At 39.6% G+C, this 111,863-nt stretch carries 133 protein-coding genes, 3 riboswitches and 1 other annotated feature (1 of these 137 running past the window's edge); of the genes, 100 read left to right on the forward strand and 33 right to left on the reverse strand.

Annotated elements, in window-relative coordinates:
- Positions 1-140 precede the first annotated feature (140 nt).
- Genes M3Z76_RS00005 through M3Z76_RS00015 form a run of 3 tightly spaced genes read left to right on the forward strand, consistent with a single transcriptional unit; the run spans position 141 to position 1,870 of the window.
- Positions 141-707, forward strand: coding sequence for a zinc metalloprotease (locus M3Z76_RS00005; RefSeq protein WP_293920335.1), 567 nt, complete (start codon positions 141-143; stop codon positions 705-707).
- Positions 708-720: 13 nt separating this feature from the next.
- Positions 721-1,401, forward strand: a complete 681-nt coding sequence (locus tag M3Z76_RS00010) for a hypothetical protein (protein ID WP_293920333.1) — start codon at positions 721-723, stop codon at positions 1,399-1,401.
- Positions 1,402-1,456: 55 nt separating this feature from the next.
- Complete coding sequence (locus M3Z76_RS00015; RefSeq protein ID WP_293920332.1) at positions 1,457-1,870, forward strand: hypothetical protein; 414 nt, start codon at positions 1,457-1,459, stop codon at positions 1,868-1,870.
- 187 nt (positions 1,871-2,057) lie between these two features.
- On the opposite strand, the gene M3Z76_RS00020 is transcribed toward M3Z76_RS00015, so the two are convergent.
- The 6 genes from M3Z76_RS00020 to M3Z76_RS00045 all read right to left on the reverse strand — a co-directional run bounded on the left by M3Z76_RS00020 (position 2,058) and on the right by M3Z76_RS00045 (position 6,444).
- Positions 2,058-2,579 (reverse strand): isochorismatase family protein, encoded by a 522-nt coding sequence (locus tag M3Z76_RS00020; RefSeq protein WP_293920330.1) that lies wholly within the window; start codon positions 2,577-2,579, stop codon positions 2,058-2,060.
- Positions 2,580-2,704: 125 nt separating this feature from the next.
- Complete coding sequence (locus M3Z76_RS00025; protein WP_293920329.1) at positions 2,705-3,721, reverse strand: ThiF family adenylyltransferase; 1,017 nt, start codon at positions 3,719-3,721, stop codon at positions 2,705-2,707.
- Positions 3,718-4,482, reverse strand: coding sequence for a thiazole synthase (locus tag M3Z76_RS00030; RefSeq protein ID WP_293920351.1), 765 nt, complete (start codon positions 4,480-4,482; stop codon positions 3,718-3,720). The genes M3Z76_RS00025 and M3Z76_RS00030 overlap by 4 nt, the downstream gene beginning before the upstream one ends.
- Positions 4,483-4,484: 2 nt before the next feature.
- Positions 4,485-4,688: a sulfur carrier protein ThiS gene (gene thiS, locus M3Z76_RS00035; RefSeq protein ID WP_295655537.1), complete on the reverse strand. Its 204-nt coding sequence runs from the start codon at positions 4,686-4,688 to the stop codon at positions 4,485-4,487.
- Between the two features lie 14 nt (positions 4,689-4,702).
- Positions 4,703-5,812 (reverse strand): glycine oxidase ThiO, encoded by a 1,110-nt coding sequence (gene thiO, locus M3Z76_RS00040; RefSeq protein ID WP_293920325.1) that lies wholly within the window; start codon positions 5,810-5,812, stop codon positions 4,703-4,705.
- A gap of 59 nt (positions 5,813-5,871) precedes the next feature.
- Positions 5,872-6,444 (reverse strand): thiamine phosphate synthase, encoded by a 573-nt coding sequence (locus tag M3Z76_RS00045; protein ID WP_293920324.1) that lies wholly within the window; start codon positions 6,442-6,444, stop codon positions 5,872-5,874.
- 72 nt (positions 6,445-6,516) lie between these two features.
- Positions 6,517-6,624, reverse strand: a riboswitch (TPP riboswitch).
- A 167-nt stretch (positions 6,625-6,791) separates the two neighbouring features.
- Here M3Z76_RS00045 and M3Z76_RS00050 point away from each other — a divergent pair.
- The gene (locus tag M3Z76_RS00050; RefSeq protein ID WP_293920322.1) at positions 6,792-7,322 is read left to right on the forward strand and encodes a P-loop nucleotide/nucleoside kinase family protein; all 531 of its coding nucleotides are present in this window, start codon (positions 6,792-6,794) and stop codon (positions 7,320-7,322) included.
- 45 nt (positions 7,323-7,367) lie between these two features.
- The gene (locus M3Z76_RS00055) at positions 7,368-7,925 is read left to right on the forward strand and encodes a hypothetical protein (protein ID WP_293920320.1); all 558 of its coding nucleotides are present in this window, start codon (positions 7,368-7,370) and stop codon (positions 7,923-7,925) included.
- 89 nt (positions 7,926-8,014) lie between these two features.
- Here M3Z76_RS00055 and M3Z76_RS19745 read toward each other — a convergent pair whose 3' ends face one another.
- Positions 8,015-8,206, reverse strand: a complete 192-nt coding sequence (locus M3Z76_RS19745; protein WP_363320659.1) for a TetR family transcriptional regulator C-terminal domain-containing protein — start codon at positions 8,204-8,206, stop codon at positions 8,015-8,017.
- Here M3Z76_RS19745 and M3Z76_RS00060 point away from each other — a divergent pair.
- From M3Z76_RS00060 to M3Z76_RS00070, 3 genes are all read left to right on the forward strand, one after another.
- Positions 8,132-8,449, forward strand: a complete 318-nt coding sequence (locus M3Z76_RS00060; RefSeq protein ID WP_293920319.1) for a hypothetical protein — start codon at positions 8,132-8,134, stop codon at positions 8,447-8,449. The genes M3Z76_RS19745 and M3Z76_RS00060 overlap by 75 nt on opposite strands.
- Before the next feature lie 120 nt (positions 8,450-8,569).
- Complete coding sequence (locus M3Z76_RS00065) at positions 8,570-9,874, forward strand: methyl-accepting chemotaxis protein (RefSeq protein ID WP_293920317.1); 1,305 nt, start codon at positions 8,570-8,572, stop codon at positions 9,872-9,874.
- A gap of 65 nt (positions 9,875-9,939) precedes the next feature.
- A complete protein-coding gene (locus tag M3Z76_RS00070) occupies positions 9,940-10,455 on the forward strand; it encodes a GNAT family N-acetyltransferase (protein WP_293920315.1) in 516 nt (171 codons plus the stop codon).
- A gap of 485 nt (positions 10,456-10,940) precedes the next feature.
- Here M3Z76_RS00070 and M3Z76_RS00075 read toward each other — a convergent pair whose 3' ends face one another.
- Positions 10,941-12,329 (reverse strand): glycine--tRNA ligase, encoded by a 1,389-nt coding sequence (locus M3Z76_RS00075; protein WP_293920313.1) that lies wholly within the window; start codon positions 12,327-12,329, stop codon positions 10,941-10,943.
- 381 nt (positions 12,330-12,710) lie between these two features.
- Here M3Z76_RS00075 and ccpN point away from each other — a divergent pair, with 381 nt between their 5' ends.
- The 10 genes from ccpN to M3Z76_RS00125 all read left to right on the forward strand — a co-directional run bounded on the left by ccpN (position 12,711) and on the right by M3Z76_RS00125 (position 22,543).
- Positions 12,711-13,340, forward strand: a complete 630-nt coding sequence (gene ccpN / locus M3Z76_RS00080) for a transcriptional regulator CcpN (RefSeq protein WP_293920348.1) — start codon at positions 12,711-12,713, stop codon at positions 13,338-13,340.
- Between the two features lie 8 nt (positions 13,341-13,348).
- A complete protein-coding gene (locus tag M3Z76_RS00085; protein ID WP_293920311.1) occupies positions 13,349-14,161 on the forward strand; it encodes a pyruvate, water dikinase regulatory protein in 813 nt (270 codons plus the stop codon).
- 379 nt (positions 14,162-14,540) lie between these two features.
- Complete coding sequence (gene dnaG / locus M3Z76_RS00090) at positions 14,541-16,361, forward strand: DNA primase (RefSeq protein ID WP_293920309.1); 1,821 nt, start codon at positions 14,541-14,543, stop codon at positions 16,359-16,361.
- 31 nt (positions 16,362-16,392) lie between these two features.
- Positions 16,393-17,517: an RNA polymerase sigma factor RpoD gene (gene rpoD / locus M3Z76_RS00095; protein WP_293920307.1), complete on the forward strand. Its 1,125-nt coding sequence runs from the start codon at positions 16,393-16,395 to the stop codon at positions 17,515-17,517.
- A gap of 165 nt (positions 17,518-17,682) precedes the next feature.
- On the forward strand, positions 17,683-18,231 hold the full coding sequence (locus M3Z76_RS00100; protein WP_293920306.1) for a hypothetical protein: 549 nt from the start codon (positions 17,683-17,685) through the stop codon (positions 18,229-18,231).
- Between the two features lie 158 nt (positions 18,232-18,389).
- On the forward strand, positions 18,390-19,532 hold the full coding sequence (locus M3Z76_RS00105; protein ID WP_293920305.1) for an acyl-CoA dehydrogenase family protein: 1,143 nt from the start codon (positions 18,390-18,392) through the stop codon (positions 19,530-19,532).
- 139 nt (positions 19,533-19,671) lie between these two features.
- Entirely contained in the window at positions 19,672-20,007 is a 336-nt protein-coding gene (locus tag M3Z76_RS00110; protein ID WP_293920304.1) for a c-type cytochrome, read from the forward strand.
- Positions 20,008-20,131: 124 nt separating this feature from the next.
- Positions 20,132-20,830, forward strand: a complete 699-nt coding sequence (locus M3Z76_RS00115) for a tRNA (adenine(22)-N(1))-methyltransferase (RefSeq protein WP_293920303.1) — start codon at positions 20,132-20,134, stop codon at positions 20,828-20,830.
- A complete protein-coding gene (locus M3Z76_RS00120; protein WP_293920300.1) occupies positions 20,827-21,948 on the forward strand; it encodes a Nif3-like dinuclear metal center hexameric protein in 1,122 nt (373 codons plus the stop codon). Before M3Z76_RS00115 ends, M3Z76_RS00120 begins: the two co-directional genes overlap by 4 nt.
- A 136-nt stretch (positions 21,949-22,084) precedes the next feature.
- Entirely contained in the window at positions 22,085-22,543 is a 459-nt protein-coding gene (locus tag M3Z76_RS00125; protein WP_293920298.1) for an NUDIX hydrolase, read from the forward strand.
- Positions 22,544-22,613: 70 nt separating this feature from the next.
- Here the strand turns inward: M3Z76_RS00125 and M3Z76_RS00130 are convergent, their stop codons facing one another.
- Entirely contained in the window at positions 22,614-24,365 is a 1,752-nt protein-coding gene (locus M3Z76_RS00130) for an ABC transporter ATP-binding protein (protein WP_293920295.1), read from the reverse strand.
- 239 nt (positions 24,366-24,604) lie between these two features.
- Here M3Z76_RS00130 and M3Z76_RS00135 point away from each other — a divergent pair, with 239 nt between their 5' ends.
- The 4 genes from M3Z76_RS00135 to M3Z76_RS00150 all read left to right on the forward strand — a co-directional run bounded on the left by M3Z76_RS00135 (position 24,605) and on the right by M3Z76_RS00150 (position 29,736).
- Entirely contained in the window at positions 24,605-26,032 is a 1,428-nt protein-coding gene (locus tag M3Z76_RS00135) for an ABC transporter permease (RefSeq protein WP_293920293.1), read from the forward strand.
- Between the two features lie 13 nt (positions 26,033-26,045).
- On the forward strand, positions 26,046-27,542 hold the full coding sequence (locus M3Z76_RS00140; protein WP_293920291.1) for an ABC transporter permease: 1,497 nt from the start codon (positions 26,046-26,048) through the stop codon (positions 27,540-27,542).
- 18 nt (positions 27,543-27,560) lie between these two features.
- Complete coding sequence (locus M3Z76_RS00145) at positions 27,561-29,369, forward strand: ABC transporter substrate-binding protein (RefSeq protein WP_293920288.1); 1,809 nt, start codon at positions 27,561-27,563, stop codon at positions 29,367-29,369.
- 169 nt (positions 29,370-29,538) lie between these two features.
- Entirely contained in the window at positions 29,539-29,736 is a 198-nt protein-coding gene (locus tag M3Z76_RS00150) for a hypothetical protein (RefSeq protein WP_293920285.1), read from the forward strand.
- Between the two features lie 10 nt (positions 29,737-29,746).
- Here the strand turns inward: M3Z76_RS00150 and M3Z76_RS00155 are convergent, their stop codons facing one another.
- The 3 genes from M3Z76_RS00155 to vrrA form a co-directional block, all read right to left on the reverse strand.
- A complete protein-coding gene (locus M3Z76_RS00155; protein ID WP_293920282.1) occupies positions 29,747-29,905 on the reverse strand; it encodes an aspartyl-phosphate phosphatase Spo0E family protein in 159 nt (52 codons plus the stop codon).
- Positions 29,906-30,135: 230 nt separating this feature from the next.
- Positions 30,136-31,104 carry a 4-hydroxy-3-methylbut-2-enyl diphosphate reductase gene (locus M3Z76_RS00160; protein ID WP_293920280.1) on the reverse strand — a complete coding sequence of 323 codons (969 nt, stop codon included), beginning with the start codon at positions 31,102-31,104 and terminating at the stop codon, positions 30,136-30,138.
- A gap of 143 nt (positions 31,105-31,247) precedes the next feature.
- Positions 31,248-31,691, reverse strand: a complete 444-nt coding sequence (vrrA, locus tag M3Z76_RS00165) for a VrrA/YqfQ family protein (protein WP_293920277.1) — start codon at positions 31,689-31,691, stop codon at positions 31,248-31,250.
- A 341-nt stretch (positions 31,692-32,032) separates the two neighbouring features.
- Here vrrA and M3Z76_RS00170 point away from each other — a divergent pair, with 341 nt between their 5' ends.
- From M3Z76_RS00170 to dacB, 3 genes are all read left to right on the forward strand, one after another.
- The gene (locus M3Z76_RS00170) at positions 32,033-33,334 is read left to right on the forward strand and encodes a DEAD/DEAH box helicase (RefSeq protein WP_293920274.1); all 1,302 of its coding nucleotides are present in this window, start codon (positions 32,033-32,035) and stop codon (positions 33,332-33,334) included.
- Positions 33,335-33,348: 14 nt separating this feature from the next.
- Positions 33,349-34,236 (forward strand): deoxyribonuclease IV, encoded by an 888-nt coding sequence (locus M3Z76_RS00175; protein ID WP_293920271.1) that lies wholly within the window; start codon positions 33,349-33,351, stop codon positions 34,234-34,236.
- Between the two features lie 162 nt (positions 34,237-34,398).
- On the forward strand, positions 34,399-35,820 hold the full coding sequence (gene dacB / locus M3Z76_RS00180) for a D-alanyl-D-alanine carboxypeptidase/D-alanyl-D-alanine endopeptidase (protein ID WP_293920268.1): 1,422 nt from the start codon (positions 34,399-34,401) through the stop codon (positions 35,818-35,820).
- Positions 35,821-35,905: 85 nt separating this feature from the next.
- On the opposite strand, the gene M3Z76_RS00185 is transcribed toward dacB, so the two are convergent.
- Positions 35,906-36,145 (reverse strand): isopropylmalate synthase, encoded by a 240-nt coding sequence (locus M3Z76_RS00185; RefSeq protein ID WP_293920265.1) that lies wholly within the window; start codon positions 36,143-36,145, stop codon positions 35,906-35,908.
- Positions 36,146-36,250: 105 nt separating this feature from the next.
- Here M3Z76_RS00185 and M3Z76_RS00190 point away from each other — a divergent pair, with 105 nt between their 5' ends.
- The 11 genes from M3Z76_RS00190 (at position 36,251) to M3Z76_RS00240 (ending at position 43,534) form a co-directional block, all read left to right on the forward strand.
- Positions 36,251-36,997 (forward strand): metal ABC transporter ATP-binding protein, encoded by a 747-nt coding sequence (locus M3Z76_RS00190; protein WP_293920263.1) that lies wholly within the window; start codon positions 36,251-36,253, stop codon positions 36,995-36,997.
- A gap of 13 nt (positions 36,998-37,010) precedes the next feature.
- Complete coding sequence (locus M3Z76_RS00195; protein WP_293920261.1) at positions 37,011-37,856, forward strand: metal ABC transporter permease; 846 nt, start codon at positions 37,011-37,013, stop codon at positions 37,854-37,856.
- Entirely contained in the window at positions 37,853-38,272 is a 420-nt protein-coding gene (locus M3Z76_RS00200; protein WP_293920258.1) for a Fur family transcriptional regulator, read from the forward strand. Before M3Z76_RS00195 ends, M3Z76_RS00200 begins: the two co-directional genes overlap by 4 nt.
- A 52-nt stretch (positions 38,273-38,324) precedes the next feature.
- A riboswitch (cobalamin riboswitch) is annotated at positions 38,325-38,491 on the forward strand.
- Between the two features lie 137 nt (positions 38,492-38,628).
- Positions 38,629-39,183, forward strand: coding sequence for a hypothetical protein (locus tag M3Z76_RS00205; protein ID WP_293920255.1), 555 nt, complete (start codon positions 38,629-38,631; stop codon positions 39,181-39,183).
- Positions 39,184-39,354: 171 nt separating this feature from the next.
- A complete protein-coding gene (locus M3Z76_RS00210; protein WP_293920253.1) occupies positions 39,355-39,888 on the forward strand; it encodes a bifunctional adenosylcobinamide kinase/adenosylcobinamide-phosphate guanylyltransferase in 534 nt (177 codons plus the stop codon).
- 13 nt (positions 39,889-39,901) lie between these two features.
- Entirely contained in the window at positions 39,902-40,669 is a 768-nt protein-coding gene (gene cobS, locus M3Z76_RS00215; protein WP_293920251.1) for an adenosylcobinamide-GDP ribazoletransferase, read from the forward strand.
- Positions 40,642-41,232 carry a histidine phosphatase family protein gene (locus M3Z76_RS00220; RefSeq protein WP_293920249.1) on the forward strand — a complete coding sequence of 197 codons (591 nt, stop codon included), beginning with the start codon at positions 40,642-40,644 and terminating at the stop codon, positions 41,230-41,232. The genes cobS and M3Z76_RS00220 overlap by 28 nt, the downstream gene beginning before the upstream one ends.
- Positions 41,184-41,588 (forward strand): bifunctional adenosylcobinamide kinase/adenosylcobinamide-phosphate guanylyltransferase, encoded by a 405-nt coding sequence (locus tag M3Z76_RS00225; RefSeq protein WP_293920247.1) that lies wholly within the window; start codon positions 41,184-41,186, stop codon positions 41,586-41,588. Before M3Z76_RS00220 ends, M3Z76_RS00225 begins: the two co-directional genes overlap by 49 nt.
- A gap of 1 nt (position 41,589) precedes the next feature.
- On the forward strand, positions 41,590-42,072 hold the full coding sequence (locus tag M3Z76_RS00230) for an ECF transporter S component (protein ID WP_293920244.1): 483 nt from the start codon (positions 41,590-41,592) through the stop codon (positions 42,070-42,072).
- Between the two features lie 4 nt (positions 42,073-42,076).
- Positions 42,077-42,742, forward strand: coding sequence for a hypothetical protein (locus M3Z76_RS00235; protein ID WP_293920241.1), 666 nt, complete (start codon positions 42,077-42,079; stop codon positions 42,740-42,742).
- 171 nt (positions 42,743-42,913) lie between these two features.
- The gene (locus M3Z76_RS00240; protein WP_293920238.1) at positions 42,914-43,534 is read left to right on the forward strand and encodes a DUF3298 and DUF4163 domain-containing protein; all 621 of its coding nucleotides are present in this window, start codon (positions 42,914-42,916) and stop codon (positions 43,532-43,534) included.
- Here the strand turns inward: M3Z76_RS00240 and M3Z76_RS00245 are convergent.
- From M3Z76_RS00245 to M3Z76_RS00265, 5 genes are all read right to left on the reverse strand, one after another.
- The gene (locus tag M3Z76_RS00245; RefSeq protein ID WP_293920235.1) at positions 43,531-44,526 is read right to left on the reverse strand and encodes a hypothetical protein; all 996 of its coding nucleotides are present in this window, start codon (positions 44,524-44,526) and stop codon (positions 43,531-43,533) included. The genes M3Z76_RS00240 and M3Z76_RS00245 overlap by 4 nt on opposite strands.
- Positions 44,523-44,861: a PadR family transcriptional regulator gene (locus tag M3Z76_RS00250; protein ID WP_293920232.1), complete on the reverse strand. Its 339-nt coding sequence runs from the start codon at positions 44,859-44,861 to the stop codon at positions 44,523-44,525. Before M3Z76_RS00250 ends, M3Z76_RS00245 begins: the two co-directional genes overlap by 4 nt.
- Before the next feature lie 111 nt (positions 44,862-44,972).
- On the reverse strand, positions 44,973-45,722 hold the full coding sequence (gene pgeF / locus M3Z76_RS00255; protein WP_293920229.1) for a peptidoglycan editing factor PgeF: 750 nt from the start codon (positions 45,720-45,722) through the stop codon (positions 44,973-44,975).
- A 457-nt stretch (positions 45,723-46,179) separates the two neighbouring features.
- Complete coding sequence (locus M3Z76_RS00260; RefSeq protein ID WP_293920227.1) at positions 46,180-46,782, reverse strand: hypothetical protein; 603 nt, start codon at positions 46,780-46,782, stop codon at positions 46,180-46,182.
- A 252-nt stretch (positions 46,783-47,034) separates the two neighbouring features.
- Positions 47,035-48,426, reverse strand: coding sequence for an L-cystine transporter (locus tag M3Z76_RS00265; RefSeq protein WP_293920224.1), 1,392 nt, complete (start codon positions 48,424-48,426; stop codon positions 47,035-47,037).
- Between the two features lie 138 nt (positions 48,427-48,564).
- Between M3Z76_RS00265 and M3Z76_RS00270 the strand changes: the two genes are divergently transcribed.
- From M3Z76_RS00270 to M3Z76_RS00300, 7 genes are all read left to right on the forward strand, one after another.
- A complete protein-coding gene (locus M3Z76_RS00270) occupies positions 48,565-49,251 on the forward strand; it encodes a tetratricopeptide repeat protein (RefSeq protein WP_293920222.1) in 687 nt (228 codons plus the stop codon).
- Between the two features lie 21 nt (positions 49,252-49,272).
- Positions 49,273-49,833 carry a DNA helicase gene (locus tag M3Z76_RS00275; protein WP_293920219.1) on the forward strand — a complete coding sequence of 187 codons (561 nt, stop codon included), beginning with the start codon at positions 49,273-49,275 and terminating at the stop codon, positions 49,831-49,833.
- A gap of 12 nt (positions 49,834-49,845) precedes the next feature.
- Positions 49,846-50,466, forward strand: a complete 621-nt coding sequence (locus M3Z76_RS00280; RefSeq protein WP_293920216.1) for an alpha/beta hydrolase — start codon at positions 49,846-49,848, stop codon at positions 50,464-50,466.
- Positions 50,463-50,888 carry an HIT family protein gene (locus M3Z76_RS00285; RefSeq protein ID WP_293920213.1) on the forward strand — a complete coding sequence of 142 codons (426 nt, stop codon included), beginning with the start codon at positions 50,463-50,465 and terminating at the stop codon, positions 50,886-50,888. The genes M3Z76_RS00280 and M3Z76_RS00285 overlap by 4 nt, the downstream gene beginning before the upstream one ends.
- Positions 50,889-51,242: 354 nt before the next feature.
- A complete protein-coding gene (locus M3Z76_RS00290) occupies positions 51,243-51,746 on the forward strand; it encodes a phosphoribosylanthranilate isomerase (RefSeq protein WP_293920210.1) in 504 nt (167 codons plus the stop codon).
- Positions 51,747-51,898: 152 nt separating this feature from the next.
- The gene (locus M3Z76_RS00295) at positions 51,899-52,459 is read left to right on the forward strand and encodes a hypothetical protein (RefSeq protein ID WP_293920207.1); all 561 of its coding nucleotides are present in this window, start codon (positions 51,899-51,901) and stop codon (positions 52,457-52,459) included.
- A 77-nt stretch (positions 52,460-52,536) separates the two neighbouring features.
- The gene (locus tag M3Z76_RS00300) at positions 52,537-52,665 is read left to right on the forward strand and encodes a hypothetical protein (RefSeq protein ID WP_268807852.1); all 129 of its coding nucleotides are present in this window, start codon (positions 52,537-52,539) and stop codon (positions 52,663-52,665) included.
- 35 nt (positions 52,666-52,700) lie between these two features.
- Here the strand turns inward: M3Z76_RS00300 and M3Z76_RS00305 are convergent, their stop codons facing one another.
- The 3 genes from M3Z76_RS00305 to M3Z76_RS00315 all read right to left on the reverse strand — a co-directional run bounded on the left by M3Z76_RS00305 (position 52,701) and on the right by M3Z76_RS00315 (position 54,860).
- Positions 52,701-53,279, reverse strand: a complete 579-nt coding sequence (locus tag M3Z76_RS00305) for a hypothetical protein (RefSeq protein ID WP_293920204.1) — start codon at positions 53,277-53,279, stop codon at positions 52,701-52,703.
- Positions 53,276-54,388, reverse strand: coding sequence for a flavodoxin-dependent (E)-4-hydroxy-3-methylbut-2-enyl-diphosphate synthase (gene ispG, locus M3Z76_RS00310; RefSeq protein ID WP_293920203.1), 1,113 nt, complete (start codon positions 54,386-54,388; stop codon positions 53,276-53,278). The genes M3Z76_RS00305 and ispG overlap by 4 nt, the downstream gene beginning before the upstream one ends.
- Positions 54,389-54,530: 142 nt before the next feature.
- Positions 54,531-54,860: a hypothetical protein gene (locus M3Z76_RS00315; RefSeq protein ID WP_293920201.1), complete on the reverse strand. Its 330-nt coding sequence runs from the start codon at positions 54,858-54,860 to the stop codon at positions 54,531-54,533.
- Positions 54,861-54,962: 102 nt separating this feature from the next.
- On the opposite strand from M3Z76_RS00315, the gene glsA reads away from it, so the two are divergent.
- Positions 54,963-55,898, forward strand: a complete 936-nt coding sequence (gene glsA / locus M3Z76_RS00320; protein ID WP_293920200.1) for a glutaminase A — start codon at positions 54,963-54,965, stop codon at positions 55,896-55,898.
- Positions 55,899-55,930: 32 nt separating this feature from the next.
- On the opposite strand, the gene M3Z76_RS00325 is transcribed toward glsA, so the two are convergent.
- Positions 55,931-56,443, reverse strand: a complete 513-nt coding sequence (locus M3Z76_RS00325) for a DUF1189 family protein (protein WP_293920198.1) — start codon at positions 56,441-56,443, stop codon at positions 55,931-55,933.
- A 106-nt stretch (positions 56,444-56,549) separates the two neighbouring features.
- Here M3Z76_RS00325 and M3Z76_RS00330 point away from each other — a divergent pair, with 106 nt between their 5' ends.
- Together M3Z76_RS00330 and M3Z76_RS00335 are read left to right on the forward strand one after the other, a co-directional pair.
- On the forward strand, positions 56,550-57,026 hold the full coding sequence (locus tag M3Z76_RS00330) for a DUF456 domain-containing protein (protein WP_293920196.1): 477 nt from the start codon (positions 56,550-56,552) through the stop codon (positions 57,024-57,026).
- A gap of 115 nt (positions 57,027-57,141) precedes the next feature.
- Positions 57,142-57,747 carry a superoxide dismutase gene (locus M3Z76_RS00335; protein WP_293920195.1) on the forward strand — a complete coding sequence of 202 codons (606 nt, stop codon included), beginning with the start codon at positions 57,142-57,144 and terminating at the stop codon, positions 57,745-57,747.
- A gap of 226 nt (positions 57,748-57,973) precedes the next feature.
- Here the strand turns inward: M3Z76_RS00335 and M3Z76_RS00340 are convergent, their stop codons facing one another.
- Positions 57,974-58,594, reverse strand: a complete 621-nt coding sequence (locus tag M3Z76_RS00340) for an FMN-binding negative transcriptional regulator (protein ID WP_293920347.1) — start codon at positions 58,592-58,594, stop codon at positions 57,974-57,976.
- A 110-nt stretch (positions 58,595-58,704) separates the two neighbouring features.
- Between M3Z76_RS00340 and M3Z76_RS00345 the strand changes: the two genes are divergently transcribed.
- The 10 genes from M3Z76_RS00345 (at position 58,705) to phoU (ending at position 68,876) form a co-directional block, all read left to right on the forward strand.
- Positions 58,705-59,976, forward strand: a complete 1,272-nt coding sequence (locus tag M3Z76_RS00345; RefSeq protein ID WP_293920194.1) for an MFS transporter — start codon at positions 58,705-58,707, stop codon at positions 59,974-59,976.
- Between the two features lie 42 nt (positions 59,977-60,018).
- Positions 60,019-60,414 (forward strand): VOC family protein, encoded by a 396-nt coding sequence (locus tag M3Z76_RS00350; protein ID WP_293920191.1) that lies wholly within the window; start codon positions 60,019-60,021, stop codon positions 60,412-60,414.
- A gap of 158 nt (positions 60,415-60,572) precedes the next feature.
- Positions 60,573-62,789 carry a peptidoglycan D,D-transpeptidase FtsI family protein gene (locus tag M3Z76_RS00355; RefSeq protein WP_293920190.1) on the forward strand — a complete coding sequence of 739 codons (2,217 nt, stop codon included), beginning with the start codon at positions 60,573-60,575 and terminating at the stop codon, positions 62,787-62,789.
- Positions 62,790-62,865: 76 nt separating this feature from the next.
- Positions 62,866-63,279: a response regulator gene (locus M3Z76_RS00360; protein WP_293920189.1), complete on the forward strand. Its 414-nt coding sequence runs from the start codon at positions 62,866-62,868 to the stop codon at positions 63,277-63,279.
- Between the two features lie 138 nt (positions 63,280-63,417).
- Positions 63,418-64,257, forward strand: a complete 840-nt coding sequence (locus M3Z76_RS00365) for an alpha/beta hydrolase (protein WP_293920346.1) — start codon at positions 63,418-63,420, stop codon at positions 64,255-64,257.
- Between the two features lie 233 nt (positions 64,258-64,490).
- Positions 64,491-65,474: a PstS family phosphate ABC transporter substrate-binding protein gene (locus tag M3Z76_RS00370; protein WP_293920188.1), complete on the forward strand. Its 984-nt coding sequence runs from the start codon at positions 64,491-64,493 to the stop codon at positions 65,472-65,474.
- A 68-nt stretch (positions 65,475-65,542) separates the two neighbouring features.
- Positions 65,543-66,484, forward strand: coding sequence for a phosphate ABC transporter permease subunit PstC (gene pstC, locus M3Z76_RS00375; RefSeq protein ID WP_293920186.1), 942 nt, complete (start codon positions 65,543-65,545; stop codon positions 66,482-66,484).
- Between the two features lies 1 nt (position 66,485).
- The gene (pstA, locus tag M3Z76_RS00380; RefSeq protein ID WP_293920184.1) at positions 66,486-67,364 is read left to right on the forward strand and encodes a phosphate ABC transporter permease PstA; all 879 of its coding nucleotides are present in this window, start codon (positions 66,486-66,488) and stop codon (positions 67,362-67,364) included.
- A gap of 66 nt (positions 67,365-67,430) precedes the next feature.
- Complete coding sequence (pstB, locus tag M3Z76_RS00385; protein ID WP_293920344.1) at positions 67,431-68,198, forward strand: phosphate ABC transporter ATP-binding protein PstB; 768 nt, start codon at positions 67,431-67,433, stop codon at positions 68,196-68,198.
- A gap of 18 nt (positions 68,199-68,216) precedes the next feature.
- A complete protein-coding gene (gene phoU / locus M3Z76_RS00390) occupies positions 68,217-68,876 on the forward strand; it encodes a phosphate signaling complex protein PhoU (RefSeq protein ID WP_293920342.1) in 660 nt (219 codons plus the stop codon).
- 150 nt (positions 68,877-69,026) lie between these two features.
- On the opposite strand, the gene M3Z76_RS00395 is transcribed toward phoU, so the two are convergent.
- Positions 69,027-70,574 (reverse strand): amidohydrolase, encoded by a 1,548-nt coding sequence (locus M3Z76_RS00395; protein ID WP_293920182.1) that lies wholly within the window; start codon positions 70,572-70,574, stop codon positions 69,027-69,029.
- Positions 70,575-70,714: 140 nt separating this feature from the next.
- On the opposite strand from M3Z76_RS00395, the gene M3Z76_RS00400 reads away from it, so the two are divergent.
- The 4 genes from M3Z76_RS00400 to M3Z76_RS00415 all read left to right on the forward strand — a co-directional run bounded on the left by M3Z76_RS00400 (position 70,715) and on the right by M3Z76_RS00415 (position 73,967).
- Positions 70,715-71,257 (forward strand): biotin transporter BioY, encoded by a 543-nt coding sequence (locus M3Z76_RS00400; protein ID WP_293920181.1) that lies wholly within the window; start codon positions 70,715-70,717, stop codon positions 71,255-71,257.
- A 38-nt stretch (positions 71,258-71,295) separates the two neighbouring features.
- Positions 71,296-71,499 (forward strand) — a binding site (T-box leader).
- A gap of 52 nt (positions 71,500-71,551) precedes the next feature.
- A complete protein-coding gene (gene trpE, locus M3Z76_RS00405; protein ID WP_293920180.1) occupies positions 71,552-72,907 on the forward strand; it encodes an anthranilate synthase component I in 1,356 nt (451 codons plus the stop codon).
- A complete protein-coding gene (locus tag M3Z76_RS00410; protein WP_293920179.1) occupies positions 72,904-73,482 on the forward strand; it encodes an anthranilate synthase component II in 579 nt (192 codons plus the stop codon). The genes trpE and M3Z76_RS00410 overlap by 4 nt, the downstream gene beginning before the upstream one ends.
- Before the next feature lie 59 nt (positions 73,483-73,541).
- Positions 73,542-73,967, forward strand: a complete 426-nt coding sequence (locus M3Z76_RS00415; RefSeq protein ID WP_293920178.1) for a universal stress protein — start codon at positions 73,542-73,544, stop codon at positions 73,965-73,967.
- Positions 73,968-74,272: 305 nt separating this feature from the next.
- Here the strand turns inward: M3Z76_RS00415 and M3Z76_RS00420 are convergent, their stop codons facing one another.
- From M3Z76_RS00420 to M3Z76_RS00435, 4 genes are all read right to left on the reverse strand, one after another.
- Complete coding sequence (locus tag M3Z76_RS00420; RefSeq protein WP_293920176.1) at positions 74,273-75,136, reverse strand: helix-turn-helix domain-containing protein; 864 nt, start codon at positions 75,134-75,136, stop codon at positions 74,273-74,275.
- Positions 75,137-75,358: 222 nt separating this feature from the next.
- Positions 75,359-75,829, reverse strand: a complete 471-nt coding sequence (locus M3Z76_RS00425; RefSeq protein ID WP_293920174.1) for a glutathione peroxidase — start codon at positions 75,827-75,829, stop codon at positions 75,359-75,361.
- 16 nt (positions 75,830-75,845) lie between these two features.
- The gene (locus M3Z76_RS00430; RefSeq protein WP_293920173.1) at positions 75,846-76,346 is read right to left on the reverse strand and encodes a hypothetical protein; all 501 of its coding nucleotides are present in this window, start codon (positions 76,344-76,346) and stop codon (positions 75,846-75,848) included.
- A complete protein-coding gene (locus M3Z76_RS00435; RefSeq protein WP_293920170.1) occupies positions 76,343-76,714 on the reverse strand; it encodes a hypothetical protein in 372 nt (123 codons plus the stop codon). Before M3Z76_RS00435 ends, M3Z76_RS00430 begins: the two co-directional genes overlap by 4 nt.
- 161 nt (positions 76,715-76,875) lie before the next feature.
- Here M3Z76_RS00435 and rpmG point away from each other — a divergent pair, with 161 nt between their 5' ends.
- The 4 genes from rpmG (at position 76,876) to M3Z76_RS00455 (ending at position 80,019) form a co-directional block, all read left to right on the forward strand.
- Positions 76,876-77,025 (forward strand): 50S ribosomal protein L33, encoded by a 150-nt coding sequence (gene rpmG, locus M3Z76_RS00440; RefSeq protein WP_008408521.1) that lies wholly within the window; start codon positions 76,876-76,878, stop codon positions 77,023-77,025.
- Positions 77,026-77,085: 60 nt separating this feature from the next.
- On the forward strand, positions 77,086-77,673 hold the full coding sequence (locus M3Z76_RS00445; protein WP_363319820.1) for a 5-formyltetrahydrofolate cyclo-ligase: 588 nt from the start codon (positions 77,086-77,088) through the stop codon (positions 77,671-77,673).
- Positions 77,673-77,879 carry a YqgQ family protein gene (locus tag M3Z76_RS00450; RefSeq protein ID WP_293920111.1) on the forward strand — a complete coding sequence of 69 codons (207 nt, stop codon included), beginning with the start codon at positions 77,673-77,675 and terminating at the stop codon, positions 77,877-77,879. The genes M3Z76_RS00445 and M3Z76_RS00450 overlap by 1 nt, the downstream gene beginning before the upstream one ends.
- A gap of 241 nt (positions 77,880-78,120) precedes the next feature.
- Positions 78,121-80,019: an LTA synthase family protein gene (locus tag M3Z76_RS00455; RefSeq protein ID WP_293920109.1), complete on the forward strand. Its 1,899-nt coding sequence runs from the start codon at positions 78,121-78,123 to the stop codon at positions 80,017-80,019.
- A gap of 98 nt (positions 80,020-80,117) precedes the next feature.
- Here M3Z76_RS00455 and M3Z76_RS00460 read toward each other — a convergent pair whose 3' ends face one another.
- Positions 80,118-80,294, reverse strand: coding sequence for a DUF2759 domain-containing protein (locus M3Z76_RS00460; protein ID WP_293920107.1), 177 nt, complete (start codon positions 80,292-80,294; stop codon positions 80,118-80,120).
- Positions 80,295-80,450: 156 nt separating this feature from the next.
- Between M3Z76_RS00460 and M3Z76_RS00465 the strand changes: the two genes are divergently transcribed.
- Positions 80,451-81,098, forward strand: coding sequence for an MBL fold metallo-hydrolase (locus tag M3Z76_RS00465; protein ID WP_293920105.1), 648 nt, complete (start codon positions 80,451-80,453; stop codon positions 81,096-81,098).
- Between the two features lie 82 nt (positions 81,099-81,180).
- On the opposite strand, the gene M3Z76_RS00470 is transcribed toward M3Z76_RS00465, so the two are convergent.
- Positions 81,181-81,423 (reverse strand): DUF2626 family protein, encoded by a 243-nt coding sequence (locus M3Z76_RS00470; protein ID WP_293920104.1) that lies wholly within the window; start codon positions 81,421-81,423, stop codon positions 81,181-81,183.
- Positions 81,424-81,780: 357 nt separating this feature from the next.
- Here M3Z76_RS00470 and comGA point away from each other — a divergent pair, with 357 nt between their 5' ends.
- The 10 genes from comGA to gcvPB all read left to right on the forward strand — a co-directional run bounded on the left by comGA (position 81,781) and on the right by gcvPB (position 90,523).
- Positions 81,781-82,794 carry a competence type IV pilus ATPase ComGA gene (gene comGA / locus M3Z76_RS00475; protein WP_293920102.1) on the forward strand — a complete coding sequence of 338 codons (1,014 nt, stop codon included), beginning with the start codon at positions 81,781-81,783 and terminating at the stop codon, positions 82,792-82,794.
- Entirely contained in the window at positions 82,772-83,842 is a 1,071-nt protein-coding gene (gene comGB / locus M3Z76_RS00480) for a competence type IV pilus assembly protein ComGB (protein ID WP_293920101.1), read from the forward strand. Before comGA ends, comGB begins: the two co-directional genes overlap by 23 nt.
- 18 nt (positions 83,843-83,860) lie before the next feature.
- The gene (comGC, locus tag M3Z76_RS00485) at positions 83,861-84,178 is read left to right on the forward strand and encodes a competence type IV pilus major pilin ComGC (RefSeq protein ID WP_293920100.1); all 318 of its coding nucleotides are present in this window, start codon (positions 83,861-83,863) and stop codon (positions 84,176-84,178) included.
- Complete coding sequence (locus M3Z76_RS00490; RefSeq protein WP_293920099.1) at positions 84,175-84,609, forward strand: type II secretion system protein; 435 nt, start codon at positions 84,175-84,177, stop codon at positions 84,607-84,609. Before comGC ends, M3Z76_RS00490 begins: the two co-directional genes overlap by 4 nt.
- Positions 84,599-84,901: a type II secretion system protein gene (locus M3Z76_RS00495; RefSeq protein WP_293920098.1), complete on the forward strand. Its 303-nt coding sequence runs from the start codon at positions 84,599-84,601 to the stop codon at positions 84,899-84,901. The genes M3Z76_RS00490 and M3Z76_RS00495 overlap by 11 nt, the downstream gene beginning before the upstream one ends.
- Positions 84,886-85,329 carry a hypothetical protein gene (locus M3Z76_RS00500; RefSeq protein WP_293920097.1) on the forward strand — a complete coding sequence of 148 codons (444 nt, stop codon included), beginning with the start codon at positions 84,886-84,888 and terminating at the stop codon, positions 85,327-85,329. Before M3Z76_RS00495 ends, M3Z76_RS00500 begins: the two co-directional genes overlap by 16 nt.
- A gap of 292 nt (positions 85,330-85,621) precedes the next feature.
- Positions 85,622-86,134, forward strand: coding sequence for a shikimate kinase (locus M3Z76_RS00505; RefSeq protein ID WP_293920096.1), 513 nt, complete (start codon positions 85,622-85,624; stop codon positions 86,132-86,134).
- A gap of 173 nt (positions 86,135-86,307) precedes the next feature.
- Positions 86,308-86,400: riboswitch (glycine riboswitch) on the forward strand.
- A 165-nt stretch (positions 86,401-86,565) separates the two neighbouring features.
- The gene (gcvT, locus tag M3Z76_RS00510; RefSeq protein WP_293920095.1) at positions 86,566-87,651 is read left to right on the forward strand and encodes a glycine cleavage system aminomethyltransferase GcvT; all 1,086 of its coding nucleotides are present in this window, start codon (positions 86,566-86,568) and stop codon (positions 87,649-87,651) included.
- 72 nt (positions 87,652-87,723) lie between these two features.
- A complete protein-coding gene (gcvPA, locus tag M3Z76_RS00515) occupies positions 87,724-89,070 on the forward strand; it encodes an aminomethyl-transferring glycine dehydrogenase subunit GcvPA (RefSeq protein WP_293920094.1) in 1,347 nt (448 codons plus the stop codon).
- Positions 89,063-90,523 (forward strand): aminomethyl-transferring glycine dehydrogenase subunit GcvPB, encoded by a 1,461-nt coding sequence (gcvPB, locus tag M3Z76_RS00520; RefSeq protein WP_293920093.1) that lies wholly within the window; start codon positions 89,063-89,065, stop codon positions 90,521-90,523. The genes gcvPA and gcvPB overlap by 8 nt, the downstream gene beginning before the upstream one ends.
- Positions 90,524-90,718: 195 nt before the next feature.
- Here gcvPB and M3Z76_RS00525 read toward each other — a convergent pair whose 3' ends face one another.
- Positions 90,719-91,102 carry a rhodanese-like domain-containing protein gene (locus M3Z76_RS00525; protein ID WP_293920092.1) on the reverse strand — a complete coding sequence of 128 codons (384 nt, stop codon included), beginning with the start codon at positions 91,100-91,102 and terminating at the stop codon, positions 90,719-90,721.
- Positions 91,103-91,631: 529 nt separating this feature from the next.
- On the opposite strand from M3Z76_RS00525, the gene M3Z76_RS00530 reads away from it, so the two are divergent.
- From M3Z76_RS00530 to M3Z76_RS00565, 8 genes are all read left to right on the forward strand, one after another.
- Positions 91,632-92,543: a metal ABC transporter solute-binding protein, Zn/Mn family gene (locus M3Z76_RS00530; RefSeq protein ID WP_293920091.1), complete on the forward strand. Its 912-nt coding sequence runs from the start codon at positions 91,632-91,634 to the stop codon at positions 92,541-92,543.
- A 9-nt stretch (positions 92,544-92,552) separates the two neighbouring features.
- Positions 92,553-93,281: a metal ABC transporter ATP-binding protein gene (locus M3Z76_RS00535; protein ID WP_293920090.1), complete on the forward strand. Its 729-nt coding sequence runs from the start codon at positions 92,553-92,555 to the stop codon at positions 93,279-93,281.
- A gap of 11 nt (positions 93,282-93,292) precedes the next feature.
- Complete coding sequence (locus tag M3Z76_RS00540) at positions 93,293-94,165, forward strand: metal ABC transporter permease (RefSeq protein ID WP_293920089.1); 873 nt, start codon at positions 93,293-93,295, stop codon at positions 94,163-94,165.
- Entirely contained in the window at positions 94,162-95,031 is an 870-nt protein-coding gene (locus M3Z76_RS00545) for a metal ABC transporter permease (protein ID WP_293920088.1), read from the forward strand. Before M3Z76_RS00540 ends, M3Z76_RS00545 begins: the two co-directional genes overlap by 4 nt.
- 113 nt (positions 95,032-95,144) lie before the next feature.
- Entirely contained in the window at positions 95,145-95,984 is an 840-nt protein-coding gene (locus M3Z76_RS00550) for a lipoate--protein ligase family protein (protein ID WP_483310132.1), read from the forward strand.
- Positions 95,966-96,355 carry a DUF4181 domain-containing protein gene (locus M3Z76_RS00555; protein WP_295655612.1) on the forward strand — a complete coding sequence of 130 codons (390 nt, stop codon included), beginning with the start codon at positions 95,966-95,968 and terminating at the stop codon, positions 96,353-96,355. The genes M3Z76_RS00550 and M3Z76_RS00555 overlap by 19 nt, the downstream gene beginning before the upstream one ends.
- 50 nt (positions 96,356-96,405) lie before the next feature.
- Positions 96,406-97,527 carry a hypothetical protein gene (locus tag M3Z76_RS00560; RefSeq protein WP_293920086.1) on the forward strand — a complete coding sequence of 374 codons (1,122 nt, stop codon included), beginning with the start codon at positions 96,406-96,408 and terminating at the stop codon, positions 97,525-97,527.
- 99 nt (positions 97,528-97,626) lie between these two features.
- A complete protein-coding gene (locus tag M3Z76_RS00565) occupies positions 97,627-98,514 on the forward strand; it encodes a DMT family transporter (protein ID WP_293920085.1) in 888 nt (295 codons plus the stop codon).
- A gap of 92 nt (positions 98,515-98,606) precedes the next feature.
- Here M3Z76_RS00565 and M3Z76_RS00570 read toward each other — a convergent pair whose 3' ends face one another.
- Positions 98,607-99,491, reverse strand: a complete 885-nt coding sequence (locus M3Z76_RS00570; RefSeq protein ID WP_406601111.1) for a DUF1385 domain-containing protein — start codon at positions 99,489-99,491, stop codon at positions 98,607-98,609.
- A 171-nt stretch (positions 99,492-99,662) separates the two neighbouring features.
- Between M3Z76_RS00570 and M3Z76_RS00575 the strand changes: the two genes are divergently transcribed.
- From M3Z76_RS00575 to M3Z76_RS00640, 14 genes are all read left to right on the forward strand, one after another.
- Positions 99,663-100,112, forward strand: coding sequence for a hypothetical protein (locus M3Z76_RS00575; RefSeq protein ID WP_293920083.1), 450 nt, complete (start codon positions 99,663-99,665; stop codon positions 100,110-100,112).
- Positions 100,113-100,130: 18 nt separating this feature from the next.
- The gene (aroQ, locus tag M3Z76_RS00580; RefSeq protein ID WP_293920082.1) at positions 100,131-100,571 is read left to right on the forward strand and encodes a type II 3-dehydroquinate dehydratase; all 441 of its coding nucleotides are present in this window, start codon (positions 100,131-100,133) and stop codon (positions 100,569-100,571) included.
- 5 nt (positions 100,572-100,576) lie between these two features.
- Positions 100,577-101,635: a M24 family metallopeptidase gene (locus M3Z76_RS00585; protein WP_293920080.1), complete on the forward strand. Its 1,059-nt coding sequence runs from the start codon at positions 100,577-100,579 to the stop codon at positions 101,633-101,635.
- Between the two features lie 17 nt (positions 101,636-101,652).
- Complete coding sequence (gene efp / locus M3Z76_RS00590) at positions 101,653-102,210, forward strand: elongation factor P (RefSeq protein ID WP_293920079.1); 558 nt, start codon at positions 101,653-101,655, stop codon at positions 102,208-102,210.
- Between the two features lie 100 nt (positions 102,211-102,310).
- Entirely contained in the window at positions 102,311-103,318 is a 1,008-nt protein-coding gene (locus M3Z76_RS00595; RefSeq protein ID WP_293920078.1) for an NAD(P)H-dependent flavin oxidoreductase, read from the forward strand.
- Between the two features lie 542 nt (positions 103,319-103,860).
- Complete coding sequence (locus tag M3Z76_RS00600; RefSeq protein WP_293920077.1) at positions 103,861-104,070, forward strand: stage III sporulation protein AC; 210 nt, start codon at positions 103,861-103,863, stop codon at positions 104,068-104,070.
- Between the two features lie 2 nt (positions 104,071-104,072).
- Positions 104,073-104,447, forward strand: a complete 375-nt coding sequence (locus M3Z76_RS00605) for a pyruvate formate-lyase (protein ID WP_293920076.1) — start codon at positions 104,073-104,075, stop codon at positions 104,445-104,447.
- Between the two features lie 3 nt (positions 104,448-104,450).
- Positions 104,451-105,362: a stage III sporulation protein AE gene (locus M3Z76_RS00610; protein WP_293920075.1), complete on the forward strand. Its 912-nt coding sequence runs from the start codon at positions 104,451-104,453 to the stop codon at positions 105,360-105,362.
- Complete coding sequence (locus tag M3Z76_RS00615; RefSeq protein WP_293920074.1) at positions 105,359-105,496, forward strand: hypothetical protein; 138 nt, start codon at positions 105,359-105,361, stop codon at positions 105,494-105,496. The genes M3Z76_RS00610 and M3Z76_RS00615 overlap by 4 nt, the downstream gene beginning before the upstream one ends.
- A 127-nt stretch (positions 105,497-105,623) precedes the next feature.
- Complete coding sequence (locus M3Z76_RS00620; RefSeq protein ID WP_293920073.1) at positions 105,624-106,007, forward strand: hypothetical protein; 384 nt, start codon at positions 105,624-105,626, stop codon at positions 106,005-106,007.
- Positions 105,991-106,527, forward strand: coding sequence for a SpoIIIAH-like family protein (locus tag M3Z76_RS00625; protein WP_293920072.1), 537 nt, complete (start codon positions 105,991-105,993; stop codon positions 106,525-106,527). The genes M3Z76_RS00620 and M3Z76_RS00625 overlap by 17 nt, the downstream gene beginning before the upstream one ends.
- A gap of 287 nt (positions 106,528-106,814) precedes the next feature.
- Positions 106,815-107,315 carry an acetyl-CoA carboxylase biotin carboxyl carrier protein gene (gene accB, locus M3Z76_RS00630; RefSeq protein ID WP_293920071.1) on the forward strand — a complete coding sequence of 167 codons (501 nt, stop codon included), beginning with the start codon at positions 106,815-106,817 and terminating at the stop codon, positions 107,313-107,315.
- 14 nt (positions 107,316-107,329) lie between these two features.
- The gene (accC, locus tag M3Z76_RS00635; RefSeq protein ID WP_293920070.1) at positions 107,330-108,691 is read left to right on the forward strand and encodes an acetyl-CoA carboxylase biotin carboxylase subunit; all 1,362 of its coding nucleotides are present in this window, start codon (positions 107,330-107,332) and stop codon (positions 108,689-108,691) included.
- 330 nt (positions 108,692-109,021) lie between these two features.
- Positions 109,022-109,429: an Asp23/Gls24 family envelope stress response protein gene (locus M3Z76_RS00640; RefSeq protein WP_293920069.1), complete on the forward strand. Its 408-nt coding sequence runs from the start codon at positions 109,022-109,024 to the stop codon at positions 109,427-109,429.
- 41 nt (positions 109,430-109,470) lie between these two features.
- Here M3Z76_RS00640 and M3Z76_RS00645 read toward each other — a convergent pair whose 3' ends face one another.
- A complete protein-coding gene (locus tag M3Z76_RS00645; protein ID WP_293920068.1) occupies positions 109,471-110,229 on the reverse strand; it encodes an SDR family oxidoreductase in 759 nt (252 codons plus the stop codon).
- 154 nt (positions 110,230-110,383) lie between these two features.
- On the opposite strand from M3Z76_RS00645, the gene M3Z76_RS00650 reads away from it, so the two are divergent.
- The 3 genes in view from M3Z76_RS00650 to M3Z76_RS00660 are tightly spaced (at most 45 nt apart) and all read left to right on the forward strand, a layout consistent with a single transcriptional unit that may run on beyond the window.
- Positions 110,384-110,926, forward strand: a complete 543-nt coding sequence (locus tag M3Z76_RS00650) for a TetR/AcrR family transcriptional regulator (protein ID WP_293920067.1) — start codon at positions 110,384-110,386, stop codon at positions 110,924-110,926.
- A gap of 45 nt (positions 110,927-110,971) precedes the next feature.
- The gene (locus M3Z76_RS00655; protein ID WP_293920066.1) at positions 110,972-111,478 is read left to right on the forward strand and encodes an RNA polymerase sigma factor; all 507 of its coding nucleotides are present in this window, start codon (positions 110,972-110,974) and stop codon (positions 111,476-111,478) included.
- A protein-coding gene (locus tag M3Z76_RS00660) for a hypothetical protein (RefSeq protein ID WP_293920065.1) crosses the window boundary here: on the forward strand, positions 111,465-111,863 show its start. The gene runs 519 nt beyond the window's last position; the window shows 399 of its 918 coding nt (coding positions 1-399); it begins with the start codon at positions 111,465-111,467; its stop codon lies off the right edge, out of view. Before M3Z76_RS00655 ends, M3Z76_RS00660 begins: the two co-directional genes overlap by 14 nt.

Below are 111,863 nucleotides of genomic sequence, written 5' to 3' on the forward strand. Positions count from 1 at the left end.
CAAGAGTATTCGTTTTTCTTTATAAAAGGAAAAACAAGAAAACAGAAAATTCAGTTAAAATTTATGCGACGCTAGTGATCCAAACTATTGTATATAAAAATAAAAAGAGCTTTTATAGCTATAATGGGGAGAGTTAATGTATGAAGATTATTAAAAAGACATTTGTTTTTTGTACGATATTTTCAGCTTTATTATATTTGAATCCTAAAATTTCATATGCAGATATTCACAGTAATACTCGTGTTTTTAATGGTGTGACTCTTAATTCATCAGTGAATAATTCATTTATAATAAATGGAACTACTTATTACTATAGTAATGTTTGGGAACAAGCTAGAAAAAACTGGCATGGTCAGGCGGGTATTAGTTTAAATTACAGTACTCATAACTGGGCAGACAAATATTATGTAGGAACAACTAGTGAGCCAAACTTAATTGGTAGAGTATTCCTAGTAAATGGTTACCTTGACTATGTTGGTATGGATGATTATTGGATTTTTGTTAACGCTTACATTTACTCGAATACAATGGACTCTAAGAACATGAGCTATGCACAAAGAATTTCTAATGCAACTCATGAAATTGGCCATACTTTAAAATTAAAACATCCAACAGACTCAACAAAAAGTTCAGTAATGAAGCAGGGTATACAAAGTATTGGTCCTACTAGCTATGATTATAGTGAATTAAAAAGAAAATGGAATTGAGGAGGTATAAAATATGTCCAAAATTAAAACAACAAAATTATTATTTTCTAGTATAGCAATTGTATCTGTTAGCTTGGTGTTTATTTTTAGTTTGGTGTTGAGTAAAGATAAACATGAAAGACAAATCTCAACTGAGGAAGTTATCTTAAAGCAGGAAAAGGATACGATAAAAACACTTTCTGTAGAAGGGAATTACTTTCCAATTAATTCCGCAAGAGAGTTATATGATTTATCAGAATTAGTAATCGTAGCCGAACCTGTTGATGATTTTTTAAATCGAAGTCATGTGAATTTTTACTCTGATGATAATAATTTGGAAGATTATTATACAGAAACGATAGTTAATGTTAAACAAATAATAAAAAAACCAGAAAATTTGGATGTATTTGAAAATATAGAATTAACAATTGTCGAGCCATCTGTCGGATTAATAGAAAATAGTAAAAAAGAAAAAATTAAAATTGTAACAGATGGATATTCAGAGCTTAAAAAAAATGAGAATTATTTGATTTTTTTAATGAGAAATGTGCATGGGGATTATGCATTAATCAGTAATGAACTGAGTAAATATAATTTAGAAAGTACACCTGAGACAATGGGACACTATCATCATGAAGATATAAAAACAAAAATAGGAAATGAATTGATTCTGATGGAAGAAATGAGTACTGTGATAGGTATTAAAAACTTATAATATTAATTTTGAGTGGATAGAAATTTTGTGAAATAAAGTTAACTGGAGGGATGGGATGAAAAGACTATTCATCATTTGCTTCACTTTACTTTTTTTTGTAATTGGGTGTGAGGAAGAAGAAAATGCGATTTTTACCTTGAAAGAAGTATTAAATTCTTTTGAGCAACAAGGACTTATTGTAGAAGAAACTAGACAGAAAGATCATAGTATTTTTGGAGAAAAGCTTTATAAAAAACAGCCTAATCTATATCTTTTAAATCAAAAACCATTATATATCTATATTTATAATTCAAGTGCCAATAGAATAAAAGCCATAAATGAATTTAGAAAGAAAACTGAAGCAGTTAATCTAGTTTCTTTCAATATATATGAAAAAGATAATATTTTAATTTTTTATTTTCATGAACAGGATTTGGAAGAAGATTTAGGGGTTGACAAGTTGATAAAAGAAGCATTGAATAATTTATAATAATATTGTTTAAGCCAGATTGCTATCTTTAGAGAAAAATAAAAAAGGATAAAAGCACAGCAATCTATACATGGCTACTGACGATTTCATTCATTTTATTAGTATGGGTTTTTGTCTATTAATTTTATCAGCACAATAGGCAGTATGAAAAAGCAACCACCACAAAAGGGAGGTTGCTTTTTTACTGTTAATTCTCTAAATACTCTTCCATATCCAGCACTTCAATGACATTCGACCAATGCAGTACAGTGCCAACAAAATCCCGGATATCTAAGCCTGTCATTTCATAGGTGTCAGCATTATTCACTGTATTTGTTGCGTCCTCAATAAAGGTTGTGCGGAAGCCGCGATCATAGGCAGCAATCGCTGTAAATTGACAGCAAAACTCTGTATTAAAGCCTGTAATATAGACATGCTCAACACCAAAATTCGCTAACAGCTCCTGCAAGTTTGTTTGATAGAAGGCACTTGGTGTTTTTTTGATAACAAGATGCTCTATATATGGTTGAAAGCGTTCGATGATTTGTGCGCCTTTGTTAGTAGGATGAAGCACGCTTTCCTGTGCTTCGTCGAAATGCTGAATAAAAATAATAGGCTTTTCCTGTGCCTGAAATGTTTGAATACATTGCTCGATTTTTGTTAATGTATCGTCACATTGTGTTAAATCAACTAAGCCATGTTGTACATCGATAATTAATAAAGCTTGCATGAAGCTTCCTCCTCCAATTTGAATTTAAATTGAGGACGCTGTAAATGGTGGTGTTTTCATCTAGTTATTTGCTCCTTTAAGTTATCTATATTAATATATTCTATTTGATTCTTGTTTTTCCTTTATTAAGCAAAATATTGATAATAGATGCTTTTTGCCTGTTGTATATCGGCAGTGCCATGTACGAAGACACGGCCATCTTTAAATGCGGTAAGCTGATACTCTTTTACCTGAAAGCTAATAAGAAAATCATTGCAATGGGTGATCTCCTCTGCTGGTAGCTGCTCTTTTAAAGCGAATAAATCACGCATTTTATAGGTAGGGCGAATTTGCACTGTATCTCGCCCGCACAATGAAGCAAATTTTGTGGTAGCGTTTGGCTGTAAAAATGGATATGTTGGCTTTTCTCCGCATGTAGGACAGGTTGGTTTGCGCAATGCCTCAACATTGACAGAGGAAAATGTATTTTGCCACACATCGATAGAAAAAACGGTACCACGCATTGCGTTTTCATTATTCGTTAAATATTTCAATGCTTCTGCAACCTGCATAGCAGCTGTTATTTGTGAGGCAGAGGCTAAAATGCCCGCTGTGTCACAGGTCGGTCCTGAAGAGGGTAAGCCACCCATTATGCAATGCAGGCAAGCTGTTTCTCCTGGTTTGATGAAAAAGGAAAGGCTGCTTGAGGCAACACATGCGCCGTAAATCCAAGGGATTTTATATTTATGTGCGATATCGTTCATAATAAAGCGAATATCGAAATGATCTGTGCCATCAATCATTAAGTCAATAGAATGGGTTGCTAGTAGCTGCTCAAAAAATTCAACGTTTGCTTCCTCATTGTAGGCATGAATCGTTGTTGTATGATTAATTTCTTGCAAGCGCCTTTTAGCGGCAGCTGCCTTTGGTAAACGTGCTGTAACATCTGTTTCGCTGTAAAGCATTTGGCGCTGTAAATTTGATAAATCGACGAAATCACGGTCAACAAGTGAAATTTCACCGATGCCTGCTCGCGCTAGCAAATCAGCAATTGTTGCACCGAGTGCACCAACACCCACGATGAGAACATGCTTGTTGGCAAGGAGCGCCTGTCCGTTTGTCCCTATAGCGAAAAAGCGTTCCTGCCTTGAGTAACGGCTCACTTGCTAATTCCTTCTAATGGGCTAGAGGCAGTGGCATAGGTTTTTTTCGCTATACGTCCAGCCTCAAAGCTTTCACGCCCTGCAATAATGGCATGCTTCATGGCAGAAGCCATTTTTACAGGATCTTTAGCACCTGATACAGCTGTATTTAATAATACCGCATCTGCACCAAGCTCCATTGCCTGTGCGGCATCTACCGCAGAGCCAATCCCTGCATCAACGATAACAGGCACCTTTGCCTGCTCGATAATAAACGATAAATTAAGTGGGTTGACAATGCCCATACCAGAGCCGATTGGGGAAGCACCTGGCATAATTGCATGACAGCCTAAATCCTGCAGTCGTTTTGCTAGCAACACATCATCCGAAGTGTATGGTAAGACGATAAAGCCTTGTTCAAGTAATAGCTCTGTTGCACGCAACGTTTCTACTGGGTCTGGTAGCAATGTTTGAGGGCATCCGATAATTTCTACTTTCACCATATCGCATAAACCAGAGGCTTTTGCTAAATTAGCAATACGCACAGCTTCCTCCGCGTTTTTAGCACCTGCTGTATTCGGCAAGAGCGTATAGTTTTGCACATCAATTTTTTCTAAAAAATTGGGCTGTGTTGGCTCGAAAATATTCATGCGGCGCACAGCGAATGTTAAAATTTCTGTTTCTGATATTTTTATAGCTTCCTTCTGTATATCAAAATCTGTAAATTTTCCTGTCCCTAATAATAGACGGGAATTAAAACGGTATGGTCCAATGTGTAACATCATTATCCTCCTCCTACAAACTGTACAATTTCAATGCGATCATTTGCTTGAATTTTTTTGCCATCACGTTCCGAAGGCTGTAAAATTTCGGCATTTATTTCTACGATGGCAAGCTCCTTATTGAGCTGTAAATGGTCAAGTAACTGTACGACAGTTGTAATGGACTGTGGCACTTCCATACGATGACCGTTTATATATAAGTGCAAAATAAACACCTCCTTTAAATTGTAAAGCGCTGCAATGCAAATGGGGCTAAACGCTGTTTCGCTGTATTGTCGCCTAATAAAGCTTGGCTACATAAAAGTCCTGTAATAGCACTTAATAAAATGCCATTGCGATAATGCCCTGTGCATAAAAATAAATTGCTATATGGCGTCTCTCCCATAATTGGTAGCCCATCCATTGTTTGTGGTCGCACCCCACACCATGTTTCGATAATTTCTGCCTTCGTTAATGAGGGCAGTATTTGAATGGCACGTGTTAATAAAGAATGGATGCCACCAGCTGTCACGGCATCGTCTTCTTGTAAAGGGTAGCTTGTCGCGCCAATTAATATCATTTGCTGCTGTTTTGGTACGATATAGCAGCCATCTGTTGAAAAAATAGTTGCCTTTGGTAGTTGATGCGCTTTTAGCATTAAGCATTCGCCTTTGACAGGCTGCATTGGGCAATTAATGTTTAATGTAGTTGCCAGCCTTGATGTCCAAGCACCTGCTGCTAAAACTACCTGTGAAACGGCATAGCGGGTAGAAGCTGTTTGCACATATGTAATTTGCTGCTGCTCCTTTTCAATCGCGATTACTTCCTCGTCGATGATATTTGCCCCAAGCTGCTGTATGGCGAGAAATAATGCCTTTGTTAAAGCTCTTGCATTGACTTGATGATCTTCGTAAATATGGAAGCCATTTGCCACGGCTTGCCCTAATAACGGTTCGTATTGCTGTAAATCACGTTGATTTAACCATTGAATAGATGCAGGGCGGTCGTTATGCAAAAAGTCGTATTGCTGCTGTAAATCTTGCAAGCCTTGTTTGTTTGTCGCAATTTTAATAAGCCCTGAAGGCAGTAACCCTACATCTTGTGCTGTTAATTCCAACAGCTCCTGTGCAATTTTTTTATGCAATGTCCGGCTTTCCAGTGCTAAATTATAAAGCGGCGAAGGGGCATAAAATTCATTTTGACCACCAAGCATACCACCAGCTGCAAGTGATGCTGTTGTTGTTTTTTCTGCATGGAAAAGCGTTACACGTTGCTGTTGCTTTAATAATTGATAAGCAATGGATAGTCCGATGACACCGCCGCCGATAATCGTAAAGCCTTCACACTTCATACATTGCCCCCCTTAATCAAAAACGCTTGTGAACGTGTTCGAAGCAGTTCATTTTCGCTTTAAATTGGTTTTTCATTGTTTTTCATAGAAGTTTTGACACTAGCATCAAAAAACATTGAGATTGCCGCATAGCCTTGTGCACCAGCTTGCAGCACCTTTTGGATATTGCTATGTGTCACGCCACCTAGTGCCAACACAGGTATTTCAATTGCTTGACATATATCAGCGAGCGCTTGAAGCCCTTTAGCAGGTACATCGAGCTTACAAGTGGTCGGGAAAACGGGAGAGAAATAAATATAATCCATACCGATTGCCACACTTTGGTGAGCTTCCTCCTTTGTATGTGTAGATTGTCCACATAAGAAAGGATGCTGCGTCACATTTCCAGCTTGTTTTGCTGCAAAATGGCAACCGAGTAAGCCATATTTGTAAGCGAGCTCTATATGCGTATGAACAATCAATTGTTTTGCATTAACACCTGCTTGTAGAAGCGCAACAATCCCGTTATCAATTTCTGCAAAGGTGAGCTGTTTTTCACGTATAACAATCGCATCCACCGTAGGAGTGATTGCCTTTATTTGAGTGATTACTTGTGCTGTTAGACCTTTACCGCTCGTGATGGCATGAATCATTTTGCTTTCCTCCAATAAAAAAAGCGTTACCTCTCCCATAGGAAAAGTAACGCATACTTAAATATCGTAATGACGAATAGGCGACCACTTTCCTACGCTAGTATGAACTAGATCAGGTTCCAGGAATCCCAAAGTTTACTTTGATCTCAGCCGTTCACAACGGCACCTCCAGTGGATGGCTATGTAATTAGTTAACAATATAGCATATGTTTTTTGAGCTGTCATCATGAAAATTATTAATAAGGGTAGCTAGTAATTTATCGATATATGTTATTATAGGAGAAATAAGGAATTAATGAAATGTATTGATTTGCTAAAAAATCACTTTGAAAAGGAAGGAAATAATCATGTATTTTATTCAAATGTCAGGGTTCCCAGGCTCAGGGAAATCTACTTTGGCAAGAGAGATTGCCACTAAAATGGGCTTTATTATTATCGACCATGATATTGTCAAATCGGCCTTATTAAATTCAATTGAGGATAGCTCATTGGATGGAAGGCTTGCAGGCAAAATTAGCTACAACATTGATTTTTCTTTAGTGGATTTCCACTTGTCTCAAGGGCATAATGTCATCCTTGATAGTCCATGTCTATATGAGGAAATGGTTGAAAAAGGAATACAGTTAGCTCAAAAATATGCTGCAAGCTATAAATATATTGAATGTTATCTTGCTGATTTTTTAGAAATCAATCAGCGTTTACAGAGCCGAGAGCGGATGGTAAGTCAAATTAGTAAAATTCACTCAGAAGAAAATTTCCATGCAACACTACATGCTGCAAAAAAGCCGCACAACATGCAATGCTTAGTTGTGGATACAGGGCAGCCTTTAGAACAGTACATAGAGGATGTTTTTCAATATATTCATTGTGAAAAATGATATAGATAAAAAGCTATATTTGAAAGAATAGGAGTATGAAGCTAAATGAAAAGAAGTATGATGCAAAAACGCAAGATTATTTTAATTGCTATACTCGCTGTTGTACTATTTCTGACAATTGTCTTTCCTTATTCAATTTTGAGTGTTTATCCTGCGGTTCAAGTGAAGATAGATACAGCTGAGCAGCAAAAATATAATGAGGATTTTGCTGTATTACGCTCATTGTTTGAAGGGCGGATGGGCCAGCCTGATCATGTTGTAACATATTCCGTTGCTGTACTGTTATTGTACCAAATGGAATGGCTAACAGAAGCTAACCATCATATGTGGCGTAGTGATTGGGAGCCACTTTTGACAAATGTACAATCAGTGAAAAAAGAGCTTATTCGTCTAAGCTTACAAGAAGATAATTTTTCGGATGAGGCAAAAGTATATTTACAGCAAATGATTGAAGCTATTATGGAAATAGAGGGGACTGTATTGCAACACACAAATGGTCATACAAGAAAGCATATTGAAACATCACTGCGTAATTTACATAGTGATATAGCAACTTCATTGAATCTGTATGTGCAATTTTGGCAAACTTATTATGCTAAATAAGCTTGAATCATTTTGTTTGATAGGGCAACAAAATGATTCGAGCTTTCATTTTGTGGAATTTTCTTAATATTTCCTGAGCAATATTTTTCTTACGTGTCAATACCTTTTAAAAATAGTTGTGAAAAGTGCATGAGTCGCTCTTTTCTTGTCTTCATATCGACTTGGTATGTGAAAGTAATTATACCATTGATTGAGGTATATGCCATTTGACTAGCGGCTTCTATGTCCTCAATATGCCATTCGTTTGTTTCATTACCAGTCTTGAATATGTCATAGTAAATATCGAGACGTTTGCATCAAATGGCATTGTTGGTGAATTAGCAAATATAGCGAATGAATCGGTAATGGGAGCTGTTGAAGTAGCAAGTCTCACAAATTTAACAGAGCTTGCAGCAAAAGGGATGGAAGCCTTTAATGATTCCTTTGTAGCAGCTGCTTTAATTGGCGGCATCATTATGTTATTTGTATCACTTATTGTTTATATTTTAATCCCTGAATCGTTAGATATTACAAAAAAATTGTGAATAAGGCTCAAATATATTAGTGCTAAATCATTACTTGATGAAAAGATATAGAAACTATTTTACTAATTTTGATATTTATTTTACAATCATAGTAGATTTACATAGAAATGGGGAGCCATTATGAATAGAGAAAGAGCAATTTCACGGGAAATTAAAATTTGGAAAAGTTTAATTTTCAAAATGATTTTAGCAGTGGCGGTAAGTTTATTTATTAGCTCACATATTTCAAGCTTCATTAGTAAACAAGTTGGGGAAATAATTGAGCTGGATGGTGTTGTAGGAGTTACGATTAATACATTTATTTCTCTATTTATCGGAACATTCATTATTGCGCTATGTACACGCTACATTGTATTAAAGCGACTTAAAAGCGTATTAAAGGCAATGACACAAGCGGCAGACGGCGATTTAACTGTGCGCACTAATGATCGTTATAAAGATGAGATTGGGCAATTATCATCCGAATTTAATCATATGTTAGAGCAAATTGGGGCAGTCGTTGACAAAGCAAATAAAGCATCAACAGATGTCACTTCCTATACAAAGGAATTCGCTGCAATTACAGAGCAAAGCAGTACATCTGTTGAAACAATTTCCAACTCAATTCAAGAAATGGTCACGGGTACTGCAGGACAGCTGGACAAGATGAAAAAAATGTCCGAATTATCGGATTTAATCAATCAAGAAATGGAAGAGGTAACAGCTGTTGTACAAGGTGTGGCGGATGTTGCAACAGAAACAAGCCAAAAGGCAGATTCAGGCTTACAATTAATTGAACAAACGATTAATAAAATGAATACAATTAATCAATCTGTGCATGAATCGACAGAGGTTGTCAATGCTTTAGGTGAAAAAACAAAGGAAATTAGCTCGATTTTAGCATTAATTACAAGCATTACAGATCAAACCAATTTGCTTGCTTTAAATGCTTCTATTGAAGCTGCACGTGCGGGTGAAGCAGGTAAAGGCTTTGCAGTTGTGGCGGAGGAAGTTAGAAAGCTAGCAGAGGAATCAGGAAGAGCTGCTGATGATATTCGCACATTAGTAGATGATATTTTAAGCCAAACATCTAGCGCGGTTACAGCAATTAATAGCGGTACACGATTTGTAGATGAAGGCCGTGAGTCAGTGGAGCAAACAGGCGAAGCATTTAAAAACATTGTAGACTATGTATCTAATATTAGTCAGCGCACAAATGAAGTAACGAGCATTGTTCGCAGGGTCAATGAAAAGACGAATGAAACAAGTCACGAAGCAAATGAAATCGCAGAAATTGCCCATGGCATCACAGCAAGCCTACATGGGATCGGGCTTTCTGCTGAGCAACAAGCAGCATCCAATGAAGAAATTGCAAGCTCAGCCAATGTTTTAGAGACGATGGCGAATGATTTACAAGCGGAAATTAATCAATTTAAAGTGAAGTAATAATAGGAAAGGGCGCCATCAGAGCGCTCTTTCTAGCATATAAGCTTACAAAGGGGAGTTATGTCATGAAAATTCGACAAGCGAAAATAGAGGATGCGGCAGGGATTGCGGCTGTACATGTAGATAGCTGGCGCTCAACCTATCAAGGCATTGTAGCACAAAGCTATTTAGATAGCTTATCCTATAGTGAGCGCGAGGAGCTTTGGCTTACAGCGATTCCATATGGGCATGTATTTGTCGCTGAAAATGAGCAAGGTAAAATCGTTGGCTTTGCAACCGCTGGTAAGGAGAGAAGTGGTCATTATCCAGCGTATCAAGGGGAGCTAAATGCAATTTATATTTTAGCAGAATACCAAGGACATGGAATTGGCAAAGCTTTAATGCGACAGGCGGTACAGCATTTGCAGGAAAAAGGCTTTACGTCAATGCTTGTGCTTGTGTTAGAAAATAATCCTTCCACAGCATTTTATGAGGCAATTGGTGGCGAAAAAATTGATGTGATCGATGTTGAAATTGGTGGCGAATGTTTGCGTGAGGCTGTTTATGGCTGGAGTACGCTGCCAGAAATTAGTGGCTTGTAGGAAGTGTTATGCTTTCCTGCTAGCTTTTTTTCTGTTAAGAGAGAAGGTAGGGAACATGGGGAGTGCTTCTGCGGTTGTCACGCTAGCGCGTCACAATCCTCGGCGCAGATGCATATGGCGGGAAAAACGGAGAGAGGGGAAGCATATTGCATCCCCTCAACCCATAATTAGCATTGTAAGTGCTTTTCAATATAAGTGTTAGCTTATGTAATCCGCCATATGCGTGCTTCTGCGGTTGTCACGCTGGCGCATCACAATCCTCGGCGCAGATGCATATGGCGGGAAAAACGGAGAGAGGGGAAGCCTATTGCATCCCCTCAACCCATAATTAGCATTGTAAGTGCTTTTCAATATAAGTGTTAGCTTATGTAATCCGCCATATGCGTGCTTCTGCGGTTGTCATGCTAGCGCATCACAATCCTCGGCGCAAATCCGTATGCCGAGTAAAACAGAGAGGGGGATGTATAGGCATCCCCCAACCCATATTAAAATTGTAAGTGTTTTGAAATATAATCTTTAACTTCTGTTATCGGCATACGGATTTGGTCCATGCTATCTCTGTGACGTACTGTCACTTGGCCGTCTTCTTTTGAGTCGAAGTCGTATGTGATGCAGAATGGTGTGCCGATTTCATCTTGGCGGCGGTAGCGCTTGCCGATAGATTGTGACTCATCGAAGTCGACAGGGAAGGCTTTGCGTAAGTCTGCCCATACGTCACTTGCTTCTTCTGATAATTTTTTCGATAAAGGTAGTACCGCTGCCTTGAATGGTGCTAGGGCAGGATGAAAACGTAATACTGTACGTTTGTCATCGCCCTCTAGCTGTTCCTCATCGTATGCGTCGCATAGGAATGCTAATGTGACACGGTCAGCGCCTAATGATGGCTCGATACAGTATGGCACATAGCGCTCGTTTGTTACAGGATCGATGTATGTGAAGTCTTCACCTGAGTGCTCCATATGCTGCTTTAAGTCGTAGTCTGTGCGATCAGCGATACCCCATAGCTCGCCCCAGCCGAATGGGAAGCGGAATTCGATGTCTGTTGTTGCGTTTGAGTAGTGAGATAGCTCATCGTCCTCATGGTCGCGTAAACGCATGGATTCTTGCTTCATACCAAGGTTTAATAACCAGTTTTTACAGAACTCCTTCCAATAAGCGTGCCATTCCAAATCTTCACCTGGCTTGCAGAAAAATTCAAGCTCCATTTGCTCAAATTCACGTGTACGGAATGTGAAGTTACCTGGTGTAATTTCGTTACGGAATGATTTACCAACCTGTGCGATACCAAATGGTGTACGTTTACGCATAGAGCGTTGTACGTTTTTAAAGTTGACGAAAATACCTTGTGCTGTTTCAGGGCGTAAATAAATTTCATTTGTCGAAGATTCTGTTACACCTTGGAACGTTTTAAACATTAAGTTAAATTGACGAATATCTGTGAAGTCGATTTTACCACAATCTGGACAAGCTACTTCAAGCTCTTCCATTTTTGCTTTCATTTGATCAAAGGACATACCATCAACGATAATTTCTTTACCTGTTTTTTCTAAAGAAGCGTCCTCAATTAATTTGTCTGCACGATGACGCGCTTTACATGCTTTACAGTCAATCATTGGGTCGTTGAAGTTGCCAACGTGACCTGAAGCAACCCATGCTTTTGGATTCATTAAAATTGCTGCATCTAAGCCGACATTGTGCTCAGATTCTTGCACGAATTTTTGCCACCAAGCTTTTTTTACATTGTTTTTTAATTCTACACCAAGTGGGCCGTAATCCCATGTGTTTGCTAAACCACCATAGATTTCAGAGCCTGGGAAGACAAATCCACGATGCTTTGCCAGTGATACGATTGTTTCCATTGATTTTTGTGTCATGAAAATTCCTCCTTATTTGTATGCCCATTGCAACGAAAAAAGCACTCGTCTCTGGGCGTAATATGCCCAGGGACGAATGCTGTATGTACAGAATCCGCGGTTCCACCCTGATTGCTCAAACATCACTGTTTGAACCTCTTTCGAAAAAATAGCTCCTGAGTGCCGTTTCTCTTTTCAGGTGTAGGCTTGCACCAATCCCTACTCGCTGTGGTGAAAAGATACTTATTGCTCATTCATCGCTTTTTATATATGGATTAGTATACAACAAAAATTTTTTTATGCAAGTGCTATAGCCTTAATTCTTTTCTTCGCAATCTATGGTGAAATAGTATATAATAATAGCATAATCAGTATAACATTATTAAAAGCAGGTGAGTTAAAATCGAACTCAATAAACGTCAAGACGCTATTTTGCAAATCGTTAAAGAAAACGGACCGATTACAGGAGAGCATATTGCAGAGCGTTTAAATTTAACAAGAGCCACATTGAGACCAGACTTGGCAATTTTAACGATGGCAGGCTTTTTAGATGCAAGACCGCGTGTTGGTTATTTTTATGCAGGGAAAAAGAATACGATGTCACTAACGGATGCCCTTACGAATTTAAAGGTGAAGGATTTTCAATCAGTGCCTGTTATTGTTTCTGAAAATATGACGGTTTATGACGCTATTTGTCATATGTTTTTAGAGGATGTTGGGACATTATTTGTCGCAGATCAACACAATTATTTACAAGGGGTATTGTCGAGAAAAGATTTATTGCGTACGAGCATTGGCACGCAGGATTTAAATAAAATTCCTGTACATATTATTATGACGCGCATGCCGAATATTGCATACTGTACGAAAAATGATTTTTTAATTGAAGCAGCAAAAAAACTTATCGATCGTGAAATTGATTCAATGCCAGTTGTCAATGAAACGGTTGGCGGGGTTGAAATTATTGGGCGGCTAACGAAAACAAATGTAACAAAGGCATTTATTTCACTCGCACAAATTCATGAACTGTAGGTGATGTTTTGGATAACTTGATGTTTTTTGTCGTATCCGATTCGGTAGGTGAGACGGGCGAGTTAGCAGTTAGAGCAGCTGTCAGCCAATTTAGGCCAACCTTTCAAAATGTAGAAATTCGTCGTTTTCCTCATATTAAAAATTTTGAGGAGCTTCAAGGAGTCGTACAGCTCGCAATGCAGGAAAAGGCTATTATTATTTATACATTAGTGGAAAAGGAAATGCGTCAAAAGCTTTATACGACAACGTTAGAGCAGCATGTTGCTGCGATTGACTTGCTTGGTCCAATGATAGAGCTTTTAGAGAATTCGATGAAGCAGGCACCGCTAGAGCGACCCGGGCTCACGCATAAATTAGATGATGATTATTTTAAGCGAATTGAAGCAATTGAATTTGCAGTAAAATACGATGATGGACGAGACCCGCGTGGGGTTTTGCTTGCGGATGTTGTGTTAATAGGTGTTTCTCGTACGTCAAAAACGCCACTATCGCAATATTTAGCACATAAAAGCTTAAAAGTAGCCAACGTGCCACTTGTACCAGAAGTTGAACCACCAGCTGAGCTTTTTGCAGTTGATCCAAAAAAATGCTTCGGTTTAATTATTTCACCAGAAAATTTAAATAGTATACGTCGAGAGCGTTTAAAGACGCTTGGATTGAATGATGACGCCATTTACGCACAGCATCAGCGAATCCAGCAGGAAATTGAGCACTTCCACCGTATTGCTAGCCGTATCGGCTGTGAAGTAATTGATGTGACAAATACAGCAGTAGAAGAAACAGCGAATGTCATTTTGGATAAAATACGCGCACAAGCATAAGCTACCTCTATCCGATTAGGATAGGGTTTTTTTCGTGTGCAAAGCAAAATAAAATTGCAAAATCAAGGCGAAATATGTAGCTAAATTATATTTATTGTTTTATAATAATAAAATTGTGGTAAAAATATTTAGAAGTAGAGACATTTTTGATTATTTTTTGTCGGATAATAGAGGATTTTCAATATAAATCTCGAATTATGTTTATATCAGGATTCAACAATTTGTTGAATCCTGATATAGCCCCTGGCGGATGTCACAGATTTTGAAGAGGAGGCCTGCATGATACAGGTCAGTTAACCGTTACTGCGAGCAAACTCGAAAAAATCTGGACGCATTTATGCCGAGGCGTAAATGATGTACAACTGAAAATGGTGATGGAATGACCAAAAAAATACCTGAAGAATTAATCGAACAAATTCGTTCACAATCAGATATCGTTGATGTCATTAGCGATTATATGCAATTGACGAAAAGGGGACGTAACTGGTTTGGCTTATGTCCGTTCCATGGGGAGCAAACGCCTTCCTTCTCTGTTTCACAGGACAAGCAAATATTCCATTGCTTCGGTTGTGGAGCAGGTGGTAATGCAATTACCTTTGTGATGGATATTGAAAACATCCCTTTTCCAGATGCGGTTGTGAAACTCGGCGAGCGAGCAGGCGTCCAATTAGATGTAGAGCTAACGGCTAGTTCGCAGCCAGTAAAAGCGATATCAAAGGCTGAGGCAAATATGCGGCAAGCCCATGATGTTGCGATGGAGTTTTACCATCATTTATTGATGAACACGGAAGATGGAGAAGAAGCGCTACAATATTTATTGAATCGCGGCTTCACACAGGAGCTTATCGAAAGTCAAAAAATTGGCTGGGCACTACCCTCATGGGATTCCCTTACAGCATTTCTCGGACGCAAAGAGTTTTCAATGGAAGAAATGGCGGAATGTGGACTTGTGATTCAAAGGGAAAGTGATGGCTCCTATTTCGATCGCTTTAGGGGACGTATTATGTTTCCAATCCGTGACGATAATGGGAAGGTAATTGCGTTTTCAGGGCGAATTTTAAATACAGATGCTGAAGAAGCAAAGTATATGAACAGTCCTGAAACACCAATCTTTCATAAAAGCGAAGTTTTATACAATTTAGATAGGGCAAGGGCTACGATTCGCAAAACGCGTCAAGTCGTCTTGATGGAGGGATTTGTCGATGTGTTAGCCGCAACAAATGCAGGCGTAACAAATGCCGTCGCAACAATGGGTACCTCGCTCACACCACAGCATATCCAAAGGCTCAAGCGCTTAGTGGAGCAAATTACGGTTTGCTATGATGGGGATTCTGCTGGTATGGAGGGAGCAAGACGCTCAGCACATTTGCTAAAGGCGGAACGCTTAAAAGTAGAGGTTGCGGTTTTACCGGACAAGCTTGATCCAGATGATTATATCCGTCAATATGGTGCGGAAGCATTTAAAACGCAAATCATTGAAAAGCCTCAAGCATATCTTGCTTTTATGATGATGTATGCAAGACGCAATAAAAATTTCCAATTTGAAAATGATGTGCTGCAATATGTACAAGAAGTGCTAGAAGAGCTTATTGGGGTATCTTCACCAATCGAGCGTGATTTATATATAACACAGCTTGCGAATGAAACATCTATTTCTCAAGAAGCGATTTATGCACAATATCGAAAATTAGAAGCAACAAAATCGAAGCACTATAAAAGTGAACAGCTACAAGTGCAAGAAGTCGCTCCGTTACCGACAACGCAAAAGCCATTGACCGCAGCGGAGCGTGCAGAACGATTATTGCTATCACATATGCTGCATAATGTGCATGTAGTGGATAAAGTATTGCAAAGCGGCGAGGAGCCCTTTGTAAGAGATGAGTATATGGCTGTTTTCGTTCGATTAATCGGCTTTTATGAGGAATACAGTACAGCGGATTATCAGCGATTTGTAGAGGTAATTGAAGATTCTGAGTTACGGAAAATTGTGATGGAGGCCGCGTTAGCTGAGCGGGATCCTGAGCATGCAGAGGCAGAAATAGCAGATTGCTTAAAGCATCTAAAAAAACATCGCATTCAGCTTGAAATTGATGCACTGCGTCAACAGCAAACAGAGGCAGAGAAAATGCATGAATACAAACAGGCAATGGAGATTGTGCAAAAAATTATCCATTTAAGAAGAACTTTAGCGACGATGTAACTCGATTCGTTTTTTAGAAGGAGGAAGGTTTATGGCGGACAAATCAGAACGCTCAAAAGAAACAGTAAATGAACTATCGTTAGAGGAAGTAAAGGTGCTTCTTCAAAATAAAGCAAAGACAGAGGGCGAAATTTCGATGAAAGAAATTTCGGAAAAACTAGCTACTTTTGAGCTAGAAAGCGAAGAAATCTTCCATTTTGCAGAAAATATCGAAAGCCAAGGTGTAACGGTAGAGGGTAAAGAGGAGTTCGAGGAAGACGCGTTGTCTAAGCAAGAGGCGAATGAAGAAACATTTGACTTAAACGATTTAAGTGTACCACCAGGAGTGAAAATTAATGACCCTGTGCGTATGTACTTAAAGGAAATTGGTCGTGTTGATTTACTTTCTGCTGAGGAAGAGATTCGTTTAGCAGAGCGAATTGAGCAAGGTGATGAAGAAGCACGTAAACGTTTGGCTGAGGCAAACTTGCGACTTGTTGTATCGATTGCAAAGCGCTATGTTGGTCGCGGTATGCTATTCCTTGATTTGATTCAAGAAGGAAATATGGGGCTTATTAAAGCGGTTGAAAAATTCGACCATCGCAAAGGCTTCAAATTTTCTACTTATGCAACATGGTGGATTCGTCAAGCAATTACGCGCGCTATTGCAGACCAAGCGCGTACAATTCGTATCCCTGTGCATATGGTGGAAACAATCAATAAATTAATCCGCGTACAGCGTCAATTACTGCAGGACTTAGGTCGTGAGCCATCTCCAGAGGAAATCGGTGAGGAAATGGATTTAACACCTGAAAAAGTACGTGAAATTTTAAAAATTGCACAAGAGCCTGTATCGCTTGAAACACCGATTGGTGAAGAGGACGATTCGCATTTAGGTGATTTCATTGAGGATTCTGAAGCGCAATCACCGTCAGATCATGCGGCATATGAGCTATTGAAGGAACAGCTTGAAGATGTGCTTGATACATTGACAGATCGTGAAGAAAACGTCTTGCGTTTACGCTTCGGATTGGATGATGGTCGCACAAGAACATTGGAAGAAGTAGGGAAGGTATTTGGCGTTACACGTGAACGTATTCGTCAAATTGAGGCGAAAGCATTGCGCAAATTACGCCACCCGTCTCGCTCAAAACGTTTAAAAGACTTTTTAGAATAAATTCTAAAAGCTGTAGGAGAACCTACAGCTTTTTTAGCATGCCAAAAATTTGATATAATACAAATGATAAATTACTATATATGCTACTTTTTTCATATGTTAGAATGTTGCTATATTTCTTATGATAGTACTATACATATATTAAATGGTTTGGAGAGAAAACAGATGTCGAACCAGAAAAAACAAATTATACTTAATGAAATTACATTTTGGAAGCAAAATAAGCTGCTGCCTGAGCATTATTGTGATTTTTTAACGACGTTATATACTGAGGGAGGCGAGCAAAACGAAATACAAGGAAAAGCTTCTCAATCAGTGATGGCACAGCAAAAGCGTAAAACGTTACGCAAATACGCCGCTATGCCAATTATTGCGATTATTTTTATTGTGCTCTTGTTCACGATTGATGCGGTCTGGCTCGTTGGAATTGTAACAGCAATTTTAGCCATTGGCTGTTTAATTGCTGCCTTTTACGTCGCTAAAAAAAATCAACTGCTGTCACCTATTTTACATTTAACGGGAGCATTATTATTACTAGCAGTAACAGTGCAAATTTCTATGACCTATTTTGCAAACAATTTAACACTGCTCTATGTAGGATTACTATTAAATTGCCTGCTCTGGTTTATTTCGGGGTTGGCGTTGAAAATTATTTACCTTACAATATCAGGCATATTAGGGATGCTAGCAATAGCGCTTTACTTTTTTATGTAACAAGGCTGACGGCTATGTTTTTACATAAGCAAGCTGTCATCTTTTACTTGCAAAGAGGGGAACTTCTTTGCTTTTTCTTCTTTTTGTGACGAAAATGCTGTTAAAATACATTTTTTTCTTATAGAATAAAAGTGTAAACAGACAAAGGGGTGGGCAAAATGTTTTTTGATTTAACGGATGAGCAACGCATGATTCAACGTACAATGAAGGAATTTGCTGACGAGGTTGTGGCGCCAGGGGCAATTGAGCGCGATAAAAAGAAAGCGTTTCCAAAAGAAATCTTTCAACAATTAGCTGAAATGGGCATGATGGGATTGCCTTTTCCAGAGGAATACGGTGGGGCTGGTGCAGATACGATTAGCTTTGCCATTGTAACAGAGGAATTAAGTCGCGTATGTGCTTCAACAGGCATTACATATTCAGCACATATTTCACTTGGCGGCGCACCGCTGAATTTATTTGGCACAAAGGAGCAAAAAGAGCGCTACTTAACGCCAATTTGTACAGGGGAATCTTTTGGTGCCTTCGGTTTAACGGAGGCAAATGCAGGCTCTGATGCAGGGGGAACGGAGACGAGAGCAGTATTAGAAAACAATCAATTTACGATTAATGGCTCAAAAATGTTTATTACGAATGCAAGCTATGCTAAGCATTTAGCATTAACGGCGATTACGGATATAAAAGATGGCAAAAAAGAAATTAGTGCAATTATCGTGCCAACAAATGCAAAGGGCTTTACGATTATAGACGAATATGAAAAGATGGGCTTAAACGCATCGAATACGACAGAGCTTATTTTAGAAAATGTTGTTGTGCCAGAGGAAAATCTGCTCGGCACAAAAGGAAATGGCTTCAAGCAATTTTTACAAACATTAGATGGTGGACGCATCGGCATCGCAGCGATGGCTGTAGGTATTGCGCAAGGAGCGATGAATAAGGCGGTGCAATATGCAAAGGAGCGCAAGCAATTCGGTAAAGCGCTTGCGGAGTTCCAAGCAACACAATTTAAGCTAGCTGATATGGCGGTAAAAATTGAGATAGCGCGAACGTATGTCTATAAAGCAGCGTGGCTCAAAGATCAAGGACGCCCATTTAGCAAAGAGGCAGCCATTGCTAAATACTATGCATCTGAGATGGCAATGGAAGTTTGCGATGAGGCAATTCAAATACATGGTGGCTATGGCTATATGCGTGAATATGAAGTGGAACGCTATATGCGTGATGCGAAATTATTGGAAATTGGAGAAGGTACATCTGAGGTACAAAAGCTCGTTATTGCAAGACATATTTTGGATGCGTGATCGATAAGTGACGAAATTGTTACAAACAAAGTAAAACTTATGCTTTAGGTCTTTCCGTTTTCAACTGAATGCAGTACAATAATTATTGTTGAATAGATTCTATCATATAGAAGCAAAATAAATGAGGGAGGGCAATCGTATGAAAAACAATCCAGTTTTTCCTTACATCTTAATTTTAGCATTCGGTATCGGACTTATTTTCTTCATGTCAATTAACGGTGCTGGAAAAAGTGAAGAAGCGCATGAAGAAGGCGGCGAAACATCTGAACAAGCTGATGGCGCAGCACTAGTACAAGGCTGTATCGGCTGTCACGGTGGTGACTTAACAGGTGGTATGGGACCAAACTTACATGGTATCGCACTATCTAAAGAAGAAATCATCGACGTTTTAGTAAATGGTAAAGGTGCAATGCCTGCAGGTGCTGCAAAAGGCAACGAGGAAGCAGTAGCTGACTACATTTTATCTTTAGAATAGTAACGACTTAATCGGCTTAACCGCTCATTTCATGGGTGGTTGAAGCCGATTATTTTTTTCGCTCGGCTAGTGCACCATTTTCTACTATAATAGAATGGAGATATTGCAGAAAAGAGGAATTTTGATGAATGCACAAAAATTATCGAAACGATTAGAAACAGTTGCATCCTTTGTGCCAACAGGAGCAGTTGTAGCGGATATCGGGAGCGATCATGCCTATTTACCATGTTATTTAGTACAGCAAGGCATTGTTTCACAGGCGGTTGCAGGTGAAGTTGTGAAAGGTCCGTATGAATCTGCACTGCGTCAAGTACGAGCAGAAGGCTTACTTGACCATATTCAAGTAAGATTGGCGGACGGTCTTGCTGCTATTGAACAGGCTGATCGTGTCGATACAGTTACGATTGCAGGAATGGGTGGACCTTTAATTGTGTCGATATTGGAAAAGCATCCAGAGGTGCTTACTTCTGTTACACGTTTAATTTTACAGCCAAATATTCATGCGAAGGTGATACGTGAATGGGCATTGGCACATGGCTGGGCTGTTTTAGATGAGGTTATTTTAGAGGAAGATGATAAAATTTATGAAATCCTTGTTTTACAAAAAGGGGCAATGCAGCTGACAGAGGCAGAGATTTTGCTTGGTACGCATTTAATTGCACAGCACACAGCTGTTTTTGTGAAAAAATGGACGAAGGAAATTGACAATTGGCAAAGAATTTTACAGGACTTGAATAGAGCAGAGGCAACACCTGATATTCAAGCGAAGCGAGAGGAGTTACAGCAATTAATTCAATTAGTTGAAGGAGTGCTAGCAAAATGAAATCTGTAAATGGCAATGAAATTATTCAATTATTCGAAAGCTGGTCGCCGAAAAAGCTTGCCTGTATGCCCAATGATCCGATAGGGCTTGCGATTGGCACAGTCAATAAAGAGGTGACGAAAGTGCTCGTCACGCTTGATGTGACGCTGGAGGTAGTGGAAGAGGCAATAGCACAGGGCTGTGAGCTCATTATTGCACATCACCCACCCATTTTCCGCAAGCTGAGCAATTTGCGGACAGATACACCTGCTGGCAAGCTTTATGAAAAATGCTTAAAGCATGATATTGCGGTCTATGCAGCACATACGAACTTAGATGTGGCACAAGGTGGTGTCAATGATTTACTAGCGGATGCCTTGCAGCTTGAAAATCGAAAAATTTTGGAGCACACATATAGCGAGCAGCTGATGAAGCTAGCCGTTTATGTGCCAACGGAATATGCAGAAACGCTGCGTATTGCACTCGCTAATGCGGGGGCAGGACAAATAGGCGATTATGATACGTGTAGCTTTACGACGGCTGGAGAAGGGCGTTTTCGTGCATTAGATGGAGCCAATCCTTTTGTCGGTCAAATCGGTGAGGTCAATGTCGAACCTGAGCAAAAAGTAGAGGTCGTTTTCCCAAGCAGCCAAAAAAATCGTATTTTAAAAGCAATGCTGAATACGCACCCGTATGAGGAGCCTGCCTATGACGTATGGGAGCTAGCGTTAACTGCCAAAGAAGAAGGCTTAGGTCGTATTGGAACATTGCAGCAACCAATGACATTGCAGCAATTTGCAGAATTCGTCAAGGTACAGCTTGATGTACCATGCTTGCGTGTTGTAGGTGATTTACAGCGCACTGTTTCGAAGGTAGCGGTTATCGGTGGAGACGGCAATAGCTATATTGCAGCGGTAAGAAGAGCTGGTGCAGATGTTTTCGTAACAGGGGATATCGGCTTCCATATGGCACAGGATGCAGAAGTCAATGGCTTAAGCATTGTCGACCCTGGACATCATGTGGAAAAGGTGATGATTAAAGGTGTTGCGGAGAAAATGAAGGTACTATGTGCAAAGAAGAAATTACCTGTACAATTTATTGAATCACAAATTCATACAGAGCCATTTAAGTTTATTTAACTCCTTGCATCGGTAAAGTAGAGTGTTTGAAAACGGTATGTTTGACCGCTTTCAAACACTTTTTTTAATGGCTTATGGAACCTTTTCTATTCAAAAATGTCTACTATACACAAAATGGAGAAAGAAGGCATAAGAGATGGCTATGATTCCTATCAAATCTAATGGTGTTGCTGTGGTGTTATTGAAAAAAATTAATGATACATATCATGTTCTATTATTAAAAAGAGCATCTCCTATTTTAAATAACATTTGGTGCTATATTGGAGGTGCCATTGAAAATGGTGAGACTGCTATAGAAGCAGTGTATCGAGAAATTAGAGAAGAAACAGGCATTACAGAGCTTGCCTTATATTCATCCAATCAATTTGACCAAATTTTCTCTCCACAAGACAATTTTATTTACATGGCACCTGTTTTTGTAGGCTTTGTTCATAAAGAGCAATCTGTCATATTAAACAGCGAGCATAGCGAATATCAATGGCTTCCTTTCGACGAAGCGAAAGAAATGGTAAGTTTACCTGGCAATGAGGTAGTCCTTCAATTAATCGAAAATCATTTCGTTAAGAAAGAGCCTTTGAAGTATTTAAGAATTTAAGTTATATAATTTATTCGAAAAAAATAGCCACGAAACGTTCATTCGTGGCCATTTTTGAGAAATGCTGTTTTTACTCGCCCTTAGCTAAAGCAACCCAATGTCCTTTGGAAATTTCGACAAGCTCTGTGTTGTCGACATCAAAGCGTTTAGCACGTAGCTCATCTTCTGTTAACACATGTCTTTTCTGCTGCTTCTGTTTTTCGATTGCTGGGTCAGGAATTGGAATCGATTGCAGTAGCATTTTCGTATAAGGATGCTGCGGGTTGGAATAAAGCTCCTCGCTCTCAGCTAGCTCAACAATTTTTCCGCCATACATAACAGCTACTCGGTCACTAATATGCTTGACCATCGATAAATCATGGGCAATAAATAAATAGGTTAAGCCAAAGCGCTGCTGTAAATCCTTTAATAAGTCAACAATTTGCTTTTGAATTGATACATCCAAGGCAGACAACGGTTCATCACAAACAATGAAGTTCGGCTCAACCGCCAATGCTCTTGCAATACCAATGCGCTGGCGCTGTCCACCGCTAAATTCATGTGGATAACGTAGCGCATGCTCCTTATTTAAGCCAACAAGCTCTAATAATTCCTCGACACGTGCACGACGCTGCTCCTTCGATGTCGTGAGCTTATGAACATCCAATGCCTCACCAATAATATCGAGCACTTTTTTGCGAGGGTTCAAAGACGAGTATGGGTCTTGGAAAATCATTTGTAAATGGCGACGCATACTCTTTAACTCATTTTTCGATAAGCGTGTCACAGGCACACCTTTATATAGCACCTCTCCATCAGTTGGCTGGTGTAGCTGCAAAATAGTACGTCCTGTTGTGGATTTACCTGAGCCAGATTCTCCTACAAGTCCAAGCGTTTCACCAGGGTAAATATGGAATGATAAATCATTAACAGCCTTGACAACATCACCTTTACCAAAATCAAAATGCTTTTGCAAATGGCGTATTTCTACTAATGGCACATTGGGGTCAAGGTCCGCTGGCAAGTTTGGCTGTACTTTTGCTTCCTTTTTTTCGTGTAGCCTTGGCAAGGCATTTAATAAACGCTTCGTATAGCTGTGCTGCGGGTTTGCGAAAATTTCCTCCGTTGTTCCTTGCTCAACGATTTCGCCCTCCTTCATCACAACGACACGGTCACACATCCCTGCGACAACGCCTAAATCATGGGTAATTAAAATAATGGCTGTGCCTAGTCGCTCCTGCATGCGCTTCATCAAGCTTAAAATTTGCGCTTGAATCGTTACATCGAGCGCTGTTGTTGGCTCATCTGCAATTAATAAAGAAGGATTACATGCCAATGCCATTGCAATCATTACACGCTGGCGCATTCCACCACTAAATTCATGTGGATATTGCTTATAGCGCTCCTCGCAATTGTTAATACCAACTAATTTTAATAGCTCAATCGTTTGTGTATATGCCTCTTGCTTCGAAAGCTTTTGATGCTTCATTAAGCCTTCTGCAATTTGCTCACCGATACGAATTGTTGGGTTAGTGGAGGTCATTGGGTCTTGGAAAATCATGCTAATATCCTTCCCGCGAATAGACTCCATATGTTTTTCTGTTTGCTCGACTAAATTTTGTCCTTGAAAGTGAATCTCACCTGATTTTAAAAAGGAGGGAGGTGATGGCAGCAAGCGCATAATCGAACGAGCTGTTACGCTTTTACCGCTACCAGATTCTCCTACAATACCAACTGTTTCCCCTTTATTGACATGAAAGCTAACGCCCTTTACTGCTTCAAATTCGCTTTCCCCTGTAATAAAGGAAACGCGCAAATCATTTACTTCTAATAATTTTTCCATTATAAATATCCACCTATCTATTATCAATTATGTCTCAGCTCAAATGCTGAAAGTTACGCTATTTATTCAATTTGATAAAGCTTTTCGTTAAGTATTTTGCTTTTGGACAAAATAATAAATATTTTTATTGACGAAATGATATCGCTAATACATAATGTACTATACAGATAGGAATTATACAATAACCGTTTTGTGAAACTTATCAAGTATTTTAAAATTGTTATGAAGGGAGAAGCAATATGTCCAATAATGAAATTTTTGGGCGAGGCATCAATGCATATTTTGCAAGAAGCTATCAAAAATTAAGTGCCAAAAAAAGCTATGCATGGATTTTATATATAACGGGCTTGCTCGTTCATATCGTTGCTACTGTATTGTTTTTCTATAAAAAAAATAACAATGCATATTCCGAAAAATATGCGCAGCAAAAAGCGCAATTAATTGCTTCAGGCATAGAAAAGGAGTGGGCAGCGGAATATAGAGAGCAGGAATTATCCAAAGCAAGCTTCTTTCATCAAAAAATAGATGAGCAAAAGCTACAAGCAACAGTCCAACAATTAGTTGAACAAAGGATGAATAAGGAAGTTGAGCAGCAGCTTTTCGCACAAGATGTGGCACAACAGACCTATACAGCATATTTTAGTCAACTACTAATGAAGCCTGCATTTTTAGCATTAAGCTTTATACCTAGTATTATCATGTATATCATACTTATTTTATGTAGCAATCCATTTGCACGCTTTATCGTTGAACGTATTATTCAAAGCTTGTTTGTTATTGTTGGTGTGGCGATATTGGTGTTTTCGATTTTATATATTTCACCATTTGACCCAGCACGCAATCTGTTAGGCGTTGAGGCGACACCAGCACAAATTGCGAATTTTAATAAGCTACATGGCTTGGATCAGCCGTACTTGGTGCAGCTATGGCATTCTTTATCAGGGCTATTTACCTTTGATTTAGGGAATTCCTTTGCGGGGAAAGAGGATATTACGCAAAGTATTATGAATAAATTCCCAGTAACATTAAAGATAGCATTATTTTCTTTAATTATGGCTGTGATTATTGCGATACCAGTCGGCATTATTTCAGCTGTTCGACCTAATTCCTTTTTAGATTATGCATTTATGCTATTAGCATTAATTGGCTTATCCATTCCGAGCTTCTGGCAAGGTCTAATTTTTATTTTAACATTCTCGTTAAAGCTACAATGGCTACCTGCAACATATAATCCGAGTAATTGGTTATCCATTGTAATGCCAATTGTTGTATTAGGGACATCCATTACAGCATCAATTGCAAGGATGACGCGCTCCAGCATGCTAGAGGTCATTCATGAGGATTATATTATTACAGCAAAGGCAAAGGGCTTAAGCGAGAAAAACGTCATTGTCAAACATGCAATTCGCAATGCGATGATTCCAATTATTACAGTGATTGGGTTATTGTTCGGTGGCATGCTTGGCGGGGCAGCGGTAACAGAAAAAGTATTCAATATTAGCGGTATCGGTAGTTATATTGTCGATAAGCAGTTTATACCTGATATTCCTGCAATTTTGGGTGGCGTTGTTTACATCGCTATTACCATTTCGATTGTCAATATGGTCATTGATATGTTATATGCTTTCTTTGATCCACGTATCCGCTCAAAAATGAAGCAATCTTAGGAGAGGATTTTTTGTGAAATTCATATCAAATGTGAAGCTACTTTTGAAAATTACACAGGAATATGTCAATGCACAATTTACCATTGCCTTTTCTGCGATTTTTTCAGTATTGCTTTTACTTTATAGCTTTAATTTTAGTGAAGGGGTGTGGCGACCATATGTGTTGTATGGCTTTCTCATTTACGCTGTGACAACACTTTATGTGTGGCTCACTTCACTGCTTATAAAAAGAGATTTAGCAAAGGTGCATCAAATTGAACGGAGAACACGCTGGCTAGGCTATCCATTAATGCTGACGATTTTTGCTGGCAATATTTTTGCGGCAGGCTATGGCTTTATGCTTGTGACGAAAAATAAAACGGCGGAGTATACGTTTGCGGTTTATGCACTGATGACACAAATTGTTATTTTTATGCTTTCGGCACTTAATATATTTAAGCCTTATGTTGTCGATAGCTTCGTTATGGCAATGGCTGCATTTATAGCATTGGCACTTGTTTATGCAGTAACAGCAGTGCTTGTTGCGCGCTATGTCACAGCTACCTCTGCACCGAAATGGATGCAGCTGCTAGGTATTGTGCTGTTGCTTGCAACAGTGACAGGTAATTTGTTTGCCACATTGCTCGGCTTTACATTGATTCGTAAGGCGAGAAATGCAGATCCTTCTGCAATAGAGAAGTGGCAAAAAACATGGGACAAAATTTTGCGCAATACGATGGCTGTGTTCGGCATGTTCTTTATTATTACAATGTTTTCATTGTCAATTGTCAGCTCATGGACGTTTGATTATGACTTTGCGACACAAAATAATTATAGTGCCCTATTGCAAGGGCCATCATTTGAATATCCATTAGGCACAGATGATTTTGGGCGTGATTTATTCTCCCGCATCGTCTTCGGTGCACAAATCTCGTTAATTGTCGGCTTTTTCTCAACAATTATTCCCGCAATTATTGGTGGGGCACTTGGGGCATTTTCAGGCTATTACGGTCGACATACAGACAATATCATTATGCGTTTGCTTGATATTTTATATGCGATTCCAGGTATTCTGTTAGCAATTGCGATTATTGCCGCATTTGGCGCCAATACAGTGAACTTAATTATCGCACTAAGCGTTGGAGCGATTCCGACATATGCTCGAACGATGCGTGCCAATGTCATGCAAATTGCCAATTACGAGTTTGTCGAGTCCGCACGTGCCTTGGGTGTGTCTGATGGGGCGATTATATTTAAGCATATCGTACCAAACTCTTTAGCACCGATGATTGTCAAGGCAACCTTAACAATTGGTGGCGCGGTTATTTCAACGAGTAGCTTGAGCTTCCTTGGGCTAGGTGTTGAGCCACATATTCCTGAATGGGGCAATATTTTAAAAGTAGGAAGCACATATTTAGAAACACATTCTTATGTAGCGATTTTCCCAGGGATTTGTATTATGCTGCTCGTGCTATCATTTAATTTCTTTGGTGATGGCTTACGTGACGCATTAGACCCGAAATCAAATTAATATTGGAGGAATTTAAAAATGAACAAAAAATATTTAGCTTTTGCAGCAGCAACAACAGCGGCAGCCGTAGCGTTAGCAGGCTGTGTAGAAACAAAATCCGATGTAGAAAAAGAAAGCACAACGAGCCCAACAGGTGACAAGCCTGTTATTGAAGTACTAGGAATGGCATCACAGGAGCAAGATGTAAATATCGTGCGTGACCAATTAACGAAAAATGGCTTTGAGGTGAAATTAAACATTCAACCAGATTTCGGTTCCTTTTCAGCACAACGAGATGCAGGGAACTATGATTTAGCATTATCAAGCTGGACGACAGTAACAGGGAATCCAGATTATGCGGTGCGTGGTCTGTTTAAAACAGGTGGAGATTATAGCAATACAGCAGATGAGCAAATCGATACATTAATCGATGAGGCAAGCACATTAATTGGCGATGAGGCGAAGGAGAAATATGCAGAGCTAGAGCAAGCACTTGTTTTCGATAAAGCATATATTGCACCATTATACATTTCAAAGAAATTCCAAGGTATTTATTCTAAAGAAGTAAACCCAGATACAGTTCGTTTACCAAAATCACGTGCACAGGCGTGGGAAACAATTTCATTTAATGATACAGCAAAAAATACAACAGAACCGCTTATTTTACACCAAGCTATTTCATCATTAACATCATTAGACCCAGTTAAAGGAAATGATGGCTCTATTAATACATTAAATACGAATATGTATGTGCGTTTAGTGAATTTATCTGATACAGATGAAGTCGTTGCAGATGGCTCGTTATCGTATAACTATGCTATTGCAGAGGATAACCAATCGTATTACTTCGTATTGCGCGATGATATTAACTTTGCAAAAGTGGAAAATAACCAAGCGGTAGATACAGGTGATTTAGTATCAGCGGAGGATGTAGTCTTTTCATTAGAGCGTGCAAAGGATGAGAAAGCAGTGCCTGATCACCGCACATACTCAATTCATGAAAATATCAAGACAGTGGAGGTCGTAACAGATATTACGGCATTGGAATCTGTACAAACAGCTAATGGTGACACAGTTTTAGACGTATTATCACAGCAATTACCAGCGGCGATTGCAGAGGTAGTGACAAGCGAGGCAGATGTCGATAACGCAGCAGGTAAATATCAAGTTGTGAAAATTACGACACCAACGCCATTCCCACAAGTGTTAAACTACTTAGCACATCAATCGGGCGGTATCGTGTCAGAGGCTGCGGTTACAGCGGTCAATACATTTGATGTTGAAAGCTATGATCCAAACGTTCATGTAGCTTATGGAGATCAAGCAACAGTAACAGAAGGGGCAACATATGCTAACCATTTAGCTGCATCAGGCCCGTACGTACTTGTACAAAAAAATGATTATGAGGCAACGTTCGTAAAAAATCCAGCATATCAAGCAGGCACTGAAAATGAGCCGAAAATAGATAAAGTGAACGTGCGCTTTATCCAAGATAACGATAGCGCATTATCAGCTCTACGTAATGGAGAAATCCACGTACTACAAGCTGTGCCAGAAACGAAGCTTGATGTTGTAGAGGGCGATGCGAATTTAACATTAAAAACAGCAGATAGCAACGCCGTTTCTTATTTATTAATGAATCCAAAAGGGCGAGATGTATCAACATCTGTTGATTTACGTAAAGCGATTCTTTATTCAATTAATCAAGATGAATTTATTAGCTACTACCAAGGTAATAAAAAGCCAGCAGTATCAACTGTTTCACCACTTGTGGATACAGGCTTAAAGCTAGAGGCAGATAGCGCAAAAGTGAAGGAATTTATACAGGCATACCAAGCAACGAAATAAAATGTAAGTGAAAGGCTGTTGGAAAAGTTAGTACATCTAATTTTTCCACAGCCTTTTTGTATTCATATGAGAAGAGGCTTATTCAAACCTCTGTATAGGTCGCGATGAATTATTAGTATGTTTGCAATTTCTAGTAGAGCACGATAAAATTTGACGTGAGGTGAAATATATGAGTGTAGGTTTAGCTGGTTATTTAGTATCAATCTCTGGTTTATTTGTTGTGCTAGCAACCATCTTTAATATATTGCCAACGACATCGACAACAATGCGCGTTATTTTTATTGCGATTGGCATGGCGTTTGCAATTGGTGGTAGTGTGCTACGTTTTACAGAATATCGAAAAGAGCGCAAACGAGCACAGCAGTAAGCATAATCCGTTATTTGGAGTAGCTATTGAGCAATGTATCTAACTGCTGGCTTGATTCAACAACTTTTGGGTGTGTATAGCCTAGGTCTTTTGCAATTTTATACATTTGTTTTCTTTTAAATTCGATTCTACATTTTAAGATGATTTTTTGGAAAAAGTGTTTCAACATGATGATGGAACTCCTTAATTTTGATTGATACCTGTATTGTATATCACAATTGGTAAAAATAATGTCGCATTGTGGGCAGAATTATAAGTTCACAAATTTGTCACAAATATGGAGCGGTTGAATAACTACATAGCTTTTTAGGTAAGTGGTTGCAAGAAATGTCGAAGCGTTTTGTCGAATATACAAAAAAGCTGTTGAAGGTGGTTTTTATTTCCTTCAACAGCTTATTTTTAATAGGGCATAATTTTTTCTACAGGTTTTGGCTCTTTAATTTTTGGTAAAATTTTATCAAGTGTAACAGTTCGTATGATCTCATGTGTCGCTGCATCATTTGGGTCATATTTTTCTAAAAAGACAATGACCTCCTTCACAATGGGCGTTGGTGTTGAAGCACCTGCTGTTACAGCAACTGTATCAATACCCTCAAGCCATTCTAGCTTAAGCTCGCTAATATCGGCGATACGATATGACTTTGTATGCGCAATTTCTTCTGATACTTGTGTCAAGCGATTGGAGTTATTTGACATTGGGTCGCCAACAACGATTAGTAAATCAGCCACACCTGCTTGTTCAGCGACAGCCTCTTGACGCACCTGTGTTGCAAGGCAAATTTCCTTATGCACTTCGATATGTGGGAATTTTTTTTGCAAATGCTCCATTAGCGTAGCAACATCCCATTGACTCATCGTCGTTTGATTTGTTACTAATAATTTTTCGTTTGTTAAATTTAAATGCTCTACATCTTGAACAGACTGGACAAGGTGAACGTGCTCAGGTGCCACACCAATTGCCCCTTCAGGCTCTGGATGGCCCTTTTTACCAATATAAATAATATCGTAGCCCTCTGCGGACTTTTCGCGAATTAAATCGTGTGTAACCGTTACGTCTGGGCAAGTAGCATCAATGGAGATAAGTCCTTTGCGCTTCGCAATTTCACGTATTTCAGGTGATACGCCATGTGCGGTAAAAATAACCGTACCTTTGTCCACCTTTTCAATAATTTCCTTCCGATTTTCCCCATCAAGCGTAATAATGCCATCTTTTTCAAAAGCATCTGTTACATGTTTATTATGAACAATCATACCCAAAATATAAATAGGGCGAGGCAATGATTTATCTAATGCAGCATTGCGAGCGATGACCATTGCATCAACAACGCCATAGCAATAACCACGTGGATTTATTTTAATTACTTTCATTGTTCAAACTCCTTTCGCTTTACTAGTTCTATTATAGCAAATGACGTCTAGTGAATACAAAAGTTCGTTTTAAAAGAGAGCTAACAGAAAAGCGAGCATCTGCATCACCTCTCTGTTAGGAACAATTTTAAATATTGGCATTGTTAAAACTCAAATGGTGGTTGATAAATTCTTGGTACAGAAGGGCGTGTTTGACGTTCAATCGGTTTGCTTGAGCTGTCTAGGCTAAAGTTCATTTCCTCACGCGGTGCACGAATGGTGCTCGACTCACTTGGCTGGCTGCGGAAGCCGCGGTACATTCGCCAAAGCGCAGGTAAATTTTTAATCATTGGCGCTGCTTGCTGCACGTAAGGGGTAAATTTTTGTGCATTATCCATAAAGCTATTAGCCGTTTGTAAGAAGGTTTCCCATTTTGGTGCTGAAGCGGCTGTTTGTGCAGCCTGAGCCATACGAGCAGCCTGCATCGGCATCCCCATTGGCATAGCTGATGGCATGCGCATCATCGGTGAGAACCCTCTCGGCATAAAAGCATAGGGAGGTGCAGCAGGGTAAGGCGTTGGCATTTGGAAATACGGGAACGGGCGCATAAAACTCTCCTTTCTATCTGCACATAAGATCAATTACGCCTCGGCGTAATTGCGTCTAGATTTTTTCGAGCTTGCTCGAAAAGCTCCTTTTTAAAATCTATGACATCCGCCGGAGGCTTTATCGTGATTCAGTGGGTGTTTGGACACCTACTGAATAAAAAGCAACCCAAGTATTCATCTTGCTACCTGTAGAGATGGGGATTTTTTGCTGAATCACGATAAATGATACCCTATCATATGCAAAGGCGATTGTATCGGTTCAACTTGAAAAAAATCCGCTTCATACCGCACGTAAAACAATATTTCATGGTACAATAGTAAAGATTTAAGGAGGAGCGATTATGTCAAAATATACAGATTATCAATTAAAACCTTTTTTGCAGGACGCCGTTGCTAAATTAGGCTTTGTTGAACCAACACCGATTCAAAAGGAAATGATACCACTTGTACTAAAAGGAAAAAGTGCAATTGGACAAGCACATACAGGCACAGGAAAAACGCATAGCTTTTTAATTCCAATCGTCCAACGTTTGAATGAGGAAAAGCAAGAAGTACAGGCGGTGATTACATCACCAACACGTGAGCTTGCACAGCAAATTTTCGATGCCCTACAGCAGCTTGTAGAAGGTACAAGCATTCAAGCAAAATTATTTATTGGTGGGACGGATAAGCAGCGTTCTATCGACAAATTAAAAACACAGCCACATATCGTTGTTGGCACACCAGGACGCATCAAAGATTTAGTGAAGGAAAATGCTTTGTTAGTGCATACAGCGAACCTGCTTGTCGTTGATGAGGCAGATTTAGCATTTGATATGGGCTTTATTGAAGATATCGATGGCTTTGCGAGCCACATGCCTGAAAATCTCGAAATGTTTGTCTTTTCGGCAACAATTCCTGAAAAGCTACAGCCATTTTTAAAGAAATATATGGATTCACCTGTTCATATTCATATGAACGATAAGCGACCGGTAGCGGAAAATATTGATTTTTATCTTGTTCCTGTGCGTTCAAAATCGCGTGATACACGCTTAGTTGAAGTTATTAAAAGCATCAACCCGTTTTTAGCGGTTATTTTCTGTAATACGCGTAAAACAGCGGAGCATGTAGCAGGCTATTTAGCGGAGCAAGGAATTCGTTCAGGACAAATTCATGGTGATTTAAGTCCACGTGACCGTAAAAAAATGATGAAGCAAATTCGTGATTTAGAGTTCCAATTTATCGTAGCGACTGATTTAGCAGCGCGCGGTATCGATATTCAAGGTATTTCACATGTTATTAACTATGAGATTCCTGAGGATTTAGAGTTCTTCATTCACCGTGTTGGTCGTACAGCGCGTGCTGGCAATAAAGGGACAGCGATTACGTTGTTCAAGCCAGAGGATGAGGATGCATTAGTACGTGTGGAGAAAATGGGCATCCCATTTGAGCAAAAAGATATTAAAAATGGTGAATGGATTGATTTAAAGGATCGCCATCAACGTAAAAACCGCGTTAAACAGGAAAATGAAATTGATGTGAAAGCGAAAGCGCTTGTGCGTAAGCCGAAAAAAGTAAAACCAGGCTATAAGCGCAACATGAAATGGGAAATGGAAAAAATTAAAAAACGTGAGCGCCGCTTGAAAAACAGAGGTAAGAAATAGGAGGCTACAAACAAATGTTATTAGGTTCACATGTATCGATGAACGGCAAAAAAATGCTACTAGGTGCTAGTGAAGAGGCGCTTAGCTATGGTGCGAATACATTTATGATTTATACAGGTGCACCGCAAAATACGCGTCGCAAGCCAATCGAGGAGCTCAATATCGAAGCAGGCTTAGCGCATATGCAGGAGCATGGCATGCAAAATATTGTCGTGCATGCACCGTATATTATTAATCTTGGCAACACGACAAAGCCTGAAACATTCCGTCTTGGCGTCGATTTCTTACAAGGGGAAATTAAACGAACGGCCGCAATCGGAGCGACGCAAATTGTCTTGCATCCAGGAGCACATGTTGGGGCAGGTGCGGAGGCAGGTATTGCGAAAATTGTAGAAGGCTTAAATGAAGTGCTAACACAGGATTATCCTGTGCAAATTGCGCTAGAAACGATGGCTGGCAAAGGCAGCGAATGTGGTCGTACATTTGAAGAGCTTGCGCAAATTATCGATGGTGTGACAAATAACGAACGCTTGTCGATTTGCTTTGACACTTGTCACGTGCATGATGCAGGCTATAATATCGTTGAGGATTTTGATGGTGTATTAAATGACTTCGATAAAATTATTGGGCTAGATCGTTTAAAGGTATTGCATATTAATGACTCAAAAAACGTGCGTGGTGCTGCCAAAGACCGCCACGAAAATATCGGCTTTGGTGAAATTGGCTTTGATGTATTAAAATCGATTGTTCATCATGACCAGCTAATGCATATACCTAAAATACTGGAAACACCTTTCGTAGGTGTAGATGCAAAAACGAAAGCAGCGCCATATTTACATGAAATTGCGATGCTACGTGATGGTGAATTCCGTCCAGCATTAATCGATGCAATGCGTGGATAAAAAGAGAGGCTACTTGGCAATTGCCAAGCAGCTTTTTTTATAAAACGCAGATATGTTGAGAGAATTCGCAGATAAGTTACCAAAAAGCGCAGATATTTTAAAAAAATTCGCAGATAATGAATGAAAAAGCGCAAATAAATTTAAATAGGAGAGCTACATAATATGAAAAAGCTAATGCAAATTTTCCTCGTGCTCATTTTGTTCATTAGCTTGCCGCTTACGACAAATGCACATGTGCTAGATCAGGCTGTCACAAAAAATTTAGGTAAATCTAACACAAGTGTCTCCTTGCGTTCCTTAACAACGGGCAATATTCTATATGAGCATAATGGGCAAGCGCTAATGAAGCCTGCATCAACGCTAAAGCTATTAACAGGCAGCGCAGCATTACACGTATTAGGAAAGGATTATACGTTTACAACAGACCTTTATATTGATGGTGATATTATAGATGGTATATTGTATGGGGATGTTTATATAAAAGGTGGGGGAGACCCGACATTACAGCAGCAGGACTTTTTAACGTTTGCAAAAGTGCTGAAGCGTTATGGGATTCGCCAAGTACAGGGGCATTTATATGGGGATGACAGCGCATTTAGTGGTAGCGTATTAACACCAGGCATTGTCAAACAAGATGAAACAGAATATTATGCGGCAAGAATCTCTGCCTTAACGATGTCGCCAAATGCGGATTATGATGCAGGAACGGTCATTGTACAAGTAACAGGCAATACAGTGAAAAAAGCACCGAGCTTTACTGTTCTGCCAAATACAAGTGGCATGAAATTCGTCAATCAAGCACGTACAGGAGCGAAAACAAGCAAAAATACGTTAAGCGTGAAAAGGCAATATGGCTCAAGCACAGTTGTGATAACAGGCAATATCCCGCAAGGAAGTACAGTGAAAAAATGGGTGACATTGCAAGATCCAACAATGAATACGCTGCATGCTATTCGCACTACATGGCAAACAGCCGCATTAAATGTTACAAATCCATCGGTTGGACGCAAAATAGTACCAGCAACAGCACGTAAAATATATACAAAGGAATCGTTGCCATTACATAAGCTCTATCCTGTGTTTATGAAGCTGAGCAACAATAGTATCGCAGACATACTTGTCAAAACGATGGGACGTGAGGTACATGGCATTGGCACTACAGAAAACGGGGTAGCAGTTTTACGTGACTATGTAGCATCGTTAGGCTTAAATGTATCACAATGGCGCTTTGAAGACGGCTCAGGTATGTCTCATGTGAATCGTGTATCGGCTAATGAATTGACAGCATTGCTAACAACGATGCAGCAGCAGGCAATGTATTCAAGCTTTTATCAGGGCTTACCAATTGGAGGGCAGCCAAGTCGTCTTGTTGGAGGTTCTTTACGCACACGCTTTGATACAAATGTATTGCGTGGACGTGTCGTAGCGAAAACAGGTAGCATTACAAATGTCTATACATTATCGGGCTACGTCACAGCAAAAAGCGGTCGCCAATATGCCTTTGCCATTATGACGGATCACAAAAATGCACAGGCAATCAAGCAAATTGACCGTTTAGTAGAATCCATTATTCAAAATTATTAAGGAAGAGCTGTCTGAAAAGCAATGTATGACGCTGCTTTTCAGACAACTGTTTCTTTAATTTAGTTAAAAAGTAATGATTTGCTCATCAATCAAGCAGGCGCATCAATGCTTTTCTTTTTTCCTTGCCAATCACTTTATCTACACGCTTCAAAACATCCTTCGGGACACCGCTTAATAGCCAGCTCATATTGGCGCTTGCAAGAAGTGGGCGAAGCTGCTGTATTTCGCTTAGCGATAATTCAACACCTGTTTTTTTCCTCATAAACCGTTGTATCTCGGCATCATTTGCTGACATAAAGAAACGAACTAACTCCATCTGACTCATTTATTCATCCTTTCGAGGTGTATTACCTTTACAAATGGCTAAAAATCCACTATACTTTCAAATTGTAAATCGTAATGATTTTGAATTAGAAAGAAGAGAATAAATATGACAAAACCAATTATCCAGTTACGAAATGTAACATTTCAATACGATGAAACACAGGCATTAAACGATATTTCTTTCCAAGTGCAGGAGGGGGATTTTTTAGCATTACTTGGTCCAAACGGCTCTGGCAAATCGACGTTATTAAAGCTTATTCTTGGCTTATTAAAGCCAACAAAAGGAGAAATAGAGCTTTTTGGTGAACCGATTCAAGCCTTTAAGCAGCATGAGTGGATTGGCTATGTCTCGCAAAAATCCAATTCCTTTAATTCAGGCTTTCCTGCAACAGTTGAGGAAGTTGTGAAAAGTGGCTTAACCAAAAAAGTCGGCTTATTCAAACGCTATCCGAAAAATGTTGATCAGCTTGTCATAGAAGCACTGCAGGCTGTCGGGATGGAAAGCTTTGCAACACGCAATATCGGACAATTATCAGGAGGACAGCAGCAGCGAGTGTTCATTGCGCGGGCTTTAATTGCGGAGCCGAAGCTACTTATACTAGATGAGCCAACCGTTGGAATTGACCACGAAAATGTGCAATCGTTTTATGATATGCTCGTTAAGCTAAACGAGGAACGACAAATTACGATGATTTTAGTCACACATGATGTCGATATCGTCTCAGAGCATATTAGCCATGTTGCATGCTTGAATAAAACGATTCATTTCCATGGCTATAAAAACGAATTTGATGATATTTCAGAGCAAACGCTAGATGCTTGGTACGGGCATAAAGTACGAAAGATTCACTAGGAGATGTAGCGAAATGATTGAAGCAATTTTACGATATGAATTTTTACAAAATGCCTTTTTTTCAGGGCTGATTATTGGGGTCATTGCCCCGTTGCTCGGCGTCTTTATTGTTGTACGCAGGCTGTCGCTCATCGCAGACGCCTTATCACATGTGACATTAGCGGGAATTGCTGGGAGCTTATATATAAGTCAAAGCTTTGCGGCGATGGCTTTATTAAATCCGATTTATTTAGGAATACTTGCATCGGTTAGTGGCTCGATTTTAATTGAGCGTTTGCGCCGTCTTTATAAGCATTATGAGGAGCTGGCGATTCCGATTATTATGTCGGGAGGAATCGGCATCAGTGCCATCTTTATTTCGTTAGCAAGCGGCTTTAACACCGATTTAATGAGCTATTTATTTGGCTCTGTTTCGGCTGTATCGCGTCAGGATTTATGGGTAGTGCTTGCAATTGCAGGCGTTGTTATTATTTTTTTATTATTATTTTTCAAGGAATTATTCGTCTTATCCTTCGATGAGGAATATGCAAAGGCGAGTGGGCTACCTGCAAAATGGATTCATTTACTATTTATGGTCGTCGTTGCACTTGTCATTGCAGCAAGCATGCGCATCGTTGGGATTTTGCTTGTATCGAGCCTGATGACGTTGCCTGTTGCAGCGGCAATGCGTTTAGCGAAAGGCTTTAAGCAGGCAATCATTTATGCAATTGTCTTTGGAGAGCTTGCGGTTATTATTGGGCTTGTTAGTGCCTTTTATTTAAATTTAGCACCAGGTGGAACAATTGTTGTAACGTCTATTATCATTTTATTATGCGTGATTGTTGGAAAGAAAATAAAAGTTCAGGAGGTTGCGCAATGAATTTAACACGAGCATGGGAAATTTTAAAGGACAATGGCTATAAAAAAACCGATAAACGAGAGCTCATTTTACAAATGTTTGCGGAAACGGACAAATATTTAACAGCTCGTGATTTATTGGATGTGTTGAAAAAAGACTTTCCAGGGATGAGCTTTGATACGATTTACCGCAATTTAGCGACATTTGTTGAGCTAGATATTTTGGAAGAAACCGAAATGCAGGGCGAGCGCAATTTCCGCATGCACTGTGAATCAGAGCACCACCACCATCATTTCATTTGCCGTGAATGTGGTAGCGTAAAGGAATTGTCATTATGCCCGATGGATTTGCTCGGTGGTAGCTTGCCAGGCTTTGAAGTAGAGGCACATAAATTTGAAGTGTATGGAAAGTGCCCAGATTGTTTGAATACAATTTAGATGTCATACTACAAAAATGCTCGAAAATATGATAGATTATTAACTAATTGAATAATGCTTGCAAGGAAAAGATGTAAGGGAATTCGGTGAGATGCCGAAGCTATGTCCGTAACTGTATGTGCTTGTAACGTGAAATCATGCCACTGTCTTTGAGATGGGAAGGCTTTCGCGAGAGAAAACAGCACGAGCCAGGAGACCTATCTTTTTCTGATCGTCATAATACTCTTCGGAACTAAAGAGAATGCACGGCAATAGAATGTTGCATCATTTGCTTTGTAAACAATTTTCTGCCACCCATTCTGACGGGTGGCTTTTTTCATTTCCGATGAAAGCTTATTCAAACGAAAAAGGAGGAGATGGACTTGGTAAAGAAAGATATGCGCTATATTTGCTACCCATTTATGCGTGAAGCAAGCTGTTTAGTTGATTTTGAAATTCGTACAGACTCATTAACAACAAGTATTGGTACGGTTTTTCCTACATTAGAGGGGGACAATGTACAAATTGTGCGTGAAGATTTAGAGAAGCTACACCCGATGGCCTATCATGTGAACGGTTCTGTGCGTGGCAAGCTTGCTGTTACAGAAGAGGACTTGCAGTTTTTAAGCGATCGCTACGATTTTTATGTAGCACATACAAAAGAGCAAATTAATCGCTTCGTTTTACCGCAAGGAGTAGAGGCAGCAGCACGTTTACATGTATGCCGTAGCGAAGCGAAAAAATCCTTCCGTGCATTACATAAAGTAAGCGAGGAGCGCGACGTGCCAGAAATTTTATTTGACTATTTAGGGCTGCTGGCAAACGTATTTTTCGTCATGGCAGTTTATGTCAACCAAATGAGCGGACACGAGGAAATTGAATTTATTACGAAATCATATCCAATGAAAAAGCGAAAAGAGGACGCATCATAAAATTCACTGTTAATGGTATAAGCCATTAGCGGTAGTTTTATTATGAACAGCATGTGGTACAAAGGAAGAAACAGTATACCCAGAGCTTTTTAAATAAGATATAATGTAACATAGCTGTCAGGCAACATTGCTTGGCAGCTATTCTAATTCATATATAGCAGGTGACCATATATGGGACGATTAATATTTATCACAGGTGGTGTGCGCAGTGGCAAAAGTGCCTTTGCAGAACGCTACGCACAAAAGCTTGCTGAAGGGCGCTCGCTTACATATATTGCATCAGGTGTCGCATTCGATAGAGAAATGCAGGCAAGGATTGCACGCCATCAAGCAGACCGTCAAAAGAGTGGCGTGATTTGGCACACGTTGGAAGTGCCTGATACTTTACCACAGGAGCTACAAATGCTAGAGCACAATGCCGTTATTTTATGGGACTGTTTAACGACATGGCTAGCAAATGTTTTATACAAGGCACCTCATCATATTGAGGAGCATATCGAAATGTGGAAGCAATATGTTGCAACGACACAGCAACAAAGCATGACGTTATTGCTTGTTTCCAATGAGGTTTTGGATGAGCCAGCATCCATTTATGAAGAAACAGAGCGCTATAGGCAACTATTAGGGGAGCTGCATCAATGGATTGTTGAAAGCTGTGATGAAGCCTATGAAATTGACCATCAACAGAGCATGCGCTGGAAGTAGGAGGGAGATTCAAATGAAGCATTTTTATACAGGAATATTGCTTTGCCTACAGTTTTTTAGCGCATTGCCAATTAAACGAGAGCTGCCTTTAACAAATCAAAACGTGACAGCGATGTATGCCATTATGCCCCTTTTAAGCTTGCTGACAGGTGCAGCTACAATTGGTTTTTTGCAGCTCAATCAACACTGGCTTCACTTGTCGCCATTAGTGGTTGCCATTATTTTAACAATCGTAATGATTGCTGTCACTGGTGGTATACATACAGACGGCTTTATCGACACAAGCGATGCCTTTTTTTCATATCGTGATCAGGAAAAGCGTTTAACAATTTTAGATGATCCACGCGTTGGGGCATTTGGTGTGTTAGCTGTTGTCAGCCTATTACTATTGAAAATTGCCTTTTTGTATGAGGCGCTATTGCGCGAGGTGGATATGCTGTATTTTATAGCAGTTCCATTGCTAGCTCGCCTCGCTATGTTACTCTATTTCATGACAATGAACAGCGCTAAAACGACAGGTCTTGCGGCTTATTTTAAGGAGCGTGTGCAGCAAAGAACTGTAGGCATTGCCTGCGCTATTTATAGCATGCTAGTTATTGGTTATGCTTTGTACACAGGTGAATGGTCACTACTTATTTTATACAGTGTAGCATTGCTAGGTGTATTGTATTATCGACACTGGTCCAAGAAAAATTTTGCCGGCATGACAGGCGATTTGCTTGGAGCTCTTTATGAAGGGATGGAGCTACTATTATGGGGGACGCTATTACTATTCATTTGATTCGACATGGCAAAACGAAGGCAAATGTTGAACGCAAATATATTGGGCATACGGATGAGCCAATCTTACCTTTAACGCCAGTGCAGCTGACGGTGCGGCCCTCTATTGTTTATGGAAGCGATTTGCAGCGATGCCGACAAACAGCAGCCTGCTATTTCCCATATGTGCCTTATAAGGCGAATGCTGATTTACGAGAGCTGCATTTTGGACAGTTTGAAATGAAAACATATGAGGAATTGAAGGATTATCCACTTTATCAAAAGTGGTTGGCTGATCCATTGCAAGTAACACCACCAGATGGGGAAAGCTTTATCGATTTTACAGCGCGTGTAGAGAGAGCAATGAAGCAAATTATTATTATGCCAGGTGATTATACATTCGTTGTGCACGGAGGGGTAATTCGTTTGCTGCTTGCGAAGTTTTTACAGCATCCATTTAATAGCGTTTATGCAGAGCATTCGACGATATATAGCTGTACGTGGTCACATTTTTCTGCATGGAAGGAGGGAGAGCGATGCACATCTACATCGGAGGTGCCTATAATGGCAAGCGAAAGTATGTGAAACAGTATTATCAAAGCTACAGACAGTATGTTTTTGAAGGAGAAATCCCTGAGAGTTCCGCTTTTACTACACAAGATGTTGTCATCGTTGGACGCTTCGAGCAGCTTGTTCAACAGCTCACACACTTAACCGAGGATGAAGTAGTAGAACAGCTGATGGAGAAGCTAGGGCAGCTGGATAAGGTGGCAACACTTGTCTGTGTTTGCACAGATATGGGGCGAGGCATTGTCCCACTTGACAAAGAGCAGCGATTTTTACGCGATACATGCGGGAGGCTATATCAAGCAATGTTTGCCTATAGTCATCAGGTGACACGTATTTGGTATGGCATTCCACAAGTAATAAAGGAGACATAAAATGACGAAGGCAAATTTACGATATCTTGTTTTAACTGCGTTATTGGCGGCATTATGTGCAATAGGGGGACTTGTAAAAATTCCTGTTTCAGCGACGGCTTCAGCGGCGCTCGATTCAGCTCCCGCACTATTAGCCGCATTTGTATTACCACCAATTTATGCAGGCTTTACTGGCGCTTTAGGCCATATAGCGACAGCAGTCAGCTCAGGTATGCCACTTGGTCCCTTGCATGTAATTATTGCATTGGAAATGTTTGTGATTATTTTAGTGTTTGCCTATTTACATAAGAAGGGCTTTGATAAAATAAAGTGGCTTTGGACGTTGGTTGCAAACGGTGTGCTTGCCACATTGCCATTTTATTTTTTAATTTCACCAGCCTTTTTTATAGCTGCAGTGCCGAATTTATTGCTTGCGACAGCTATCAACATCGTTGTGGCATGGCTCTGTGCCCCACTTCTACAGCGCGTGAAAGTGGAGGGATAGCACGATGCGAAATGCCATACAAATTGATGAAAATATTATTTTAACAATCGACAATGCAGGCTGTATCGGTGAAAAAGAGGCGGACATAGTAAAAGTACCAAATGAAATTGTCGCCTATTTTGCGACGCGTGTCACGCTGTTAGAGCAATGGTGTGCAGGTGCAGAGCCAAGTCATTTACTACTCGCAAACTTTACAGGTGATGTCGCGTGGGATGACTATGTAAAGGGCTGTCAGCGTCAATTTGATGAAATAGGGAAAGCTTTACCCCCGATTACAGGCTCAACAGAATCAAATTTTTCAGCATTGCAGTCAGGCTTCAGCTTGACGATGGTAGGGAAAAAGCATTTGCAACCAACGATAGAGAACTGCCATTATTTTGTCATTGGGCGACCATTAGTAGGACAGCAGGTGATGGAGCATATGCAGGATATAGCGAGCCTACATGAGCTTTATACGTTATGGCAAGCGGACATTATTCAAGCAATATGGCCATGTGGCTCAAAGGGGATCGGCACAGAAATCACTGCATTTACTGGGCAAGCGCTTAGCTGTGAGCTAGATATGGCAAGCTCGGCTGGACCAGCAACGGCAGTGCTTGTTGCCGTACATGAAGCAGATATTGCCCGATTGTATAAGGAAATTTCAACACCGATTTATCGCTTAGGGTAGAGAAGTGATCAAATAACAGGGAAAAGTGATCAAATAGGCTCGAGAAGTGATCAAATAGATTCAAAAAGTGATCAAATAAGACAAGAAATCGCTCATAAACTTTTACCACATATGTAGCATAAGCATAACTCACGCATACAATGTGGAAAAACAAAGAAAGAGTTGGTTTTCTTGTCTTTTACATTTCCAATTACAACGCAAACGCATACTGTGCAGAAATCGCCACAGCAAATTATTTACTACCCTCAGGCTGTACAAATGCACAATCCGTCATTGCAATTTTTTATTAACCAAACCATTGCACATGAAACACAGCAGCTTATCAACAAACAAGCGGGAGATTTGCCGTCCACAATTGAGCAAATGCTTGGCACATATGAGCTGAAAAATAATCAACGTGATGTGTTTAGCTTAACGCTATCAAACTACGTTTATTTTTATCATGCAGCACATGGAATGACATACGTGCAACCATTGACATTTGACTTGAAAAAGGGGCAGCTATGCCAGCTAAAGGACTTATTTAAGCCTGATAGCGATTATGTAAGTGTTTTATCGAAGCATGTGCAGGCGCAAATTAAAGAGCGTGATATCCCAACTATAGAGCCATTTACGGCAATTGAGCCGAATCAATTTTTCTATATTGCGGACAAAACGCTCGTTTTATTTTTCCAATTATATGACTTAGCACCGTATTATTATGGCTTGCCAATGTTCCCAATTTCGGTGTACGACATTGAAGATATCATCGTAGAGGATGGGCCACTTGGGCGAATGATAGCAGGGAATTAATGCTCCTTCGCCTTGTGCCAGCCTTTGTAGATATCGATACAAGCTGTAATAATGATTACGATGATTGTCGCAAAAATAATAGCGCTAATTCCTTGCTCTATTTTTGCAGGTGCTGTCTGCATAATAGTAGCTAAATAGGGGGCTAGCTCGTTATTGATTAGATTATCATGACTAATAATAATGATACTGATAATCGTTGTAATAAGCTTAACGATAAGATTGGCAATGGCTATATTCATCGTCCATGCGCGCTGCTTGAGTTTATATAAAAGCAGCGCTATTTCTAGTGCTACAGCAAGCAATAAAAGTGGCAGACAGGCAAGCAATGTTTGCTGCTGGAAAATAGGTGTCATTAACAATAAATGATCGCCTTCAGCTTTTTGATAAATACCGATAAAATGCTCCGCTGTTAAGTAACCAGCTGTTAAAATAACAATCCAAACGGCTTCCACTACTATTTCACCAATAGAAATACGTTTGCTATCAGGAATAATTTGTACAGCATGCAATGCATCAATTGTCCATTCCTCACCATGCTGTATTTTTTTTACACCACTGCGCTCTAAAATAACAAAGGTAATCGTAATCCAAAATAAAACTTGTAGTGCCACACCAATTAAGCCTGGAATGCTGAAGCTAATAAATTCCAACAGCATTGTCAACATAACTTGCTCCCCATCTAGCAAGGAAAAGCTTTGAATCGCCTGAACAACAAGCGCAATAACGAGCGCCCAAGGCAATACGAGTTTGATTGTATCGAGATATGAATCATAAAGTGAAGGACCAATTAAATAGCGTTCCTCGTCTCGGTAATTTGCTGCAAAATCAGCAGGGTTGCCGAGCTTCTCTAAAACAATCTGCACATCTTCAGTCGTATAATTTATTGGTAGCATATCCTCAATTGTTGATGTAAGCTCAAGCGCTATATCATGTCGAGCTTTTTTAGGTAATCTGCGTGTTACTTCATATACATAAGCCTCAATTAACCTCATGATTGATGTCCTCCCTGTAGTAAAGTAGTTAATTCAGTAGCTAAAGTTAGCCATTCTAGCTTTAGCTGTTCGAAAATTTCACGACCATAGTCGCTAATCACGTAATATTTACGTGGTCTGCTTTCACTTGTATCCCAACTGCTTGTCACAAGTTCTTGCTTTTCTAAGCGTCTTAATAAAGGATACAGCGTATTTTGTTCAATGCTAACACCTGCTTGCTCCAGCCGTTCAACAAGTGAATAACCATACTGAGGTGTTTCGAGCTGACTTAACACAGCTAATGTCAACGTCCCGCGTCTTAATTCTGTTGTAAAAGACTCGATTAATGAGCTCATCTTATCAACTCCTTATATACTGTGTATAATACAGTATAGTATGATGTACGTCAATGTGTGATTCTTTACAAAATAAAAATCGCACGGAATATTCCATTCCATGCGATCTATTTACTTTCTTACAACAAAAATTAAATGTCGCCCACAATCCCTTTGCTGGCGGTAGGAGAAGCCTTGTTCCGCATCGTATGTACAAGTACGGTCAATTTGTATATTTTCAAGTGGCACACCAGATAGCAATAGTTGCTGCTGCACTGTCAATTGATTATCGATATGGTATTTCTGTGTTGGCTCATGGAAGTAGCTGAAATCATCCGCATAGCCAAGCGCTTGAAATTGCTCGTAAACATCCGCATCGACCTCAAAGCGTTGCTGGCTTAGCGCCATACCGATTTGTATACGCAAATCAGATGGATTGTTGCCCTCTGCGATTAATTGCTGTAGCAGCTTCACAGTAATTTCTTTCACTGTCCCTTGCCAGCCGCTATGAATAACAGCACAAAGCCCCGTAACTTCATTTGTAATAATGACAGGCACACAATCGGCTGTAAAAATCGACAGCACGATGCCTCGCTCATATGTATAAAGAGCATCGGTTTCTGGAAGGGCTGAAGCTTGGCTGTCTGCACCGTTACCTTTTTGCTGTGTGGTAATCTTTTGGAAGGTCGCACTATGTGTTTGCTGTGGACAAACAAAATTTTGTATAGCATAGCCGATTTCTGCTGCTAAGCGTTGCCGATTAGTCAGTACCGCTTGCGGGTTATCCGTTGTGTAAAATGCCATATTATTCAATTCTTCATGGCTATCCTTTAATGTTATACCAGCTAAAAACTGCTCGTTATTTATATAAAATTGTATCATCGTAATGTCACCCCTTATATTTAGTGTAATGAAAATGATAAGTGATGACTAGTTATTTTTATCATTCAATCAATCAAATCTAGCTAATAAAAGTAGGAAAAGTCGCAAATAAATTGAGGAAGGCGCAAATAAAACAGAGAAGTCGCAAATAAATTAAAGAAAACCGCAAATAAAATAGAGAAGTCGCAAATAAATTGAGAAAAACGCCAATAAACTAGAGAAAGCCGCAAATAAATCGAGAGAACCGCAAATAAAACAGAGAAGTCGCAAATAAGTCGAGAAAAGCGCAAATAAAATAGAGAAGTCGCAAATAAATTGAGAAAAACGCCAATAAACTAGAGAAAGCCGCAAATAAATTGAGAAATTCGCCAATAAATCAAAGAAAACCGAACTATTAAAGAGCATTTTGCGATGGTCTCTTCAATAGTTCAGCTTTTGATTAATGCCTAAGCTTTTCTTAGTTTTCTACAGTCATATTCTTTTTAGCTAATTGAGCTGTTGCAGCATCATAGCTGTTTTTAATTAAATGCTCCAATATGTTTTCTTTTGTAATAATAGGCATCATAATTTTGACGATAGCTGCCTGATCTTCAACAAACTTGCGTACTGCATCTTCCTCTTTTGTGTGCATTTCAAAATAGCTGCGTTGGCGATTGCGAATAATAATATCCTGACGCGCCTCTGCAATTAAAATGTCAGCGAGCCATTGATTTAAAGCCTCTGCAAGATAGATCGCTGTTGCAAAATGTAGCTCGGCAGCTGCATCTGGATATGTTTTAATAAATTTAAAATAATGATCCTTTCTTAATTCATTTAAAATAATAAAATTGCTAGAATAATAGAGCGTTTTTTCAGCCGCTTCCAAAATATTATATTCATCGGGCTGAAGCAATAGCCAAATATTAAATGCACTGATGCAAACATCATCAGGCGTTACGATGCCTATTTGCGGAACTGTGTGAAATTGCGAAAATTGATTTGCTAATGCTTTGAATTCATTGACTAATACGTCATCTTTTAAAAATAATAAGCTTTTCTCTGCTGTAATGGTCTCAAACAACCTTCCTCACCTCGCTCCACTTACTAATCTTTACCACTATTGTATCGTTTCCAATTTTTAATGCAATATATTTATCTGCAATCAGTAGAAAACTCCTAGCATGATGACATACTTTCGTGAAAATGCGAAAAGCTGTCAGAAAAGTCCTGCATAAGCATGCTTCTCTGACAGCCTGTTATTTATCATGATTCAGCAGAAAACGATTCCCTTCATTCAATGAATGTTCAAACACCTACTGAATTCTAATAAAGCTTAAGCATCGATTAATTGTTTAGTTGAAGAAGGTGTGTCATAAACCTCTTTATCAAGCTCTCCCGTCACACGAGCTGTTGTTACACCCGCTGTCATAGAGCCGCTAACATTCAATGCTGTACGTCCCATATCGATTAATGGCTCCACAGAAATTAATACACCTGCTAGGGCAATTGGTAAATCAAGAGCAGATAGCACTAAAATAGCTGCGAATGTTGCACCACCACCAACACCTGCTACACCGAATGAGCTAATCGCAACGACAATAATAACGGTTGCAATAAAGCTAGGGCTTAATGGATTAATGCCGACAGTTGGGGCAATCATAACCGCAAGCATAGCAGGGTAGACACCTGCACAGCCATTTTGCCCAATCGATAAGCCAAATGAAGCGGAGAAATTGGCAATCCCTTCAGGTACACCTAGACGCGATGTTTGTGTTTGAATATTTAATGGTAAAGCACCTGCACTTGTACGTGAAGTAAAGGCAAACAATAATGTTTCAGCTGATTTTTTCACATATGTCACAGGATTTAAGCCTGTTAATGTAATGATAAGTAAATGAATGATAAAGACAACAAGCAGTGCGACATATGATGCAATAACGAACTTTCCTAAATTATAAATTGCACCATAATCACTTGTTGCTACTGTACGTGCCATAATCGCTAAAATGCCATACGGAGTCAAGCGAAGCACGATGCGTACAACACCCATAATTAAGGCATAAATTGCGTCAATGCCTTTTTTAATCGTTGCGGCCATTTCCTGCTCTTTACGTGCAACAGATAAATAAGCGAAGCCTAAAAATGCTGAGAAAATAACCACAGCGATTGTTGAAGTGGAGCGAGCCCCTGTTAAATCAGCAAATGGATTCGCTGGGAATAACTCGATAATTTGCTGTGGTAATGATGCCGCAGCTAATGTTTCAGAGCGCTCTACTAACGCTTCACCGCGAGCCAGCTCTTCATCACCTTGTAAAATTTGTGTTGCATCTAAATCAAAAATAGCTGTTGTTGTAATGCCGATTGCAGCCGAAATAGCCGTTGTACCGATTAAAATGGCTAAAATTAAAGCTGCCATTTTACCGAAGTTTTTGCCTACCTTCATTTTTGTAAAGGCAACTAAAATGGAAATGAAGACAAGTGGCATTGCAATCATTTGCAATAGCTTCACATAGCCTGTGCCGATAATGTTGTACCAAGGTACCGTGTTAGTAAGCTCTTCAGCGCCAGCGCCATAAATAAATTGCAGTGCAGCCCCTAATAAAATACCTAAGCCTAATGCGATAAAGACGCGTGTTGAAAATTTAACATGTTTTTTCTTTAAGGCATATAAAACACCGATAAAAGCAATAAGTACGATGACATTCAATAATACGATGAAATCCATAAATGATATCCTCCTAGATAAGTAGTTAGCATATTGTATTCTATTCTTATAAAACATATTAGTCAAGTGGGTATTTAAATTTTATTAAAAAAATTTCGCACCAATCATGTATACTAAGAACATAGGGAGTGAATAGTATTGAAGCTTGAGCAATTATTTTATCGTGGGCAGCTCCATGCATGCTTTCAATTGGCACAACAACAAACTGATTCGTCATTTGCTACACAGGTGATTGCCCTATATGAGCGCTATCAGCTAGGAAATATTCCTTGTTATACAGCATATGAGCCGCAATCGCTTGAGCGAGCAGATGAAACATATGCGGAGCAAGATGAAGTTTTAGCCATTCGTGCAATAAAAGATGAACAGCAATTTGCAGTGCGTACACGCCAGCTAGAGGAAATAGCGCGTACAGGTACTAGTGAAGAGCGAGCACAGTCTTTTTTCACACAGGCACAGCTGTTTTTATATGCGCATCATTATAATGAAAGCGTGCATTGTTTCCTACAGGCTGTCAAATGCCAGCCGAATAAGGCACTATATTACGGATTAGCCGCACAAACGATGCAACGCTTAGACTATACGCCGTTTGAAATATTAGGCTACTTAGAGCGAGCTATTGATTTGGATGATAAAAATGCCCGCTGGTATTGGAATCGAGCCCTTGTTTTAATGGAGCTCTACAAAGACTTGCAGCAGGATGCTTTTTTAGAGCAGGCACTCATTGCATTAGAGCAGGCGCAAAGCTCTTGCCGTACAGAGCAAAAATCGCTAAGAGCTGCCATTGAAAATACAGTGGAAAACATGAGAGAATATATTTTTTGAATAAAAGGAGTGTCAAATAGAGTGAAAACACAGCAAGAAATCAACAGCTATATTGAGCAATTAATGTTTTTGCTAACAGAAAAAGCAAATGCGGCACAATTTGAAAAAACGATTAAGCAAAATCTCGCAACAAAAAAACAATCGGCAACAGATGAGCAAGACTTTTTTGATCGCCTGATGTTAAACATCACCTATTTTGTCGAAAATAAAGCAGCATGGGTCAAAATTTTAAAGGATACATACGGACAAAGAAAGGTGCCAGCCATTTCGTACATTGAAAGTGAATCGCTTGCACAGCAAATGCGTATTCGCCAATTTGTATCAGAAAAAATGGATGATTATACGAAAATGTTCCATAGTCAATATAAAGCGCTAAATGTGACAGAGGAGGCGGTTGTTTATGATTATGCATATGCCTCTGTGGAGCATGCGCTACGCTTTGACTTTTTAACCTATTTAACAATGCAGCCACAGGCAAGCACCATCCTAGATGGAGACTTTGAGGAAACATTGCGCATATTAGAAGGCTACATTGCCTATTATGCAGATCAATTTGTTAATCAAATGGAATTAATGGAATAGGAGAGCAGCATCATGAAATCACCGTATATATTTACACATAAAGCGCCAAAGGAAGCAGGCGAAAAGCCAGCCATCTTTTTATTGCATGGTCTAGGAAGCAACGAGCAGGATTTATTACAGCTTGTAGAGGAGCTACCGTTCGATTGTCACATTTTTAGTTTACGTGGACCGATTGAACATCCGCCAGGCTATGCCTTTTATACATTTGAAGAGGAGGGACAGCCCAATCAAGCCATTTTTGATCAAGTGGTGCAATTTACAAAGCTCTTTATTGAAGAAGCGATTGCTGAGTTTGCGTTGAAACAGGACGAGCTCTATGTGATGGGCTTTAATCAGGGGGCGGCGATCGCACAAGCATTGACCGTTATTATGGCAGAAACATTGCGCGGTGCTGTGGCATTAAGTGGCTTTACTCCACAATTTGTAATAGATGAATACCGCAAACTGCCGCTTAGCAATGTGCGTATGTTTATTGGGCATGGTGAATATGACTATGTTTATCCACTTGCATGGAGCAAGGCGAGCGCAGCGTTTTTTGAGGAATACGGCGCGCATGTGACATTTAAAACATATCCAGATGGACACGGTGTCACACCAGATGAGCTAAAAGATTTAATGGCGTGGTTTGCATGAGCTGTCTAGGATGCCGACTAGCCAATCAACAGGCAATGGTTTATGCCGTCTTTGAGGACGAGCATGTTTGCTGTATTTTAGACCGTGATCCTTATAATGAGGGGCATGTATTAATTTTGCCCAAAAAGCATGTGCGCTATTTGGAGGAGCTAGATGCTGTAACCGCAAATGCAATAATGACAGCAGCCCAGCTTGTATCAAAAACAATCAAAGCATTATTCCAGCCTGATGGTATCACCATCTGTCAAAATGGAGGTGCTTTTGATGATTTAGGGCATTTTCATATGCATGTTATACCGAGATATGAAGGACAAAGCTTTGCAGATTTTTTCTTAGATGATGAAGCGCCTGCTATAGATGAGGCTGCATTAGAAAAAACAAAGGGAAAGATGATTAGAGCGTCAAAAAATTTCATCATTTAAGTGCTAAAGAAAGCGATATTCTTCGTTAAACAAAACGAGGAATATCGCTTTTTTGTTTTTAACTGCTACGAATTTTTTGATTATTAGCATTTAATTAAAGGTGTGACAAATGCACAAGCGCCACAAATCTAGACAAATTTAACTATGATGGATTAAATCGTCTTAGACAGGAGTAGTTTGAGGATGAGATTGTATGGGTTAAGGATAAACATATAAGTTGCCTTTGATCACACGATTTTAGCCAGTGATAAAAAAGCCAAATTCATTTATGATACAATAAAAGATTACATAACACTATATCGTTTTTGAACAATTAAAAGGGTATAATTAGGAATAGGAAAAGGTGGGAAGCAAATGGGGAATATAAAGTTTAATGAGTTTATTGAAATAACAAGAAAACTAAATGAAATTGATATTATTCCACTGTTAATGGGGTCAGTGGGCTTGGAAATTGTTACAGGAATGAGTTGGGATGCTCAAGACTTAGATATTCATGTACCTGGTGATAAAAGAGGGTGGGAAGTCCCAGCGGAATTATCTATATTTAACTGGGATCATATAATAAAAATTATGAAATCAATGGGATATAGCCTAATTAATTTGCATGAGCATGAGTTTTCTAAAGGAGGATTCTCTGTTGAATTTGGTATTATTGACACGCTACCAGCTTTCGCAGGCATACAGTTAGAGGATTTAGTGTTGCATCAAACGGGAGAAGTAAAGTTTTATCTACTAAATCCTAAGCAATATTTAGCTGTTTACGAATCTTCGTCGAAAGATAGTTATCGAGCAAATAAAAATAATAACAAAGATATTAAAAAAATTGATTTCTTAAAAAGTATGGTATATGCTGAATAACCATTACTAGTGATGGATGTAAATCGGGTTTTTATACAAAGAGCTAGAGGTGATTAAAAATAGAGCAGTTAAAACAAGCGATTAGAAATTTGCTACAGAAGTATTATACATATAGAGAAACGCCAGGTTTCTTTAAAAAAGAGGCGGAAATAATGGAGTGTCCAAACAAAAGTGTGGAGGACATAAATGCCCAAATTCCATTGTCTCCTGAATTAATATATTTTTATTCACATTTTAAAATGAATGGACCTATTCGTCAGGATGGTCATCAATTACATAGGATAAGCATCGACATTGGCAGTGGCAACCTTTATTTAAGTGAGCCTGCTAATTTATATCGTCGACAATTAGGCTTTCGCTGGGTTGGTAGTAGCGCTCCGTATGAAGAAAACCCTATGTGGAATGCTTCTTGGGTAGTGATAGCAGATAAGGATGATGATCCAATTATTGTGGATACAAGTCAAAGAAATTCACCAGTGTTAGCGAGCTACGATGCGAGCGAAGTATTTTCCATAGCGGATTCGTTAGCGCAATTTTTTGCGGCGATTACTGTTGTACTGAAAGTGTTTCATGAGCGCTTTGCAGGAGAAATAATGGATGAAGAGACTTGTGAGATTGAGGGAGAATTTCTTAGTGTGCTAACGGAAGAACTAATGAACGTATTAAACAACAAGGAGCATGTCCAGCATTTGGTAGATTATCTATATGGCTAAGTAAATATCATATTTCCTCCAACATTTGCGTAAGATGAGGGTAAGCAAGTCCATTACGCGGTCATTGGAGGAGATGTATGCGCATTGATGACGAGCTGTTAGAAAGGCTCGGTGTGTATTTTGTCTATCATGAGATTTATAATCAATATGGCATTACATTTGAGAGCTTTGTGGACAGGTGGTTGCGCGGAATATTGGACATATAAAAAGCTGTCGGGGTGAAATCCGACAGCTTTTGAGGTTATTCAAAGTTTTTGCGAATCCAGTCATTTGCTTCAAGCCAATTGTTGACACGAATGACTTTCTTCGGTGTGGCAAGCCTATTGTAAGGTGTATCGAATAAAATAACAGGGATGTCTAATTCCTCTGCTAGCATTACCGCATTGTCATGTTTGTCTTCAAAGAAGGCATCAACAGCATGCTGCTTGGCTGCTGCCAGTTTATTATGGCTGCCAATCAGTTCGATATAGTCATATGGAACTTGATGCTCATCAAACCAATGTTTTGTAATATCTAAAACATTTTCGCCGCGCGCCGAAATATAAAACAATTCGTAGCGATTTTGCCAATCATTTAAAATGGCTTGCGCATTGTCTGCTAATTTACTTGCCGCATAAAGACGGGGCTCATTCGTTGTAAACCAATGAGCAAACTCTGCTCGATCGACAGGGTGCGGAAAGGCACTTAAAAAATCATATTCTACGACATCATCGAGTGTAATATTGACATTATACGCCTCGTTAATATGTGGAATCAGCGTTGCTGGGCAAGTTACTGTGCCATCGATATCAATGCCGAACCTTGCTTTTTTGTTCATCATTGTGCTTGAGCCGCTTCCTCAGCTGCACGTTTTTCTAGCATTTCAGCAGCCAATTTATCAATTTCCTTTTTCAGTTCCTCAACCATTGTTTCCTCAGGTACTTTACGAACGGTTTTGCCCTTCATAAACAATAAGCCTTCGCCACGTGCACCTGCGATGCCGATATCCGCCTCACGTGCTTCACCAGGACCATTTACCGCACAGCCAAGCACGGCTACCTTTAATGGTACGCTTAGCTTTGAAATATACTCCTCAACCTCATTGGCAATTGAAATTAAGTCGATTTCAATACGGCCACATGTTGGGCATGAAATTAATGTCGCCATGTTGGAAGCTAGACCGAATGACTTTAATAGCTCACGTGCTACTTTTATTTCCTCCACAGGGTCTGCTGACAGCGAAATGCGTAATGTATTGCCGATTCCTTTAGATAAAATCGCACCAAGACCTGCAGCCGATTTAACTGTACCTGCAAACAATGTCCCAGACTCCGTAATCCCTAAATGCAATGGATAATCGAATGCTTTAGATGCTTTTTCATAGGCTTCAATTGCTAGATTTACATCAGAAGCCTTCATGGACACGATAATATCATGGAAATCCAAGTCTTCTAAAATTTTAATATGATGTAATGCAGATTCAACCATCCCGTCAGCTGTAGGGTAGCCGTACTTCTCTAAAATATGGCGCTCTAATGAACCTGCGTTGACACCAATACGAATAGGAATATTTTTTGCCTTAGCTGCATTGACAACCGCTTCTACTTTTTCACGGCGTCCAATATTACCTGGGTTAATACGCACTTTATCAATGCCGTTTTCAATTGCTTTTAATGCGAGTTTATAGTCAAAATGAATATCTGCAACAAGCGGAATATTGATACGCTTTTTAATGTCAGCAATGGCATCCGCTGCGCGCTCATCTGGAACAGCGACACGCACGATTTGACAGCCTGCCTCCTCTAAGCGCAAAATTTCTGCTACTGTTGCTTCCACATCATGTGTTTTTGTTGTACACATACTTTGGATAAATAATTCATTGCTGCCACCAATTGTTAAGTTTCCTACGCGTACAGGGCGTGTATTGGAACGGTGAACGATTTCACTCATGTAAATTCTCTCCTTCGATTGTTTCCGAGTTTTTAAATAAGACGCAATGACCTACTTTGATGTTGCCATTGCTACTCGAAAAATGCTCTCACTGTCATTATTTTAGCAGTGAACATAAGAGAGAACAAGGAATTAGCGTATTTTAAAAGCATTTATTTTCTATTTGCTTGCGAATCGGTAGTTTGACAAATTCACCTACTACAAGTGATTGCTGCTGTAAATGGGGATTTGCCTTATAAAATTCAGCAAGACGCTCAGGAAAAGGAGCCGTTGTAGGTGTTGCTGCAAATAGGCTATGAACGGTATCGCTTTGCTGTACACGAACGCCGATATGCTGCCATTCATACGTAATTTGCTCCTCGCAAATCTCCTCTGCATAAAAGGAGGCGAGAGAAAGCGTTCCCTCCTGTAAATCTATTTTAATAACTGCGGCGATAATGAAAAAAAGTATGGTAAAAATAATGTAACGCATAAATATTCCTCCTAAAATAGAGTCACAATACTATTGAATGTCTAATTGGTGTATTCTATTCCTGAGCGTAGCTATTTATTAATTTTTGGAGGGAAATGTGAGATGCAACAATTACAGCAGCTTATTCAGGAGGCACAGCCATTTTATAAGAACGGACATGTGGCAACATATATACCAGCATTAAGCGAGGTGGACCCAAAGCTATTAGCGGTATCGTTAATCGATGGCAATGGGCATATTTTTCAAAAAGGGGATACGCAGCAATTTTTTACATTGCAAAGCATTTCAAAGGTTATTAGCTTTATTTTTGTTTGTGCAACTTACGGCACTGAGCATGTGCTGCAATATGTGGATGTAGAGCCAACTGGTGATCCATTTAATTCCATTATTCGCTTGGAAAGTCATCAGCCAGGCAAGCCTTTTAACCCAATGATTAATGCAGGGGCAATTACCATTTCGTCAATGCTGCCAGGTGGAACAGTGGATGAAAAGGTGCACAATTTGCAAAGCTTTATAGCAAAAATGGTTGGTGTGCACTGTGAGGTAAGTGATGAAGTTTTTACATCTGAATGGGAGACAGCTTATCGCAATCGTGCAATTGCTTATTATTTAAAAGCAAATGGCTACTTACAAGGTGATGTGGAGGTCGCACTGGAAGCTTATTTAAAGCAATGTGCATTGCTTGTAGATGTGCAGCAGCTCGCCACGATTGCCTTAGTCATTGCGAATGATGGCTATCATCCGTTAACAAAGGAGCAGCTGTTCGATGCGAAAATAGCAAAAGTGGCGAAGGCTTTGATGCTAACTTGTGGCATGTATAATGCTTCAGGGAAATTTGCGGCATTTGTTGGGCTGCCAGCGAAAAGCGGTGTGTCAGGAGGCATTTTATGTCTTGCGATGGATGCACAAATTGAGGAATTACAAGGTACGATAGGGATTGGTATTTTCGGTCCAGCCATTGATGAGGTCGGCAATAGCGTAGCAGGGATGAAGTTTTTAGAGCAATTGTCAAGGCAGTATCAGCTCAGCATTTTTTAATGAGGAAAAGGCAGTCGATAAAGTGCGACTGCCTAAGCCTGAGGCATTTTCGGATAGTTTTTTAATGCCATGAATAAAATGCTCATTGTAACAATGATAAATAGCAAAATGGAGATTGTCGATGAGATAGCAAAAAGGCTTAAAATAATTGATAAGATGACTTCCCATGTAATGGCAAAGGTAGCTGTTCGCCAAACTTGTCGATATTCGCCACGGCGTTTCATCGGCTTTAAAAATAGCTGACCGACATAAGCATAAACGCTAATTTTAGCAAATAAAATAAGGGTGTTCATGACGAATAAAAAAACGATAGAAATGGCATAAACAAGCCACTTTAAGTCACTTGCAAATTCCTCTATTTCCTTGTAGGCAAAAATTTGACTAGCTTCATTATTGAAAAATTTGCCGAGTGAAAAAACAGTCATTGCGGTGATGAGTAAAAAGGCATATTGAATCACTTTGCCAATCGGCATAATTCTATAAGCGGCAAGCTTTTTTGGCTCGTATAGGCTAGCAAGAAAAAGCTGTGAATGTTTTAATTTCATATGTATCTTCTCCTCCACAAGACAGTTTATCATGAAAGTGAAGGCATGTCGCTTTGAAACTTTTTGTTTGGTGGGACGTACATAGTAGGCAAAGGAGTGGACTTTTATGGATATTATTGCATGGATATTAATTATTGCCTGTTTTGTTATTAGCTTTGTCGGTTTAGTTTATCCAATTATCCCATCCGTATTATTTATTGCGGCAGGCTTTCTTATTTATGGATTGTTTTACACATTCGCACTACCTTGGTGGTTCTGGGTGATTGAAGTGTTGTTCGTTGTATTATTGTTTGTAGCGGATACGATTGCCAATTTAGTTGGTGTCAAAAAATTCGGTGGCTCAAAGGCGGGCATGTGGGGAAGTACCATTGGGCTGTTGATTGGACCATTCGTCATCCCATTAGCAGGTATTTTAATTGGGCCATTTTTAGGTGCCGTTATTGCAGAATTACTTGTTGAAAGAACAACAATTAAGCAGGCAGTCCGCACAGGGGTAGGCTCTGTTGTTGGATTTTTAACATCTGTTGCAGCAAAGGGAACGATTCAAGCAATTATGATCCTTGTCTTTGTTATTGCGATTTAGTTTCCGTCAAAAGACCGAAATATGTGTTCTGGAGTTTTTTTCGTTGAAGGACTGTACCAATTTTGATAATCTTATACATGAACAAAGATTTTTTAACTTCGAGGAGGAATTTACAATGGCTTACGAACTACCGAAATTACCTTACGCATACGATGCATTAGAACCGCATATTGATGCACGCACAATGGAAATCCATCATTCAAAACATCACCAAACTTACATTACAAATGTAAACGCTGCATTAGAAGGTACAGAGTTTGCAGATAAAGATGTAAACGAGCTAATCGCTAACCTAGATGCACTACCAGCTGACAAACAAACAGCTGTACGCAACAACGGTGGTGGACATGCTAACCATACATTATTCTGGGAAGTAATCGCTCCAGGCGGTTCAAATACACCAGTTGGTGAAGTAGCAGCAGCAATCGATGCGAAATTCGGTTCATTTGATGCGTTCAAAGAAGAGTTCGCAAAAGCAGCTACAACTCGCTTCGGCTCAGGCTGGGCTTGGTTAATCGTTGATGGTGACGGCGTTGCTGTAACATCTACACCAAACCAAGATTCACCTGTAATGGAAGGCAAAACACCAATCCTAGGCTTAGACGTTTGGGAGCACGCTTACTACTTAAACTACCAAAACCGTCGTCCAGACTACATCGGCGCGTTCTGGAACGTTGTAAACTGGGATGTAGTAGAAGCTAAATTCCAAGCAGCGAAATAATATAGGCTGCCCTTCGATATTTTGAAGAGCATATAGAAAAGAATCAGAAATATACCCTTTTGGTATGCTTCTGATTCTTTTTTTGTAGATTTGTTTAAGTTAGTATTTCTTATTTACAATGAATTTTAGTAAAACGCCGATATATTTCAAATTTCGCCGATATATCCTGAAAAGTCGCCGATATATTTCAAAAAGCGCTGATATATGATAAAAAGCCGCTGATATTTTATGAATACGGTGAATTTCTCTTCATTTCCTTCGCAACTGTGTGTGCACCAGCATCTCGTTCTTGCTCCAGCTTGTTGATAATTTCTGCGTAGTCACCTGCTGTTCGATTTTGACTCATCTTGTATGCGGCTTGTATTTCCTCTATTTTAATTTGAATGCCGACAATGCCCTTTAGCTCACGCTCTAATAATTCAGGTGATAACGTTTCCCATAAAACAGGACGTTCGCGATGCCCTTCATATTTAACAAGCAATGCAGCTAAGTCCTTCTCTAATGCTTCGCCTGAGAAGGTTGTTGCCTGCCCATAAATGTGGACAGCTTGATAATTCCATGTTGGTACATTTTCTTTTTCGTACCATGATGAGGAGATGTAAGCATGCGGTCCTTGAAACATAACAAGCACCTGCTCCAATCCTTGTAACGAGCGCCAAATGGGATTGCCATAAGCGACATGTCCTGTTAAGTAATGACCGTCCTCTTTCTCTACAAGCTGTAAAGGTAGGTGAACGGCCATCGGTCTGTTGTTACGCATAGAGACGAGTGTTGCAAAGCTGTTATACTGAATAAATTGCTGAATTTCTTGGCTATCTGTCACTTTAAAATATTTTGGAATATACATCATAGCCCTCCTTTTATTTTCATTGTAAATGTTTACATTTAACCTCACAACATGTAGATTAGAAATAACTTAGCGTGGCGAAATAATCGCATCGAAAGGAAAGTGGTTGCATGACAAATGATAAAATAGCCCCTTACCTGCACTCAGAAACTGCACAGCAACAGCTTTATAAACGAACATTAATCGTTATTTTATGCTCGCAAATTTTTGGTGGTGCAGGGTTAGCAGCAGGAATAACAGTAGGGGCCTTATTGGCGAAGGATATGTTAGGCACAGATAGTGTAACAGGTTTACCAGCGGCCTTGTTTACATTAGGCTCAGCTTTAGCAGCCTATATTGTAGGGCGTGTGTCGCAAAAATATGGCAGACGCTATGGCTTAGCCTCTGGATTTTTTGTAGGAAGTATAGGGGCAATTGGTGTAGTGATAGCAGGAGCAATGGATAATATTGCGCTATTATTTATTGCGCTGTTCCTTTATGGTGCAGGCACAGCGACGAATTTACAGGCACGCTATGCAGGAACCGATTTAGCAACTAGTAAGCAGCGGGCAACGGCAACAAGTATTGCACTTGTTGCGACAACCTTTGGTGCGGTAGCAGGACCTAATTTAGCGACGACGATGGGCAAGGTGGCAGAAAGCTTTACATTGCCAACATTAGTAGGACCATTTATTTTAGCGGCAGTAGCCTATGCATTAGCTGGTACAGTGCTCTTCGTCTTTTTACGACCTGACCCATTGCTTGTAGCGCGAGCCATTGCAATACATCAAACCGCAGCTGAAACAGTAAATGCGGAAGGAACGGTAGATAAGCGCCAGCTAATGCGCATGGGGATTATGGTAGGGGCGATTGTGTTAGTGTTATCACAAGTCATTATGACATCCATTATGACGATGACACCTGTCCATATGCTAGGGCATGGTAGCCATTTAAACGCAGTAGGTATTGTTATTGGTCTACACGTAGCAGCGATGTATTTGCCCTCTTTAGGTACAGGCGTACTTGTAGATAAAGTGGGAAGAGTTGCTGTGGCACTTGCGGCTAGTGTGACATTAGCGATTGCTGGCATATGTGCCGCCTTTGCGCCAGGTGATTCCTTACTATGGCTAGTCGTGGCACTAATGCTACTGGGACTTGGCTGGAATTTTGGCTTAATTAGTGGAACTGCTATTATTATTGATTCAACAACAATACATAATCGAGCAAAGGTGCAGGGCTCTGTTGATGTTGCAGTAGCATTAGGTGGCTCCTTCGGAAGCGTTGTTTCAGGGGTTGTCGTAGCCTTTTCTAGCTATGCAACGCTTGGCTTTATTGGGATGAGCTTTGCGCTCTTTGTTATTCCTGTTGTATTATGGGGATATAAAGCGAATCGAGCGCTTTAGAAAATGTCGTGCTTTAATTTTAATGGAGAAGAGGGATGAAGTATGGGAAGAACTGTTCATTTTGAAATTCATGTTAGCGATATGGAAAGAGCGAAAACGTTTTATGGAGAGGTGTTTGGCTGGTCGTTTCAAGATTGGAGCGATTACGCGGGAATGCCTTATTTTGGAGCTGTAACAGGCAGCGATGATGAAATGGGTATTAATGGTGCATTAATGCAGCGTCAAGGTGCTGAGCCACAGGCAAATCAAGCGGTCAATGGCTATATTAGCACGATGGGTGTTGCAGATTATGATGCGACAGAGGCGAAAATTTTAGCGCGTGGTGGTAAAGTTGCAAAGGCAAAGCACGCTTTACCAGGAATGGCTTGGCAAGGGTATTATCTGGATACAGAGGGCAATATATTTGGCATTCATCAGCCTGATGAAAATGCAAAATAGTAATGCAAAATATGCGGGTGTTTGGAAGGGGTTATCTTTCTAAACACCCGCAACTTTTTTTCGGCGTTGTCGTCACAAAATAGCGGCTTTATCTTTTTTCTAGCGCATACAGGTGGTATACTAAATGTCATGGATTACAAGGAGAGGAGGCGCTTCATATGCGAAAGGTGCAAAAAAATAAAAATAATCAAAACCCAAAAGCCAAGCAGCGAGCAAAGCTTACATTTCGAATGAATGTCCTTTTCTTTTCAATTTTTGTTTTATTTTCTACGCTTATTTTCCGACTAGGTTATTTACAAATTGTGAAAGGTGAAGAATATGTGCGCAAAATTGAGCAAAAAGAGGAAGTACGGGTCAATACTAGTGTGCCACGAGGGCGAATTTATGACCGCTATGGACGTATTTTAGTAGATAATCAGCCAGAAAATGCGATTACATATACACGAATGCAGACGACAACGCAAAAAGAGATGCTAGAAATTGCGATTGAGCTAGCGAAGTTAATTGAGCAGCCAACAGATCGTGTAACACAGCGTGACAAGCTCGATTTTTGGATTTTATTAAAAAATAAAGAGGCGTTGGCAAAAGTTACAGAGGAGGAAATGAAAGAGTACCGCGCTCAAAATGAAGGCATTGAGGAAAAGCTAGTCAATGCGGAAATGGATCGCCGTATTCGTAAACGTATTACAGATGAAGAAATAGCACAGCTTACAGACTTCGATTTAGAGGTGTTAGCCATCTACCGAGAGATGATGTCAGGCTATAATTTATCACCGCAAATTATTAAGAGTGAAAATGTCACAGATGATGAATTTGCACGTGTTTCTGAGCGTCTAGCTGATTTGCCAGGTGTCAATACGACAACGGACTGGAAGCGTGTCAGACTATCGCCATTTGCACTGTTAGGTCGTACAACAGTACCTAGCAAGGGGATTCCTAAAAATAAGCTTGATTTTTATTTAGCGCGTGAGTATTCACGGAATGATCGTGTAGGGGAAAGTTATTTTGAGGCGCAATATGAAGAAATATTGCAAGGTGAAAAATCTGTTGTTAAAAACCTGACGAACAAAAAAGGGCAAGTCGTGGAAACACAAACGACATACCCTGGTGAGCCTGGTAAAGACTTAGTATCAACAATTGATATAGATTTGCAGGCAGAGGCGGAGCGTGTCGTTGAAAAATACTTGTTGGAATTAAAGGGGCTTGGTTCTTCAAGTTTGCTAGACCGCGCATTTTTCGTTATGATGAACCCAAATACTGGCGAAATATTATCCATTGTCGGCAAAAAAATCGAGAAGGACCCTGAAACAGGGGAAAGCTATATTGTTGACTACTCATATGGGGCGTTTACAACAGCCTATGAGGTAGGCTCTAGCATTAAAGCAGCAACTGTTTTAACAGGCTATTCTGAGGGTGTTATTAAGCCAGGCTCAGAAATGATGGATGAGCCGATCAAGCTTTTAAGCACAGACCCAAAAAGCTCCATTTTCAACCGCAGTGGACGCATTTGGATGAATGATTTAAAAGCATTAGAGCGTTCCTCAAACTCCTATATGTTTAAAATTGCCTTAGGTATTGGAGGAACAGGTTATTCCTATAATATGGGTTTACGGTTGCGTGATGATACACTACAAAGAATGCGCAATGGCTACTCACAATTCGGCTTAGGCGTGCCAACAGGCATTGATTTACCTGGTGAATTTGCAGGGTATCAAGGGGTAATGGATACGCCAGGTAAAATTCTTGACTTAGCGATTGGGCAATTTGATACGTACACGCCATTGCAGCTAGCACAATATATTTCTACTGTTGCCAATGGTGGTTACCGCATTCAGCCACGTATGCTGAAGGAAATTCGCAAGCCTTCTGCTGATGGAGAAACACTAGGGGCACTTGTACAGGAAGTAGAGCCAAAAATTTTAAATCGCATTTCTAATACAGATGCAGAAATTGAGCATGTTAAAAAGGGCTTGAGACAAGTTTATGTGGGCTCACAAGGTACTGCCTATCGCTCGTTCCATGATGCACCATATACAGCAGCAGGTAAAACAGGTACTGCTGAGGTAGTATATTATGGTCCACAAACTGACAAGTATAGAACGAATACAACGACATTAACACATGTTGGCTTTGCACCATATGAAAATCCGCAAATCGCTTATGCGGTAGTTATACCATGGGTGACAACAGACTTCAGCCGAAGCTTAATACAAAATAATGAGATTGCACGTGAAATGGTAGATTATTATTTTGAGCTACAAAAAAAATATGAGCAAAATGGCATGTCTGAAAGCTTAACGACACAAAAAATTCTACCGCCGTTTTCTGAGGAACGTCTGGATGAAGATGAGGAGCACACTACGGCAACTGAATAATGTGTGAAGCGAGGGAGTTTGAAAAGGTGAAGCTTTTTTGAACTCCCTCTATTATATAGAAAGAAAGGATTTTACGATGCGAAAAACTTTATATCATATTATCGTATTTTTAGGAGCGATTAGTAATGCTTTTATGATGGCACGCTTAAATGTTTCCCCTGTCATATTAATTACAACAACGGTTGTCTATGTTGTTGTATTGGAGGGCCTATTTTTATTTTTAGAGCCGCGCTTAGCTATTGCTGCACGCAAACGGAATTTAACAACATATCCATTTTTAAAAGATTTAATTGATGCCAAAAAGGCGACAGTTACATTAAAGACAGGCGAAATCATTTACAATGCTTCATTTAATGGCTATAGCAGTCCAAAAGATGCTACTAAAATTAAACTAGATATTACACAGCCGAAAACAAAAAAGCAGCCTGAGAAGATAGAAACGCGAGAGCTATTATTAATACATATTAAAGGCGTAAAAAAAATACTATAGGAGGGGGGAGGGAGCATATTGAAGAAAAAGCTTCTATATAGCGGTATTATCGTAATACTTCTATTAATTATCGCGTATTTTGGGGTAGGCAACTATTTTTATAATTATGCTTTAAATGCACAGGATGAAAAAGAATTTATGGAAGATAACCCAAACTTAGAGGATAGCCCATTTATTAATGCGGAAGCAGAGGCACAATCTGTTCAGCTAGATGATGATTTTAAGGCAGCGGTTCAAGCAGAAAAGTGGAAGATTGAGTCGAATGATAAGCTAAATTTGAAATTGCAAGGGAATGCCTATTTACAAGACAGTCAGCATAAATGGGCAATTGTCTTACATGGCTATACGAGTAGCTCTGCTAAAATGACGAGATGGATTCGTAATTTTTATGAGCAAGGCTTTAATGTGTTAGCGCCCGATTTGCGTGGACATGGTGAAAGTGAAGGCGAATATATCGGCATGGGCTGGCATGATCGCTTCGATGTTTTGCAGTGGATTGATGAGGTGCTTGCGCAAGATCCTGAGGCTGAAATCGTTTTGTTCGGCGTATCAATGGGTGGAGCAACAGCGATGATGACGGCTGGTGAAAGCTTGCCTAAAAATGTCAAGGTCATCGTTGAAGATTGTGGTTATAGCTCAGTTAGTGGCGTTTTCGTTTATCAGCTTGATGATTTATTTGGCTTACCAGAATTCCCAGTGCTGCATGCAGCAAATACAGTAACAAAAATGCGGGCAGGCTACAGCATTTATGAGGCTTCGGCAGTAGAGCAGGTGAAGAAAAGCACAACGCCGATGCTCTTTATTCATGGTGATGCCGATACGTTTGTCCCATTTGAAATGCTACAGGAGGTATACGATGCAGCTTCTGTTGAAAAGGACATGCTAATTGTCGAAAACGCTGCACACGGTGATGCAGTGAAAGTAGACCCAGAGACCTATTGGCAAACGCTATGGACATTTATAGGGAAATATATTTAATAACAATCTATTTTTCAAACAATTTTGTAAATTTGATAGAAAATGATGAATAGTAACTAAAAGGCTCCACTACACAAATTCCTTTGTATAGTGGAGTTTTTTTCTATTTACAAAACATCTACACTACTTTACATAGGCTTAACATTCTATTTAAATTCACTCAACAAATAGCCTTTATAGTTATCATTGTAACAACAACAAATGACTATGAAAGTTATTGGAGGACTAAACAAATGAGTAAATGGAAGTACGCAGGCAAGGCAGCAGTATTAAGTGCAGCATTATTATTAGCAGCATGTGGTGGAGAAGATGCAGAAAAAGATGGAGCAGCAACACCGAACAATGATCAATCAGAAGTTTCAGGTGCAGAAGCTGGCGACGTACAATTAACTGGAGTTGTTGCTGGTGATGGTTCATCAACAGTTGCCCCAATTACTGAAGCACTTGTTGAGGAGTACGCTGCAGTACAAGGGAAAGTACAAGTATCTGTAGGGGTTTCTGGTACTGGTGGAGGCTTTGAAAAGTTCATTAATGGTGAAACAGACTTCTCAAATGCATCACGTCCAATTAAAGATGAGGAAGTTGAAAAATTAACAGCAGCAGGTATTGATTATACAGAGCTTGCTATAGCATATGACGGATTATCTGTTGTAATCCACCCAGAAAATACTTGGGCTAAGGACTTAACAGTAGATCAATTAAAAAAATTATGGATTGAAGATGGCACAACGAAAAAATGGTCTGATATCGATCCATCGTGGCCAGCAGAGGAAATCGTATTCTATGCACCAGGCACAGATTCTGGTACGTATGACTACTTTGATGAAGTCATTTTAGATGGTGAAGATTTAGTAAAAACAGCGACATTATCAGAAGATGATAATGTATTAGTACAAGGTGTTTCAGCAGATAAAAATGCAATTGCATTCTTCGGCTATGCGTACTATGTAGCAAATGAAGGTAAATTACAGGCTGTAGCAGTAAATGGCGTAGAGCCGAATAGCGAGACAATTGAGTCTGGTGAATATGCACCATTATCACGTCCTCTATACGTTTACGTGAAAAATGAAGCAATGGCGAACAACGAAGCAGCTTATGACTTCCTTCGCTTTACATTAGAGAATGCAGGCGATATGGCTGAGGAAACAGGCTATGTGCGTTTACCAGCGGAAGAATATACAAAAGGTTTAGCAGCATTAGAAGCATTAAAAAAGTAATGCATTAATCTGGAATGTGTGCTTTATGCACACATTCTTTCCTTAAACGGAAAGGAGTTTATCGACAAATGGCCGGAAAAGCAAGTGAGCAATCCATACAACAAATGATTGCAAAATCCCGTGCACGCAAGGGAAAGAAAATAATAGAAAAAACAATGCCGAAATTGCTTTTTATTGCAGCAGCATTATCTGTATTAACAACGTTTGGGATTGTTTTTACACTTATTTTTGAAACGTTTGAGTTTTTTCAGAGAGTATCAATAACAGATTATTTATTCGGAACAGAATGGCTACCATTCTCAGGTAAAGAGCCTTTATATGGCATTTTACCACTCGTTTTCGGAACATTAAAAGTTACTGGCATCGCTGTATTAGTAGCAGTACCATTCGGTCTTGGGGCAGCCATTTATTTGAGTGAGTATGCATCAGATAAAACACGTCGCATCGTGAAGCCTATTTTAGAAGTACTTGCGGGTGTACCAACAATTGTCTATGGCTTTTTCGCCTTAACGTTTGTGACACCGATTTTACAGCAATTGATACCGTCGCTGAAAATATTCAATGCGCTCAGTCCCGGGATTGTTGTAGGGATTATGGTCTTGCCAATGATTGCATCACTATCAGAGGATGCGATGAGCTCTGTGCCAAACTCCATTCGTGAGGGGGCACTTGGACTTGGCGCAACAAAGTTTGAAGTAGCGATTAAAGTAGTGCTACCAGCCGCTTTATCAGGAATTATCGCCTCTGTTGTATTAGCGATTTCACGTGCAATCGGGGAAACAATGATTGTATCACTTGCAGGTGGTTCAACACCGAAATTTGATTTTGCTGTAACTGATTCAATTCAAACGATGACAGCATATATCGTGCAAGTATCAACAGGTGATGCTGGATATGGAACAACGATTTACTATTCAATTTATGCAGTAGGCTTCACACTATTTATTTTCACCTTAATTATGAACCTACTTGCACAATATATTTCAAAACGTTTCAGAGAGGAGTATTAATATGAAATATTTAAATGATACTGCTGTCATGAAGCGCATGAATTTACGCTTAAAAATGAATAAAGTGTGGAAAGCGATTTTTATCGTCGCAACGACCTTTGCGTTAATTACACTGCTTATTTTATTAGTACGTATTTTTTCACAAGGCTTAAGCCATTTGAATTTAAATTTTTTATCAAACTTCGCCTCACGTGTGCCTGAAAAAGCAGGGATTAAGGCAGCGCTGCTTGGTTCATTATGGTTAATGGCGGTAGTTGCGCCAGTTTCAATTTTGTTAGGTGTAAGCTCTGCTATTTATTTAGAGGAATATGCGAAAAAAAATCGCTTCAACGATTTTATTCGTATTAATATTTCAAACTTAGCTGGTGTTCCTTCTATCGTTTTTGGTTTACTTGGCTTAACGATTTTTGTACGTATGTTAGATTTAGGAAAAAGTATTTTAGCAGCAGGCTTTACGATGAGTTTACTAATTTTGCCAATCATTATCGTATCAGCGCAGGAGGCAATTCGAGCTGTACCACAGGAGCAGCGTGAAGCTTCATACGGTATGGGTGCAACGAAATGGCAAACGATTGTCAAGGTTGTCTTGCCAGCAGCGATTCCAGGAATTTTAACAGGTAGTATTTTAGCTCTATCTCGTGCAATTGGTGAAACAGCACCATTAGTTGTTATTGGTATTCCTGTTATTCTACAGTTCTTGCCTGAGAATTTATTAAGCACATTTACCGCATTACCGATGCAGATTTTCGATTGGGCAAAGCGTCCGCAAGAGGAATTCCAGTACGTTGCAGCAGCAGGCATTATCGTCTTAATGACATTGCTCGTATTTATGAATTCAATTGCCATTTATATTCGCAATAAATTCCAAAAGCGTTATTAACGGAGGGACATTATGATACAAGTTCAAGAGCAGACGTCAAAGGTGCAGCAAGAAGCAGCTGCACAAATGACACAAGCGAAAAATACAGTATTTGAAACGAAAAATTTTGATTTATGGTATGGTCAGCACCATGCATTGAAAAATATTAATTTAGATATTAAAGAAAATGAAGTAACGGCCATTATTGGACCATCAGGCTGTGGTAAGTCGACATATGTCAAAACATTGAATCGTATGATTGAGCTTGTACCAATCGTTCGTACATCTGGTGAAATCAATTACCGAGGACGCAATATTTTTGGTGGCAACTATGAGGTAGAGGAATTGCGCACGAAGGTAGGGATGGTGTTCCAAAAGCCGAACCCATTCCCGAAATCAATCTATGACAACATCGCATATGGTCCACGTATTCATGGCATTAAAAATAAAAAGATATTAGATGAAATCGTGGAAAAATCATTGCGTGGCGCGGCGATTTGGGATGATGTCAAGGACCGTCTGCACCAAAATGCGTACGGCTTATCAGGTGGTCAGCAGCAGCGTATTTGTATCGCACGCTGTTTAGCAGTTGAGCCCGATGTCATTTTAATGGATGAGCCTACTTCTGCGCTTGATCCGATTTCTACGCTGAAGGTAGAGGAGCTTGTTCAGGAGCTGAAAACGCAGTATTCTATCATTATCGTGACACATAATATGCAGCAAGCAGCGCGTATTTCTGACAAAACTGCCTTTTTCCTAAATGGTGAAGTGATTGAATTTGACCAAACGGATAAAATTTTCTCAACACCAGCAGATGAGCGCACAGAAGATTATATTTCTGGTCGTTTCGGATAAGGAGGAATTGATAATATGATGGCAGTACGTGAACGTTTTGAGCACGATATGAAAACAGTACAAGAGGATTTATTAGATTTATGTAATAAAAGCATTAATGCATTAGAAGTGTCGTTTAAAGCATTTTTGAACAAAGATATCGACACAGCATTATCGGTAATTGATAATGACATTCATGCGAACCGTTTAGAGGAACTGATTAATGATCGTGTCATTTTATTAATTGCCAAGCAGCAGCCTGTCGCAACAGATTTGCGTCGCTTAATGACGATTGTTAAAGCAGCTAGCGATATGGAGCGTGTTGGCGATTATGCTGTCAACATTGCGAAAGAAACGATTCGCATTGGCAAAGACGACTTTATTACAACTGTAGATATTTTACAGGAGATGTGTGGAAAAACAGTATCCATGCTGCGCCAAATTGCGGATGCCTTTATCCATGAAAATACGGCACAGGCAAAGGAAATCGCTGAGCTAGATGACCAAATTGATAGCTTATATGGTCAAGCAATTACACATTTTATGCAGCTTTCAAGCAAGCAGCCTGAAAACATCTCGCAAATTATGTATTTATCCTTCATTAGCCGCTATTTAGAGCGCTCAGCAGACCACGCAACAAACATTGCAGAGCACCTATTCTATTTAGTGAAAGGTCAGCATTACGAGTTGAATAATTAGAGACAAGCGAGCGGATTTACGCTCGCTTTTTGTGTGTCAAAAGTCCTGATTCGCCCACAAGACAGACAAATTCGCCCGTGAGATGCTGGAAATCGCCCGCAAGACAGCTAAATTCGCTCGTAAGACACTAAATTTCGCTCACAACATTGCTCAGCCGTAAACGATTTGCCCATGAACGACTGTTTTCACTACTTGTAAATGGGGGATTTGCTCCACATCAACTATGAAAATATCATCGTTTAATATAGTGAAATCTGCCTCAAAACCAGCCGCAATTTGTCCGCGAATATGTGCTTTGTCAATTACTTTAGCTGGCTCGGTTGTGTAAAGTGACACCGCAGCATAGCGTGAAATACACTCAGCTGCATTGAAAACCGCGGTATGTCCAATTTGCTGACGAGTAATTGCCGCATAGATGCCATGTAACGGATTCGGGTGCTCAATCGGTGCATCTGAACCGCCTGCACAAATGATGCCCCGTGTAAGCAATGATTGAATAGGGTGTGCATACTGTAAGCGTTCCTCGCCTAATCTAGCCTGTAAAATACTCATATCAGATTGAATAAACTGCGGCTGGACATCAACAATAATAGGAAGTGCTGCTAATTTTGCTAGCAAATCCTCATTGACTAAGCTGCAATGAATGATACGATCTTTTTGTCCAGCTAACGGTGGATATTGTTCAATTAAATCAACAATTGCTGCAATTGCTGCATCGCCAATAACATGCACCGCAATTGTCGCACTAGCTGCTCGAGCTTTTTGGACAAGCTTTGTCAATTCCTCCTGTGAATGAATAAATAGTCCACGATTATGAGGGTCATCCATATAAGGAGCAAATAGGGCAGCTGTGCGACCACCAAAGGCACCATCAATGAAAATTTTCATTGCTCCAAGCTCCAGCCAAGTGGATGCTGTGAAATCCATTGCACGTAAAGCATCCCATGCCTCATGATGCTGTAATAAATGCGCTTTGAAATTTTTATTTTTTACAATATATTGATAGCTTTGTAATGGAACAGAGGGGTGCCCGTAGTAGCTTAAATCCTCCGAATGTCCACCGACAATGCCCAATGAATGCAAGGAGGCAATGGACTTTTGCAGCGCATCATCGACATAACTTTGTGTCGTTGTCGGCATTTGGTTCACGACTAAATAAAGAGCACTATCCTTTAAAATCCCTGTTAATTTACCATCTCTTTGTTCAATAACACCGCCTGCTGGATGCGGTGTTGCCTCATCGATTTTCGCATAAGCAAGTGCGAGGTGATTGACCATAATCAAATGATGACAGCTACGTTTAATCACAACATGACAGCCTAATGTATCAAGCTCCTCAATCGTTGGGAATACGAGTTGCTCATTTGTACCCTCGTTATAGCCAATCGCTACAAGCCAATCATCCTGCTGCAATGTAGCAGAGCGCTCCTGCAATGATACCATTAATTCCTCTTTAGAGGCTATTTGACTTGCATCTAAATTCTTCAGCTTTTCTCCATAGCCAATAATATGTAAATGACTATCAACAAAGCCTGGATATAAAACATGTCCTTGCAAGTCAATCAAGCGCTCGGCTCGCGCCCGTAAATCAGCAAAATTGCCAACAGCTACAATGATGCCGTCCTGCTCTAAAACTGCTTCAACAGTATGTCCTTCTTGCTGCATCGTGTAAATTGTGCCACCATACCATAAGTTCATTCATAAAACCTCCTTTTGAGTGCCAGGCACACAAACAATTCTGACAGTTAAAAAAATAATAACAAAAACCATTGAATATGTATAATATTTTATGTTAACTTATATTTATATTTGGTTAACTATAGTTTGGAGGAAGTAAAATGAATGTTAAAAATTATGTGTTAGCTGCACTTGGTGCGGCGATTATTGCGGTGTTAGCGCAGGTTTCCATTCCAGTGCCACCCGTACCGTTTACAGGGCAAACATTAGCAATTGGGCTAGTAGCGACGATTTTAGGCTCACGACTTGGGACGTTGTCGGTTGGAGTTTATTTATTGATTGGCGCAGTGGGAGTGCCTGTTTTTGCAAACTTTTCAGGTGGATTTGCCAAATTAGTAGGACCGACAGGAGGCTATTTGATTGGCTTTTTACCAGCTGCATATTTAACAGGTCTGTATTTAGAGAAAACATCATATACATATGTACAGGCTGCCGTTGCCAATATAATCGGCATGTTCGTTGCGCTGATTTTCGGAACGATTTGGCTAAAAATTTCAGGTGACTTATCATGGACAGCGGCGATGGCTGGTGGTATGACACCGTTTATTCCACTTGGTTTAGTAAAGGCAGCACTGGCAACATGGCTCGGTATTTATGTACGTAACCGTTTAATGCAAGCAAAATTATTATTAGCAACAAATTAATGTTTGAATTATATGAAAAATCAAGTTACAATTACAGCATAAAAGCGATCATGAAAAAATAGTAACGTATGTCTGATTTTCTAAGAGAGTTAGCGGGTGGTGCGAGCTAGCAGTCAGCATAGGTGAATGGATTTTCTAGCTGCAAGGAGGAAATGCCTTGCCGTAATTGCTAACGTTACAAGCAGTCGAGTGGGCTAAGCAATTAGCCAATGAAGGTGGTACCACGGCTCTCCGTCCTTTACAGTGCGGAGGGCCTTTTTGTGTACAAATGAGCAGAGAAGAGGAGAGCAGAGTATGAAATTTGTAACGAAAACATTGCAAGGGGATACGTATACCCCAATTGGCATTTATACAAGTCTTCAAGGGCGTAATAAAATGCTATTTGAATCAAATGCCAAATATGCCGAAAGTGGCCGTTATTCATTTATTGCCGTAGACCCAATCGGTGAATTAACAGGAGATGGGCAAGCGTCAATCTTTAATGGAGAAGTGAAAAATATAGCGGTAGCAGAGCGTTTAAAAGAGGTGCTGCCAATTCATCAAGGAAGCTATCCCTTTGCCTTCTTCGGAGGTGCTATAGGCTATTTTAGCTATGAAACAGCCTTTCATTTTGAAACGATTGGGCAGCCTGTCAACGATGCTTATCAGCTACCAGACATCCATCTTTATTTATACGATACGTTTATTGTTATGGATCATATCGAGCAAATAGTGACATTAGTGGCAGTTGATTTATTTGGAGAGCGTACAGAGATACAAATGGAGCAAGCCATCGAAGGCTTTAAACAGCAAATCGAACAACAAGTAACACAAATGACCGATACGAATGTTGATATACAGTTTTCTGCAACGATAAGCGAGGAACAGTTCACAAAAATGGTCGAAACGGCACAGCAGCATATTCAACGTGGTGATATTTTCCAAGTAGTGCTGTCGCAAACCTTTGAAGCAAGCTTTGAGGGTGATGCCTTTACACTGTATCGTAAGCTACGAGCAACGAATCCGTCACCTTATATGTTTTACATGAATTTTGACAATGCGATTGTGCTCGGTACATCGCCAGAAAGCCTAGTTAAGGTGCAGCAGGGCGTTGTGACGACGAATCCAATCGCAGGCACGAAGCCGCGCGGCGCAACAATGGAGGAGGATGAGCAATTAGCCAAAAGTCTGCTGAACGATGAAAAGGAGCTTGCTGAGCATCGAATGCTTGTCGATTTAGGACGTAATGATATCGGGCGCGTCTGTGAGGTAGGCTCGGTTCAAGTCAAACGTTATATGCAAATCGAAAAATACAAATATGTCATGCATATTGTATCAGAGGTAACAGGGCAGCTAAAAGAGGACGCACATATTGTAGACGTGCTTGCTGCTTGCTTACCCGCTGGTACCGTATCAGGCGCACCGAAAATACGCGCAATGCAAATTATTCATACGCTGGAGCAAAAAAAGCGCGGCATTTATGCAGGGGCAGTCGGCTATATTTCCGCCTCAGGCAATATGGATTTAACGCTTGCTATTCGCACGATGATTGTCAAGGAAGGCAAAGCTTATGTGCAAGCAGGGGCTGGAATTGTTTATGACTCTATTCCACGCATGGAATATGAGGAAACGCTAAATAAAGCGCGTGCATTGCTGGAGGTGCGAAAATGATTTTACTAATTGATAACTACGATTCGTTCACATATAACTTATATCATCAAATTGCAGCATTTGAGCAAGATGTACAGGTTGTGCGCAATGACCAAATCACAGTGGATGAAATACGTGCATTACAGCCACAGGCACTTGTTATTTCGCCAGGACCAGGTATCCCGCGCGAGGCAGGCAATATCATTGACATTATTCAAGGTCTACATCGAGAACTTCCTATTTTAGGAATTTGTTTAGGGCATCAAGCAATAGGTGAAGCATTTGGTGCAAAGGTGGTGCGAGCAGCGCATATTATTCACGGGAAAACGAGCCAGCTAACACATCAGCAGCAAGGATTGCTACAAAATGTAGCATATGCTGAGGAAGTAATGCGTTACCATTCACTTGTCATCAAACATGACACGCTACCAGATGAATTTATTGTCACTGCGAATGCAGCAGATGATGGCGAAATTATGGCAATTCAGCATACACAATATCCGCTTTATGGGCTGCAATTTCATCCAGAATCTATTGGTACAAAGGCAGGTAGTGTAATAATCGAAGCGTTTCTAAAAGCAGCAAATTGCTTATAAAAAACTGATATTCTCTTGCACTATTTTGTTATAATGAAAAGAAAAAGGGGAAATATAAAATGAAAACCTATTATAAACAAATTGCTGTTGGAATTGATTTTTCAGAGCAATCATTACAGGCATTCCAGCGCGCCATCAAAGTAGCGAAGCAAAATGAGGCTGCTTTACATATTGTGAGCGTAGTGGACACGCATTCCTTTGGCTCTGTGCAAGCATATGATATGACATATGCAGAGCAAGTTAAGGGAGAGCGAGAAAAGCAAATCCAAGCCTTAAAAGAGGAGGCCATTGCCGCTGGTGTGGAAGCTGTTCATGTGGTTGTGGAGCTAGGCTCTCCAAAGGCTATTTTGTCAAATTTAAAGGAAATTGACTTAGTCATTATTAGCGCAACGGGTTTAAATCGCTTTGAAAAAATGATTATTGGCTCAAATGCAGAACGTATCGTGCGCAACGCGAAATGTGATGTATTGGTGGTAAGAGGATAGTATAATAAAAAATCCGTATGGCGATATCGTCATACGGATTTTTTATTAAGGTTCACTAGGGATATTAATTGGCGGTATTTTTTCAGAAGAGTAAGTTTGTACCCATTGGTTACCTACTACATTAGTTGTATTAGCTGCTGCTTCATGAGTAGAAGTAAAGCTAATTACCACAGAGAGTGTAAGACATAAGGCTAATAATAAATTTGCTAGTCTCCTTTTCACAAACATCATCCTTTATTAGTAAATTTAGTAGTATTATTCAATAATTTAACATGATTACTGATATTTATCAATTAAGTTATTTTCTAATTAAGATAGTTCTCTTTTAAATTTTCAATTATTTTCAAGTAATCAAATTTATTCTCTAAAGTAAAGATTGTTTGGGCATGGTCTAAATAGATAGCGGCATTGGTTGTATCCTCTATAGAAATAAGGCAATGACCAGTTTGGAAGAGTAGGTTTCCTAGCAAATGCAATGTCTCATTTTCAATGCATAATTGAATACCTTGTTTAGATAAATAAAGCGCTTCATTAAACTTTTTTGCATGTTGATATGTTCTTGAAGCACCGAAATAAGTACGAATTTTTATAATGTATGATATAGCTGTATCTTCTTTAAGCAATGGCAGACATTTCTCGTAATATTCTAACGATTGATCATAAAGTTTTGCTTCAAAATAAACAACCGCAATACTATTCATAATAGCAGCTGTTTGTTCTACATTGCGCTCATTATCAATTTGCAGAGCATGTTCCAATGTTTGAATTGCTGTATCAAGCTCCTTATGCAAAAACCATAGACAAATTCCTTTATGCCATAATAAAAATTGTCTGTATTCAGGTGCTAATAAAGCCTCTTGAAGCAACTCGTTTTGCACGATAAAATAAGCAGATTGATAGTCATGCTGGTGAACGAGTTTGCGAATAATCTGTTGCGCATCTGTTGCTTTAATGGAAGTACTTGTGCTGTTCGAAATATCAAAGAAATAATTCATATCAACACCAAGCCTTTGAGCAATTGCAAACAATGTAAGGCTTGAAGGAATCATTTCACCTTTTTCAAAATTACTGACCATTGCTTGTGTACAAATACCTTCAGCTAAATCTTTTTGTGTAAGCCCTCTCTTTTTTCGTAATTCTTTAATTTTTTGTGAAATTCTCTGTTTCATAGTTAATTTACTCCTATCTTGTATTTTGCATAGAATTATTATACCTTATTATAATATAATTAAATAATTAATATGCATGAACATTAATTATTGGGTTTTTTAAATACAATTTATAATAAATTTTGAAATTTCCCCCACTGTTAAAAAGGTTTTAATGTATATACTTTACCTACAAACAAAACACCGTATCATCAAAAATGTTTTCAATGATACGGTGTTTCTCTATAAATAGCTTACGATTTCCTCTTCCAACTTCATCGGCTTGTCCGTTGGGGCAAAGCGCTTAATAATTTGACCATTGCGGTCGACTAAAAATTTGGTGAAGTTCCATTTAACGCTTTTACCGAGTAAACCTTTCGTTTCATCTGTCAGAAGCTTAAATAAAGGGTGTGCAGCATCGCCATTGACAGCAACGATTTCATGCATTGGGAATGTGACACCATACGTAAGGCGGCAAGCTTCTGACGCTTCCTGTGCCGTTGTTAGCTCCTGCTTAAATTGATTGGAAGGGAAGCCTAAAATGACTAGTCCTTGCTCGGCATATTTGTCATAAAGTGCTTGAAGCTCATCAAATTGCCCTGTTAAACCACATTTTGAGGCAGTATTAACAATTAGTAATACTTTTCCTTCATAGCGGGCTAATGAATACGTTTCACCTTGATCTGTTGTTACATCAATATCGTAAATTGTCATTGGGAAAGCCTCCTTGTTACTCTACTTTTTTACCTGTTAAAGTGCGTGCCATTTGTTCCAATGTCATTGCGGAATGAAGCTCGAATTGTCCCTTTTGAATGGAACGGGAGTATTCAGGCTTGGATAAAAATAGCTCTAACTCACGCCCGTTTGCTAAAATACCTAAATCCTCTACCTGCTTCCCGATATCGTAGATGGAAACACCTTCATATATATATACGATTCCACTCACGACATCCTCATCTATTTCAGAGGTTGCTTCTTCGACTTTCACAGGCTCCTCTGTCACATTTTCTTGTTTTGCTTGCTCTGTCTTGGCAATGGCTTGCTGAAGCTCTGCTACTTGAGCATTGGCTACATTTAATTGCTGTTCTAGCTCTTGAATAAGTGCATCTTGTCTTTTTGTGTCGACAACTGCCTCATTACTTAGTAGAGGTATTCCCCATTGTTTTCCAATGGTCAACAGTGCACCTACTAGAAAGAGGGCGATGCCGAACGTTCTTAAAAAGGATTTCATACTGCGCCTCCTGTTGTAAGGATTTGACGCACCTGCTCCTCAGACAATGTTGAGAGTCTGCTAATTTCTTCGATAGCGAGTCCTTGCTTATTCAGCTCTAACACCTGACTCACTAAAATGCCATTCACAGGCTGTGAAGCTCGTGGTTGCGCTGACAGAGGTTTCTTTTTTGCAACTTGGAAATTTGGCTCCAGCATTAATTCTTCCTCTACAATTTTCAAGCGACGCTTTAATTGATTTGTTTCTTGGAAAATCGTCAGCGATAAATCCTCTACTTCCTTTTCGACTTTTTTATGTGAATCGCGTAAAAATAAAGAAAGGATAATGAAAAATATACCGACAATCATTAAAATAATTGATAATTCCATGTTGAACGCTCCAATCGAATTGATGCAATTGTCTTTTATTTTACCATATCGCAACTTAATATGAAATGATACTAGCTTTTTTTTCGGTTTATGTTATAATGGGAAAGTCGTATAAATCATGCTCAAAATTTTTATTCTTAATTAGAGTGGGAGGGTTAATAATGCGCGTAAACATTACTTTAGCTTGCACAGATTGCGGCGAACGTAACTACATTTCTAAAAAGAACAAGCGTAACAATCCAGAGCGTCTTGAACTTAAAAAATATTGCTCTCGCGAGAAGAAATACACTCTTCACCGTGAAACAAAGTAATTGCTCAATTAGCCAAAGCCCCAAGCGGTTTTGGCTTTTTACTTTAAAAAGGTGGGAACAATGATGGATAAAAAAACGATGCGTCAACAAGTGCGCAGTCAATTAGAGGCTATTTCATATGCAGATTATCGAGCACGTTCGCTTGAAATTGCCCAAAAATTAATGCAGCAACCTTCTATTAAAGAAGGGAAAACGATTGCTATTACAATTTCTTCAAAGCCTGAGGTTGACACAATTGCCATTATTGAAGCGTTGTGGCAGCAAGGCAAAATCGTTGCGGTACCGAAATGTCACCCAAAAACGCGGGAAATGACATTTTACGCAATTGAAGGATTTTATCAATTAGAGACCGTTTATATGGATTTACGAGAGCCCGTTCCTGAGATGACCGAGCTTGTTGAACGAGAAGCGATTGATACGATGATTGTGCCAGGAATCGTTTTTGATCAAAAAGGCTTCCGCATTGGCTATGGTGGTGGCTATTATGATCGCTACTTGACTGGTTATCAAGGGACTTTGCTGGCGCTTGCTTTTAGTGAGCAACTAGCAGAGCAGGTACCAATTGAGTCACATGATGTACCTGTGCATAGGATACTTACAGAAAAAGGCTGCATTGATTGTGTGGCAAACCGAGGGGGACGAGTGTAATGAAATCGATGCTTGATATTTATGAGCTATTAAAGCAATATGGCACATATATTTATACGACAGACCGCATTGGCGATTTGATGTTGATGGAGGACGAGCTGCGTGAGCTATATAAAGCAAATGTACTGGCACCTCGTGACTTCCAAACTGCGTTGCTATTAATTCGTCAAGAGGCAAATCGTTTGCAAAAGGAAGAAAAAGGATGAAACCTTTTTTTGGATGCAGCGTACTAATAGATAACAATAAAAAATTATCAATATGACTGCAATATTCTGCCTATTTGCGAATACGTGATTTTTTATTGCTAAATTTTATAAAAAGCCTTAAGATAGATTTTGTTTCAATTTAGTAGAAATAGGGAAATGGATATTAGTTATGCAGTGGTGTGGCTGCAACATAAAAATTCTTAAGGTAAAAGGTTTTGAAAAAAAGAAAGGATGTTGAGGAATGAGTTCTATTAATAAATGGCCTAAACATTCAATTTTAGCTTTTGCAATACTTGCAACATGGATTAAAACAGTTATCGTATATCAAACAAGCTTTGAGATGAAAATTGAAAATGGAATGCAATATTTTATTTTATTTATTAATCCGTTAAGCTTTTTATTAATTGCTTATGGATTATCACTATTTTTCAAAAAATCGAAGGCTCGCAACCGTTATATTTTCACAGTGAGCTTAATGTTATCGATTGTTTTGTATGGAAACGTTGCGTTCTATCGTTTCTACAATGACTTTATTACGTTGCCAGTATTGTTCCAGACGAGCAACTTTGGTGATTTAGGAACATCTGCATTAGCTATTATTAATGTTTGGGATATTTTCTATTTTGTTGATGTTATTTTTATAGTAATTCTGATGAAGTTTGCACCTAAAGTGAATGAGCAATTAACAATTCGTAAAGATGTGCGTCATGCTTACTTTGTATTGGCAGCAGCGATGCTATTATTAAATTTAGGGCTTGCAGAAACAGAGCGACCACAGCTTTTAACACGTAGCTTTGACCGTGAGCTACTCGTAAAAAATATCGGTACGTATAACTATCATTTATATGATATTTATATTCAATCAAAATCTTCCGCACAACGCGCATTAGCGGATGGCAGTGAGCTTGTTGAAGTAAACAACTATGTGCGTGCAAATCAGGCAGAGCCAAACGTTGAAATGTTTGGTAAATATGCAGGGCGTAACTTAATTGTGATTTCGCTTGAATCATTGCAAAACTTTGTCATTAATAATGATATGAATGGTCAAGAAGTAACACCATTTTTGAATTCATTAACGAAAGACAAGGACACATATTACTTTAATAATTTCTATCATCAAACAGGGTTAGGGAAAACGTCTGACTCAGAGTTTATTATAGAGAATTCGCTATTTGGCTTAGGGCGAGGCGCCGTATTCTTTACACATGGAGGTAACACATATAACTCAATGGCAGAGAGCTTAGGGGAAAATGGTTACTTTACAAATGTGATGCACCCAAATAATAAGTCGTTTTGGAACCGTGATATGATCTATCAATCATTAAATATTCAAAAGTTTTATGATGTGGATTCATACGAGGTTGGCGAAGGAGAGGCTGTTAACTGGGGTATGAAGGATGTTCCATTCTTCCAACAGTCAGCACAGCTGATGACAGAAATGCCACAGCCGTTCTATTCACGCATGATTACATTAACGAACCACTATCCGTTCTATCTTGATCCAGAGGATATTATGATTGATGAGTATACATCAAATTCAGGTACGTTAAATCGTTACTTCCAAACAGTGCGTTATATGGATGAAGCAATTAAAGTGTTCTTTGAGGATTTAAAGGAAAAAGGGCTATATGATAACTCAATCATCGTGATGTATGGCGACCACTATGGTATTTCAGAAAACCATAATAAAGCGATGGCGATGTATTTAGATAAAGAGGAAATTACGCCTTATGACAATGCATTATTGCAATCAGTTCCATTATTTATCCATATTCCAGGCTCAAATGATGGGCAAGTTGTAGAGGAAGTTGCAGGACAAATTGATTTGCGCCCTACAATTTTACATTTATTGGGTGTTGATACATCGAAAGATATGCAGCTTGGTGCGGATTTATTCTCAGAAGACCATGAAGATTTTGTGATTTTCCGTGACGGTCGCTTTATTACAGATAAAGTCGTTTATGCAAGCGATGCATGCTATGATAAAGCTACTGGTGAGCAAATTGACATTGCTGCCTGTGAGCCATTAATTGAAAGTGCAGCAACGGAATTAGGTTATTCTGATGCGATTATTAACGGAGATTTATTGCGCTTCTATGATCCGAAAACAGGTAATTTAATAAAAGATACACAGAAGTAAAAGTGAAAAAAGGGCTGTTTGGATAAATTTCCAAACAGCCCTTTGTTTTTAGGTGAAATAAAAGGACAGGCTACATGAGCCCGTCCTTTTATTTGCTATTAATGTTTTGGTGGGTATCCAGCGTTAAGAACAGTCATCACAACAAACCATCCGAAGATTGCTGCTGCACCTAGGTTGAAAACAACACCTAGCAGATTTTTTTCTTTAATTGCTTGGAATGTACCAACAACGGCAAAAATAGCCACTAAACCGAAAATAACCATTAATAAGTTCATTAAAAAGACACTCCTTTCGACATCAGAAAATGAATGTCGCAAACAATATTCCTCTTCTATTGTAAAACTTATTATGCCTTTTGTCGAGCGGAAAAAGTGACGTTTGTTTGAACTTCATATACAATTTAAAAGATAAAGTTGATGGAGGTTTTATAGATGAAACTAAGTGTGCGTACATATCCGCTCGGACCAATTCAAACGAATTGTTATATCGTGAGCAATCGAAGCAAGCAATGTTTAATTTTTGACCCAGGTGAAGAGGGCGAACGTTTAATTCATGAAATCAAGGCAAATCAATTAAAGCCATTAGCCATTTTTTTAACACATACGCACTTTGATCATATTGGCGCAGTCAATGCGGTGCGTGATGCCTTTAATATCCCTGTCTATGTGCATGAAAAGGAGGTAGCATGGCTAGCAGATCCGATGAAAAATGGCTCTGGCAAATATGCAGAGCTGCCTAATTACATTGTAGAGAAGCCGTTGGCAGAGCATATTATTCAAGAGGAGCAAATGTTTAATATCGAAGACTTCACATTTAAAGCGGTATTTACGCCAGGACATTCGCCAGGCAGTATTTCTTACCTTTTTGAAGAGGATGGCTTTGCGATTGTTGGTGATACGTTATTTGAGGGGAGTATCGGGCGTACCGATTTAATCGGTGGCTCCATGCCAGTGCTTTTGCAGTCGATTCACGATAAGCTGCTTACACTACCAGAGGAAACAATTATTTATCCAGGGCATGGAGATTACACGACACCAGCTGTAGAGATGGATGCTAACCCATTTTTAAATGGCTTTTAGCTCTGGATTATAATAAAAAAGCGTGGACAAATTTGTCCACGCTTGCATCTCAACTATTCATAGTGAGGTTTTAACAGAGCGATTAATGTCCTGCGCCAGGTACGTGCATAAACGTTGTGTAGTATGTGAACCCTGCGAAGAAAATCGTTAAATAAGCACCGAAAATGTACATATACATGCGCTCTGAAAGGTTTAAGAAGCCTAATAATAAGAATAATCCAGTATTACCTAAGAATAATAGCGAAACCTCATACATATCACCTAAATAGAATAAAACAGTGAAAATACCTGTCCAGAATGCCATAACTTTATACATATTGCTCATGTGTAATTCCCCTCCTTTATATACAGATACAATCTTCTCCATTACATTATAAATGATTTCAGTAAAGAAAGTAAACTGGAACTTCCACTTTCTTTGTGACAAAGAAGTGTACATTTTTCTTGCAAATAGAAAAAATTTTTCAAGAAATGCATATAGTTAATTTGTGTCAATATTTTCAAATTATACGTTTGAAAAATGACAATGTAAAGGGAAAACCTATTGAAATTTTAAAAATCGATTTTTAAAAATAGGGCAAAAATTTATTTTGCTTAAACGGCTTTTCAGCTCCCTTTTTCCTTTCTATAATGACGCTAAGATAGATTTAGTTAGTGAAAAATAGAAAGTGAGGTGTGTGGTATGGAAACAGAATCAATTGTCGTGCAGAAAAGTGAACAATTAATTAAAGAGGCATTGACCTTTGGGGCATCAGATATTCATTTATCCCCAGCTCAAGGCTGTTATAGCGTTATTTTTCGAAAGTACGGCAAAATGTACACAAAAGGCGAGCTGCCACAGGAATTAGCTACACGTATGATTACGTACTACAAATTTTTATCTGCTCTTGATATTAGTGAAAAGCGCAAGCCTCAAAGTGGCGCATTCCAAAAGGAAATCGAGCAATTCATTTATGCCTTCCGCATCTCAACATTGCCCTCAGTTTTAGCAAAAGAAAGCTTAGTGATTCGTATTCTCAAGCAAAATATGGCGATACCGCTTGCAGAATTAAGCTATGATCCAGCGGCTGTGAGGAAAATTGAGCAGCTCGTTCAGCATAGACAGGGACTTCTACTATTCAGTGGAGCAACAGGCTCTGGTAAGTCAACGACCTTGTATTCCTTGATGCATTATTGCTGTGCAGAGCTGAAGCGCCATGTCATAACACTGGAGGACCCTGTCGAAAAAAATTACGAGCAAATTGTACAAATTCAAGTAAATGAACGGGCAGGTGTCACTTATGCAGAGGGCTTACGAGCCATTTTACGACATTCACCTGATGTCATTATGATTGGCGAAATTCGCGATGCTGAAACTGCCCAGATTGCTGTTGAGGCTGCATTAAGTGGTCATTTAGTACTTTCCACAATCCATGCTAAAAATACGGTAAATTGCCTGTATCGCTTGATGGATTTAGGAATATCGCTAGACGAATTGCGACAGGCAACAGTAGGGATTATCGCTCAAACATTAGTTGAAACAGCCACTGATGATGAACGTAAAGCGCTATTCGAGCTGCTGTGTGATGTACAGCTATACGAGGCATTTGCTGCAATTGCTCGTAATGAGGTTTATTTACTTCCCTATAAGCACACGCTTGAACAGCAGCTATATCAATTAGAAGGACGAGCTTATGCACATATTACGCATTCATAATCGTATCGCTCAATTGATTACACATAGGAAAATTAAAGTGAAGCGCTTGCCTGAATTAATTGAGCGAATTAGCCAGCTTTTAGTAGAAGGATACACTTTTCATGATTGTATTACGATGCTCTTACCTTATCATGTGAGTGATTATCAACATTGGCAGGAGCAAATAGACAACTGCTTTCAACAAGGACAAAGTGTGACGCAAATTTTACGCCAATTAGGTGTCAAGGCAAGGTTTTTGCTAGCAATCCAGCTAGCCGAAACGACAGGACAGCTAGCTAACACGCTGCAAATCGTCGCCCAGCAGATGAGCTTTCAAGAAAAGATGAAGCTGCGCTTTACGAAAGTATTACTATATCCAATTCTTCTTTTTATCTTTATCATTGCACTATTCATTGCCTTCCGCCTCTACTTTTTACCTACCATCGAACAACTGCTACATTCAAGGGTCACAAGAACTGAAAATTCGACAATCCAATGGGCTAAATTTTTTCTTCATGTACCAGATTATTTTATTGTACTTGCTTTTTTTATAGCGATGCTAATGATTTTTATGGCAATTTACATCCGCCGAAAAAGAATAGATTTACAATTATACATCGTTATGAAAATCCCGATATTGCGTTATTTTTGGCGTTTATTAATGACGAGACAATTCGCTCGTTCACTAGGTGATTTATTAATTAGTGGGATGTCATTACAGCAAGCGTTAACCTACTTAGAGCAGCAGAAGCTTCAAAGTCAGCTCGCCTATATTGCGCAATGTATTCATAAACGCATTATTTACGGGGATAGTTTAGCACGCACGATAGTATTAATTGGCTTTTTCTTTCCACGCTTTGAACAATTCATTGATCACGGAGAGAAAAGTGGGCTACTCGGTCGTGAGCTATTAATTTATGCAGAGCTGCTTGACCAAAAAATCGAAAATATACTACAAGGTGCGATACAGCTAATTCAGCCAATCTTATTTTTAGCCATTGCCGCCTGCATTATTGCGGCCTATTTAAGCATTTTATTGCCTATGTATAAAATGCTTGATGTGATTTAAAAAAGGAGGGATAAGCCTATGAAAAATGAAAAAGGATTTACATTAGTGGAAATGCTTGTGGTTCTGCTTATTGTTTCAATACTTATCTTGGTTTCTATACCTAATGTTACGAAGCATTTCGCCTCTATCGACAGCAAAGGCTGTGCGGCTTATATGACGATGCTACAAGGACAAGTAGAGGCATATAAAATCGACCATATGAAAACACCAACAGTACAACAGTTATTTCAGGAAAAATATATAGAGAGTGAGGAGGCGAAATGTCCGAGCGGGGAGCTTGTGACAATTGATGCAGAAGGAAAGGTGATGCTAGCAACAGCTCGTGAAGATGAATGAATAGGAATGAGCAGGGCTATTCATTAATTGAAATGCTATTTGTATTAGCAGTTGTTGCATTGCTTAGCTTTTTTATCGTAACATTCTCCTTTCGTCAAATGCAGCTCGATATGTATGAACAAGCAATCAAGCAATTTGAGCTAGATTTACTTGAAATGCAGGCTTTAGCAATGAATAACGGAGGGACTTCTCGATGCTGGATGATACAGGGAGAAACGCTAGAATGTATTCAACGCTATGGAGAATCACTTGTTTTACGTAAAATGCCAGAAAATATGCGTGTTAATATTTATACAACAAACAAGCGTATTGAGTTTAATGGATATGGCTCAGTGATTAATTTCGGGAAAGTGGAGTTTGTTATGGGGAATAGGCGAACGATGTATTCCATTAATTTAGGAAGGGGGAGAATGCGCCTTCTTGCAGAATAGTAATGGCTTTTCACTTGTAGATACATTAGTAGGGTTAGTTATTATATTTTTTCTTGCAGGCACATTGTTACCTTTGAGCTCTCATTTACAAAGCAGCTTATACAATCAAAAGCTAGAGCTTCATGCGAGTGAGGTAGCATTAAATGGTGCTCGTGCTGTTCAGCTCTATCATTTAACAAGCGGTGAAATGACAATTCAAAATGTCACATATGATTGGCATTATACGGACGGAGAAATTTGCGTTGACTTTCACAATACAAAGGAGAAACGACAAAAATGCATAGGCTTTTAAAAATGGGGAGAAATCAAGGTGGCTTTACGTTTTTAGAGGCTATATTTCAACTTTTTGCTTTGCTGCTGTTATCGAAGCTTTTCTTGCTAATGATGCTGTCATTATCACCTCTTTATCAAAAGCATGCTGTACAGGAAATGAGGTGGGAAATGCTGATTGCGGACCTACAGACTTTCATTGTACAAGCTGATGAGGTTTTAGTTCGTAATAGAGGAACGGAAATACTTATAACAAATGGCTATAATCGCCGTATTGTGAGCAAATCGAACGAAACCATTCGCATGCAATTGAACGGTGGCAATGAAATATTGTTTATCGGTGCTGAAACATTAAATTTTAAAAGAAGCCATCAATATTTGACGCTATATGCCGAGCTTATTGATGGTACAAAGGAGGAGAGGACATTTATTGTTCCACCTGAAAAATGAACGAGGTGTGTTGTTTCCAATCGCTATTATTTTGTTATTTCTTATCACAGGATTATGTATCACATATGCTGCTTCGTATCAATCTAAGCTAAATGCATATAATTCGTTGGAATTCGTCAATGTTCGTGCTACGATAAATATACTAAAGAAAATTGATGAATAAATTGATTTTATTCAAGTAAAGGGCGTCTAATCTACACATAGTATGTAGTGAGGATGATAAAGGCGGTTAGCTTGGGGTGGAAGCTAGCTGTGATGTAGTTGATTTTGATGTGATAAGAAGGTGAAAGCGATGCGCAAAATTTATTTAGTAGGTTTTATGGGCTGCGGCAAAAGCGCTATAGGACGAAGGTTGAGCTTTTTTTTGAAGATGCCTTACTACGATATGGACAAAGAAATTGTAAGACAACAAGGTATGACGATACCAGAGATTTTTGAGAAACACGGCGAGGCGTATTTTCGACAATTGGAAACTGAATTTTTGGAGAACTTTCGCGATGAAGCATGTATTATTGCGACGGGTGGCGGTGTAGCTGTGAAAGCGGAAAATCGAAAAATTATGCGTCGGACGGGCTTAGTGTTTTTCCTTGATGCTACATTTGAAGATATTTATATGCGCATAAAAACAGATAAAAATCGACCAATTGTACAAAGTTCGACAAAGGAGCAATTGCACCAATTGTATTTGGAGCGTCGCAAATTTTATCGAGAGGCTGGGCATATACAAGTATTAACAGCTGGACGAACACTACGTTTAATTGTGGAATATATCGGCTTTCAGGTAAATCGTCTAAAAGGCGAATGAAAAAATATTTTTATATAAAATCGTTCGGATTTAAATATAAAATTAAAAAATGATTGCGTTTTTATCACATCTAATGTTAGGATATGGCTTAGATAGTGTCTTTTCTTTACGAGAGACATAGCGTAGTAGTTTAGATGAATGTCAAATCATCTATAAAAACATTATAACTGCGGATGATTGTGCGGGGAGAGAACGTGATGTGGCGTCGCCGAAGGAGCAAGTAGCAAAGCTATGAATCTCTCAGGCAAAAAGACTCGTACAGGACGCAACTCTGGAGAGCGTTACTTAGCAAAGTAGCCACCAAAGGGGAAAGCCTATTTTGTGATGCGTGTATCAATGATAGGTGTAACTTTCAGGTGCAAGGACAGGGAATTCTGAAAAAGGGATTCGTCTGTCCTTTTTTGATGGAAATGAAGCGAGGAGGAAGAAAAATGGCAGAATTAAAACGCACACCACTTTTTGATGCATATGCACAATACGGTGGGAAAACAATCGACTTTGGTGGATGGGAGTTGCCTGTACAATTTTCATCGATTAAAGATGAGCATGATGCAGTGCGCAATCGAGCTGGTTTATTTGATGTCTCACATATGGGTGAGATTTTTGTGGAGGGTGCAGATGCGCTAGCTTATTTGCAAAAAATCTTATCGAATGATGTTTCAAAAATCGCAGTAGGCGGTGCACAGTACAGCGCAATGTGCTATGAAAATGGTGGCGTGGTAGATGACTTATTAACATATCGTTTAGCTGAAAATACTTACTTATTGTGCGTGAATGCAGCGAATATCGAAAAGGATTTCGAATGGATGCAACAAAATGCAGCAGGTGATGTAACAATCACAAATCGCTCAGATGAATTTGCACAAATTGCTTTGCAAGGCCCGTTAGCAGAAGAAGTGCTACAAGCTTTAACAGCGACAGACTTAAAAGAAATTAAATATTTCAAATTCCAAGATAATGTCGAAGTTGCTGGATATAAAGTGTTAGTATCACGCAGTGGCTACACTGGGGAAGATGGCTTTGAGCTTTACGGCACTCCAAAGGCAATCGTAGCGCTATGGCATAAAATTTTAGAATCAGAGCACGTTGTTCCAACAGGTCTTGGCGCACGTGATACGCTTCGCTTTGAAGCTTGCTTACCGCTTTACGGTCAGGAGCTCTCAAAAGACATTTCGCCATTAGAGGCAGGTATTGGCTTTGCAGTGAAGCTACAAAAAGAGCCGAAATTCATCGGTCAAGAAGCATTAATTGCACAAAAAGAAGCAGGCTTAGCACGTAAATCTGTTGGGGTAGAGATGATTGGCAAGGGTATTCCTCGTCATGGCTATAAAGTGTTTAAAGATGGTGTGGAAATCGGTGAGGTGACAACAGGAACACAGTCGCCATTAACGAAGCGTAACATCGGTTTAGCTTTATTAAAAACAGAATTTACTGAACTTGGAACAGAGGTTGAAATCGAAATTCGTGGTAAATTAGTGCCTGCTGTGACGGTAGCGACACCTTTTTATAAGCGATAAGTGCCAGGCACACACACAATTCTCACACAATTCAGGTAAGAGATTAAAATAATAGTTGAAAAGAGGGTTCCCATGAAACATCGTTATTTACCAATGACGGAACAGGACAAACAAGAAATGTTAGCTAAAATTGGCGTTGATTCAGTTGATGCGCTATTCGCAGACATTCCAGAAGAAGTGCGCTTCCAAGGGCTTTATAACATTAAAGAAGCAAAATCTGAAGCAGCTTTAATGAAGGAGCTTGCAGCACTTGCAGCAAAAAATAAAGATACAGCAGCAAACGTCTCATTTTTAGGCGCAGGTGTTTACAATCACTATAAGCCAGTTATCGTGGACCATGTAATTTCTCGTTCTGAGTTTTATACAGCATACACACCATACCAACCAGAAATTTCACAAGGTGAATTACAAGCAATTTTCGAATTCCAAACAATGATTGCAGAATTAACTGGCATGGATTTAGCAAATTCATCAATGTATGATGGCGGTACATCTCTTGCAGAAGCAGGAATGCTTGCAGCAGGTCATACACGTCGCAAAAAAATCCTTGTATCAGGTGCAGTACATCCAGAATACAAGGATGTTGTGACAACATACGCATATGGTCAATCAATCGAAATCGTTACAGTGCCAACAAAAGATGGTGTAACAGATATCGAAGCATTAAAGGGCTTAGTTGATGATCAAACAGCTGCTGTTATGGTGCAATATCCTAACTTCTTCGGTCAAATTGAAGACATTCAAGCGATTGGTGATATTACACATGATGCAAAAGGCTTACTTGTTGTATCAGCGAACCCATTAGCGCTTGGCGTACTAACACCTCCTGGCAAGCTTGGTGCAGATATCGCGGTAGGCGATGCCCAAGTATTCGGTATTTCTGAGGGCTTCGGTGGACCACACTGTGGTTATTTTGCAGTAACATCAAAATTAATGCGCAAAGTACCAGGTCGTCTAGTTGGTGAGACGGTTGATGAAGAAGGTCGTCGTGGCTATGTACTAACATTACAAGCGCGTGAGCAGCATATCCGTCGTGATAAAGCGACATCAAATATTTGTTCGAACCAAGCATTGCTTGCACTTGCTGCTTCTGTAGCAATGACAGCACTTGGTAAACAAGGTATTCAAGAAATGGCGAAGCAAAATATCGTGAAAACACGCTATGCAAAAAATGCGTTTGAGGCAGCAGGCTTTGAGGTTGCTTACCAAGGTGCACACTTCAATGAAATCGTTGTGAAAACGAAAAAATCGGTGACGGAAATTAATAAAGGCTTAATTGAAAAAGGCATTATCGGTGGCTTTGATTTAGGTCGCGTATATCCAGAGCTTGAAAATCATGCGTTAATCGCTGTAACAGAGCTACGCACGAAAGAAGAAATTGACGCATTCGTTGCAGAGATGGGGGCTTACAATGCATAACGAAAACCAATCACTCATTTTTGAAATTACAAAACCAGGTCGTGTTGGCTACAACTTAGAGCCACTTGATGTACCAGAATACGATTTAGCGGATTTATTACCTGCAGGCTATGTGCGTGAAGAGGCAGCAGAGCTACCAGAAGTATCTGAATTAGATATTATGCGCCATTACACAGCGCTTTCTCGCCGCAATCACGGTGTAGATTCAGGCTTCTACCCACTTGGCTCATGTACGATGAAGTACAATCCAAAAATCAACGAAGCAGTAGCGCGTTTCAGCGGCTTTGCAAATGTTCACCCATTACAAGATGAGTCAACAGTGCAAGGCGCAATGGAGCTATTATACGATTTACAAACTTCATTAGAAGAAATTACAGGTATGGATGAAGTAACATTACAGCCAGCAGCAGGCGCACATGGCGAATGGACAGCATTAATGATGATTCGTGCATTCCATGAGGCAAATGGGGAAGGGCATCGTAATAAAGTGATTGTACCAGACTCAGCGCACGGTACAAATCCAGCATCTGCAACGGTTGCAGGCTTTGAAACAATTACAATTAAATCAGGTGAAGACGGCTTAGTTGACTTAGACGATTTACGTCGTGTTGTAGGTTCTGATACAGCAGCATTAATGTTAACGAACCCAAATACGCTTGGTTTATTTGAAGAAAACATCATCGAAATGGCGAAAATCATCCATGAAGTAGGCGGCAAAGTTTACTATGATGGTGCAAACTTGAACGCGGTTATGTCAAAAGCACGTCCTGGCGATATGGGCTTTGACTGCGTACACTTAAACTTACACAAAACATTCACAGGTCCACACGGTGGCGGTGGTCCAGGCTCAGGTCCAGTTGGTGTAAAAGCGGATTTAATTCCATTCTTACCAAAGCCAGTCCTTGTGAAAAAAGAAGATGGTACATTCCACTTTGATTACAACCGTCCACAATCTATCGGTCGCGTGAAGCCATACTATGGTAACTTTGGTATTAACGTACGTGCTTACACATATATTCGCACAATGGGTCCAGATGGCTTAAAGGCTGTAACAGAATATGCAGTATTGAACGCAAACTATATGATGCGTCGTTTAGAAGAGCATTTCGATTTACCGTACGACCGTCATTGCAAGCACGAATTCGTATTATCTGGTCGCCGCCAAAAGAAATTAGGCGTGCGTACATTAGATATCGCAAAACGTCTGCTTGACTTTGGCTATCACCCACCAACAGTTTACTTCCCATTAAACGTTGAGGAAGGGATTATGATTGAGCCAACGGAAACAGAATCGAAGGAAACATTGGATGCATTCTGTGACGCAATGATTCAAATTGCGAAGGAAGCGGAAGAAAATCCTTCAATCGTTCAAGAAGCGCCACATACGACTGTTATTTCACGCTTAGATGAAGCGCGTGCAGCTCGTACACCAGTACTTCGCTATACAAAATAATAATCAAAGGCTGCTCGAATTTTTTCGGGCAGCTATTTTTGTGGGAAAACGCAGATAAATATGTGAGAAGCGCAGATATTAGCTTAAAATTCGCAGATATCTCTATGAATTTCGCAGATAATAAAGCAAAAAGCGCAGATAACTTCTGAAAATATAAATAGCCATCTGGAAAATTGCTTTCCAGATGGCTATGTTTTATGCTTTTGATTTGATTTTACCTGTCCATGTGCGGAAGCCGCCTTGGAGCTGATAGATTTGGTTGTAGCCACGCTTTTTCAGCGTAAGTGCTGCACGAGCGCTGCGACCTGTGTTTTGGCAGTATAAATATACTGGTAAGTCTGGACGAATTTCTTTGTAGCGTGCGTTCAACTGTGTCGATGGAATGTTGCGTGCGCCTAAAATATGTCCAGCGTCAAATTCCTTTGTTTCGCGTAAGTCGATTAGCTGTGCTTTGCGATAGCCTTGAATAAATTCGTCTTGTGTTAAATTTGTCACGGCCTTTTTTAAACGCATTGAGCTAATAAAAATGTAGATGCCGACAACAGCAATCACAATAAGAAGTGCAATAAGAAATTTCACTGCTAGTAAACCCCTTTCTATTTCTAAAATCTATTATAAAAGATAATAGATTAAATGTACAGAATACGTTGATGTTACAAGTGTTTTCTAATTATCAGTAGAGAAAAAACCTCACTGTTCGTTAATTGAAAAATGTCACTTGCTTTTATGCAAATGGCATTTTTTTATTTTAAGGCAATGAAAAATTGTACAGTAAAAAATTTTTAGCTTGCATTTTCTTTCGTAATAGCATATATTTTTCCTTAAGGAAACATAGTGGTGTTTTAGAAAGAGAGTGTCCTGTGTGAAAAATAAAGGTTTAACAATTTTGTTATGTATTCTTTGGTTTACCTTGTTATTTACATGGTTTATCACAAAGTCAGTAACAATTGCGCTGTTATTTTTTGTTATATGGATTAGCTTGCGCTATATGCTTCATAAAAATTTAACTTAATTCAGTACTAATCTTTTATTAGGGAGTCCTAACGCTTTGCTGTTTTAAGCTAAACCTTCACGTAAGTAAAAAAATAGAAAGGGAGTTTAGGTGATAATGAAACGTTTTTTAGCAATTATTGGGCTAACTTTATTGTTAGCAGCATGTGGTAACGAGGGAGAAGAGGGGGCAAAAGAGAGGAATGTTGTGGCGACAACAGGACAAATTGGCGATGCCATTAAAATTATTGGTGGAGAGCATTTGCAAGTGACGACATTAATGGGCCCTGGTGTGGACCCCCATCTATACAAAGCAACGCAAAGTGATTTAACAAAGCTGGATCGAGCAGAGGCTATTTTTTATAATGGCTTACATTTAGAAGGGCAGATGCAAGATATTTTTGACCAAATGGCTGAGGAAAAAACGGTGTTAGCGGTAGGGGAGCAGCTAGATAAAAGTGCCTTATTAGCTGATGAAGAGGATGTAGCATTGCATGATCCACATATTTGGTTTGATATTGATTTGTGGAAAGAGGTTGTTGCTTCCATTAGTCATACGCTAGCTGAAGAGTACCCAGCATATAAGGATGATTTTAAGGCAAATGAAGAGGCTTATTTAGCACAATTAGATGAATTAAAGAAATATGCAACGAATCGCATAGAGGAAATACCAGCATCGCAACGTATTTTAGTGACAGCACATGATGCCTTTAACTATTTTGGTGAAAGCTTAAGGTTTGAGGTGCGAGGCTTACAAGGATTGAGCACAGACGCTGAGTACGGAGTAAAGGATGTGCAAAATATGGTGAATTATTTAGTAGAAAACAATATTAAAGCTATTTTTATAGAATCTAGTGTATCGGATAAGGCGCTGAAGGCAGTTATTGAGGGAGCAAAGGAAAAAGGTCATGATGTGAGGATTGGTGGCGAATTGTTTTCAGATGCAATGGGCGCTGAGGGAACGGAAGAAGGCACATATTTAGGTATGTATAAATATAACATCGACACAATTGTCGATGCATTGAAGTAGGTGGGAAAAATGGAAGCTTTAGTTGTTGAAAATTTATCGGTTGCGTATGATAAAAAAACGGTGCTTGAAAATGCGAATGTATCGGTACCGATTGGGCATTTGACGGCGATTATTGGACCGAATGGTGCAGGTAAATCGACTTTTTTAAAGGCGATATTGAACCAATTACCAAACAAAATTGGCAAGGTTGAGATTTTAGGAAAGGCTTTTTCACCAAAAAGCTTAGTTGTTGGCTATGTGCCACAGCGCAATGCTGTTGATTGGGATTTTCCAACAACAGCCCTTGATGTAGTACTAATGGGGCGATATGGGCATCGAGGCTTGTTCAAGCGCCCAACAAAGCAAGATAGAGCCATTGCAATGCAGGCTTTAGCAAGCGTTGGGATGCAGGATTTTGCAGAGCGCTCAATTGGGCAGCTTTCAGGTGGTCAGCAGCAGCGCGTGTTTTTAGCTCGAGCGTTAGCGCAAAATGCGGAAGTTTATTTTTTAGATGAACCATTTGCAGGAGTGGATGCTGCTACAGAAAAAACCATTATTGATATTTTGAAAAATTTAAAGGCACAAGGAAAAAGCATTTTTGTTGTCCATCATGATTTACAAACAGTAACAGAGTATTTTGATTACACTATTTTATTAAATAAAACCATTTTAGCTGCAGGCAAAACAGATGAAATATTTACAAGAGAGAAGCTACAGCAAACATATGGTGGGAAATTATTAATGATGGAAGCGATGTAAGGAGGAGTATCATGGTATCGGGAAATTTACTTTGGGTGTTAATGGGAACGACCCTTCTAGGCATAGCGGCAGGTATAACAGGAACCTTTTCCTTCTTACAAAAGCAAAGTTTAGTTGGGGACGCAGCAGCACATGCAACATTACCAGGTATAGCACTAGCCTTTTTATTAACAGGGCAAAAAGAGTTACCTGTTTTAATGATTGGTGCTGCCCTCACCTCTGCTCTTTCCATTTACTGCATTCAATGGATTGTAACCTATTCGAAGCTCAAGGCAGATGCGGCGATTGGGCTAGTATTAGCTGTATTTTTCGGCATAGGCATTGTACTATTAACGATTGTTAATCGCAGCCCATTAGGCAATCAAAGTGGCTTAAATGATTTTATTTTTGGGAAAGCAGCAACGATGACAAAATCAGACTTAACTTGGCTTTTTATCAGTGCCCTCATTATTATAGCTGTGAGCCTTTTAATGTATAAGGAATGGAAGCTAATTATATTTGATCCAGTCTATGCAAAGGGCATCGGTTTACCAGTGGAGGCATTAAAAGCCTGCTTGACGGCACTTATTGTCATGACAATCGTAACAGGGATTCAAGCGGTCGGTGTTATTTTAATGTCAGCACTGTTAATTATTCCAGCGGCAAGTGCTAAGCTTTGGACGAAAAAGCTTAGCACGATGCTATTGTTTAGTGGAATAGCAGGAGGCTTAGCGGGTGTTGTAGGGACATTTATTAGCTCGCTACGTGTAGGGCTATCAACAGGGCCAATTATTGTTTTATGTGCCGCGAGTATTTTTTTCATTTCTTATTTATTTAGTCCGAAGTCTGGACAAATCAGTAAATATATAAGAAAAAACAAATTTCAGCAAGGTGAAGTGCAATGATTGAATTTTGGGTTATTTTAACAGGAGTCTTAGTCGGAATTACATGTGGGATTGCAGGGGTCTTTTTAATTCTTCGTAAAATGTCAATGATTGCAGATGCCATTAGTCATACAGTGCTATTTGGTATAGTTATGGCCTTTATTATTACACAATCATTAAATGGGCTATGGATGTTAGTTGGTGCAGCCATAGCAGGAATTTTGACCGCTTATTTAGTCCAGCTATTGCAATCCTCAGGCATTCAAGAAGATGCGGCGATTGGTGTGACATTTACCTCTTTATTTGCACTAGGCGTTTTACTTATTACGTTATTTGCAAGCAATGTTCATTTAGATGTAGAGCATGTATTGATGGGGGAAATTTCCTTTGTACCATGGGATAAATGGACGTTTTTATCGATGACAATGCCAAAGGCGGTTTGGATGCTGTTGCTCGTGTTAGTGATTAACGTAACATTTCTTCTACTATTTTATAAGGAAATGAAGCTCTCAACATTCGATTACGTTTATGCGACAACAATTGGCTTACCAGTGATTTTATTACACTATGTTTTTATGACAACAATTTCGCTAACAACGGTTGCAGCCTTTGATAGTGTTGGGGCCATTTTAGTTGTAGCAATGCTGATTGGACCAGCCGCAACCGCCTATTTAATTAGCAAATCAATTAAGGAAATGTTTTTATGGAGCATAGGGTTCGGCATGGCCTCTGCTATCATCGGCTACTATGCAGCAAAATGGTTAGATACATCCATTGCAGGAATGATGGCTGCAGCTGTTGGTGTTATTTTTATTGCAGTATTTATCGTTGATAAATTACAGCAACGGTTCAATAAAAAGGCGGTTGCTAGCAGAGGTTCATTTTAAAAATGTGGCATGGGTTTTATATTGCACCCATGCCTTTTTATATTTTTAAACAAAATCTTTCCTATCAACCTGCTATCTATGGTAATTTAGAAGAGGAAAGTTTCGTCAAGGAGATGACAGCAGTGGAAAAGTGGTATTTTATTAATTCAGGACCTTGTTCAGCATCGTTTAATATGGCATTGGATGAGGCATTACTTGATTGGCATAGCGACGGGAGTATTCCACCAGTGATTCGCTTTTACGAATGGAATCCAGCTACATTGTCAATTGGTTATTTTCAGCAGGCAGCGCGCGATATTGATTTAGAGGCAGTGAAGCAACAGGGGTTGGGCTTTGTTCGTCGACCTACAGGTGGACGTGCAGTATTGCATGACCAAGAGCTGACATATTCAATTATAGTGACAGAAGAGTACCCGAATATGCCGAAAACGGTAACAGAAGCTTATCGTGTATTGAGTGAGGGTATTTTGTTAGGCTTCCAAAACTTAGGATTGGACGCATACTTTAGCGTACCAGATACAGAGGAAAAGCAGGCAGATTTAAAAAAACCAAAAAGTGCTGTATGCTTTGATGCACCAAGCTGGTATGAGTTAGTGGTAGAGGGGAAAAAGGTAGCAGGTAGTGCGCAAACGCGTCAAAAGGGCGTGATTTTGCAGCATGGTGCGATTTTGCTAGATTTAGATGCAGAAAAGCTATTGTCTGTCTTTAGATTCTCATCTGAGGAAGCGAAGCAAAAAATGCGTGATAAACTGCCTGAAAAAGCGGTAGCGATGAACCAATTTGTAGAGACACCATTTACCATACCACAATGTGTGGAGGCATTTAAAACGGGCTTTGAAAAGGCGTTACATATTGAGCTTGTGCCATACACATTAACAGAGCAGCAGCTAGTCTATGTTAAAGAGCTAGAAGCGAAAAAATATGCAAATGATGAATGGAATTTAAGGAAATAATGGAGTATTTAGCGATTTTTATCATTGTTGTACTATATCAATGGCTTTTCATTCCTATATTAAAGCGAAAAGTGGGCTATGTTCGCGTAGATGGGACGATGTTTTATCAATATAAAACTAAATGGCAGCTACCATTTGAAATAGCCGTTATTATAGCTGCCGTGCTATGTATCGTGTTTTTTACGCCAAAGCTTGAGCTTTGGTCTGTTGCCTTTGTACCGCTTGGCTTTATCGTGATTTTAGTGGTGCGCGGCATTTTAGAGAAGAAATATGATGCTTATTTGCGCCATCATATCATTTCGTTTGTCCAAGCTTTTGCGATAATGGTAGCGTTTGTTGGCATTTTTATTTATAGCATGTTAATAAAGTAAGGGGGCATTTGCCTCCTTTTTGTATATAAGTATTTAGGGCGGTGTTGAAAATGGATATATTAAACAATGATATAAATGGAAAAATTAAATCAGATGACAAAACGATACCTCAAGGAAAAAGAGTTTTTTGGCAGCAAGGGGGTGGCGATGGAGAAAGAGATTATATAGATATTTGTATAAAGTTTGAAGTTATCCTCAATGGTCCTGGGTATGCTGGACCATTAAATGACGAAACGATTCAAATTTTGCATGATGATGGTATTTCAAAAATAGCGATAGCTGATAGAAAAAGATTTGCTTTTACTATGAAAAGCGGTGATATTGTAGCATTAAAAATTGGCTTACAAAAAATATATGCTGTCGGAATCGTTGTAGGTGATTATCAGTGGAGCGACTTGTTTGGTGATGTAGATGGCTGGAGCATTCAGCATGTTCGACGGGTCAAATGGCTATGGGTTGCGCCTAAAGATAGTGAAGGGCAGTATCTGCCGAAGGATTTTAAAGCAAATGTGTTAAAGCAAGGGACAACCTTGTTGCTTGATAGCCCAAAGGTTCTTCAATGGATTGATAGCCTTCATTTGGATTTCACAAAAAAATATGAGGTCAAGGATCTGCCGGCAGTCGATTCAAAAAAAGTCAAAATTGAAGAGATTGCAGAGTTTCTATATGCAAAAGGAACATCAAGTAACTCTATAGAAAGGCTTGTGTCAGCGATTGATGATTTACAAATGATTGCTAAATGGTACAAATCAGTTGATTATGTCTCTGAATTTGAAACGGAAAGCTATCTTATAATACCTTTGCTTAGAGCATTGGGATGGACGCCACAAAAAATGGCGGTTGAATGGAAGAATGTTGATATAGCCATTTTCAACCGTTTACCACGTGAGGATCAAAATCTCATTGCAGTAGTAGAAGCGAAACGTAAAGGCAAGTCCTGTTTGATGGCCTATTCACAAGCCTATAATTATGCTAAAGATAAAGAGAACTGTAATAGGTTGATAGTAAGTGATGGCTTGCGTTATGGAATATTTGTAAAGCATCAGAAAAAATATAAACTTCATGCCTATATGAATATTACCGATTTTAGAGAAAGGTACGAAATTTACGACTGTGCTGGAATCAAGGAGGCCATTTGGGCAATGACACCAGACTGGCATTATGATGCATAAAGATTTTCAATGAATTATCGAAAAATTTACTTAATTTGTAGAAAAAGCGCAGTTTATTCTTCTTTTTCTGCTATGATGAAGCGGTGAGGAGGAACTGAAGTGAAAAAGTATATGGGAGATGCGATGATGCTCATAACGGCAATCGTTTGGGGCAGTGGCTTCGTTGTTGTAGCTATCGCATTAAAATATTTAACAGCCTATCAAGTGATGGCTGGACGTTTTCTATTAGCGGCGATTATTTTATTAATACTATTTGGTTATCGGTTAAAAGGGCTACGGTGGTCTGTTGTTTGGAAGGGTGCTATATTAGGAACCATTTTATATATTGCCTTTGCTTTTCAAACGGTTGGGCTAGAGTATACGACTGCGTCCAAAAATGCCTTTATTACGGCTGTCAATGTCGTCATTGTGCCATTGATTGCCTTTATCTTTTATAAGCGAAAAATTGATGGCTATGAAATGCTTGGCTCCATTCTCGCATTAATTGGGATTGGGTTGCTGTCATTGCAAGGCTCCTTCAAGATGAACATCGGTGATATATTAACATTAATATGTGCTGTTGGCTTTGCCTTCGATATTTTTTATACCAATTATTTTGTACAAAAAGAGGATGCACTTACTTTAACTATTGTGCAGTTTGTGACAGCTGCCGTTATTGGGACACTTGTTGTCATAATACAAGGAGATATTCCTACAACTATCGCTAAAGAGGGGATGTATGCGATTATTTATTTAGCGGTGTTCTCGACGACGCTTGCTTATGTTTTACAAAATGTGGCACATAAATATACGACGGCAACGAAGGCGGCGATTATTTTATCGACAGAGGCACTGTTTGGTACATTATTTGCGATTTTATTTTTGCATGAGGTACTGACGTTGAAAATGACAATAGGTGCTGTGATGATTATGCTAGCGATTTTAATTGCGGAATTGAAGCCCGCCTATTTTAAGCGGCGTATGCTGAAAAAGATGGAGCGTACATAGGAAGATTTTTGATTTTTATTTTGATGATTCGCACGCAAGGTACAATTGCACTCAAAAAAAGGAGCTTGTCTTTTTGGGACAAGCTCCTTTTTTTAATCGTGGTGCAATGTTGCAGCCACCTCTGGATGTTGTTCTACTTCATGAAGCTTTTTGAATGAAGCAATCGCTACTTCCACTTGTTCATTTTTTGGCTCTTTTGTTGTTAAAAGCTGTAGCCAAAGACCAGGATAGCCTAAAAAGCGTAGTACAGGCACATTGCGCAAAGCATTTGTTGCTTGTAGCACCTCGAAGGAAATACCAAGTACAACTGGAATCAATAAAATGCGGTTGACGACACGTAGCCATAATGGATCAGTTGGCACGAAGAAGTACACGAACATGCCAACAATGACTGTAAATAAAATAAAGCTAGAGCCGCAGCGATAATGCAAGCGCGATTGCTTTTGTACGTTGTCAACTGTGAGCTCAAGACCTGCCTCATAGCAATTAATGACTTTATGCTCTGCTCCGTGGTATTGAAAGACACGTTTAATAATAGGTGTCATGGCAATTAGTTGTAAGTAGCTCAATAGTAAAATGAGCTTGAAGGCTGTCTCTAAAAAGATTTGCCCTGTTTTATTTGGAATCCATGCGGAAAATAAGTCAGCTAAAAACACTGGGACAAGTGTAAAGACAAATTTTCCAAATAAGAAGGAAAGCACTCCGACAACGGCTACGCCTAAAATCATTTGCAGCTTGGATGGCTCCTCAGCATTTTCCTCTTCCTCACCGGGCGTTACATCATAGCGCTCGCTCGCAAATTGTAAATGGCGTGAGCCAAAGCCTGCTGATTCAATTAAGGCGACAACACCTCTTACGAACGGAATTTTCTTTAATTTTTGGTATAAAGGCTTTTTCTTTTTTTCTACATGAAAATAATCAATTGAATTGTCATTGCGACGAATCGCTGTGACCATATGCTCTTTTCCAGCAAACATAACGCCCTCTAATAGCGCCTGTCCACCGTATACGGGTACTTCATTGCTCACTATGTACACCACTCTCTTAAATAGTTTCTAAATTATTGTACTAAATTTTTTCGAAAAGAACTACGAAAATGCATACCGCTTGTATATTTTGGCGAAAATAGTGCGAGAGGAGGGATTTTTATGTCGTTAGCTATCATTACAAGTGCTGTGAGTGCAATTGGCTTTTCGTGCATTTTGAAGTTTTTGCATTACTTTTCGTTTATTTCTTGGCATCCAATAGGGTTTGTGAAGAAATGGGAGCTGCCAATTACAGCGTTTACAGGCTGGCTATTGCTTGGGCTCGTTTTCTTTATTTTGTTCCTACTATTATATATTTTGCTGCAATATGCTTGGCGTGTTCCTTCATTTTTTACATCCTTCGTGATAGGGATTGCATGTGCCTTTTTAGCAGAGTGGTTGATTTATGATTTGCCAGCAGAGGGGGCATCCTTTAAAAAGTTATCGATTCCGTTTATCGTTGTGACGATTGCTATGTGCCGTTTTGTTATTGACACAGCACAATATCATTATTATAACAGGAAATTCGCACATCGAAATAAGTTGATGTATAAAAACACTATGATAAAATAAAAGGAGGGGTGATAGATAATGGAGTTGCTCGTATTAAATGGACCAAATTTAAATCGACTTGGCAAGCGTGAGCCAGAAATTTATGGAACGGAAACACTTGCAGATATTGAAGCAAGATTGCAGCAGCTTGCGGCAAGCTTTCAAAGTGAAATTGACTTTCGTCAATCGAATCATGAAGGACAACTCATTGATTGGATTCATGAGGCGGAGGACCGTCGAATGGTAGGTATTGTTTTCAATCCAGGTGCTTATACGCATACAAGTGTTGCTTTACGCGATGCAATTGCTTCTGTTACAGTCCCTGTCATTGAAGTACATATTTCAAACATCCATAAGCGAGAGCCGTTCCGCCACCATTCAATGCTAGCAGCAGAATGTGTCGGACAAATTTGCGGTCTCGGTACAATCGGCTATGATTTAGCTGTGCGTAAATTTTTACAACAAGAAAAAGGGGAATGAACAACATGAAATTAGCAAAATTACGTCAAGCATTAATCGATGAGAAAATCGATGCACTACTTATTACTAACGACTATAACCGTCGTTATATGACAGGCTTCACTGGTACTGCAGGTGTTGCGATCGTATCGAAGGATGATGCGGTGTTTATTACAGATTTCCGCTATACAGAGCAAGCGGCAGAGCAAGTGAAGGACTTCCGCATTGTGCAGCATGAAGGCTTAATCGTAGAAGAGGTAGCACAGCAAGTTGCATTAATGGGCGTACAGACGCTTGGCTTTGAGAAGGATGCGCTAACATATGGCACATATACGCTTTATAAAAATGCAGTGAAAGCTGAGTTTGCTCCAACAGCAGGGTTAATTGAAAAAATTCGCTTGATTAAGACAGAACAAGAGATTAATATTATTAAGGCTGCATGTGAAATTGCGGATCAAGCATTTACACATATTTTAGGCTTTATCGAGCCTGGTAAAACAGAGCTTGAGGTGTCGAATGAGCTTGAATTTTTCATGCGTAAGCAAGGTGCGACAAGCTCGTCATTTGATATTATCGTAGCAAGCGGTGTGCGCTCAGCGTTACCACATGGTGTTGCAACACATAAAGTCATTGAAAAGGGCGATTTTGTCACACTTGACTTCGGTGCACTATACAATGGTTATATTTCAGATATTACACGCACGATTGCTGTAGGACAGCCTTCAGATAAGCTAGTTGAGATGTACAATGTCGTATTGGAATCTCAGCTGCTAGCTTTAGAAAAAGTAGGTCCTGGGATGACAGGTATCGAGGCAGATGCAGTAGCACGTGATTATTTAAAATCAAAAGGCTATGGTGAGGCATTTGGTCACTCAACAGGGCACGGCATTGGCTTAGAGGTGCATGAAGGACCAGGGCTATCATTCCGCTCAGAAACAGTGTTAGAGCCAGGCATGGCTGTAACAATTGAGCCAGGTGTTTATTTACCAGGCATCGGCGGTGTACGTATCGAGGATGATATACTAATTACAGCAACAGGCAATGAAAAATTAACTCATTCTACAAAAGATTTAATTATTTTATAATTTGGAGGAAAATAAAGATGATTTCAGTAAACGATTTTCGCACAGGCTTAACAATTATTGTTGATGGCCAATTATACCGTGTTTTGGATTTCCAACACGTAAAGCCAGGTAAAGGTGCGGCCTTTGTGCGTTCGAAATTACGTAATCTGCGTAACGGTAATGTAAACGAAAAAACATTCCGTGCAGGTGAAAAAGTAGAAAAAGCGATGATTGATAACCGTAAAATGCAATACTTATATGCACAAGGTGATGAGCATGTATTTATGGATATGGAATCATATGACCAAACAACATTAGCAGCAGCGCAAATTGAAGAAGAATTACTATATTTATTAGAAAATATGGAAGTTCACATTCAATCATACCAAGGTGAAATGCTAGGAATTGAATTACCAAACACAGTTGTGTTAGAAGTTGCTGAAACAGAGCCAGGTATTAAGGGCGATACAGCTTCAGGTGGTTCAAAGCCAGCGAAAATGGAAACAGGCTTAATGGTTAACGTACCATTCTTCGTCAACCAAGGCGACAAATTAATTATTAACACATCAGAAGGCTCTTACGTTTCACGTGCGTAAAATGGCGGGCTGGTTTGTAGGCATTAAGCTTACAAGCCAGCTTTTTTTGATAGTAACGATTGACTGAAAGTATTACAATAGAGGAAAGGAGTGGTAATAAATGTTACAGCAAATTCAAAAACCAATTATTCAAGCACCGATGGCAGGTGTTACAACACCACAGCTTGTTATTGCAAGCTGTGAGGCAGGTATTTTAGGTTCGATTGGTGCAGGCTATTTAAATGGCGAGGAAACACGAGCATTTATTCAAGCGGTAAAACAAGGAACGGACAAACCCTTCTCTGTCAATTTATTTGTGCAGGAGGAGCCGAAAATTGATGTATTCGTTTTGCAGGAGGCTCGTGTAGCCTTGCAGCCTATTTACGATGAATTAAATATTCCACCAGTACAAACAGTTATTTCAAACGATGTGTATTCTGCGCAGCTACAGGTAGTTATCGATGAAAATGTACCTATTTGCTCGTTTACATTTGGATTACCAGCCGCAACTGATATTCAGCGTTTAAAGGCAGCAGGTATTTATATGATTGGTACAGCGACAACGCTAGAGGAGGCAAAGGCGGTGGAAGCAGCTGGGCTTGATGCAGTGGTACTCCAAGGTAGCGAGGCGGGTGGACATCGCGGTACATTTACAGAGCCTTTAACATTTATCAGCTTACAGGATTTATTAGCACAGGTCATTGGCCAAGTGCAAATCCCCGTTATTGCGGCAGGTGGCATTGCAACAGCGCATCATGTAAAGGAAGTGCTAGCGCAAGGTGCAGTTGCAGCACAAATAGGAACAGCCTTTTTAGTTGCAGAGGAAAGCGGTGCATCAGCGACGTATAAGCAGGCTATTTTGCAATCTGAAAATGATGAGACAACGCTAACAAAGGCGTTCACTGGTAAATATGCACGCGGATTGAAAAATGATTTCACAGAACGCTTAAAGGATGCGGTCGTTGCACCGTACCCATTACAGCACCATTTAACAACGGCGATTCGCAAGGAAAGCACAGCTCAGGGACGTCCAGAATTTTTATCGCTATGGATGGGTGCTAACGGGCATTTAGCGAAGGAAGCACCGGTTGCGGAGATTGTAGAGGCATTGCTAGCAGAGGTTAGATAAACGGTGCAACGATGAAGAGGACGATTATGCTACAAATCAACAATCTATTGACGATTCGTGATAATTTTCTGCTCTGCGCACCTTGATAAAAGCCTGAGAACTGCCATTTATTTCTGTATAAAATAAATAGCAATATAAGTAAACTAACACTGACACATATATTTCCTATATTGCTTAAAGATAAGTTCAAAGATAAATAAAATTTATTTAGTAAGTAGCTAGAGATTACACCAAATAGTACAAAAATGACGATGACTCTGATTAGCTCTAGTAATATGCGCATATAAAGATTCCTTTCATAAAATGAAACTGAGCCTCGAATAGTAAATATATTCGGGGTTTAACTTTGCATGATGCTCTTATCCTAACACCTCGTACATCTCATAATCAAGCAAAGGGAAGCCTCCGCTAATAATATAGGAGATGCCTCTGCTTTACATTGACTAGGCGATTCTCTAGTTTTGTACGCTAGATTGTTTCACAAGAAAAGTTCTACCTCACACCCATACTACATATAATGCGGTACGTAAGGAGGCTAGGCTTTGGAGCTTCAGGATGTACTACGCGTTGCAGGAGTGGGACTTGTGATTGCCTTGCTGCATATCTTTTTTGAGCAAACTGGGAAAAAGGAGTTTTCGTTTTTTTTATTTTTCGTTGCTTATTTGTATATGACAGCAGAGCTTATTCGTTTTTTGCGTTTGTTTTTTAACGAGATTTTAATTTTCTTTCAATGGCTTACTTCCTCGGGGTGACGATGACAACGATATTCGCTGTTGTAATTTTGCTGCTGCTACTGCAATTGATGAAACAGGCAATGCCTTCATTACACCCTTTATTTACAATTATTTTCACATTTATTTTTCTGCAATTTGTTTTTGTACAATCTATCATTCCGTGGGCTCGTCATTTTATTCCGATTGTTCAGCACGTGCCCTATGCACGTCCATTGCTCTATACGGCCATTGTATTTCTATTAAGTGAGTTTATGTTTACATTGTTAGCAGAGCATGAATATGAAGCATTAGGGGAGGTGATGCGTATAGCTGTACGTATCGCGCTTGTGACCTACTGGATGACAGAGCTTGAGCCGGCATTACAAACGTTGTCGGCATTGCTCAAAAGGGTGTAATAGATGGACACGCTTATCAATATCTTTCGTGAACCAATCTCTAATGTTATTTTACTCATTTCAGTTGTAGCCCTTTACACGCTTGTCTTTTTACTCATTGAAGCATTTGTACCAACCGCAAAAGCATGGCTAGAACCACTCTTTATTTTATTGCTTGCACTCACATTAGGAGAGCTTGTCGTTGAGGCATTTCGCGTCATGCGAGAGTTCGCTGAAATTTTATCCGCATTTTTTTTAGCACTTATTCCAATTCTTACATCCGCTATGATTGTCCTTCAATCCATTTTAGCATTTGTCGCATGGAGCCCGCTCGTCTTGTTTTTATTGCAGCTTTTGATGCATATAACAAATAAAATTATGATTCCAGCACTGCTTGCTGCATTACTCTTCGATTTTTGCAGCCGTTTTGTGCAAGGAATTTCCTTTAAAAAACTAGCAGATTTACTACGTATGACGTCCATGAGCTTGATTGCAGCGTCCTCTTTAGCGCTTTCACTTATTTTAACGATTTCAGGTGTCGCCTTTTTTGCAGTGGATTCTTCTGTTACGACGCCATTAAAAAAGGTGGTAGAGCAGGCAATTCCATTAGTCGGCTCCATTGTTGTACAAGGCTTTTCGATGTTTCAAAAGTTTCAAGGTACCGCAACGACGATTACGGGCTTTACGCTTGTTAGCTCTTTTTCTATCGCCTCCTTTTATCCGGCAGGAACGCTGCTTTTATATGCGTTTAGCTGCAAATTTTTAGCGGCGATAAGCGAGCCATTTACGAGCGCAAATATTAGCGGCTTTATTGATGATATTGGCAACACATTATTTGTGTTATGCGCCATTGCAATATTGCTTGCCATTACCTTTATTTTTATTTGGCTATTACTGTTTGTCATTATGCAATTAGGGGTGGGGAAAAATTTATGATGATGATACTTGCACTCGTTTTAGTTGGACAATGCCTGCTACTTATTGCAGATGAGCCAAGATTTATCGTCTATATTCGCTTAGCATTGTTCCTTTGCTTTTACAGCTACATTGTCAATTTCCTGCGCATATAAAGAAAAAGCCTATCATATAATGTGGTAATTTTCCCCTAGGGAGCTATTAGCCCCTTGTGGATGTCATAGATTTTTTAACAAATCTAAAGTAGAGGCGTAAGTAACTAAAGGGGGTAAGTTGAAGTATGTGGAGAAGCGATTAAATCTACCATTACTCGTTATACCGATTATTTTAGTTGTTATTTTTCTTGTGATGAATCAGAAGACACCTGCAACAGATGAACAAGCTGGCAGCTCTCAGCTTGAACAAACACTTCAAGAAATGGCTGGTGTAGGACAAGTAAAAGTATATGTGCATTATGAACAGCAAGGTGAGGCGATATTAAGTGATTATTTTCGCGCAAAGGAAGGGCGCGTAACAGGCATTTTAATTGTCAGTGAAGGTGCGGTGGAGCCGACTGTACAACGAGAACTCGTACAAGTTGTTAGTCGTGTCATGGAGATTCCTGTACACCGTATTATGATTGTACCGATGCGAAAAAAGGAGATGGACAATGAAAGTGAAACGTAAAACAGTATGGTTTTTGACACTCTTTAGCTTAGCGGCAGTGATTTCTGTGTATTATGTATTTGAAGATGATCGAAATATCAATTTGATGGCGATTTTCTCAGATGAGACGATGCAGGAAACAACGTTAACAGGTTTACCAGAGGAAACAAAGGCAGTGCAATCTGAAAATTATTTATTTGAGCAAATGCGCATGGAGGTAGAAAATGAGCGCAGCCAGCTAAGAGAGCAATATACGCAAAAAATCGCATCTGATCAATATTCAGCAGAGGAAAAAAATGAAGCATATAATGAAATGAACGCATTAATTAAGCGCGACTCTGCCGAGGCAATGCTCGAAATGCTTATTAAATCTCTAGGCTACTCGGATGCTTTCGTACGTGTAGAGGATGAGAAAGTGGCCGTAACGGTTATGTCTGACGAAATGTCTAAAGAGGAAGCAAATGAAATTATTTATGTAGTCATGTCTGAGCAAGGCGAAGGCGTGCAAGTAACAGTAAACGTACAATCAAATTATTATTGAATTTATAATAATAGTGTGAGTCTTTACTAAGGTGCTTTTTTTCAAAAGCAACCTGAACTAAAGCCTCACATTTATTTTGCGAAAATTCATTTTAATTTGTTAGTCCTTGGAGGTCCTACAACTACTATAGTGAAAAAATAATTGTCAGAAAATATCGTTTTTTTGTTTCAGATGTGCTGTGTTACGCTGATTTCTTTGGAATTTATAAATAACTATTTCAAAATGGCTTAATAAATTATAAAATAGTTATCGTAGTTATAATATTAAGCAATAAGGGAGAGTTTGGCATGTTCAAAATTCAAGAGATTCGTGAAATTATTAAACTAGTAGATGCTTCATCAATTGACGAGTTTGTATATGAGGAAAACGGAGCAAAAGTAAAGTTAAAGAAAAAAGGAAATGTAACAGAGGTTGTTGCACCGAAAGCCGAGGTAGTTGTGGCAGCACCAGCAGCGCCAGTAGTTGAAGCAGTGCCGGCACCAAAAGCAGTGGAAGCGCCAGCAGCTGTAGCACCTGTTGAAAAAGCACCTGTCCAAGAGGATGCAGATTTACACAAAATTACATCACCAATGGTTGGTACATTCTATCAAGCACCAAATCCAGAATCTCCAGCTTATGTAAAAGTGGGAGATAAAGTAGGCGAAGAAACAATTGTTTGTATCGTAGAGGCAATGAAACTGTTCAACGAAATCGAGGCAGAGGTGAAAGGTGAAATCGTTGAAATTCTTGTAAAAGACGGTCAACTTGTGGAATACGGTCAACCATTATTCCTAGTAAAAGCTGAATAAGAGGGGTGCTTTTCATGAAAAAAGTATTAATTGCCAATCGTGGAGAAATCGCGGTTCGTATCATTCGTGCATGTAAAGAGTTAGGTATTGAAACAGTAGCTGTTTATTCTGAGGCAGACGCTGAGGCGTTACATGTGAAGCTAGCAGACGAGGCATATTGCATTGGCCCACGCTTATCAAAGGATTCTTATTTAAGCTTCCCAGCATTATTAGGCGTGGCACAAAAAACAGGTGCAGATGGCATCCATCCAGGCTATGGCTTTGTATCTGAAAACGCTGACTTTGCGGAAGCATGTGAAAATGCTGGCATTAAATTTATCGGCCCATCTTCAGATTCAATTAAAATTATGGGGATTAAGGACGTAGCACGTTCAACGATGGAAAAAGCCAATGTACCACTTGTACCAGGGACAGGCATCGTACCTGATATCGAAACAGGTAAGAAGTGGGCTGCTGAAATCGGCTACCCTGTCATCATTAAAGCAACTGCTGGCGGTGGTGGTAAAGGTATCCGTGTTGCTCGCACAGAGGAAGAGCTTGTTAAAGGCATTGAAATTACACAAAAGGAAGCTGCCGCAGCATTTGGTAACCCAGGCGTATACTTAGAGAAGTTTATCGAATACTTCCGCCACTGTGAAATCCAAGTATTAGCAGACGGTCATGGCAATGTTGTGCACTTAGGTGAGCGCGATTGCACCGTACAACGCCGCATGCAAAAGCTTGTCGAGGAAGCGCCATCACCAGCACTTTCAGAGGAGCGTCGTGCAGAAATGGGCGAAGCCGCTGTAAAAGCAGCGAAAGCATGTAACTACGAGGGCGCAGGTACAATCGAATTCATTTACGATTACCAAGAGGACAAGTTCTACTTTATGGAAATGAACACACGTATCCAAGTAGAGCATCCTGTGACAGAAATGATTACAGGTGTTGACCTTGTACAGCAGCAATTAAAAATTGCCTCTGGCGAGAAGCTACCATTCAAACAAGAGGATATCAAAATCAATGGCTGGGCAATCGAATGCCGAATCAATGCTGAAAACGCATACAAAAACTTTATGCCATCTGCTGGTAAAGTAACAGACTACCTAGCACCAGGCGGCTACGGTGTACGCGTAGACTCAGCGGTATATCCAGGCTACACAATTCCACCATACTACGATTCAATGGTTGCAAAGCTAATCGTACACGCAGACACGCGTGAGGAAGCAATCGCTAAAATGAATCGCGCATTAAGCGAGTTTATGGTAGATGGCGTACACACAACCATCCCATTCCATCAAGCGCTGATGAACAACGATGTCTTCAAATCAGCGAAATTCAACACGAAGTTCTTGGAAGAGAATGATGTGTTGGGTGTGGCTGAGAAGGCGAAGTAAGTGTTTGGGGAATAAAATAGAAATATCTCAACCCGTTAACTAAGATTATTTAGTTAACGGGTTTTTTAGATTAAAAATATTCAACTTGCTATAAGTGATCAAATAACAGTCAAAAGTGATCAAATAACTCATAAAAGTGATCAAATAGAAGCCAAATTCGCTCAAATAACAGCCAAAAGTGATCAAATAGCCTCCAAAGTTATTTTAATTGCCTCGTAAAAAATCCAATGCAATTGCTAAGCATTTTCCATAAGGAATGTAGTATAATAAAGAAAGTGATAGATGGCTATAGTTAAGTAGCAATGCGAGAGAAAGAGAGGATGGCTGAACATGGCTGAAAAACAACCAACATCATTTGTACAACCAACGCCAACAGGTAAAGAGGAGCTCGGACAGATTGAAGTGGCTCCTGAGGTAATCGAGGTCATTGCAGGGATTGCCGCAACAGAGGTTGAAGGGGTAGCGGCGACACGTGGCAATTTTGCGTCAGGCGTTGTAGAGAAGTTTGGGAAAAAAGTACATTCAAAAGGGATTAAGTCTGCGATGTCAGAGGATGGACGCATCGTCATTGATGTATTTTGCTCAGTGAAATATGGCTTTGCCGTTCCAAAGGTAGCAAAGGATGTTCAAGCTTCCATTCGCCAAGCGATTTTAAATATGACAGCAATTGAAACAAGCGAAGTAAATGTGCATATTACAGCAATTCAATTTGACAATGTGAGCGCTAATAAAGCGTGAATAGAAAGACCGCCGAGCGATTCGGCGGTCTCTTTTCATGTTTAATAAGCTGTCCAGCCACCATCTGCTGCGATGACTTGGCCGTTGATAAAGCTTGCATCATCCGAGCCTAAAAAGACAGCAAGTGCTGCGATTTCTGAGGGCTGTCCAATGCGCGGATTAATCGCCATGCCGAGCTGCTGACGTGCAATACCTGTTTGGCTAATGCTCGTCATGGATGAGGCGATATTTGTTGCAACACCACCTGGTGCGATGCCGTTACAGCGAATATTTTTATCTGCATACATAAAGGCTGTATTTTTTGTTAAACCAACAACCGCATGCTTAGAAGCTGTGTAAGCTGCACCAGCACGTGCACCATACAAGCCACCTGCTGAAATATTGTTGACGATCACCCCATGGCCTTGTTTTAAGAAAATAGCTGTTGCAAGACGCATCGATTGCATAACAGCTGTTGTATTCACTGCGAATACTTTATCCCAGCGGTCGTTTGTTACTTCACCGACAGGCTCCATGCCATCCATAATACCTGCATTGTTTACTAAAATATCAAGCTGTCCGTATGTTTCTAACGTTTTATCAAATAAATGCTGTAAATCCGCTTCTGATGTGACATCTGTGCTAATCGCAAAGGCGTCGCCACCAGCCGCTTTAATTTTCGCTACTACTTCCTCTGCACCTGCTAAATTTAAGTCTGAAACAACTACTTTTGCGCCTTCCTGTGCATAGCTTTCTGCGATAGCCAAGCCCATGCCTGATGCGGCACCCGTTACGATTGCTACTTTACCTTGTAATTTCATCGCCAATTCCTCCTAAGTAGTTAAATGTCATTTATTGAACATCTGTTCAATAAAAATTATACTGGATAGTAGATAACGTTTTCAATATGCAATAAAAGCAAGAATGTTTATTAAACAACAAATTTCGAAAAAACGTTGAATAGGGGTGCTAAAAATGTCAGTGGATTTACGTGTTATCAAGACAAAGGAGCGATTGCATGAAACACTTATCGCATTATTAAAGGAGATGCCACTAGAGAAAATTAAAATATCGGTGCTATGTCAAAGAGCCCAAATCAATCGAGGGACATTTTATTTGCATTATGAAAGTGTCGATGCATTATTCGCGGATTTTTTTGAGCAAATTATTGCTGATTTACGAGAAGCTTATTTAGAGCCGTTGCGGACAAAAACACCATTAAAAATTAAGGAGCTCGATTCGAAAACGGTGCGTATTTTCCATCATATAAAAAAATATGAAAACTTTTATCGCATCGTTTTTTCGAAAAATGCACCTTTAGCCTATTACTATATGCTACTTGAGCAGATTACGTTGAATTTACGGGAAAATGCACATGTTCACAATGATTATTTCATTGCCTATCAAGCCAACGCTATTACTGGGTTAGCATTGCAATGGGCACAGCGCGATTTTCAGGAAACACCTGAAGAGCTCAGTGAGGTGCTTGTACAAATTTTGCGCCAAAAAGGTGAGTAAAATGCGTTTATTGTCCGTCTATTTAAATAGGGAAGGGGGATACCCATGCTTCGTTTTGATGAATATTACGATGCTTATAGCAAGGAACTGTTCCAATTTATTTATTTTTTAGTTGGACATAAGGAAACGGCGGAGGATTTAACGCAAGACACCTTTATCAAAGCCTTAAAAAATAGCACGACCTTTCGTGGAGATGCCCAAATGAAAACATGGCTTGTGACGATTGCGCGCAATACCGTTTACGATTATTACAGGCGCAAGCGCTTAATTAAATTTATTCCATTTATAGCGCGATATGACGGCATAGAGGAAACATACATACCAGAACAATGGTTACTGAAGCAAGCGGCAGATGCAGAGCTATATACGGCGCTCGGTCAGCTCAAATTAGCCTATCGAGAGTGCATCGTCCTTCGCAAAATTGAAGGCTACTCCATTAAAGAAACGGCCGACATTTTAAATTGTACAGAAGCACAAGTACGTAATCATAGAGAGCGAGGCATGAGGGCATTGCAAAAACTGCTTGGAGGTGAGGCTAATGAAACTAGATGACCGCTTACAGCAAATCACGCGTGTACAGTGGGATGAGCAAGCGCGCTTACAGCAAAAGAAGCGCTTAATGGTACGTGTCAAGCGCAAGCAATTATTCGCACCACGCTTTGCACTTGTGACAATCGCTTGCATTTTGCTGTTATTTTATTTAATGGATATAAGACAGCCAGTACAGCCGCAGCAACAGGCACAACTAACAGATGAATTGGCAAAAATAACTGTCCTGTTGACAGATAAACCTGAGCGCAATTTGAATTTGAATTCAGCCTCGTACGTCAATAAAAAAGTGACGACTGACAAGCAACTGTTAGCGAAATTTCAGCGTATTGTCACAGCATCAACCGTTGTTGAACAGGCATGGGATGGACAGTTAACGTCCCCAGAG

This window comes from Metasolibacillus sp. (assembly GCF_025291715.1).
GTDB lineage: Bacteria > Bacillota > Bacilli > Bacillales_A > Planococcaceae > Metasolibacillus > Metasolibacillus louembei.

What these genes read in the sequence shown, in the direction of transcription:
- M3Z76_RS00130 (WP_293920295.1), bottom strand. Translation starts at nt 24,365, where the DNA reads ATGGAAAAATTATTAGAAGTAAATGATTTGCGCGTTTCCTTTATTACA.
- M3Z76_RS00110 (WP_293920304.1), top strand. Translation starts at nt 19,672, where the DNA reads ATGAAAAACAATCCAGTTTTTCCTTACATCTTAATTTTAGCATTCGGT.
- M3Z76_RS00135 (WP_293920293.1), top strand. Translation starts at nt 24,605, where the DNA reads ATGTCCAATAATGAAATTTTTGGGCGAGGCATCAATGCATATTTTGCA.
- gcvPA (WP_293920094.1), top strand. Translation starts at nt 87,724, where the DNA reads ATGAAACATCGTTATTTACCAATGACGGAACAGGACAAACAAGAAATG.
- cobS (WP_293920251.1), top strand. Translation starts at nt 39,902, where the DNA reads ATGAAGCATTTTTATACAGGAATATTGCTTTGCCTACAGTTTTTTAGC.
- M3Z76_RS00410 (WP_293920179.1), top strand. Translation starts at nt 72,904, where the DNA reads ATGATTTTACTAATTGATAACTACGATTCGTTCACATATAACTTATAT.
- M3Z76_RS00540 (WP_293920089.1), top strand. Translation starts at nt 93,293, where the DNA reads ATGGTATCGGGAAATTTACTTTGGGTGTTAATGGGAACGACCCTTCTA.
- M3Z76_RS00050 (WP_293920322.1), top strand. Translation starts at nt 6,792, where the DNA reads ATGTATTTTATTCAAATGTCAGGGTTCCCAGGCTCAGGGAAATCTACT.
- pstC (WP_293920186.1), top strand. Translation starts at nt 65,543, where the DNA reads ATGGCCGGAAAAGCAAGTGAGCAATCCATACAACAAATGATTGCAAAA.
- M3Z76_RS00010 (WP_293920333.1), top strand. Translation starts at nt 721, where the DNA reads ATGTCCAAAATTAAAACAACAAAATTATTATTTTCTAGTATAGCAATT.
- M3Z76_RS00345 (WP_293920194.1), top strand. Translation starts at nt 58,705, where the DNA reads ATGACAAATGATAAAATAGCCCCTTACCTGCACTCAGAAACTGCACAG.
- M3Z76_RS00645 (WP_293920068.1), bottom strand. Translation starts at nt 110,229, where the DNA reads ATGAAATTACAAGGTAAAGTAGCAATCGTAACGGGTGCCGCATCAGGC.
- M3Z76_RS00150 (WP_293920285.1), top strand. Translation starts at nt 29,539, where the DNA reads ATGAGTGTAGGTTTAGCTGGTTATTTAGTATCAATCTCTGGTTTATTT.
- pstB (WP_293920344.1), top strand. Translation starts at nt 67,431, where the DNA reads ATGACACAAGCGAAAAATACAGTATTTGAAACGAAAAATTTTGATTTA.
- accC (WP_293920070.1), top strand. Translation starts at nt 107,330, where the DNA reads ATGAAAAAAGTATTAATTGCCAATCGTGGAGAAATCGCGGTTCGTATC.
- M3Z76_RS00225 (WP_293920247.1), top strand. Translation starts at nt 41,184, where the DNA reads ATGCACATCTACATCGGAGGTGCCTATAATGGCAAGCGAAAGTATGTG.
- M3Z76_RS00350 (WP_293920191.1), top strand. Translation starts at nt 60,019, where the DNA reads ATGGGAAGAACTGTTCATTTTGAAATTCATGTTAGCGATATGGAAAGA.
- M3Z76_RS00360 (WP_293920189.1), top strand. Translation starts at nt 62,866, where the DNA reads ATGCGAAAAACTTTATATCATATTATCGTATTTTTAGGAGCGATTAGT.
- M3Z76_RS00395 (WP_293920182.1), bottom strand. Translation starts at nt 70,574, where the DNA reads ATGAACTTATGGTATGGTGGCACAATTTACACGATGCAGCAAGAAGGA.
- M3Z76_RS00055 (WP_293920320.1), top strand. Translation starts at nt 7,368, where the DNA reads ATGAAAAGAAGTATGATGCAAAAACGCAAGATTATTTTAATTGCTATA.
- M3Z76_RS00365 (WP_293920346.1), top strand. Translation starts at nt 63,418, where the DNA reads ATGGAAGATAACCCAAACTTAGAGGATAGCCCATTTATTAATGCGGAA.
- M3Z76_RS00230 (WP_293920244.1), top strand. Translation starts at nt 41,590, where the DNA reads ATGACGAAGGCAAATTTACGATATCTTGTTTTAACTGCGTTATTGGCG.
- efp (WP_293920079.1), top strand. Translation starts at nt 101,653, where the DNA reads ATGATTTCAGTAAACGATTTTCGCACAGGCTTAACAATTATTGTTGAT.
- M3Z76_RS00250 (WP_293920232.1), bottom strand. Translation starts at nt 44,861, where the DNA reads ATGAGCTCATTAATCGAGTCTTTTACAACAGAATTAAGACGCGGGACG.
- M3Z76_RS00005 (WP_293920335.1), top strand. Translation starts at nt 141, where the DNA reads ATGAAGATTATTAAAAAGACATTTGTTTTTTGTACGATATTTTCAGCT.
- M3Z76_RS00105 (WP_293920305.1), top strand. Translation starts at nt 18,390, where the DNA reads ATGTTTTTTGATTTAACGGATGAGCAACGCATGATTCAACGTACAATG.
- M3Z76_RS00570 (WP_406601111.1), bottom strand. Translation starts at nt 99,491, where the DNA reads ATGTTTGCTGGAAAAGAGCATATGGTCACAGCGATTCGTCGCAATGAC.
- thiO (WP_293920325.1), bottom strand. Translation starts at nt 5,812, where the DNA reads ATGAAGTGTGAAGGCTTTACGATTATCGGCGGCGGTGTCATCGGACTA.
- M3Z76_RS00070 (WP_293920315.1), top strand. Translation starts at nt 9,940, where the DNA reads ATGAAAATTCGACAAGCGAAAATAGAGGATGCGGCAGGGATTGCGGCT.
- M3Z76_RS00125 (WP_293920298.1), top strand. Translation starts at nt 22,085, where the DNA reads ATGGCTATGATTCCTATCAAATCTAATGGTGTTGCTGTGGTGTTATTG.
- M3Z76_RS00490 (WP_293920099.1), top strand. Translation starts at nt 84,175, where the DNA reads ATGAATAGGAATGAGCAGGGCTATTCATTAATTGAAATGCTATTTGTA.
- rpoD (WP_293920307.1), top strand. Translation starts at nt 16,393, where the DNA reads ATGGCGGACAAATCAGAACGCTCAAAAGAAACAGTAAATGAACTATCG.
- M3Z76_RS00615 (WP_293920074.1), top strand. Translation starts at nt 105,359, where the DNA reads ATGATGATGATACTTGCACTCGTTTTAGTTGGACAATGCCTGCTACTT.
- gcvT (WP_293920095.1), top strand. Translation starts at nt 86,566, where the DNA reads ATGGCAGAATTAAAACGCACACCACTTTTTGATGCATATGCACAATAC.
- M3Z76_RS00100 (WP_293920306.1), top strand. Translation starts at nt 17,683, where the DNA reads ATGTCGAACCAGAAAAAACAAATTATACTTAATGAAATTACATTTTGG.
- M3Z76_RS00610 (WP_293920075.1), top strand. Translation starts at nt 104,451, where the DNA reads ATGGACACGCTTATCAATATCTTTCGTGAACCAATCTCTAATGTTATT.
- M3Z76_RS00335 (WP_293920195.1), top strand. Translation starts at nt 57,142, where the DNA reads ATGGCTTACGAACTACCGAAATTACCTTACGCATACGATGCATTAGAA.
- M3Z76_RS00545 (WP_293920088.1), top strand. Translation starts at nt 94,162, where the DNA reads ATGATTGAATTTTGGGTTATTTTAACAGGAGTCTTAGTCGGAATTACA.
- ispG (WP_293920203.1), bottom strand. Translation starts at nt 54,388, where the DNA reads ATGAGTGAAATCGTTCACCGTTCCAATACACGCCCTGTACGCGTAGGA.
- M3Z76_RS00420 (WP_293920176.1), bottom strand. Translation starts at nt 75,136, where the DNA reads ATGAAACAGAGAATTTCACAAAAAATTAAAGAATTACGAAAAAAGAGA.
- M3Z76_RS00290 (WP_293920210.1), top strand. Translation starts at nt 51,243, where the DNA reads ATGGGGAATATAAAGTTTAATGAGTTTATTGAAATAACAAGAAAACTA.
- M3Z76_RS00465 (WP_293920105.1), top strand. Translation starts at nt 80,451, where the DNA reads ATGAAACTAAGTGTGCGTACATATCCGCTCGGACCAATTCAAACGAAT.
- dnaG (WP_293920309.1), top strand. Translation starts at nt 14,541, where the DNA reads ATGACCAAAAAAATACCTGAAGAATTAATCGAACAAATTCGTTCACAA.
- M3Z76_RS00585 (WP_293920080.1), top strand. Translation starts at nt 100,577, where the DNA reads ATGAAATTAGCAAAATTACGTCAAGCATTAATCGATGAGAAAATCGAT.
- M3Z76_RS00185 (WP_293920265.1), bottom strand. Translation starts at nt 36,145, where the DNA reads ATGAGTCAGATGGAGTTAGTTCGTTTCTTTATGTCAGCAAATGATGCC.
- aroQ (WP_293920082.1), top strand. Translation starts at nt 100,131, where the DNA reads ATGGAGTTGCTCGTATTAAATGGACCAAATTTAAATCGACTTGGCAAG.
- trpE (WP_293920180.1), top strand. Translation starts at nt 71,552, where the DNA reads ATGAAATTTGTAACGAAAACATTGCAAGGGGATACGTATACCCCAATT.
- accB (WP_293920071.1), top strand. Translation starts at nt 106,815, where the DNA reads ATGTTCAAAATTCAAGAGATTCGTGAAATTATTAAACTAGTAGATGCT.
- M3Z76_RS00415 (WP_293920178.1), top strand. Translation starts at nt 73,542, where the DNA reads ATGAAAACCTATTATAAACAAATTGCTGTTGGAATTGATTTTTCAGAG.
- M3Z76_RS00315 (WP_293920201.1), bottom strand. Translation starts at nt 54,860, where the DNA reads ATGCGTTACATTATTTTTACCATACTTTTTTTCATTATCGCCGCAGTT.
- M3Z76_RS00650 (WP_293920067.1), top strand. Translation starts at nt 110,384, where the DNA reads ATGTCAGTGGATTTACGTGTTATCAAGACAAAGGAGCGATTGCATGAA.
- M3Z76_RS00200 (WP_293920258.1), top strand. Translation starts at nt 37,853, where the DNA reads ATGAATTTAACACGAGCATGGGAAATTTTAAAGGACAATGGCTATAAA.
- M3Z76_RS00210 (WP_293920253.1), top strand. Translation starts at nt 39,355, where the DNA reads ATGGGACGATTAATATTTATCACAGGTGGTGTGCGCAGTGGCAAAAGT.
- rpmG (WP_008408521.1), top strand. Translation starts at nt 76,876, where the DNA reads ATGCGCGTAAACATTACTTTAGCTTGCACAGATTGCGGCGAACGTAAC.
- M3Z76_RS00450 (WP_293920111.1), top strand. Translation starts at nt 77,673, where the DNA reads ATGAAATCGATGCTTGATATTTATGAGCTATTAAAGCAATATGGCACA.
- M3Z76_RS00505 (WP_293920096.1), top strand. Translation starts at nt 85,622, where the DNA reads ATGCGCAAAATTTATTTAGTAGGTTTTATGGGCTGCGGCAAAAGCGCT.
- comGC (WP_293920100.1), top strand. Translation starts at nt 83,861, where the DNA reads ATGAAAAATGAAAAAGGATTTACATTAGTGGAAATGCTTGTGGTTCTG.
- M3Z76_RS00655 (WP_293920066.1), top strand. Translation starts at nt 110,972, where the DNA reads ATGCTTCGTTTTGATGAATATTACGATGCTTATAGCAAGGAACTGTTC.
- M3Z76_RS00115 (WP_293920303.1), top strand. Translation starts at nt 20,132, where the DNA reads ATGAATGCACAAAAATTATCGAAACGATTAGAAACAGTTGCATCCTTT.
- M3Z76_RS00550 (WP_483310132.1), top strand. Translation starts at nt 95,145, where the DNA reads ATGACAGCAGTGGAAAAGTGGTATTTTATTAATTCAGGACCTTGTTCA.
- M3Z76_RS00370 (WP_293920188.1), top strand. Translation starts at nt 64,491, where the DNA reads ATGAGTAAATGGAAGTACGCAGGCAAGGCAGCAGTATTAAGTGCAGCA.
- comGB (WP_293920101.1), top strand. Translation starts at nt 82,772, where the DNA reads ATGCACATATTACGCATTCATAATCGTATCGCTCAATTGATTACACAT.
- M3Z76_RS00175 (WP_293920271.1), top strand. Translation starts at nt 33,349, where the DNA reads ATGTTATTAGGTTCACATGTATCGATGAACGGCAAAAAAATGCTACTA.
- M3Z76_RS00535 (WP_293920090.1), top strand. Translation starts at nt 92,553, where the DNA reads ATGGAAGCTTTAGTTGTTGAAAATTTATCGGTTGCGTATGATAAAAAA.
- M3Z76_RS00205 (WP_293920255.1), top strand. Translation starts at nt 38,629, where the DNA reads ATGGACTTGGTAAAGAAAGATATGCGCTATATTTGCTACCCATTTATG.
- M3Z76_RS00455 (WP_293920109.1), top strand. Translation starts at nt 78,121, where the DNA reads ATGAGTTCTATTAATAAATGGCCTAAACATTCAATTTTAGCTTTTGCA.
- pstA (WP_293920184.1), top strand. Translation starts at nt 66,486, where the DNA reads ATGAAATATTTAAATGATACTGCTGTCATGAAGCGCATGAATTTACGC.
- M3Z76_RS00400 (WP_293920181.1), top strand. Translation starts at nt 70,715, where the DNA reads ATGAATGTTAAAAATTATGTGTTAGCTGCACTTGGTGCGGCGATTATT.
- M3Z76_RS00155 (WP_293920282.1), bottom strand. Translation starts at nt 29,905, where the DNA reads ATGTTGAAACACTTTTTCCAAAAAATCATCTTAAAATGTAGAATCGAA.
- M3Z76_RS00470 (WP_293920104.1), bottom strand. Translation starts at nt 81,423, where the DNA reads ATGAGCAATATGTATAAAGTTATGGCATTCTGGACAGGTATTTTCACT.
- M3Z76_RS00355 (WP_293920190.1), top strand. Translation starts at nt 60,573, where the DNA reads ATGCGAAAGGTGCAAAAAAATAAAAATAATCAAAACCCAAAAGCCAAG.
- M3Z76_RS00295 (WP_293920207.1), top strand. Translation starts at nt 51,899, where the DNA reads ATGGAGTGTCCAAACAAAAGTGTGGAGGACATAAATGCCCAAATTCCA.
- M3Z76_RS00245 (WP_293920235.1), bottom strand. Translation starts at nt 44,526, where the DNA reads ATGAGGTTAATTGAGGCTTATGTATATGAAGTAACACGCAGATTACCT.
- M3Z76_RS00280 (WP_293920216.1), top strand. Translation starts at nt 49,846, where the DNA reads ATGAAATCACCGTATATATTTACACATAAAGCGCCAAAGGAAGCAGGC.
- comGA (WP_293920102.1), top strand. Translation starts at nt 81,781, where the DNA reads ATGGAAACAGAATCAATTGTCGTGCAGAAAAGTGAACAATTAATTAAA.
- M3Z76_RS00020 (WP_293920330.1), bottom strand. Translation starts at nt 2,579, where the DNA reads ATGCAAGCTTTATTAATTATCGATGTACAACATGGCTTAGTTGATTTA.
- M3Z76_RS00560 (WP_293920086.1), top strand. Translation starts at nt 96,406, where the DNA reads ATGGATATATTAAACAATGATATAAATGGAAAAATTAAATCAGATGAC.
- pgeF (WP_293920229.1), bottom strand. Translation starts at nt 45,722, where the DNA reads ATGATACAATTTTATATAAATAACGAGCAGTTTTTAGCTGGTATAACA.
- M3Z76_RS00330 (WP_293920196.1), top strand. Translation starts at nt 56,550, where the DNA reads ATGGATATTATTGCATGGATATTAATTATTGCCTGTTTTGTTATTAGC.
- M3Z76_RS00030 (WP_293920351.1), bottom strand. Translation starts at nt 4,482, where the DNA reads ATGTTACACATTGGACCATACCGTTTTAATTCCCGTCTATTATTAGGG.
- M3Z76_RS00145 (WP_293920288.1), top strand. Translation starts at nt 27,561, where the DNA reads ATGAACAAAAAATATTTAGCTTTTGCAGCAGCAACAACAGCGGCAGCC.
- M3Z76_RS00530 (WP_293920091.1), top strand. Translation starts at nt 91,632, where the DNA reads ATGAAACGTTTTTTAGCAATTATTGGGCTAACTTTATTGTTAGCAGCA.
- M3Z76_RS00235 (WP_293920241.1), top strand. Translation starts at nt 42,077, where the DNA reads ATGCGAAATGCCATACAAATTGATGAAAATATTATTTTAACAATCGAC.
- M3Z76_RS00305 (WP_293920204.1), bottom strand. Translation starts at nt 53,279, where the DNA reads ATGATGAACAAAAAAGCAAGGTTCGGCATTGATATCGATGGCACAGTA.
- M3Z76_RS00285 (WP_293920213.1), top strand. Translation starts at nt 50,463, where the DNA reads ATGAGCTGTCTAGGATGCCGACTAGCCAATCAACAGGCAATGGTTTAT.
- M3Z76_RS00595 (WP_293920078.1), top strand. Translation starts at nt 102,311, where the DNA reads ATGTTACAGCAAATTCAAAAACCAATTATTCAAGCACCGATGGCAGGT.
- M3Z76_RS00170 (WP_293920274.1), top strand. Translation starts at nt 32,033, where the DNA reads ATGTCAAAATATACAGATTATCAATTAAAACCTTTTTTGCAGGACGCC.
- M3Z76_RS00445 (WP_363319820.1), top strand. Translation starts at nt 77,086, where the DNA reads ATGATGGATAAAAAAACGATGCGTCAACAAGTGCGCAGTCAATTAGAG.
- gcvPB (WP_293920093.1), top strand. Translation starts at nt 89,063, where the DNA reads ATGCATAACGAAAACCAATCACTCATTTTTGAAATTACAAAACCAGGT.
- M3Z76_RS00190 (WP_293920263.1), top strand. Translation starts at nt 36,251, where the DNA reads ATGACAAAACCAATTATCCAGTTACGAAATGTAACATTTCAATACGAT.
- M3Z76_RS00640 (WP_293920069.1), top strand. Translation starts at nt 109,022, where the DNA reads ATGGCTGAAAAACAACCAACATCATTTGTACAACCAACGCCAACAGGT.
- M3Z76_RS00460 (WP_293920107.1), bottom strand. Translation starts at nt 80,294, where the DNA reads ATGAACTTATTAATGGTTATTTTCGGTTTAGTGGCTATTTTTGCCGTT.
- M3Z76_RS00300 (WP_268807852.1), top strand. Translation starts at nt 52,537, where the DNA reads ATGCGCATTGATGACGAGCTGTTAGAAAGGCTCGGTGTGTATTTTGTC.
- M3Z76_RS00605 (WP_293920076.1), top strand. Translation starts at nt 104,073, where the DNA reads ATGACAACGATATTCGCTGTTGTAATTTTGCTGCTGCTACTGCAATTG.
- M3Z76_RS00575 (WP_293920083.1), top strand. Translation starts at nt 99,663, where the DNA reads ATGTCGTTAGCTATCATTACAAGTGCTGTGAGTGCAATTGGCTTTTCG.
- M3Z76_RS00425 (WP_293920174.1), bottom strand. Translation starts at nt 75,829, where the DNA reads ATGACAATTTACGATATTGATGTAACAACAGATCAAGGTGAAACGTAT.
- M3Z76_RS00265 (WP_293920224.1), bottom strand. Translation starts at nt 48,426, where the DNA reads ATGGATTTCATCGTATTATTGAATGTCATCGTACTTATTGCTTTTATC.
- M3Z76_RS00160 (WP_293920280.1), bottom strand. Translation starts at nt 31,104, where the DNA reads ATGAAAGTAATTAAAATAAATCCACGTGGTTATTGCTATGGCGTTGTT.
- M3Z76_RS00555 (WP_295655612.1), top strand. Translation starts at nt 95,966, where the DNA reads ATGGAATTTAAGGAAATAATGGAGTATTTAGCGATTTTTATCATTGTT.
- phoU (WP_293920342.1), top strand. Translation starts at nt 68,217, where the DNA reads ATGGCAGTACGTGAACGTTTTGAGCACGATATGAAAACAGTACAAGAG.
- M3Z76_RS00325 (WP_293920198.1), bottom strand. Translation starts at nt 56,443, where the DNA reads ATGAAATTAAAACATTCACAGCTTTTTCTTGCTAGCCTATACGAGCCA.
- dacB (WP_293920268.1), top strand. Translation starts at nt 34,399, where the DNA reads ATGAAAAAGCTAATGCAAATTTTCCTCGTGCTCATTTTGTTCATTAGC.
- glsA (WP_293920200.1), top strand. Translation starts at nt 54,963, where the DNA reads ATGCAACAATTACAGCAGCTTATTCAGGAGGCACAGCCATTTTATAAG.
- M3Z76_RS00065 (WP_293920317.1), top strand. Translation starts at nt 8,570, where the DNA reads ATGAATAGAGAAAGAGCAATTTCACGGGAAATTAAAATTTGGAAAAGT.
- M3Z76_RS00500 (WP_293920097.1), top strand. Translation starts at nt 84,886, where the DNA reads ATGCATAGGCTTTTAAAAATGGGGAGAAATCAAGGTGGCTTTACGTTT.
- M3Z76_RS00435 (WP_293920170.1), bottom strand. Translation starts at nt 76,714, where the DNA reads ATGGAATTATCAATTATTTTAATGATTGTCGGTATATTTTTCATTATC.
- M3Z76_RS00625 (WP_293920072.1), top strand. Translation starts at nt 105,991, where the DNA reads ATGAAAGTGAAACGTAAAACAGTATGGTTTTTGACACTCTTTAGCTTA.
- M3Z76_RS00120 (WP_293920300.1), top strand. Translation starts at nt 20,827, where the DNA reads ATGAAATCTGTAAATGGCAATGAAATTATTCAATTATTCGAAAGCTGG.
- M3Z76_RS00015 (WP_293920332.1), top strand. Translation starts at nt 1,457, where the DNA reads ATGAAAAGACTATTCATCATTTGCTTCACTTTACTTTTTTTTGTAATT.
- M3Z76_RS00430 (WP_293920173.1), bottom strand. Translation starts at nt 76,346, where the DNA reads ATGAAATCCTTTTTAAGAACGTTCGGCATCGCCCTCTTTCTAGTAGGT.
- M3Z76_RS00195 (WP_293920261.1), top strand. Translation starts at nt 37,011, where the DNA reads ATGATTGAAGCAATTTTACGATATGAATTTTTACAAAATGCCTTTTTT.
- M3Z76_RS00045 (WP_293920324.1), bottom strand. Translation starts at nt 6,444, where the DNA reads ATGATTCATGCCATCACGAGCGGTAAAGGTCTAACAGCACAAGTAATC.
- M3Z76_RS00075 (WP_293920313.1), bottom strand. Translation starts at nt 12,329, where the DNA reads ATGACACAAAAATCAATGGAAACAATCGTATCACTGGCAAAGCATCGT.
- M3Z76_RS00340 (WP_293920347.1), bottom strand. Translation starts at nt 58,594, where the DNA reads ATGTATATTCCAAAATATTTTAAAGTGACAGATAGCCAAGAAATTCAG.
- vrrA (WP_293920277.1), bottom strand. Translation starts at nt 31,691, where the DNA reads ATGCGCCCGTTCCCGTATTTCCAAATGCCAACGCCTTACCCTGCTGCA.
- M3Z76_RS00220 (WP_293920249.1), top strand. Translation starts at nt 40,642, where the DNA reads ATGGGGGACGCTATTACTATTCATTTGATTCGACATGGCAAAACGAAG.